The sequence below is a fragment of the Streptomyces sp. NPDC088745 genome, from assembly GCF_044751045.1.
Lineage (GTDB): Bacteria > Actinomycetota > Actinomycetes > Streptomycetales > Streptomycetaceae > Streptomyces > Streptomyces cremeus.
In genome coordinates, this window is the sequence record NZ_JBIVLB010000001.1 from 192003 (window position 1) to 306691 (window position 114689).

At 72.5% G+C, this 114689-nt stretch carries 95 protein-coding genes, 1 tRNA gene and 2 pseudogenes (1 of these 98 only partly in view); 42 read left to right on the forward strand and 56 right to left on the reverse strand.

The annotated features are described in order from the left end of the window. Window positions 1-76: 76 nt before the first annotated feature. From ACIP93_RS00815 to galU, 3 genes and pseudogenes are all read right to left on the reverse strand, one after another. Window positions 77-241, reverse strand: a pseudogene (locus ACIP93_RS00815) (cyclic pyranopterin monophosphate synthase MoaC); the annotation flags it as partial. 102 nt (window positions 242-343) lie between these two features. Then, entirely contained in the window at window positions 344-1696 is a 1353-nt protein-coding gene (gene glp / locus ACIP93_RS00820) for a gephyrin-like molybdotransferase Glp (RefSeq protein WP_401754203.1), read from the reverse strand. 3 nt (window positions 1697-1699) lie between these two features. Beyond that, window positions 1700-2602: a UTP--glucose-1-phosphate uridylyltransferase GalU gene (gene galU / locus ACIP93_RS00825; protein ID WP_345222031.1), complete on the reverse strand. Its 903-nt coding sequence runs from the start codon at window positions 2600-2602 to the stop codon at window positions 1700-1702. 103 nt (window positions 2603-2705) lie between these two features. On the opposite strand from galU, the gene ACIP93_RS00830 reads away from it, so the two are divergent. Beyond that, window positions 2706-3371, forward strand: coding sequence for a 5-formyltetrahydrofolate cyclo-ligase (locus ACIP93_RS00830; protein WP_401755601.1), 666 nt, complete (start codon window positions 2706-2708; stop codon window positions 3369-3371). Here ACIP93_RS00830 and ACIP93_RS00835 read toward each other — a convergent pair. After that, entirely contained in the window at window positions 3349-6147 is a 2799-nt protein-coding gene (locus tag ACIP93_RS00835) for a penicillin acylase family protein (RefSeq protein ID WP_401754207.1), read from the reverse strand. The genes ACIP93_RS00830 and ACIP93_RS00835 overlap by 23 nt on opposite strands. Window positions 6148-6409: 262 nt before the next feature. Between ACIP93_RS00835 and ACIP93_RS00840 the strand changes: the two genes are divergently transcribed. The 6 genes from ACIP93_RS00840 to mscL all read left to right on the forward strand — a co-directional run bounded on the left by ACIP93_RS00840 (window position 6410) and on the right by mscL (window position 12251). Further along, on the forward strand, window positions 6410-8005 hold the full coding sequence (locus tag ACIP93_RS00840; protein WP_401754210.1) for a potassium/proton antiporter: 1596 nt from the start codon (window positions 6410-6412) through the stop codon (window positions 8003-8005). A 206-nt stretch (window positions 8006-8211) separates the two neighbouring features. Then, window positions 8212-9498 carry an MFS transporter gene (locus ACIP93_RS00845; RefSeq protein ID WP_401754212.1) on the forward strand — a complete coding sequence of 429 codons (1287 nt, stop codon included), beginning with the start codon at window positions 8212-8214 and terminating at the stop codon, window positions 9496-9498. Window positions 9499-9564: 66 nt separating this feature from the next. Continuing rightward, a complete protein-coding gene (locus ACIP93_RS00850; RefSeq protein WP_345222025.1) occupies window positions 9565-9897 on the forward strand; it encodes an FmdB family zinc ribbon protein in 333 nt (110 codons plus the stop codon). 98 nt (window positions 9898-9995) lie between these two features. After that, the gene (locus ACIP93_RS00855; RefSeq protein ID WP_401754215.1) at window positions 9996-10838 is read left to right on the forward strand and encodes an S-methyl-5'-thioadenosine phosphorylase; all 843 of its coding nucleotides are present in this window, start codon (window positions 9996-9998) and stop codon (window positions 10836-10838) included. 258 nt (window positions 10839-11096) lie between these two features. Next, a complete protein-coding gene (locus tag ACIP93_RS00860; RefSeq protein WP_401754218.1) occupies window positions 11097-11597 on the forward strand; it encodes an RcpC/CpaB family pilus assembly protein in 501 nt (166 codons plus the stop codon). 186 nt (window positions 11598-11783) lie between these two features. Next, on the forward strand, window positions 11784-12251 hold the full coding sequence (gene mscL, locus ACIP93_RS00865) for a large conductance mechanosensitive channel protein MscL (RefSeq protein WP_345222019.1): 468 nt from the start codon (window positions 11784-11786) through the stop codon (window positions 12249-12251). Between the two features lie 22 nt (window positions 12252-12273). Here mscL and ACIP93_RS00870 read toward each other — a convergent pair whose 3' ends face one another. The 9 genes from ACIP93_RS00870 to pflB form a co-directional block, all read right to left on the reverse strand. Beyond that, the gene (locus ACIP93_RS00870) at window positions 12274-12477 is read right to left on the reverse strand and encodes a hypothetical protein (protein ID WP_401754221.1); all 204 of its coding nucleotides are present in this window, start codon (window positions 12475-12477) and stop codon (window positions 12274-12276) included. Window positions 12478-12517: 40 nt separating this feature from the next. Further along, on the reverse strand, window positions 12518-13945 hold the full coding sequence (locus ACIP93_RS00875) for an MFS transporter (protein ID WP_345222015.1): 1428 nt from the start codon (window positions 13943-13945) through the stop codon (window positions 12518-12520). A 5-nt stretch (window positions 13946-13950) separates the two neighbouring features. Further along, window positions 13951-14343 (reverse strand): hypothetical protein, encoded by a 393-nt coding sequence (locus ACIP93_RS00880; RefSeq protein WP_401754224.1) that lies wholly within the window; start codon window positions 14341-14343, stop codon window positions 13951-13953. After that, window positions 14340-15029 (reverse strand): Rieske (2Fe-2S) protein, encoded by a 690-nt coding sequence (locus tag ACIP93_RS00885; RefSeq protein WP_401754227.1) that lies wholly within the window; start codon window positions 15027-15029, stop codon window positions 14340-14342. Before ACIP93_RS00885 ends, ACIP93_RS00880 begins: the two co-directional genes overlap by 4 nt. After that, window positions 15026-15625, reverse strand: coding sequence for a 4Fe-4S dicluster domain-containing protein (locus tag ACIP93_RS00890; protein WP_345222009.1), 600 nt, complete (start codon window positions 15623-15625; stop codon window positions 15026-15028). The genes ACIP93_RS00885 and ACIP93_RS00890 overlap by 4 nt, the downstream gene beginning before the upstream one ends. 6 nt (window positions 15626-15631) lie before the next feature. Then, window positions 15632-17920, reverse strand: coding sequence for a molybdopterin oxidoreductase family protein (locus ACIP93_RS00895; protein WP_401755604.1), 2289 nt, complete (start codon window positions 17918-17920; stop codon window positions 15632-15634). 65 nt (window positions 17921-17985) lie between these two features. Next, window positions 17986-19071 carry an MFS transporter gene (locus ACIP93_RS00900; RefSeq protein ID WP_401754230.1) on the reverse strand — a complete coding sequence of 362 codons (1086 nt, stop codon included), beginning with the start codon at window positions 19069-19071 and terminating at the stop codon, window positions 17986-17988. A 189-nt stretch (window positions 19072-19260) separates the two neighbouring features. Next, on the reverse strand, window positions 19261-20088 hold the full coding sequence (gene pflA, locus ACIP93_RS00905; protein ID WP_401754233.1) for a pyruvate formate-lyase-activating protein: 828 nt from the start codon (window positions 20086-20088) through the stop codon (window positions 19261-19263). A gap of 149 nt (window positions 20089-20237) precedes the next feature. Beyond that, window positions 20238-22526 carry a formate C-acetyltransferase gene (pflB, locus tag ACIP93_RS00910; RefSeq protein ID WP_401754236.1) on the reverse strand — a complete coding sequence of 763 codons (2289 nt, stop codon included), beginning with the start codon at window positions 22524-22526 and terminating at the stop codon, window positions 20238-20240. A gap of 272 nt (window positions 22527-22798) precedes the next feature. On the opposite strand from pflB, the gene ACIP93_RS00915 reads away from it, so the two are divergent. The 3 genes from ACIP93_RS00915 (at window position 22799) to ACIP93_RS00925 (ending at window position 26109) form a co-directional block, all read left to right on the forward strand. Continuing rightward, on the forward strand, window positions 22799-23998 hold the full coding sequence (locus ACIP93_RS00915) for a low temperature requirement protein A (protein WP_401754239.1): 1200 nt from the start codon (window positions 22799-22801) through the stop codon (window positions 23996-23998). Window positions 23999-24010: 12 nt separating this feature from the next. After that, on the forward strand, window positions 24011-25114 hold the full coding sequence (locus tag ACIP93_RS00920) for a P1 family peptidase (RefSeq protein ID WP_401754242.1): 1104 nt from the start codon (window positions 24011-24013) through the stop codon (window positions 25112-25114). A 158-nt stretch (window positions 25115-25272) separates the two neighbouring features. Continuing rightward, a complete protein-coding gene (locus ACIP93_RS00925; protein ID WP_401754245.1) occupies window positions 25273-26109 on the forward strand; it encodes a DUF6227 family protein in 837 nt (278 codons plus the stop codon). A 53-nt stretch (window positions 26110-26162) separates the two neighbouring features. Here the strand turns inward: ACIP93_RS00925 and ACIP93_RS00930 are convergent, their stop codons facing one another. From ACIP93_RS00930 to ACIP93_RS00945, 4 genes are all read right to left on the reverse strand, one after another. After that, window positions 26163-28253, reverse strand: a complete 2091-nt coding sequence (locus tag ACIP93_RS00930) for a fructose-specific PTS transporter subunit EIIC (protein WP_401754248.1) — start codon at window positions 28251-28253, stop codon at window positions 26163-26165. 73 nt (window positions 28254-28326) lie between these two features. Next, window positions 28327-29274 carry a 1-phosphofructokinase gene (pfkB, locus tag ACIP93_RS00935; RefSeq protein WP_401754251.1) on the reverse strand — a complete coding sequence of 316 codons (948 nt, stop codon included), beginning with the start codon at window positions 29272-29274 and terminating at the stop codon, window positions 28327-28329. A 4-nt stretch (window positions 29275-29278) separates the two neighbouring features. Then, entirely contained in the window at window positions 29279-30040 is a 762-nt protein-coding gene (locus tag ACIP93_RS00940) for a DeoR/GlpR family DNA-binding transcription regulator (protein WP_401754254.1), read from the reverse strand. A gap of 289 nt (window positions 30041-30329) precedes the next feature. Further along, window positions 30330-31898, reverse strand: a complete 1569-nt coding sequence (locus ACIP93_RS00945) for an MFS transporter (protein ID WP_380836780.1) — start codon at window positions 31896-31898, stop codon at window positions 30330-30332. A gap of 63 nt (window positions 31899-31961) precedes the next feature. Between ACIP93_RS00945 and ACIP93_RS00950 the strand changes: the two genes are divergently transcribed. After that, window positions 31962-32945: a helix-turn-helix transcriptional regulator gene (locus ACIP93_RS00950; RefSeq protein WP_401754257.1), complete on the forward strand. Its 984-nt coding sequence runs from the start codon at window positions 31962-31964 to the stop codon at window positions 32943-32945. A gap of 253 nt (window positions 32946-33198) precedes the next feature. Here the strand turns inward: ACIP93_RS00950 and ACIP93_RS00955 are convergent, their stop codons facing one another. Further along, on the reverse strand, window positions 33199-34197 hold the full coding sequence (locus tag ACIP93_RS00955; protein ID WP_345221986.1) for a sigma-70 family RNA polymerase sigma factor: 999 nt from the start codon (window positions 34195-34197) through the stop codon (window positions 33199-33201). Between the two features lie 514 nt (window positions 34198-34711). Here ACIP93_RS00955 and ACIP93_RS00960 point away from each other — a divergent pair. Continuing rightward, window positions 34712-35728, forward strand: coding sequence for a questin oxidase family protein (locus ACIP93_RS00960; protein WP_401754260.1), 1017 nt, complete (start codon window positions 34712-34714; stop codon window positions 35726-35728). 93 nt (window positions 35729-35821) lie between these two features. Here the strand turns inward: ACIP93_RS00960 and ACIP93_RS00965 are convergent, their stop codons facing one another. Further along, complete coding sequence (locus ACIP93_RS00965) at window positions 35822-36604, reverse strand: dioxygenase (RefSeq protein ID WP_401754263.1); 783 nt, start codon at window positions 36602-36604, stop codon at window positions 35822-35824. A gap of 130 nt (window positions 36605-36734) precedes the next feature. Here ACIP93_RS00965 and ACIP93_RS00970 point away from each other — a divergent pair, with 130 nt between their 5' ends. Then, window positions 36735-37262 carry a MarR family transcriptional regulator gene (locus ACIP93_RS00970; RefSeq protein WP_345221978.1) on the forward strand — a complete coding sequence of 176 codons (528 nt, stop codon included), beginning with the start codon at window positions 36735-36737 and terminating at the stop codon, window positions 37260-37262. An 81-nt stretch (window positions 37263-37343) separates the two neighbouring features. Here the strand turns inward: ACIP93_RS00970 and ACIP93_RS00975 are convergent, their stop codons facing one another. Further along, window positions 37344-38879 (reverse strand): MFS transporter, encoded by a 1536-nt coding sequence (locus tag ACIP93_RS00975; protein WP_401754266.1) that lies wholly within the window; start codon window positions 38877-38879, stop codon window positions 37344-37346. Between the two features lie 97 nt (window positions 38880-38976). Continuing rightward, the gene (locus ACIP93_RS00980) at window positions 38977-39645 is read right to left on the reverse strand and encodes a TetR/AcrR family transcriptional regulator (protein ID WP_401754269.1); all 669 of its coding nucleotides are present in this window, start codon (window positions 39643-39645) and stop codon (window positions 38977-38979) included. A 244-nt stretch (window positions 39646-39889) separates the two neighbouring features. On the opposite strand from ACIP93_RS00980, the gene ACIP93_RS00985 reads away from it, so the two are divergent. Then, window positions 39890-41299 carry a M6 family metalloprotease domain-containing protein gene (locus ACIP93_RS00985; protein WP_380836777.1) on the forward strand — a complete coding sequence of 470 codons (1410 nt, stop codon included), beginning with the start codon at window positions 39890-39892 and terminating at the stop codon, window positions 41297-41299. Here ACIP93_RS00985 and ACIP93_RS00990 read toward each other — a convergent pair. Both ACIP93_RS00990 and ACIP93_RS00995 read right to left on the reverse strand, forming a co-directional pair. Then, window positions 41286-43382 carry a PIG-L family deacetylase gene (locus tag ACIP93_RS00990; RefSeq protein WP_401754273.1) on the reverse strand — a complete coding sequence of 699 codons (2097 nt, stop codon included), beginning with the start codon at window positions 43380-43382 and terminating at the stop codon, window positions 41286-41288. The genes ACIP93_RS00985 and ACIP93_RS00990 overlap by 14 nt on opposite strands. A gap of 112 nt (window positions 43383-43494) precedes the next feature. Beyond that, complete coding sequence (locus ACIP93_RS00995; RefSeq protein ID WP_345226387.1) at window positions 43495-45189, reverse strand: stealth family protein; 1695 nt, start codon at window positions 45187-45189, stop codon at window positions 43495-43497. Between the two features lie 591 nt (window positions 45190-45780). On the opposite strand from ACIP93_RS00995, the gene ACIP93_RS01000 reads away from it, so the two are divergent. From ACIP93_RS01000 to ACIP93_RS01010, 3 genes are all read left to right on the forward strand, one after another. Beyond that, window positions 45781-46893, forward strand: a complete 1113-nt coding sequence (locus ACIP93_RS01000; RefSeq protein WP_401754276.1) for a hypothetical protein — start codon at window positions 45781-45783, stop codon at window positions 46891-46893. Then, window positions 46890-49742, forward strand: coding sequence for a stealth conserved region 3 domain-containing protein (locus ACIP93_RS01005; RefSeq protein ID WP_345221967.1), 2853 nt, complete (start codon window positions 46890-46892; stop codon window positions 49740-49742). The genes ACIP93_RS01000 and ACIP93_RS01005 overlap by 4 nt, the downstream gene beginning before the upstream one ends. A gap of 31 nt (window positions 49743-49773) precedes the next feature. Then, a tRNA-Arg gene (locus ACIP93_RS01010) sits at window positions 49774-49846 on the forward strand. Window positions 49847-50104: 258 nt separating this feature from the next. Here the strand turns inward: ACIP93_RS01010 and ACIP93_RS01015 are convergent. The 5 genes from ACIP93_RS01015 to ACIP93_RS01035 form a co-directional block, all read right to left on the reverse strand. Beyond that, the gene (locus ACIP93_RS01015) at window positions 50105-50287 is read right to left on the reverse strand and encodes a hypothetical protein (RefSeq protein ID WP_401754279.1); all 183 of its coding nucleotides are present in this window, start codon (window positions 50285-50287) and stop codon (window positions 50105-50107) included. Window positions 50288-50736: 449 nt separating this feature from the next. Further along, window positions 50737-50901: a hypothetical protein gene (locus tag ACIP93_RS01020; protein WP_401754282.1), complete on the reverse strand. Its 165-nt coding sequence runs from the start codon at window positions 50899-50901 to the stop codon at window positions 50737-50739. After that, window positions 50898-51479 (reverse strand): hypothetical protein, encoded by a 582-nt coding sequence (locus ACIP93_RS01025; RefSeq protein ID WP_401754284.1) that lies wholly within the window; start codon window positions 51477-51479, stop codon window positions 50898-50900. Before ACIP93_RS01025 ends, ACIP93_RS01020 begins: the two co-directional genes overlap by 4 nt. After that, entirely contained in the window at window positions 51476-51655 is a 180-nt protein-coding gene (locus ACIP93_RS01030) for a hypothetical protein (protein WP_401754287.1), read from the reverse strand. Before ACIP93_RS01030 ends, ACIP93_RS01025 begins: the two co-directional genes overlap by 4 nt. Next, the gene (locus ACIP93_RS01035; protein WP_401754290.1) at window positions 51655-52152 is read right to left on the reverse strand and encodes a hypothetical protein; all 498 of its coding nucleotides are present in this window, start codon (window positions 52150-52152) and stop codon (window positions 51655-51657) included. The genes ACIP93_RS01030 and ACIP93_RS01035 overlap by 1 nt, the downstream gene beginning before the upstream one ends. Window positions 52153-52243: 91 nt before the next feature. Between ACIP93_RS01035 and ACIP93_RS01040 the strand changes: the two genes are divergently transcribed. After that, window positions 52244-53506 (forward strand): Twin-arginine translocation pathway signal, encoded by a 1263-nt coding sequence (locus tag ACIP93_RS01040; RefSeq protein ID WP_401754293.1) that lies wholly within the window; start codon window positions 52244-52246, stop codon window positions 53504-53506. A 1-nt stretch (window position 53507) separates the two neighbouring features. Beyond that, window positions 53508-53825, forward strand: coding sequence for a 4a-hydroxytetrahydrobiopterin dehydratase (locus ACIP93_RS01045; protein WP_345221921.1), 318 nt, complete (start codon window positions 53508-53510; stop codon window positions 53823-53825). Window positions 53826-53952: 127 nt separating this feature from the next. On the opposite strand, the gene ACIP93_RS01050 is transcribed toward ACIP93_RS01045, so the two are convergent. The 3 genes from ACIP93_RS01050 to ACIP93_RS01060 all read right to left on the reverse strand — a co-directional run bounded on the left by ACIP93_RS01050 (window position 53953) and on the right by ACIP93_RS01060 (window position 59267). Next, window positions 53953-55503 carry a DEAD/DEAH box helicase gene (locus ACIP93_RS01050; protein WP_401754296.1) on the reverse strand — a complete coding sequence of 517 codons (1551 nt, stop codon included), beginning with the start codon at window positions 55501-55503 and terminating at the stop codon, window positions 53953-53955. Between the two features lie 298 nt (window positions 55504-55801). After that, window positions 55802-56005 carry a cold-shock protein gene (locus tag ACIP93_RS01055; RefSeq protein ID WP_189825182.1) on the reverse strand — a complete coding sequence of 68 codons (204 nt, stop codon included), beginning with the start codon at window positions 56003-56005 and terminating at the stop codon, window positions 55802-55804. Window positions 56006-56717: 712 nt separating this feature from the next. Next, window positions 56718-59267, reverse strand: a complete 2550-nt coding sequence (locus ACIP93_RS01060) for a D-alanyl-D-alanine carboxypeptidase (protein ID WP_401754299.1) — start codon at window positions 59265-59267, stop codon at window positions 56718-56720. Window positions 59268-59471: 204 nt separating this feature from the next. Between ACIP93_RS01060 and ACIP93_RS01065 the strand changes: the two genes are divergently transcribed. The 3 genes from ACIP93_RS01065 to ACIP93_RS01075 all read left to right on the forward strand — a co-directional run bounded on the left by ACIP93_RS01065 (window position 59472) and on the right by ACIP93_RS01075 (window position 61923). Further along, window positions 59472-60233, forward strand: a complete 762-nt coding sequence (locus ACIP93_RS01065; protein WP_345221907.1) for a GPP34 family phosphoprotein — start codon at window positions 59472-59474, stop codon at window positions 60231-60233. Between the two features lie 302 nt (window positions 60234-60535). Then, on the forward strand, window positions 60536-61399 hold the full coding sequence (locus ACIP93_RS01070; RefSeq protein WP_345221904.1) for a helix-turn-helix transcriptional regulator: 864 nt from the start codon (window positions 60536-60538) through the stop codon (window positions 61397-61399). Between the two features lie 314 nt (window positions 61400-61713). Continuing rightward, a complete protein-coding gene (locus ACIP93_RS01075) occupies window positions 61714-61923 on the forward strand; it encodes a DUF397 domain-containing protein (RefSeq protein WP_401754303.1) in 210 nt (69 codons plus the stop codon). Between the two features lie 101 nt (window positions 61924-62024). On the opposite strand, the gene ACIP93_RS01080 is transcribed toward ACIP93_RS01075, so the two are convergent. Next, window positions 62025-62864 carry a hypothetical protein gene (locus ACIP93_RS01080; RefSeq protein ID WP_401754306.1) on the reverse strand — a complete coding sequence of 280 codons (840 nt, stop codon included), beginning with the start codon at window positions 62862-62864 and terminating at the stop codon, window positions 62025-62027. A gap of 80 nt (window positions 62865-62944) precedes the next feature. Between ACIP93_RS01080 and ACIP93_RS01085 the strand changes: the two genes are divergently transcribed. Beyond that, the gene (locus ACIP93_RS01085; RefSeq protein WP_401754308.1) at window positions 62945-63739 is read left to right on the forward strand and encodes an SDR family oxidoreductase; all 795 of its coding nucleotides are present in this window, start codon (window positions 62945-62947) and stop codon (window positions 63737-63739) included. Between the two features lie 72 nt (window positions 63740-63811). Here the strand turns inward: ACIP93_RS01085 and ACIP93_RS01090 are convergent, their stop codons facing one another. The 13 genes and pseudogenes from ACIP93_RS01090 to ACIP93_RS01150 form a co-directional block, all read right to left on the reverse strand. Then, window positions 63812-64939, reverse strand: a complete 1128-nt coding sequence (locus ACIP93_RS01090; RefSeq protein WP_401754311.1) for an ADP-ribosylglycohydrolase family protein — start codon at window positions 64937-64939, stop codon at window positions 63812-63814. Window positions 64940-65075: 136 nt separating this feature from the next. Then, on the reverse strand, window positions 65076-66515 hold the full coding sequence (locus ACIP93_RS01095; RefSeq protein ID WP_345221893.1) for an SPFH domain-containing protein: 1440 nt from the start codon (window positions 66513-66515) through the stop codon (window positions 65076-65078). 98 nt (window positions 66516-66613) lie between these two features. Beyond that, window positions 66614-67129: a hypothetical protein gene (locus ACIP93_RS01100; protein WP_345221890.1), complete on the reverse strand. Its 516-nt coding sequence runs from the start codon at window positions 67127-67129 to the stop codon at window positions 66614-66616. Window positions 67130-67342: 213 nt separating this feature from the next. Further along, window positions 67343-69958 (reverse strand): bifunctional FO biosynthesis protein CofGH, encoded by a 2616-nt coding sequence (locus ACIP93_RS01105; protein ID WP_401754315.1) that lies wholly within the window; start codon window positions 69956-69958, stop codon window positions 67343-67345. A gap of 494 nt (window positions 69959-70452) precedes the next feature. Beyond that, a complete protein-coding gene (locus tag ACIP93_RS01110; protein ID WP_401754318.1) occupies window positions 70453-71280 on the reverse strand; it encodes an LLM class F420-dependent oxidoreductase in 828 nt (275 codons plus the stop codon). Window positions 71281-71362: 82 nt separating this feature from the next. Continuing rightward, window positions 71363-72961, reverse strand: coding sequence for an APC family permease (locus ACIP93_RS01115; RefSeq protein ID WP_401754321.1), 1599 nt, complete (start codon window positions 72959-72961; stop codon window positions 71363-71365). 377 nt (window positions 72962-73338) lie between these two features. Continuing rightward, window positions 73339-74997, reverse strand: a pseudogene (locus tag ACIP93_RS01120) (hypothetical protein); the annotation flags it as partial. 207 nt (window positions 74998-75204) lie between these two features. After that, window positions 75205-76662 (reverse strand): aldehyde dehydrogenase family protein, encoded by a 1458-nt coding sequence (locus ACIP93_RS01125; protein WP_345221884.1) that lies wholly within the window; start codon window positions 76660-76662, stop codon window positions 75205-75207. Continuing rightward, window positions 76659-78401, reverse strand: coding sequence for an amidohydrolase family protein (locus tag ACIP93_RS01130; RefSeq protein WP_401754324.1), 1743 nt, complete (start codon window positions 78399-78401; stop codon window positions 76659-76661). The genes ACIP93_RS01125 and ACIP93_RS01130 overlap by 4 nt, the downstream gene beginning before the upstream one ends. 538 nt (window positions 78402-78939) lie before the next feature. Then, window positions 78940-80058, reverse strand: a complete 1119-nt coding sequence (locus ACIP93_RS01135) for an LLM class flavin-dependent oxidoreductase (protein ID WP_345221880.1) — start codon at window positions 80056-80058, stop codon at window positions 78940-78942. A 108-nt stretch (window positions 80059-80166) separates the two neighbouring features. Next, entirely contained in the window at window positions 80167-80952 is a 786-nt protein-coding gene (locus ACIP93_RS01140) for an SDR family NAD(P)-dependent oxidoreductase (protein WP_401754327.1), read from the reverse strand. A gap of 13 nt (window positions 80953-80965) precedes the next feature. Continuing rightward, window positions 80966-81913, reverse strand: a complete 948-nt coding sequence (locus tag ACIP93_RS01145; RefSeq protein ID WP_401754330.1) for a TIGR03619 family F420-dependent LLM class oxidoreductase — start codon at window positions 81911-81913, stop codon at window positions 80966-80968. A gap of 96 nt (window positions 81914-82009) precedes the next feature. Next, the gene (locus tag ACIP93_RS01150) at window positions 82010-82363 is read right to left on the reverse strand and encodes a YkvA family protein (RefSeq protein ID WP_401754333.1); all 354 of its coding nucleotides are present in this window, start codon (window positions 82361-82363) and stop codon (window positions 82010-82012) included. Window positions 82364-82566: 203 nt separating this feature from the next. Between ACIP93_RS01150 and ACIP93_RS01155 the strand changes: the two genes are divergently transcribed. Then, entirely contained in the window at window positions 82567-83493 is a 927-nt protein-coding gene (locus ACIP93_RS01155) for an NAD(P)-dependent oxidoreductase (protein ID WP_401754335.1), read from the forward strand. Window positions 83494-83568: 75 nt separating this feature from the next. Here ACIP93_RS01155 and ACIP93_RS01160 read toward each other — a convergent pair whose 3' ends face one another. Both ACIP93_RS01160 and ACIP93_RS01165 read right to left on the reverse strand, forming a co-directional pair. Next, window positions 83569-83907, reverse strand: a complete 339-nt coding sequence (locus ACIP93_RS01160) for a MerR family transcriptional regulator (protein ID WP_345221871.1) — start codon at window positions 83905-83907, stop codon at window positions 83569-83571. Between the two features lie 672 nt (window positions 83908-84579). Next, a complete protein-coding gene (locus tag ACIP93_RS01165) occupies window positions 84580-85917 on the reverse strand; it encodes an amidohydrolase family protein (RefSeq protein ID WP_401754338.1) in 1338 nt (445 codons plus the stop codon). On the opposite strand from ACIP93_RS01165, the gene ACIP93_RS01170 reads away from it, so the two are divergent. The 4 genes from ACIP93_RS01170 (at window position 85916) to ACIP93_RS01185 (ending at window position 90004) form a co-directional block, all read left to right on the forward strand. Then, window positions 85916-86050 (forward strand): hypothetical protein, encoded by a 135-nt coding sequence (locus tag ACIP93_RS01170; RefSeq protein WP_345221868.1) that lies wholly within the window; start codon window positions 85916-85918, stop codon window positions 86048-86050. The two genes, ACIP93_RS01165 and ACIP93_RS01170, sit on opposite strands and share 2 nt — an antisense overlap. A 100-nt stretch (window positions 86051-86150) precedes the next feature. Then, window positions 86151-89099: a BTAD domain-containing putative transcriptional regulator gene (locus tag ACIP93_RS01175; RefSeq protein ID WP_401754341.1), complete on the forward strand. Its 2949-nt coding sequence runs from the start codon at window positions 86151-86153 to the stop codon at window positions 89097-89099. Window positions 89100-89306: 207 nt separating this feature from the next. Next, entirely contained in the window at window positions 89307-89450 is a 144-nt protein-coding gene (locus ACIP93_RS01180) for a hypothetical protein (protein WP_345221864.1), read from the forward strand. 179 nt (window positions 89451-89629) lie between these two features. Then, window positions 89630-90004 (forward strand): DUF6247 family protein, encoded by a 375-nt coding sequence (locus tag ACIP93_RS01185; RefSeq protein WP_345221861.1) that lies wholly within the window; start codon window positions 89630-89632, stop codon window positions 90002-90004. Between the two features lie 21 nt (window positions 90005-90025). Here ACIP93_RS01185 and ACIP93_RS01190 read toward each other — a convergent pair whose 3' ends face one another. Then, the gene (locus ACIP93_RS01190) at window positions 90026-91651 is read right to left on the reverse strand and encodes a FadD3 family acyl-CoA ligase (protein WP_401754345.1); all 1626 of its coding nucleotides are present in this window, start codon (window positions 91649-91651) and stop codon (window positions 90026-90028) included. Between the two features lie 108 nt (window positions 91652-91759). Here ACIP93_RS01190 and ACIP93_RS01195 point away from each other — a divergent pair, with 108 nt between their 5' ends. Genes ACIP93_RS01195 through ACIP93_RS01205 form a run of 3 tightly spaced genes read left to right on the forward strand, consistent with a single transcriptional unit; the run spans window position 91760 to window position 94207 of the window. Beyond that, complete coding sequence (locus tag ACIP93_RS01195; RefSeq protein WP_345221856.1) at window positions 91760-92908, forward strand: lipid-transfer protein; 1149 nt, start codon at window positions 91760-91762, stop codon at window positions 92906-92908. A 10-nt stretch (window positions 92909-92918) separates the two neighbouring features. After that, a complete protein-coding gene (locus ACIP93_RS01200) occupies window positions 92919-93437 on the forward strand; it encodes an OB-fold domain-containing protein (protein WP_345221854.1) in 519 nt (172 codons plus the stop codon). Then, window positions 93434-94207, forward strand: coding sequence for an enoyl-CoA hydratase/isomerase family protein (locus tag ACIP93_RS01205; RefSeq protein WP_345221852.1), 774 nt, complete (start codon window positions 93434-93436; stop codon window positions 94205-94207). Before ACIP93_RS01200 ends, ACIP93_RS01205 begins: the two co-directional genes overlap by 4 nt. A gap of 93 nt (window positions 94208-94300) precedes the next feature. Here the strand turns inward: ACIP93_RS01205 and ACIP93_RS01210 are convergent, their stop codons facing one another. Beyond that, window positions 94301-94912, reverse strand: a complete 612-nt coding sequence (locus tag ACIP93_RS01210; RefSeq protein WP_345221850.1) for a hypothetical protein — start codon at window positions 94910-94912, stop codon at window positions 94301-94303. A gap of 231 nt (window positions 94913-95143) precedes the next feature. On the opposite strand from ACIP93_RS01210, the gene ACIP93_RS01215 reads away from it, so the two are divergent. Next, on the forward strand, window positions 95144-95710 hold the full coding sequence (locus ACIP93_RS01215) for a hypothetical protein (RefSeq protein WP_345221848.1): 567 nt from the start codon (window positions 95144-95146) through the stop codon (window positions 95708-95710). 154 nt (window positions 95711-95864) lie between these two features. On the opposite strand, the gene ACIP93_RS01220 is transcribed toward ACIP93_RS01215, so the two are convergent. Continuing rightward, window positions 95865-98234 carry a PQQ-binding-like beta-propeller repeat protein gene (locus tag ACIP93_RS01220; protein WP_401754351.1) on the reverse strand — a complete coding sequence of 790 codons (2370 nt, stop codon included), beginning with the start codon at window positions 98232-98234 and terminating at the stop codon, window positions 95865-95867. A gap of 165 nt (window positions 98235-98399) precedes the next feature. Further along, a complete protein-coding gene (locus ACIP93_RS01225; RefSeq protein ID WP_401754354.1) occupies window positions 98400-99215 on the reverse strand; it encodes a VOC family protein in 816 nt (271 codons plus the stop codon). A 248-nt stretch (window positions 99216-99463) separates the two neighbouring features. Between ACIP93_RS01225 and ACIP93_RS01230 the strand changes: the two genes are divergently transcribed. Further along, window positions 99464-100111: a TetR family transcriptional regulator gene (locus tag ACIP93_RS01230; RefSeq protein ID WP_345221842.1), complete on the forward strand. Its 648-nt coding sequence runs from the start codon at window positions 99464-99466 to the stop codon at window positions 100109-100111. 142 nt (window positions 100112-100253) lie between these two features. Here ACIP93_RS01230 and ACIP93_RS01235 read toward each other — a convergent pair whose 3' ends face one another. Next, entirely contained in the window at window positions 100254-100829 is a 576-nt protein-coding gene (locus ACIP93_RS01235) for a nitroreductase family deazaflavin-dependent oxidoreductase (RefSeq protein ID WP_401754357.1), read from the reverse strand. Next, the gene (locus ACIP93_RS01240; RefSeq protein WP_401754360.1) at window positions 100829-101938 is read right to left on the reverse strand and encodes an acyl-CoA dehydrogenase; all 1110 of its coding nucleotides are present in this window, start codon (window positions 101936-101938) and stop codon (window positions 100829-100831) included. The genes ACIP93_RS01235 and ACIP93_RS01240 overlap by 1 nt, the downstream gene beginning before the upstream one ends. A gap of 130 nt (window positions 101939-102068) precedes the next feature. Between ACIP93_RS01240 and ACIP93_RS01245 the strand changes: the two genes are divergently transcribed. After that, window positions 102069-103259, forward strand: a complete 1191-nt coding sequence (locus ACIP93_RS01245) for a thiolase C-terminal domain-containing protein (RefSeq protein ID WP_401754363.1) — start codon at window positions 102069-102071, stop codon at window positions 103257-103259. Between the two features lie 116 nt (window positions 103260-103375). Next, window positions 103376-104053 carry a pyridoxal 5'-phosphate synthase gene (locus tag ACIP93_RS01250; RefSeq protein ID WP_401754366.1) on the forward strand — a complete coding sequence of 226 codons (678 nt, stop codon included), beginning with the start codon at window positions 103376-103378 and terminating at the stop codon, window positions 104051-104053. A gap of 14 nt (window positions 104054-104067) precedes the next feature. Here the strand turns inward: ACIP93_RS01250 and ACIP93_RS01255 are convergent, their stop codons facing one another. Together ACIP93_RS01255 and ACIP93_RS01260 are read right to left on the reverse strand one after the other, a co-directional pair. Next, window positions 104068-104508, reverse strand: a complete 441-nt coding sequence (locus ACIP93_RS01255; RefSeq protein WP_401754369.1) for a Zn-ribbon domain-containing OB-fold protein — start codon at window positions 104506-104508, stop codon at window positions 104068-104070. Beyond that, complete coding sequence (locus tag ACIP93_RS01260) at window positions 104508-104957, reverse strand: DoxX family protein (protein ID WP_345221829.1); 450 nt, start codon at window positions 104955-104957, stop codon at window positions 104508-104510. The genes ACIP93_RS01255 and ACIP93_RS01260 overlap by 1 nt, the downstream gene beginning before the upstream one ends. 174 nt (window positions 104958-105131) lie before the next feature. Here ACIP93_RS01260 and ACIP93_RS01265 point away from each other — a divergent pair, with 174 nt between their 5' ends. From ACIP93_RS01265 to ACIP93_RS01295, 7 genes are all read left to right on the forward strand, one after another. Next, window positions 105132-105743 carry a dihydrofolate reductase family protein gene (locus ACIP93_RS01265; protein ID WP_401754372.1) on the forward strand — a complete coding sequence of 204 codons (612 nt, stop codon included), beginning with the start codon at window positions 105132-105134 and terminating at the stop codon, window positions 105741-105743. Between the two features lie 343 nt (window positions 105744-106086). After that, complete coding sequence (locus tag ACIP93_RS01270; protein ID WP_401754375.1) at window positions 106087-107280, forward strand: flavin-containing monooxygenase; 1194 nt, start codon at window positions 106087-106089, stop codon at window positions 107278-107280. Between the two features lie 148 nt (window positions 107281-107428). Then, the gene (locus ACIP93_RS01275; protein WP_401754378.1) at window positions 107429-108250 is read left to right on the forward strand and encodes an NAD(P)H-binding protein; all 822 of its coding nucleotides are present in this window, start codon (window positions 107429-107431) and stop codon (window positions 108248-108250) included. A 152-nt stretch (window positions 108251-108402) separates the two neighbouring features. Continuing rightward, a complete protein-coding gene (locus ACIP93_RS01280) occupies window positions 108403-109065 on the forward strand; it encodes a DinB family protein (protein ID WP_401754381.1) in 663 nt (220 codons plus the stop codon). 303 nt (window positions 109066-109368) lie between these two features. Next, window positions 109369-111672: an acetate--CoA ligase family protein gene (locus ACIP93_RS01285; protein WP_401754384.1), complete on the forward strand. Its 2304-nt coding sequence runs from the start codon at window positions 109369-109371 to the stop codon at window positions 111670-111672. A gap of 280 nt (window positions 111673-111952) precedes the next feature. Further along, a complete protein-coding gene (locus tag ACIP93_RS01290) occupies window positions 111953-112801 on the forward strand; it encodes an enoyl-CoA hydratase/isomerase family protein (protein WP_401754387.1) in 849 nt (282 codons plus the stop codon). A gap of 55 nt (window positions 112802-112856) precedes the next feature. Beyond that, window positions 112857-113477 carry a flavin reductase family protein gene (locus tag ACIP93_RS01295; protein WP_345221813.1) on the forward strand — a complete coding sequence of 207 codons (621 nt, stop codon included), beginning with the start codon at window positions 112857-112859 and terminating at the stop codon, window positions 113475-113477. Window positions 113478-113495: 18 nt separating this feature from the next. On the opposite strand, the gene ACIP93_RS01300 is transcribed toward ACIP93_RS01295, so the two are convergent. After that, window positions 113496-114689 carry the 3' portion of an MFS transporter gene (locus ACIP93_RS01300; RefSeq protein ID WP_401754390.1) on the reverse strand. Its footprint extends 207 nt past the window's final position, so only the last 1194 of its 1401 coding nucleotides appear in the window; its start codon lies beyond the right edge, outside the window — the gene reads right to left on this strand; it ends in the stop codon at window positions 113496-113498.

The following is a 114689-nucleotide window of genomic DNA, read 5'->3' on the forward strand; positions in this document are numbered from 1 at the left end:
GGGGCCGGGGGGGGTGCGGGGGGGGGGGGGGGGCGCCCCCCCCCCCCCGGGCGGGGGGGGGGGGGGGGGGGGGGGCGCCGGGGGGCCCCCCCCCCCCACGGAGGAGTTCGATCACGCGCGGGGCCACCCGCACCCGGCCACTGGCCCGGGCGGTGCGGTGAGTGACGTTCTTCTCGGAGACGTCCACCATCCGGGCCGCGCCGGCCTCGTCGATGTGCGTCAGGCTGCTGTGCGTACTCATGTATCCGCCTCGCGATCAGGCGCCGGTCCGTCGCGGCCCGGCAGTCGTTGCCTTCGGCCGTTGCCTCGGCGCAGCGGCAGACACCGTACCGCCACGGGCACGTCAGCGCGTGAGCAGGACCACGTCCACCTCGCTTCCGGGGGCCAGTGCCGTGGTGTCCTCGGGGACGACGAGCAGGCAGTCCGCGTGGGCGAGGGCGGCCACCAGGTGGGAGCCGGCGCCGCCCACAGGGGTGACCGTGCCCGTGTCGGCGTCGTGCGTACCGCGCAGGAACTGGCGCTTGCCGGACGGGGAGGTCAGCTCCTTGTCCGCCTTCAGCGTGGCGCGGACCACCGGCCGGTGGACGTCCGGGAGGGCCATCAGGGCGCGGATCGCCGGCCGTACGAACAGTTCGAAGGAGACGTACGACGAGACCGGATTGCCGGGGAGGGCCAGCAGCGGGGTGTGGTCGGGGCCGATGGAGCCGAAGCCCTGGGGCTTGCCCGGCTGCATGGCGAGCTTGCGGAAGTCGACGCCGCTGCCGGGCTCGTCCTCGTCGCCGGCGTGCGCGAGGGCTTCCTTGACGACGTCGTACGCGCCGACGCTGACGCCTCCGGTGGTGACCATCAGGTCGGCGCGGACCAGTTGGTCCTCGATGGTGTCGCGCAGGTGCTCGGCGTCGTCGGTGACGGCGCCGACCCGGTAGGCGATGGCTCCGGCATCGCGGGCGGCGGCGGCCAGGGCGAAGCTGTTGGAGTCGTGGATCTGGCCCGCGGACAGCTCCTCGCCGGGCTGGACCAGTTCGGAACCGGTGGACAGGACGACCACGCGCGGACGCGGGCGCACCAGCACGGTGGCCCGGCCGATCGCGGCGAGCAGCCCGATCTGGGGCGGGCCCAGCACCGTACCGGCTGCGAGGGCGGTATCTCCGGCCCTGACGTCGCTGCCGGCCGCGCGGACGTGCGCACGGGCCGTGGCGGGGCGGTGCACGCGCACCTCCCCGGCGGAGTCGCCGGGGTTGGCGCCGGCGGAGCGGAAGGCGGTGGCGGGGCCGCCGCCGCTGCCGCCGTCGGTCCACTCGACCGGGACGACGGCCTCGGCGCCCGGGGGCAGCGGGGCGCCGGTCATGATGCGGGCTGCCTCGCCGGGGCCGACGGTCGGCCCGGCACCACCGGAGCCCGCCGCCACGTCACCGATCACGGTGAGCACGGCGGGGAACTCCGTGCTCGCGTCCGCGATGTCGGCCACCCGGACCGCGTAACCGTCCATCGAGCTGTTGTCGAAGGGCGGCAGCGAGACGGGGACGGTGACGTCCTCGACGAGGACGCAGCCCTGGGCGTCGAGGAGTTGCAGCTCGATGGGCTCCAACGGGTGGATCGCGCCCAGGATGTCGTCGAGGTGCTCGTCCACCGACCAGACGCGGTCGGGGCCGCCCCCGTCGCCGACGGTGGCGGGCGGTGCTTCGGTGGTGCTCACGTGCTACATCTCCTCGGTGACGTAACTGCGCAGCCAGGTCTGGAAGTCCGGGCCCAGGTCCTCACGTTCGCACGCGAGTCTGACAATCGCCCGAAGATAGTCTCCGCGGTCCCCGGTGTCATAGCGCCGGCCCTTGAAGACCACACCGTGGACAGGCCCGCCGGCCTTCTCGTCGGCCGCCAGTTTCTGGAGGGCGTCGGTGAGCTGGATCTCGCCGCCGCGGCCGGGCTCGGTCTCGCGCAGTATCCCGAAGACCGCCGGGTCCAGGACGTACCGGCCGATGATCGCCAGGTTGCTGGGCGCGTCGGCGGGCTCCGGCTTCTCGACCAGGCCGGTCACCTTGACGACATCGCCGTCGGCGGTGGGCTCGGCGGCGGCGCAGCCGTAGAGGTGGATCTGCCCGGGGTCGACCTCCATCAGGGCGATGACGCTGCCGCCGTGCTGCTCCCGGATCTCCACCATGCGCGCGAGCAGGGGGTCGCGGGGGTCGATCAGGTCGTCGCCGAGGAGGACGGCGAAGGGCTCATCGCCGACGTGCGGGGCGGCGCACAGGACGGCGTGGCCGAGGCCCTTGGGGTCGCCCTGGCGGACGTAGTGCATGGTCGCGAGGTCGCTGGATTCCTGGACCCTGGCCAGGCGGCCCGCGTCGCCCTTCTTGGTGAGGGCGGACTCCAGTTCGTAGTTGCGGTCGAAGTGGTCCTCGAGCGGGCGCTTGTTGCGGCCGGTGACCATCAGGACGTCGGAGAGGCCGGCCGCCGCGGCCTCCTCCACGACGTACTGGATGGCGGGTTTGTCGACAACCGGGAGCATCTCCTTGGGCGTCGCCTTGGTGGCGGGCAGGAAGCGGGTGCCGAGTCCCGCTGCCGGGATGACAGCCTTACTGATCCTGGGATGAGCCTGAGTCATGCGCGGAACGATATCGGGTGACCCTTCACGGAAGGTCGGCTTCCGGCCTTTTATTACGGTACGAGCGAATTGCGAGGGTGAAGTGGCCGTGGGCGCTGAGGAGATGCCGGACCGGGCCGCACAGAAGCAGGCGCTGCGGCGTGAACTCCTGGAGCGCAGGAAGCTGTTGTCCCCGGAGGACGCGGCGGCGGCCGCCGCGGTTCTCGCCCGGCGGGCGCTGGAGCTGCCGGAGCTGGTGGGCGCGGGGACGGTCGCCGCGTACGTCTCGGTCGGCCGCGAGCCGGGCACCCGTGCGCTGCTGGACGCGCTGCACGCGCGCGGGGTGCGCGTACTGCTGCCGGTGCTGCTGCCAGACAATGACCTGGACTGGGGGGCGTACGAGGGCGCGCAGGGGCTCGTACGGGCCGGGCGCGGGCTCCTGGAGCCCGCAGGGCGCCGACTGGGCGTGGACGCCGTGCGGGAGGCGGACGCGGTGCTGCTGCCGGGGCTGGCGGTGGACGCGCGGGGGATGCGGATGGGGCGCGGCGGCGGGTCGTACGACAGGGTGCTGGCGCGGCTGGCGGGGAGCGCCGCGCACCGGGTGGTGCTGCTGTACGCGAACGAGGTGGTCGCGCGGGTTCCGGTGGAACCCCACGACCACCCCGTGCACGCGGTGGTGACGCCGGACGGCGTCCGGCGCTTCGGGCCGGGCGCGCGCGGTGGGCCTTGTGGGCCCGGTGCGCCTGGTGCCTCCGGTGGGAGGCCCGTCAGCCCGCCGGGCCCGGCTTGAGCACCAGGGTTTCGGCAGTCGACTTGTCGACGGCCGCCTTGCTGAAGGACCAGTCGAGCAGTTCGCCCTTGGCCCACTTCTCCGTCTGGTCGCTGTAATTACTGTGGTAGGCGTGCCCGGAGGCGCCGGTCAGGTTGATCCAGCGGGACTTGTCGAGGTCGCTGAGGTTGACGACCATGCGCATGGACGGCACCCAGACGACCTCGTAGCCGCCGGCCGCGTTCCAGCCGGTGGCGTTGACGGCCGCCTCGCCGCCGCCCAGGTTCCAGGGGCCGCGGTTGAGCAGGTGCTGGATGAAGCCGGGGCCCTCGGTGCCCAGCGTCTGGTTCTTCAGCGTGAGCTGGTGCAGACGGCCCCAGTTCCAGGTGTTGATGTTCTTGCCGAGCTTGGCGGTCAGCTCCCAGCGGGCGTCCTCCATGGCCCGCGCGAACAGTTCGTCGCGGGTCGTGGTGGCCTTGTCGGTCCGCGAGGCCGGCGAGGACCACCAGTCGCTCTTCTCGTCCTTCACCAGGTTGCGCACGACCTCGAACCAGCGGTCGCCGCCGTCGGGCTGCGCGGCGTCCGCGTCGCGCTCGCCGCACTCGCGGGTGGGCTTGGCCAGGTCGTCGACGGGGCCGTCGGCGGAGCGCACGTACAGGCACTGACCCTCGACGCGCAGTTCCTTGGGCATCTTGTTGCCGAAGGCCAGCTTGAGGATGTTGCGCCAGACGCCGTTGAAGTAGGCGGCGGCCGCCGAGTCGGACTCCTGGGTGTAGTCCCAGCCCTCCAGCAGCTTCTGTGCCTCACGGATCTGCGGGTCGTCGATGTCGATCTTCAGCAGGTAGGGCGTGAGCAGCTTGGCGATCTCACTGCTGTTGTCCATCTGCATGGTGCGCATGTCGTCCGTGCTGATCTTGCCGCCGTCCTTGGTCTTGGACTCGATCAGATCGTTGATGCGCTGCGAACGGGCGCCGTAGCCCCAGTCCTCGGTGAGCTTGAGGTCCGGGTACTTGCGGGAGTCGACGACGGCCTGGTTGGCGGTGACGATGTAGCCGCGCTTGGGGTTGTACTCGTACGGCATCCGGCTCTGGGGGATGAAGCCCTTCCAGTCGTTCCTGGAGTCCCAGCCGGCGACCGGCATGCGGCCGTCGTGGCCGTTCTGGCGGAGCGGGACGGTGCCCGGGGCCTGGTAGCCGATGTTGCCGGCGGTGTCGGCGTAGATGAGGTTCTGCGAGGGCACCTCGAAGTGCGCCGCCGCTCCGCGGAACTCCTTGAAGTTCTTGGCGCGGTTCATCTCGAAGACTGCGTCCATGGACCTGCCCGGCTGCAGGGCGGTCCACTTCAGGGCGACCGCGTACCCGTTGCCGCGGTCGGGGGCGGCGTTGGACACGGGGGCCTTCTGGCCGACCGACTCCATTTCGGCGTTGCGGTCGGAGACCAGCGGGCCGTTGTCGGTGGAGCGAACAGTGATCTTCTTGCTGCCGCCGCCCGCGACCTTGATGGTCTCGACGCGGGTCTTGAAGCTCTTTTCCTTGTTGTCGTAGAGGTACGTGTTGTTGGGGCCGACCTTCTCCAGGTAGAGGTCCGAGACGTCGGCGCCCAGGTTGGTCATGCCCCAGGCGATGTCCTGGTTGTGGCCGATGACCACGCCGGGCATGCCGGAGAAGGTGTAGCCGGCGGTGTCGTACTGGCACTGCGCGGAGATCTCGCGGCAGTGCAGGCCCATCTGGTACCAGAGGGACGGCATCTGGGGGGCCAGGTGCGGGTCGTTGGCCAGCAGCGGCTTGCCGGTGGTGGTCTTCGAGCCGGCGACCACCCAGGAGTTCGATCCGATGCCGTTGCCGTTGGGGCCGAGCAGCGCCGGGATCTTGTCGAGGTTGGCGGAGATGCGGGAGAGCTGGGCCTGGAGGCCCTGGGCGGAGCCGACGCCGTTGTTGCCGCCCGTACCGATGCCGGAGCCGGGGTTGCCGGTGTTACCGGGAGTGCCGGTGTTTCCGGGGGTGCCGGTGTTGCCGGGGATGCCGGTGTTGGAGGAGCCGCTCTTGGCGAGGTTCTCCTCGACGATCGGCTTGTGCCGGTCGAAGGGGTACTTCGGGTACAGCTCGTCGATCTGCTTCTTGTCCAGGCGGCTCGTCATCAGCGAACGGTCGATCTCGTCCTGCATGTTGCCGCGCAGGTCCCAGGCCATCGCCTTGAGCCAGGCCACCGAGTCGACCGGGGTCCACTCCTCGATGGTGTAGTCCGTGGTGAAGCCGAGGGCCGCGTACTCGACGGAGATGTCCTTGCTGGAACGTCCCCTCAGGTACTCGTTGACGCCCGCCGCGTACGCCTGGAGGTACTTCTTCGTCTCCGGCGACAGCTTCTTGTCGTACTCCTGCTGCGCGACCTGGCGCCAGCCGAGGGTGCGCAGGAAGGCGTCCGTCTCGACCTGCCCCGAGCCGAACATCTCCGAGAGGCGGCCCGACGTCATGTGCCGGCGGACGTCCATCTCCCAGAAGCGGTCCTGTGCCTGGACGTACCCCTGGGCGCGGAAGAGGTCGGCGTCCGTGGAGGCGTAGATCTGCGGAATGCCGTGGGCGTCGCGCTTGACGTCGACGGGCTTCGTCAGCCCGTCGAGCGTCAGCTCACCACTGGCCTGGGGGAAGGAGGCACGTACGGTGCTGACGCTCCAGTACGTGCCGTAGCCGACGCCCGCGACGATCGCCAGCACCAGCACGATGACGAGCAGGCGGGCGCGCCCCCTCTTCTTTTTCTTGCCTGCGGAAGCAGCGGAAGGGGCGGTGGGGGTGGCGGGCATCGCTGTCCTTAGAGGGGCAGGGTGGTCCTGGAGTGCTGGAGCAACCATAGGCGCAGCCCCGTGCCGCTCCCGACTCGGTCTCCGGAAGCCCTCTTTGCGGCAGTTGGGGAAACGCGTTAAGAGAGCGTCAAAGATTAGGTAAGGTAATGAAACTACCTCTCCCGTATGCCCTGCCGCTGGAGGAACGATCCGGCTGGCCCCAGGAAAGGACCGGCCCCTGACTGTCCACCAGCTCAATGAACTCCTGCTCATCTGCGCTGTCGTGCTGCTCGTCGCCGTCGCGGCGGTACGGCTGTCCTCGCGCAGTGGGCTTCCCAGCCTGCTGATCTACCTCGGGATCGGCATCGCGCTGGGCCAGGACGGCATCGGCAACGTCGCGTTCGACAACGCGGAGCTGACCCAGGTGATCGGCTACGCCGCCCTGGTCGTGATCCTGGCCGAGGGCGGCCTGGGCACGAAGTGGAAGGAGGTCAAACCCGCGCTGCCGTCGGCAGTCGTCATGTCGACACTCGGCGTTGCGGTGAGCGTGGGCATCACCGCTGCCGGTGCGCACTACCTGGTGGGCCTGGACTGGCGGCAGGCGCTGATCATCGGCGCGGTGGTGTCGTCGACGGACGCGGCCGCGGTCTTCTCGGTGCTGCGCAAGGTGCCGCTGCCCTCGCGGCTGACAGGCGCCCTGGAGGCCGAGTCCGGCTTCAACGACGCCCCGGTCGTCATCCTGGTCGTGGCCTTCTCGGCGGCCGGCCCGGTGGACCACTGGTACGTCCTGGTGGGCGAGATAGCACTGGAACTGGCGATCGGCGCGGCCATCGGCCTCGCAGTCGGCTGGCTCGGTTCACTGGGACTGCGCAGCGTGGCGCTGCCGGCCTCGGGCCTGTACCCCATCGCGGTGATGGCGATCGCGGTCACCGCGTACGCGGCGGGCGCCATGGCGCACGGCAGTGGGTTCCTGGCGGTCTACCTGGCCGCGATGATCATGGGGAACTCCAAGCTCCCGCACTGGCCGGCCACCCGTGGTTTCGCCGACGGGCTCGGCTGGATCGCGCAGATCGGCATGTTCGTCCTGTTGGGCCTGCTGGTCACCCCGCACGAGCTGCTGGACGACATCTGGCCGGCGATCGTCGTCGGCCTGGTCCTGACGATGGTGGCCCGCCCCGCGTCCGTATTCATCAGCCTGCTGCCCTTCGGCACCTCCATGCGTGAGCAGGCGCTGCTGTCCTGGGCGGGGCTGCGCGGGGCGGTGCCCATCGTGCTGGCCACCATTCCGATGGTGGGCGGCGTCGAGGGCAGCGACCAGATCTTCAACATCGTCTTCGTGCTGGTCGTCGTCTACACGCTGGTGCAGGGGCCGACGCTGCCCTGGGTGGCCCGGCGGCTGAAGCTGGGGGACGGAACGGAGGCCGCCGACCTGGGCATCGAGTCCGCGCCGCTGGAGCGGCTGCGCGGACACCTGCTGTCGGTGGCCATCCCGGAGAAGTCCCGGATGCACGGGGTGGAGGTCGCGGAACTGCGCCTGCCGCCGGGTGCCGCCGTCACCCTGGTGGTGCGGGACGGCACCAGCTTCGTACCGCTTCCGACGACGGTGCTGCGGCGCGGGGACGAGCTCCTGGTGGTGGCCACCGATCCGGTACGGGACGCCGCCGAGCGCCGGCTGCGGGCCGTCGGCCAGGGCGGCAAACTGGCGGACTGGCTGGGCACGGGCGGCGAGCCGGCACCGCGGCCGGCGACGGGCCGGGCGTCCAGGTCGATGTCGGCCAAGCCGTCGGGGCCCGCGGCAGTCGCGACGGGGCCGGTGTCAGCGAAGTCACGGCGACCGGCGGATGCGAAAGCAAGGACAACCAGGCGAAAGCCCCTGTAGCATGAAGGTGAATTGATCGACCAACTCTGCCTGACGCAGGGCTGGCGCGACCGCACGGCGGCCTGCCCCCACTACTAGGGGCGCCTGGTATCTACCGCCGGTCCTGCGCAAGAGGACAGCTCTCGGCGGCTTCCGCACGCACTGCGTGCCCGCGTACGACGTACGCGCAAAGGGATGCGCTACCAGGCGGCAGAAAGGCAAGGGCCGTGACGAACACGGTCACGACCGACGCCACGAAGACCGGCAAGCGCCCCGGGTACGGGCAGCTGCTGCGCACCCCCGGGGTCTGGTCCTACCTGATTCCCGGGTTCCTGGCCCGGCAGCCCTTCGCGATGCTGACCATCGGCATCGTGCTGCTGGTGCAGCACACCTCGGGGTCCTACGGCACGGCGGGCATCGTCGCCGCCGTCACCGGTGTCTCGATGGCGCTGTTCGCGCCGCAGAGCGGCAAGCTCGCGGACCGTTTCGGGCAGCGCGCGGTGCTCGTGCCCGGCGTACTAGTGCACGCGGCGGCCGTGAGCGCCCTCACCGCGCTGGCACTCGCCGGCGCACCCCTGTGGGCACTGTTCGCGGCGGCCGTCCCTGCGGGTGCTTCGGTGCCGCAGGTGGGGCCGATGGTGCGGGCGCGCTGGGCGGCGAAACTCGAGGGCTCTCCGCTGATGTCGACGGCCGCGGCCTTCGAGTCGGTGACGGACGAGTTCACCTTCGTGGTCGGCCCGGTACTGGCGACCGCGCTGTGCACCGGTGTGCACCCCGCCGCGGGTCTGATCGCCGAGGCGACGCTCACCCTGGCGGGCGGCCTGTTCTTCGCCGCGCAGCGGCGGACGCAGCCGGAGCCGAGCCGCCGCCACGGCGGTCCGAAGGTCAAGCACGTCTCCGCGCTCTCCGTGCCCGGCGTCCGGGTGCTCGCGGTGGCGTTCCTCGGCATCGGTTCCGTGTTCGGCGGCATGCAGGTGTCGCTGACCGCCTTCGCGCAGGAGGCGGGCAACCCGGGCATCAACGGACTGCTGTACGGCATCTTCGCGGGCGGCAACATGCTGGCGGGCATCGTCTGCGGCACCATCGCCTGGAAGATCGGGCCGCGGCGTCGCCTGATGGCCGGGTACGTCGGTCTCGCCCTCTTCGCGTCCGGACTGTGGGCGGTGCACTCCGTGCCGCTGCTGGCCGGCCTGGGGCTGCTGGTCGGCCTGTGCATCGCGCCGGCGCTGATCACCGGCTACACGATGGTCGAGACACTGGTGCCCGCCACGGCGCGTACCGAGGCCTTCACCTGGCTGACCGGCGCGGTCGCGTTCGGGCAGGCCATGGCCGTAACGGTGGCCGGCAGGCTGACGGACGCGCACGGTTCCAGCGCCGGATTCCTGGTGCCGCTGGGCGGTACGGCGCTCGCCCTGGTGGTGCTCGTGGTGCTGCGTTCGCGCCTGCTGCCGCCGTCGTCGGGGCGGGTGGCGGCACGTGGTGTGGGTCACCGCGTGCCGGTCACGGTGGACTGATCCAGCGGAATACGTCACTATGGACCGTCGTTAGCACTCATCGAGTGAGAGTGCCAGGAGGAGCAAGTGCCGACCTACCAGTACCAGTGCACCGCATGTGGCGAAGGCCTTGAGGCAGTGCAGAAGTTCACCGACGACGCACTGACCGAGTGCCCGGCCTGCAAGGGACGCCTGAAGAAGGTCTTCTCGGCGGTCGGCATCGTCTTCAAGGGGTCCGGTTTCTACCGGAACGACAGCCGCGGCTCCTCGTCGAGCAGCTCGCCGGCGTCGTCGTCGGCCGCGAAGACCGCGTCGCCGTCCTCGTCGGGCTCGTCCGGCTCCGACTCGAAGCCCGCGGCTTCGTCGTCGACATCGTCGTCCTCGTCGAGCTCCTCCACGGGGTCGTCCTCGGCCGCCTGAGGCATACGTTTTCCCGAAGTGGCTTTCCCGAAGTCCCCGCTGTCGTTCGCGACCGCGGGGACTTCGGCGTTCCCCGGCCGGGAACTAGGGTGACGGCCATGGTGAACGCAGCGCAGGCAGAGATCGGTGTCATCGGCGGCTCGGGCTTCTACTCCTTCCTGGAGGACGTGACCGAGATCCAGGTGGACACCCCGTACGGCAACCCCAGCGACTCCCTGTTCCTGGGGGAGATCGCGGGCCGCAAGGTGGCGTTCCTGCCCCGGCACGGGCGTGACCACCACCTTCCACCGCACCGCATCAACTACCGGGCCAACCTGTGGGCGCTGCGCTCGGTGGGTGCCCGGCAGGTGCTGGGGCCGTGCGCGGTGGGCGGACTGCGGGCCGAGTACGGACCGGGCACGCTGCTGGTGCCGGACCAGTTGGTGGACCGTACGAAGGCCAGGGCACAGACGTACTACGACGGCGTCACACCCGTGGACGGCACCCTGCCCGAGGTGGTGCACATGTCGTTCGCAGACCCGTACTGCCCGGTGGGGCGTGGCGTGGCGCTGAAGGCGGCGCGCGGGCGGGAGTGGGAGCCGGTGGACGGCGGGACGCTGGTAGTCGTCGAGGGGCCGCGCTTCTCGACCCGCGCCGAATCGGTGTGGCACGCGTCGATGGGCTGGTCGGTGGTCGGCATGACCGGGCACCCGGAGGCGGTCCTCGCGCGTGAGCTGGGACTCTGCTACACGTCGATGACTCTGGTCACGGACCTGGACGCGGGGGCGGAGACGGGCGAGGGCGTCAGCCACGAAGAGGTGCTGAAGGTGTTCGGGGCGAACGTGGACCGGCTGCGCGGAGTTCTGTTCGACGCGGTGGCGGGGCTGCCGACGAACGCCGAACGGAACTGCCTGTGCGCACACGCGCTCGACGGGATCGCGACGGGCATCGCACTGCCCTGACGAGGACGGGTCGCGTTGCCCCGAGGCGCCGGCGTTGTTGCCGTGTCAGCGGGCCCTTCCCTCGCAGGGGTGAGCGACTTTTCCACAGTGCGGGAGCTGTCCACAGGGTCCGGCGGGATCGGTGCCGAAGGTGGATCGTGAGGGAGTCCAGGTCGTACACCTCTCGTGATCCGGTGGTGATGTTCCGTGTCGTCCCTCGCTCCGCCTCCTCGGCCGGCTCTGCCCGCGCCCAGCAGTCCTCCCGCACCCCCTCTGTGCGTGGTACCCGAATTCGCTCCGCTGCGGGTGCGAAGGCGCGGCGGGTGGCACCGGTGGCGCAAAGCGGTACGGCGCAGGCGGCGGGTGCTGGCCGTCGGGCTGGCGGTGTCCGCCGCCGCGCTGGCCGCCGCGACGCCGGCGCCCACGGAGCGTGCCGGCTCACCCCCGCAGGCCGTCGACGACACGGGGCAACAGCAGCGGCGGGCGGCCGCGCGCCCCGAGGTGGTGTCCGCGCCGGTACGGATCGCGGACGCGGCGACCGTACGGCTGCTGCGGCCCGGCGACCGGGTCGACGTCATCGCTTCCGCGAACTCCCCGATCAGCGGTGGGGGTTCTGCGGCCCGAGTGGTGGCGGCCGGGGTCCGGGTGGCTGAGGTACCGGACCCGGGGCAGACTTCTGCGGACGGCGGGGCGCTGGTGGTGCTGTCCGTGCCTCGGTCGGCTGCCACGCAGCTGGCCGGCGCGGCCGGCACGTCCCGGCTGGTGGTGACACTGTGCTGATCCCTGTATTGATCCCCGTAGCGATGCCTGTGCTGACCACTGGGCTGGTGGATGAAGCGTCGATTCGCGCTGACGAACAGTGGGGTCACCGATACGAGTTGCCGGATTGGACAGCGGCGGCCGGTGCTGCCGAGAGTTGCGGAGAAATTTGCACTGCCCCCTGCACATGCGAAAAGAGGCTCATTCGTGAGCGAGGAGAAGACCAGCCTGCTGGAAGGCTTCAAGGCCTTCCTGATGCGCGGCAACGTGATCGATCTCGCGGTCGCCGTTGTCATCGGTGCCGCGTTCACCAACATCGTGAACTCGATCGTCAAGGGCGTGATCAATCCGCTTGTCGGCGCATTCGGCACGCAGGACCTGGAGAAGTACAGCTCCTGCCTGAAGGATCCGTGCAAGGTCGTCGACGGTCAGATGCGGGGCATCCCGATCATGTGGGGATCGGTCCTCAGCGCCGCGCTGAGCTTCCTGATCACCGCTGCGGTCGTCTACTTCCTGATGGTCCTGCCGATGGCGAAGTACCTCGCCCGGCGTGCGGCCAGGGCGAAGGCGAAGGACGCGACCGAGGAGGTCATGGAGGCCACCGAGGTCGAGCTCCTCAAGGAGATCCGGGACGCCCTCGTCGCGCAGCGCGGGACCGGGCACAACAACCCGTAGCACCGCGCTCGGCGCGGTCGGGTCAGACGTGGTGCGGCGGCTTCTCGTCCAGGAAACGGGCGAGGTCCGTCGTGCCGCCGCTCGTGGTGGGGCGGTCGCCCCAGGCCAGGTCCGTGTCGTCCGACGACTGCAGGTCGAGTGGGTCGTCGAAGGCCAGCCGGAGCTTGGGACGCGTCGCCGGTTCGGGGAGGCCCGGGCCGGGGGCGGCGTGGTCGGAGGTGTTCATTCCTCCAGAGTACGGCGAGGGTCCGGGGCCGGGCCTCCGGTCAGCTGGGGGCCTCGGCACCCTTGCGGGCGTAGAACCACCAGCAGACGGCCAGGCACGTCACGTAGAAGCCGACGAACACCCACAGGGAATTGACCACGGGGAAGTTCGCGAACATGGCCGGGATGAAGAAGAAGCCGTAGGCGGCGATGCCAGAGCTGAAGCCGGTGACCGCGCCTGCCTCCATCTCGGACTGCTTGAGTGCTGCTGCGTTCGCCTCCGGGCCCTTGCCCGCCGCCTCCTTGAGGTGCTGGTTGCGGAAGATCACCGGGATCTGCCGGAAGGTGGAGCCGTTGCCCAGGCCGCAGAAGAGGAACGCGACGAGGAAGCCGGCGTAGAAGACCCAGAAGTTGCCGTTGTCACCGCTGTGCGGGAGGGCGCCGATGACGACGACCAGGGCCACGCCCATGCCGACGAACGACAGCATGGTGACGCGGGCGCCGCCCATCTTGTCGGAGAGCCAGCCGCCGCCCCAGCGGGCGAGGGCGCCGATGAAGGGACCGATCCAGGCGTACGTCGTGGCCGAGTAGGCCGAGTTGATCGGGGTGAACGTGGTGTTGATCAGGTTGGGCAGGGCCGCGGCGAAGCCGATGAACGAGCCGAAGGTCCCGACGTACAGCCAGGTCATCAGCCAGTTGTGCTTCCGCTTGAAGATGATCTTCTGCTCGCTGAATGGGGCGGCGGCGACCTTGAGGTCGTTCATCAGGAACCAGGCCAGCAGGGTCATGATCACCAGCAGCGGTACCCAGAGGAACGCGCCGTTCTGGAGCCAGACGTCCTCGCCCGTCTTCTTGCTCTTCAGTGGGCCGCCGGCCGGGGCGAAGAGCACGGCGGCGGTGATCACCAGCGGGGCCACCAATTGGACGACGGAGACGCCCAGGTTGCCGAGTCCGCCGTTCATGCCGTTGGCGTTGCCCTTCTCCCGCTTGGGGAAGAAGAAGCCGATGTTGGCCATCGAGGACGCGAAATTGGCGCCGCCGAGACCGCAGACGGCAGCGATCAGGGCCATTTCCCAGTACGGGGTGGAAGTGTCCTGGAGGGCGAAGCCGAGCCAGAGCATCGGGGCGATCAGGATGATCGTGGAGAACGCGGTGAACTTCCGCTCGCCGAAGATCGGCCCGATGAAGGTATAGAGAATCCGGAAGGTGCCGCCGGTGATGCCGGGGATGGCGGTCAGCCAGAACAGCTGCGACTTAGAGTAGCCGAAGCCGACGTCGCCGAGCTTGACGACGGTCACCGACCAGACCTGCCAGACCACGAAGCCCAGCATCAGGGCGGGGACCGAGATCCACAGGTTGCGGTTGGCGACCTTGCGGCCGGTGGACTGCCAGAAGGACTCGTCCTCCGGACGCCAGTCCGTGATCGTCGTGCCCGGCTTGTACGTGTCGAGGCCCTGGGCCGGAGAGCCGGTGGGGGTTGCTGTTGCCACGGGAGTCACCGGTCCTTGGGGTCGATGAGCCAGAGGAGCAGGACAGCCACGAAGGACAGGCAGAGGAAGCCCGCCCCCCACCAGGCGGTGGTGGTGTCGCCCTTCATCCACTCGTTGACGGTGATGAACAAGGCCCAGAGCTGGCCGACGACGACCGTCATCGCCAGCGTGAGGCGGGCGTTGAACTTGGCGGCGCGTTCGGGTTCCTGCTCGGTGCCCGCGCCGGGGCCCGGCCCGGTGCGACGGATGCGGGGGTCGCCGTAGCCGCTGGTCGGGCGGATCTGGGGATAGCGATCGTGGACCGGGCGGTTCAGCCTGGGGTTGGCACTGCCGGGGTGGTAGACGGGGCGCGGCGGGGGGCCGGGCGGGGTGCGCGGGGGCTGGGTCGGCTCGGTCATGTCTGCCTCCTGTTCTGCTGGCCGGGCTCGGTCTGCGGGTCGCGGCGCAGGGCCGCTCCCGGGCAGCCGACGCGGGCCGCGAACTCGGGGCGTTCGTCGACGATCTGGCGGCACAGGCCGTCCTCGACGCTTTCGCCGGAGCGGGTGGTGCCGATCGCCCAGATGCTGCCGTCGGTTTCCTCTACGACCACCACCTTGGGCAGGCCGCGGGGCGGTGGGCCGGCGGTGACCTCTCCGGTGCGGGCGTCGAAGACGCCCTCGTGGCAGGGGCAGTACAGCTCGCCCCCGGAGCCGCGTTCCTTGCGCCACAGGACGGCGCAGGCCAGGTGCGTACAGACGGCGGAGTAGCCGACGAGGGCGCCGTCGTCGAGGCGGACGGCGACCGCGCGGTCCTCGTCACCGGGGTAGCGGAACGCGATCGACTCGCCGGCCGGGAGGGCGTCGGCGATCTTCTTCGCCTTGGGGAGGCCGTCGCCGTCGGGGTCGCCGTGCCGGTGCAGCACTCCCCCGGCGACCGCCAGGCCGCCGACGGCGAGGCCGCCGGAGACGGTGGCGACGATGCGCAGGTAGTCGCGGCGGGAGGTGAGGGAGTCGGCGCTGATCCGGTCGTGGAGGTCGGCCTGGTCGTCGTCGATGTCGACGTCGGAGCGGCCGGCGGTGTCCCCGGGGGGCTGGACTGTGCTCATCGGACGTCGACTCCGTTCACCTCGACGACCGGGAGCCCGCCGGGCACCGGCCACTGGACCTTGTCGGCGGGGACGACCATGGCGACGCCGGTGGAGACCATCACGTCGCCGAACGCGAAGGAGTCGGCGACCTGGACACCGGGGCGCTCGGCCTGGAGCTCTTCGAGAGTTCCGTAGAAGAGGGCGCCGGTGGGGCAGACCGTGGCGCACATCGGGGCCAGCCCGTAGGCGGTGCGGTCGTAGCAGAGGTTGCACTTCATCTGCAGCTTGGCTTCGAGGTCGATCTTGGGGACGCCGAAGGGGCAGGCGTTGACGCAGTTCGCGCAGCCGATGCAGCGGGTGGTGTCGGCCTGCTGCACCACACCGTCGGCGGTGACGAGGATCGCCTCGGCAGGACAGACCTCGGCGCAGGGGGCGACCGGGTCCTCGCAGTGCATGCAGACGGTGGGCAGGGAGGCGACGGACTGCCCGGGTTCGGTGTAATCGAGGTGGATCATCGACTTGCCGCGGTGCGAGTCGCATTCGCGGCAGGCGGAGACGCATGCCTGACAACCGATGCAGCGGCCCGGGTCAATGAAGATCGTTTTACCCATCATGGCTGGTCAGCGTCTCTCTTCTGCGGTCGCCCTGCCCTGCGGGGCGGTGGGCGGCAGGGCGTCGGTGCGGGAGACCTGGGTCTCGGGGTACGCCACGTGGCCGGGGGCTACGGGCGGGGCCGGCACCTCGTCGATGGAGTCGGCGCGTTCGATGCGGCAGGCGCAGACCTTGTACTCCGGGATCTTGGAGCGGGGGTCCAGGGCGTCGATGGTGAGGATGTTGGCGGCCGTCGGGGCGGGCCAGTGGTACGGCACGAAGAAGGTGTCGGGGCGGATCGCCTCGGTGACCAGCGCCGGGAAGACGGCGCTGCCGCGGCGGGTGACGACACGTACCGGATCGCCGTTCTGGAAGCCGTGGCAGGGGTGCACCTCCACCCACGGGCGCGGGGTCTGTTCGACGAGCGCGCCCAGACGCCGGGTCTGGTTGCCGGAGAGGAAGTGAGCGACGGTGCGGCCCGTGGTCAGCGACATGGGGAAGTCGTCGTCGTACGGGTCCATCGGCTGGTGCCATTCGACGACCTGGAGGTGGATCTTGCCGTCGGGGTGCCAGGTCTTCCCGTCCTCGAAGAGGCGAGGGGTGCCGGGGTGGCTGGTGTCCGGGCAGGGCCAGGCGATGCCGCCGGTCTCCTCCAGGCGCTCGTAGGTGATGCCGTAGTAGTCGTTGACGGTGCCCGAGGAGGCGGTGCGCAGTTCCTCGAAGACCTCGCGGGAGCCGGCGAAGGCGAATTTGTCGCCGACCCCGAGACGTTGTGCGAGCTGGCACATCACCCAGGTGTCGGTGCGGACGCCCGCGGGGGGCTCCTGCGCCTTGTTGTGCTTGACGACGCGGGCCTCGGCGTTGGCCATCACGCCCTCGTCCTCCGCCCAGGTGGTGACGGGGAAGACGACGTGCGCGTTGGCGGCCGTCTCGGAGAGGAAGAAGTCGAACTGGGCGTGGAACTCCGTGGCGTCGTAGCCCTCCTTCGTCACCCGGTAGTTGGGGAGGGACACGAAGGGGTTGTTGCAGACACCGATCAGACCGCGGATCTCGCCGCGCTGCATCTGCCAGACCATTTCCATCATGGAGGTTCCGGCGGGTGGGAGTTCGGACTCCTCGATGCCCCAGATCGCGCAGATCTGGCGGCGGTGTTCGTCGTTGAGGATGGAGCGGCCGCCGGGCAGCATGTCGGACTTCTGGCCATGTTCGCGGCCGCCCTGGCCGTTGCCCTGGCCGGTGATGGTGCCGTAGCCGGCGCCGGGCTTGCCGAGGTTGCCGGTGGCGACGCACAGGTTGATGACGGACAGGCAGTTCTCGACGCCCTGCGAGTGGTGCTCGATGCCGCGCGCGTGCCAGGCCATCGACTTGCCCGCGCCCGCGAAGACCCGGGCGACCTGTTCGATCTGGGCGGCCGGCACCCCGCAGATCTCCGCCGCGCGCTCCGGCGGGTACTCGGCGACCTTGGCCCTGACCTCGTCCCAGCCGGTGGTGTGCGCGGCGAGGTAGGCGGCGTCGACGAGGTTTTCGCGTACGACGACGTGGAGGACGGCGTTGAAGAACGCCGAGTCCGTGCCGGGCTTGAGGGCGACGTGGATGTCGGCGGTGCGGGCGACGGCCGTCTCCCGAGGGTCGACGACGATCAGCACCGCGCCCCGGTCGCGCGCGCCCCACAGGTACTGGGTCATCACCGGGAAGCACTCGCCGACGTTGGAGCCGGCGATCAGCAGGCAGTCGGTGAGGAGGATGTCGGAGAAGGGGTTGCCCGCGCGGTCGATGCCGAAGGCGAGTTTGTTGGCGCCGGCGGCGGAGACCATGCACAGGCGGCCGTTGTAGTCGACATGTCGAGTTTTGAGGGCCACCCGGGCGAACTTGCCTACCAAGTACGTCTTCTCGGAGAAGAGGCTCGCGCCGCCGAGCATTCCGAAGGCGTCGTTGCCGTACGTCTGCTGGATGCGGCGGATCTCGGCGGCGGTGTGGTCGAGGGCCTCCTCCCAGGAGACCTCCCGGAACTCCTCGTCGCGCGAGCGGCGCAGCAGCGGGGCGGTGAGCCGGTCGGGGTGGTTGACCTGCTGGTAGGCGTTGATGCCCTTGGGGCACAGGCGCATGCGGTTGATGTCGTGGTTGCGGGGTTCGACGCCGAAGACCTTGCCGCCTTTGTCGACACGCAGGTACATGCCGCACTGCACGCCGCAGAAGCAGCAGTGGGTGGGGACGAGGGTCTCGCCGTTCTGGTCGGCGTGCCACTGGTCGGCGGGGATGCCGCCGGCGTCGCGGAAGCCGCGGGTGCCGGGCGGGGCGATGGCGGGGTCGAGCGGGATGCGGCCGCCCGCCGGTGCGGGCCTGCCGGTCCGTACGGTCGGTCCCAGCGGGACGTCTTGCGCGGTCACTTGAAGCCCTTCTTGACGTGCGAGAGGTAGGCGTTGCCGCGCAGTTCGCGTTTGCAGCGCGGGCAGTACTCGGCCCATTCGGCGAAGTCGAGCTTCAGGTCGCGCATGGTCGCTTCGAGGTTCTCGACGTACGGCGCGGTGTCGATCGGCGTGTCGCAGCGGCGGCAGTGGAAGACCTCGTCCTTCTGCCGGGCGGTGTACTTGAAGAGCTGCATGCCGACGGCGGCGGGCCGCTGCACGATGTGGAAGAACTTCCCGAACGGGATGTAGATCAGGGTGAAGACGACCGAGACCATGTGCAGCAGCGCGAGGAATTCGTAGCCGCCGCCGTGCAGGAAGATCGAGGAGAAGGTCAGCAGCAGGCCGGTGACCGAGACGACGATGAGGGCGATGAGCGGGACCAGGTCGTAGGCGAAGCGCTGGCCGGTCATCGCGCCGCGGTCCTTCATGCGCCGGTACAGGAAGTACGAGGCGCCGGGGATGACCAGCACGGCGGCGATGTCCAGGCCGTGGAACAGCAGCCAGCCGACGAGGCTGGAGGAGTCGTAGCCGAGCACCTTGAAGCCCCAGATCCGCATCTCGTAGCCGGGGCCGGCACCGGTCGACGACGTGAAGGTGAACCAGCCCCAGGTGAGGGGGAAGGTGATCGCGGCGGCCAGGACGCAGCCCCAGAAGATGAGCTGGTGGGCGGCCCAGCGGGCGTGGCTGCGGGCGCCGAGGAACTTCTGGAGGCCGAGGTAGGTCGCGATCATCCTCGGCAGGGCGGTGGGGGCCTTGCGGAAGTTCTCGACGGAGAAGAGGCTGCCCCAGCCCTTGGTGAAGAGGCGGCGGGCGCCGGGTGCGGAGATCCACACGGTGTAGCGGTAGGCGACGCCGAACGCGAGGAAGACCGTCGCCACCGCGTACGGGAGCAGGGCGGAGTCGAAGTCGCGCAGCAGGCGGCTGCCGAAGTAGATCGCGAGGATCAGCAGCAGCGAGACCGCGGTGGCGACGAGGGTGGCGCGACGAGTCACCGAAGGCGTGGACCGCGGGGGACCGAGCCGCGGCGCGGCATCAGTGGCGCCCGCGCCGGCGGCGGGCACACCTCCCGCACGCCCGGCGGGCGCGCTCGTGGAGGATGCAGCGCCTGCACTCGTGGCGGGCACGGTTCCCGCGCCGGCAGGCGGTGCACCCCCCGGGCTCAGGGGCGGAGTGGGGTCCGGTGCGGAGGGTGAGGGCTCGGTCACCCCACCAAATTAGGACTAACGGTGCATTTGCACCCTCTGGTGCACTCAAACGGCGTACAGCCCGTGTCCCTGGAAGATCTCGCGGGCCGCCGTCACCTCGGCCGGCCCCGGCGACGGGGTGTCGTGCAGGGTGAAGTTCTTGCCCAGCGCCTGCCACTTGGCCTCGCCCAGCTTGTGGAAGGGCAGGACGTCGACGCGCGAGACGACCCCGAGCGAGGCGGCGAAGGCGGCGACGCCGTCGATGTTCGCGGGGTCGTCGGTCAGGCCCGGAACGAGCACGAACCGTACGTGCACCTGCTTGTCCAGGGCGGCCAGGCGGCGGGCGAAGTCGAGGGTGGGCCCCAGTTCGCGGCCGGTCACCTTCGTGTACGTCGCCGGGTCCCAGGACTTGATGTCCAGGAGGACGAGGTCCACGTCCCGCAGCAGGGCGTCGGTGGCGCGGGCGCCGAGGAAGCCCGAGGTGTCCAGCGCGGTGTGCAGGCCGAGTTCGTGCTTGAAGCGGTGGAGGAGTTCGCCCGCGAAGACCGGCTGGAGGAGGGGTTCGCCGCCGCTGATGGTGGCGCCGCCGCCGGAGGCCCGGATGAAGGTCGTGTACTTGGCGGCCTCGGCGACGATGTCGTCCGCCGCGTACCGCTTCCCGTTGCGCATCCTCATCGTGTCGGGGTTGTGGCAGTACAGGCAGCTCAGCGGGCATCCGGAGAGGAAGGTGACGAAGCGCGTGCCGGGGCCGTCGACGCCGGTGGACAGGTCCCAGGAGTGCACCGAGCCGGTGACGGGGCGGTGGGTCGCCGCGCCGGCCGGGGTGGCGCCCTCGGGGGCGGCCGGGGCGGCGGCCCGTACCGGAATGTCGCTTCCGAGCAGTACGGCGGTCATGGCAGGAGCCTCCTGGGAGGAGTGGCGAGAGGAGGTGCGGAGGAGAGGGGGAAGGAGAAACGTTTTCGTACGGGCCGGGACCGGGTGGGGGTCAGGGGGGATCGGCCCCGGCGCCGTACGGATCGCGGGCCCCGTGGGGGCGGGCGGCTCTAGAGGGAGCCGTGGAAGGTGCGGTTGATGACGTCGAGCTGCTGCTCGCGGGTCAGCCGCACGAAGTTGACCGCGTAACCGGAAACCCGGATGGTGAGCTGCGGGTAGTTCTCCGGGTGCTCCATGGCGTCTTCGAGCGTCTTCTTGTCGAGGACGTTGACGTTCATGTGGAAGCCATTGCTGGCCATGAAGCCGTCGAGGACGCCGGAGAGGTTCTGCACCCGCTCCTCGGGGGTGCGGCCCAGCGCGTCCGGGGTGATGGTGTTGGTCAGCGAGATGCCGTCCTCGGCGTCGTCGTAGGGCAGCTTGGCGACCGACAGGGCCGAGGCGATGTAACCGTGCTCGTCGCGGCCGTTCATCGGGTTGGCGCCCGGGGCGAACGGGGTGCCGGCGCGGCGGCCGTCGGGCGTGTTGCCGGTCTTCTTGCCGTAGACCACGTTCGAAGTGATCGTGAGCACGGACTGGGTGTGCACGGCGTCGCGGTACGTCGGGTGCTTGCGGATCTTCTGCATGAAGTCCTCGACGATGCGGCGGGCGATGGCGTCCGCGCGGTCGTCGTTGTTGCCGTACGCCGGGTAGTCGCCCTCGATCTCGTAGTCGACCGCGAGGCCCGTCTCGTCCCGGACGACCTTGACCTTGGCGTGCTTGATGGCCGAGAGGGAGTCGGCGGCGACGGAGAGGCCGGCGATGCCGCAGGCCATGGTGCGCAGGATCTCCTGGTCGTGCAGGGCCATCTCGATGCGCTCGTAGGCGTACTTGTCGTGCATGTAGTGGATGACGTTGAGCGCGTGCACGTACGTCTTCGCCAGCCAGTCCAGCATCGCGTCGTAGCGCGGGGCGACGTCGTCGTAGTCGAGGTAGTCGCCGGTGACCGGTTCGAAGCCCGCCACGACGGTCTTGCCGGTCTTCTCGTCACGGCCGCCGTTGATCGCGTACAAAAGCGCTTTGGCGACATTCACGCGTGCGCCGAAGAACTGCATCTGCTTGCCGACGGCCATCGCCGAGACGCAGCACGCGATGGCGGTGTCGTCGCCGTACTTCGGGCGCATCAGCTCGTCGGACTCGAACTGGATCGCCGAGGTGTCGATGGCGACCTTCGACGCGTACGCCTTGAAGCCCTGCGGCAGTCGCCGCGACCAGAAGACGGTGAGGTTCGGCTCCGGCGCGGGGCCGAGGTTGTAGAGCGTCTGCAGGGCGCGGAAGGTGGTGCGCGAGACCAGCGGCCGGCCGTCGTCGCCGATGCCGGCCATCGACCAGGTCACCCAGGTGGGGTCGCCGGAGTACAGCTCGTTGTACTCGGGGGTGCGCAGGAAGCGGACGATGCGCAGCTTGATGACGAAGTCGTCGATGAACTCCTGGGCCTGCTCCTCGGTGATGAGGCCCCTGTCGAGGTCGCGCTGGAGGTAGATGTCGAGGAAGTTGTCGATGCGGCCGATCGACATGGCCGCGCCGTTCTGCTCCTTCACGGCGGCCAGGTAGGCGAAGTACAGCCACTGGACGGCCTCGCGGCCGGTGCGGGCGGGGCCGGAGATGTCGTAGCCGTACGAGGCGGCCATCGCCTTGAGCTCGTTGAGCGCCTTGATCTGCTCGGAGATCTCCTCGCGGTCGCGGATGACGTGCTCGGTCGCCCACCGCTCACCGAGGCGCGCCTTGTCGGCCAGCTTCATGTCGACAAGTCGGTCTACGCCGTACAGGGCGACGCGGCGGTAGTCGCCGATGATGCGGCCGCGGCCGTAGGCGTCGGGCAGGCCGGTGATGATGCCGGAGGAGCGGCAGGCGCGGATCTCGGGGGTGTACGCGTCGAAGACGCCCTCGTTGTGGGTCTTGCGCAGGTGCGTGTAGACCTCGCGGACCTGGGGGTCGGCCTCGTAGCCGTAGGCGTTGAGGGCGTTCTCGACCATGCGCCAGCCGCCGTTGGGCATGATCGCCCGCTTGAGCGGCGCGTCGGTCTGCAGGCCGACGATGAGGTCCTTGTCGGGGTCGATGAAGCCGGGGGCGAAGGCGTCGATGCGCGAGGGGGTCCTCACGTCGACGTCGTGGACGCCCCTGCTGTTCTCCTCGGGGAACATGCGCAGGAGCTTCTGCCACACGGCGGTGGTGCGCTCGGTGGGCCCGGCGAGGAAGGAGGCGTCGCCCTCGTACGGGGTGTAGTTGCGCTGGACGAAGTCGCGGACGTCGACGGCGTCGCGCCACAGCCCGTCCTCGAAGCCGTCCCAGGCGTCCGCGGTCTCGGCGGCGGCATCGGCCTGCGTGTAATTCGCCGCGGTCTTCACGGGGGCTGTGGTCATCGTCCGCACCTTCCGTTCCTGCTTCGTCGCTGTGACTCCATTCGACTCCTCGCGGACGGTCCGCGGACCGCGCAATAGTCCCCAATCGAGGACCGAAGGACCCCACTTCTGCCCGCCCGACAACGGATTCGGCGCTCTGACCAGCAGTTCCGCCAGGGACCAATGTCATTGGTTCGCTTGTGAATGCATTCACAATGAATGTCCGGCCACTGCGGGAAAAGCCCCCGGCATCCCTCCGCGCGCTCCGCCGACTCCTCTGGTCTCATGTACCCATGAGTCATCCGACCGCCCCCACCGGCCTGCTGCGCCGCATGACGGCGCGCAGTCCTGTCGAGGGACACCGTGCGGCCACCGTGCTGGAACTGTTCTTCGACCTGTGTTTCGTCGTCGCCGTGGCCCAGGCCGGGGTGCGCCTGGTGCACGCCGTCGCGGAGGGCCACTTCGGCAGCGGCACCCTCGGCTACGCCCTGGTCTTCTTCGCCATCTGGTGGGCGTGGGTCAACTTCACCTGGTTCGCCTCCGCCTACGACAACGACGACGTGTTCTACCGCCTCGCCGTACTGGTGCAGATCGCGGGCGTCCTGGTGTTCGCGGCCGGCATTCCGCGCGCCTTCGACCACGGCAACTGGGCCGTCTGCATCGCCGGCTACGTCGTGATGCGCCTGGCCATGACCTGCCAGTGGCTGCGGGTCGCCCGGCACAACCCCGGCCCCGAACGGTCCACCGCGCTGAAGTACGCGACCGGCCTGGTGATCTGCCAGCTCGGCTGGCTGGCGATGCTCTTCGTGCCGGAGGGCACGCGCCTGTACTGCTTCGTGCTCCTGGCCCTGGCCGAGCTGAGCGTTCCGGTGATCGCAGAGAAGGACTTCAGCACCTCCTGGCACCCGCACCACATCGCCGAGCGGTACGGGCTGTTCACCATCATCGTGCTGGGCGAGTCCATCACCGCCGCCACCATCGCCGTGCAGAAGGCCCTGGACGAGCACGAGGAGCTGGGCGAGCTGCTGTCCATCGCGGGCGGCGGCCTGCTGATCGTCTTCTCCGCCTGGTGGATCTACTTCTCCTCCCCGGCGCAGAAACGTCTCACCTCCCTGCGGCGCGCCATCACCTGGGGCTACGGCCATCTGCTCATCCTGGGGTCGGCGGCGGCGATCGGCGCGGGCATCGAGGTCGCGGTCGAACGGGTCACCGGCCAGGCGCACATCTCCGCCGTGGCGGCGGCGGCCGCGGTGACCCTCCCGACGGCGCTGTTCCTGCTCACCGGCTGGTTCCTGCAGGCCCGGCACTTCAAGCGGAGCGTCGCGGAGAAGTCGCTGATGCCGGTGACGGTGGTCCTGGTGCTCGCGTGCACCTTCCTGGGCACCTGGGCGGTGCCGGCGGCGGGCCTCGTCATGGCGCTGGCCGTCGCGGTCGGCGTACTGCTGTCGGACCGGCCGGACAGCGCGGGCCTTCGCACGCCGCAGACGCCGTGATACGCAGGGCCCATGGACGCCCCCACCGGGAAGCCGGGACCGCATGACGCACTGACCGACGTGGCCGGCCTGCGGGTCGGCCACGCCCGCGTGGCGACAGCCCTCGCCCTGACCGGGAGCACCGTCGTGCTCGGCCCCGAGGGGGGCTTCACCGCGGCCGTGGACGTACGGGGCGGCGGGCCCGGCACCCGCGAGACGGACGCGCTGGACCCGCGCAACCTGGTGCAGCGCACGGACGCGATCGTCCTCACCGGCGGCAGCGCGTACGGGCTCGACGCGGCGTCCGGGGTGGTGGCCTGGCTGGAGGAACGGCACCGCGGCTACCGCGCAGGCCCGGACCCGGCACAGGTGGTACCCGTGGTGCCCGCCGCCTGCCTCTTCGACCTGGGACGCGGCGGCGACTGGCATGTCCGCCCCGAAGCGGCGACGGGACGGGCCGCCGTGGCGGAGGCGGCGCGCACCGGGCCCGGCTCACCGGTGGCACAGGGCGCGGTGGGCGCGGGCACCGGCGCGGTGGCGGGCGGCCTCAAGGGCGGTGTGGGCACGGCGAGCGTGCTGCTGGACTCGGGCGCGACGGTGGCGGCGCTGGTGGTGGTGAACGCCGCGGGCTCCCCCGTCGACCCGCTGACCGGCGTGCTGTACGGGGAGTACTTCCAGGGGCCGGTGACGTACCCGCGCGCGGAGGTGCACCGGGAGGCGCTGCGGCGTGCGCGGGAGGCGCGAGAGGAGTCCGCGCGACGGTACGCCGCCTCCGTGCGCCCTCCGCTGAACACCACGCTCGCGGTCGTCGCCACCGACGCCGGGCTCACCCGCGCGCAGGCGCACAAGCTGGCCGGCACCTCGCACGACGGTTTCGCCCGGGCGCTGCGTCCGGTGCACCAGCTGACCGACGGCGACACGGTCTTCGCCCTGTCCACCGGGGCGCGCCCGCTGGTCGCCGAGCAGCTCGCGCACGGCGGGGACCAGTTGACGGCCGCCGCCCTCAACGAGGTGCTCGCGGCGGGCGCGGACACGGTGACGCGGGCGATCGTGAAGGCCGTGCGGGCGGCCGAAGGCGTCGACGGACCTGGCGGGGTGTTCCCGGCATACCGGGAGCTCTACCCGCAGGCGGGGTGAATCGTAGAACTGCGGTATTTCGGGGGCGCCTTGCGGGAACCTCTCGTACATCCCCCTTCGTTCACCGGCAAATAAGTGCCATCCCCCGGCGCGATGTCAGACCCACCGGCTACGTTGTGTCCCCAGAGCGTTACCTGTGGCGACGGCCTGGAGAAGCCTTGAACGATCCGTACGAGTACGAGAGCGACGGCCTCGACGAGCACGACGTGCTCGAAACCACCGAGGAGCACCTCGGGCAGCTCCTGGGCCGTGCGCTGAACTCCTTCGACCTGCCCGACGAGACGGTCGACCGCCTGCAGTCGGCGTTCGCGCACAGCTCCTCGCTGCGCTCCTCCCACCACAGCGCCGGCCTGCGCCGCTCCCTGTACCGGCATGCGTTCCTGCTCGCCGACGGGTCCTCCCTCACCCTGTGGGAGCTGGTGCACAACGCGGGCCGCGACCGGCACGTCGAGCACGAGCTGTACACCGACGTCACCGAGGCCAGGCTCGCCGCGAACCGGCTGGCGCCCCGGAGCGGCGCGCACCCGGACGAGGTGCCGATGTTCCCGGAGTGCACGGACGGACCGGACTGCCCGGACGCCCTCGTCGTCCCCGACAGCCTCGCGGTAGGGGCGGGGGACGACCTGGACGCCCTCCTCGCCGGTTCCCGCCGGCCGGCCCGGCGCTCCTTCGTGCCGGACGACTCCGCCGACCACGCGCGCCGGGTACTGCGCCGCGCGGAGAACGCGGACCGGCCGGGCGAGGAGACGGCCCGGCTGCTCAGGGACGCGCTGGCGCACGAGATCACCCAGGTCTTCGGACGGCAGTGCCGCAGCAGGGGGCGGGACGTGGGCTTCACGCTGTACGAGCACGCGTTCCTGCTGATGGACGGCAGCGAGCTCAGCCTCTGGGAGGTCGAGCACACGGCGACGCCGGACGGGCGGCACATGTGCGAGGTGTACGCGGACAAGCACACCGCCCGCGAAGCGATGGGGCTTCGCGGGCGGGTCCGGTGACCGGCCGGGCCTAGCCCGCCCTCCGCGCGGAGCGGGGGCGCGGGCCGGCCAGGTCAGGCGGCGACGGTCACCTGCTGCTCCGCGTCGCCCGCCCGCGGGCCGGGGGCGGACGCGGGCTTCCGCCGGATCCCCTTGAGGAGGACGACGAGTCCGGCGGTCACCACCACACCGGCGGCGACGGCCACCAGGTACAGCAGCGGGTTGCCGACCAGCGGGGCCACGAACACGCCGCCGTGCGGGGCGCGCAGGGTGTTCGCGAAGGCCATCGACAGGGCACCGGTGACGGCGCCGCCCGCCATGGAGGCGGGGATGACGCGCAGCGGGTCGGCGGCGGCGAACGGGATCGCGCCCTCGGTGATGAAGGACGCGCCGAGCACCCAGGCCGCCTTGCCGTTCTCGCGCTCGGTCCTGGTGAAGAGCCCGCCGCGCACGGTGGTGGCGAGCGCCATCGCCAGCGGCGGCACCATGCCCGCGGCCATCACGGCGGCCATGACCTTGAGATTGCCGTCGTTGGGGTTGTCGGCGATGCCGCCGATGGCGAAGGCGTACGCGACCTTGTTGAGCGGGCCGCCGAGGTCGAAGCACATCATCAGGCCCAGGACGACGCCCAGTACGACCGCATTGGTACCGGACATGCTGCCCAGCCAGTCGGTCAGTGCCGACTGCAGCTCGGCGATGGGTTCGCCGATCACCAGGAACATCAGGAAGCCGACGACGATCGAGGAGATCAGCGGGATCACCACGACCGGCATGATGCCGCGCAGGGCGGCCGGGACGCGCACCCGCTGGATCGCCAGGACGACCGCGCCCGCGAGCAGGCCGGCGATCAGGCCGCCGAGGAAACCGGCCTTGATGGTGACCGCGATGGAGCCGCCGACGAAACCGGGCACCAGGCCGGGGCGGTCGGCCATCCCGTACGCGATGTAGCCGGCCAGCACCGGGATCAGGAACGCGAAGGCCAGGCCGCCGATCTGGAACAGCAGTGCCGCCCAACTGGTGTGGTCGCCCCACGCGAAGTGCTCCAGCACGGAAGGCGCTTTGTCGATTCCGTAACCGCCGATGGCGAAGCCGAGTGCTATCAGCAGGCCGCCCGCCGCGACGAACGGGACCATGTAGCTGACGCCGCTCATCAGCCAGGTGCGGAGCTTCGCACCGTAACTCTCGTCGGCCTCGCCGGACTCCTCGACCGGCGTCCCCTTGCCGGGGGCCGCGGAAACGTCTCCTCGGGCGGCCTTGTCCCTGGCCTCGGCGATGAGTTCCAGGGGCCGGCTGATGCCCGCCTTGACGCCGACGTCGACGGTCGGCTTCCCGGCGAAGCGTTCGCGGTCCCGTACGGGAACGTCGTGGGCGAAGATCACCGCGTCCGCGGCGGCGATGACCGCCGGGTCGAGCCGGGTGAAGCCGGAGGAGCCCTGCGGCTCGACGGTGAGCTGCACACCGGCGCCGTCGCCCGCCTGTTCGAGGGCTTCGGCGGCCATGTAGGTGTGCGCGATGCCGGTGGGGCAGGAGGTGACGGCGACGATACGGAAGGGACGTCCGGCGTCGGGGACGGCAGCCGGTGCCGGCGCGGCCTCCGGTGCGGGTACGCGCGCGGCCACCGCAGCCGGTGCGGCCTCCGGTGCCTGGGCGGCCTCCGGTGCTGATGCGCGCGCGGCCGCCTCCCCTCCCGGAGCAGATGCCGGTGCGGGTGCCGGTGCCGGTGCCTCGTCCCCCCGGATCAGGGCCGCCGCCGACTCCGGGTCCCCCACCGCCCGCAGCGCGTCCGTGAACGCGGTGTTCATCAACTGCCGGGCCAGACCGGAGAGGATCGTCAGGTGGGCGTCGTCCGCGCCCGCCGGAGCGGCGATCAGGAAGATCAGGTCCGCCGGGCCGTCCGTCGCACCGAAGTCGACACCGGAGGCGCTGCGCCCGAAGGCGAGCGTCGGCTCGGTGACGTGCGCGCTGCGGCAGTGCGGGATGCCGATGCCGCCCTCCAGGCCGGTCGGCATCTGCGCCTCGCGTGCCGCGACGTCGGCGAGGAAACCGTCGAGGTCGGTGACCCTGCCGAGCCCCGCCATCCGGGTCGCCAGCGAACGGGTCGCCTCTTGCTTGGTGGGGGCGGCCAGGTCGAGGTCGACCAGGTCCGCGGTGATCATCTGGCTCATCGCGGGCTCCTTTGCACGGATGTCTGCACGGGATGCGGGAAGGGGGCGGCAGGCCGCGGGACGTTCGGGATGGTCATGGCGTGGGCTCCGTCAGTACGCGGTCCAGCGGGACGTCCGCCGTCACCGTCACCGCCGCCGGGTCCAGGTCGGACGGCGTCGGCATCACGCTGCCCGGCAGCCGTACCGCCGCCGCACCGTGCGCGACCGCCGCCGCGAGGGCCTCGGGCCCTTCGCCCCCGGCCGCCAGGAAACCGGCCAGCGAGGCATCACCGGCGCCGACGTTGCTCCGTACGGCATCGGCCTCCGCCGAGCCGAACCACACTCCGGAACCGGTGACCAGGAGCTGCCCGTCGGCGCCCAGGCTGGCCAGTACCGTCCGGGCGCCCAGGGCGCGCAGGTCCCCGGCCGCGGCGACGGCGTCACCGATCGTCCTGAGCGGGCGCCCGACCGCCGCGGCCAGCTCCTCCGCGTTCGGCTTCACCACGTCGGGCCGCTCGCGCAGCGCGGCGAGCAGCGGGGGCCCCGAGGTGTCGAGCGCGATCCGCGCCCCCGCCTCGTGCGCGCGGGCCACCAGGGCGGCATACCACCGGGGAGCGAGACCGCGCGGGAGGCTGCCGCAGCAGGCGATCCAGTCGGCGTCGGCGGAGTGCGCGCGCACGGCGTCGAGCAGTGCCTCGGACTCGGCGGCGGTGAGCTCGGGCCCGGTCGCGTTGATCTTGGTGAGGGCGCCGTCGGGTTCGGCGACGGAGATGTTGGACCGGGTCTGCCCCGCCACCGGCACCGCGGCGACCGCGATGCCCTCGGCGCGCAGGAGTTCGGCGACGAGGGCGCCGGGGGCGCCGCCCAGGGGGAGGACGGCGAGGGTGTCGCGGCCGGCGGCGGCGACCGCGCGCGAGACGTTGACGCCCTTGCCGCCGGGGTCCATCCGGTCGGAGGTGGCCCGCAGCACTTCGCCCCGCATCAGGGTGGGGACCTCGTAGGTGCGGTCGAGGCTGGGGTTGGGGGTGACGGTCAGGATCATCGGGTCACACTCGCTGTACTTCGGTTCCGGCCGCCTCGATGGCGGCGGCGTCCTCGGGGCCGAGCCCGGAGTCGGTGATGAGCAGGTCCACGTCCGCGAGGCCGCCGAAGCGAGCGAAGTGCTCCTGCCCGTGCTTGGCGGAGTCGGCGAGCAGCACGACCCGGCGGGCCGAGGCGATCACCGCCCGTTTCACGGCCGCTTCGGCGAGGTCGGGGGTGGTCAGGCCGTGGCGTACGGAGAATCCGTTGGCGCCGAGGAGGACGACGTCGGCGCGGATCTCGCCGTACGCGCGCAGGGCCCAGGCGTCCACGGCGGCGCGGGTGCGGTGGCGCACCCGGCCGCCGACCAGGTGGAGGTCGATGCCCGGGTGGTCGGCGAGGCGGGCGGCGACCGGCAGGGAGTGCGTGACGACGGTCAGGCCGCACTCCAGCGGGAGGAGGGCCGCGAGGCGGGCCGTGGTCGTGCCGGCGTCGAGGACGACGCTGCCCTCGGTGGGCAGTTCGGCGGTGGCGGCCCGCGCGATGCGGTCCTTCTCGTCGGCCGCCGCGGCCTCGCGCTCGGCGAGGTCGGGTTCGAAGTCGAGCCGCCCGGCCGGGATGGCGCCGCCGTGCACCCGGCGCAGGAGGCCGGCCCGGTCGAGGGCCTTGAGGTCGCGGCGGACGGTTTCGGCGGTGACCTGGAAGGTGTGGGCGAGGGACAGCACGTCGACGCGTCCGTCCTCACGGGCGAGACGGAGGATTTCCTGCTGGCGCTCGGGTGCGTACATGAGGGGTTACGTCCGTTTCAATGCCCGAACCTGTGGTTTTACCGGCAGGGTACGCCCCTCCACCCGACTGAGTAAACACATACGGGCCACGATCGGGCACGAACGGGCTTCTGGTCTGGTCGGAAGTGAGTCATGCGGGCCTCGGGTCCGGGCCGGAGGGTCCCTGGCGGTGCCGCGCGGGTTCCCCGCGCCCGATCGGGACGCTTGCCCTGCGGAGCCGTACGACGGCCACAGGCCCGCGCGGTCCGGGGACCGGGCGGGCCTGTGGCCGCAAGAGCGCCGAGCGGTGTCAGACGGTCAGGGCGGGCTCCTTGCGGACCTCGTCCTCGAACGGGGCGGCGGCGTCCGGCGCCTGGTGGCCCGCCGTCTTCCTCGGCAGCGCGAACATCAGCAGGAAGATCACCAGCAGGACGCCGACGACCCAGCCCAGCGCGCTCTGGAACGCGTCCACGTACGCCGGCCCGATCGCGCTCCGCGCGCCCTTCGCCAGCTCCACCTTGTCGTCGATGACCCCGAAGAAGACCACCGACACCAGGCCGATGCCGAAGGCGTTGCCGGTCTGCCCGGTCGTGTTGATCAGCCCGGACGCCGAGCCCGAGTGCTCCTTGGGCACCTCGGAGAGCACCGCGTCGGTGAGCGGCGCGACGATCAGGCCCATGCCGAGACCCATCACGGTCAGCGGCAGCGCCATCTGCCAGGGGGAGATGGCCGCGCCGAAGTGGTGCGCCTCCCAGATGTAGAGCAGCAGCCCGGCGGCCATGGTGAGCGCGCCCGCCTGGAGCACCTTGCGCCCGAAGCGCGGCACCAGCTTCTGCACCGAGATGCCCGCCGCCACCGAGACCGCGACGGAGAAGGGGATGCCGGTGACGCCCGCGCGCAGCGCGCTCCAGCCGAGCCCGATCTGCATGTAGAGCGTCCACACCATGAAGAAGATGCCGCTGAAGACACCGAAGGTGAGCTGCACCGCGATGCCCGCCGCGAAGCTCTTGACCCGGAACAGCGACAGCTCCACCAGCGGCGATCCGTCGCGCCGCGTCTTCCACTTCTCGTACGCCACGAAGGCGGCCAGGATCAGCAGGCTGCCCGCCATCGACAGGTGGCCCCACAGCGGCCAGTCCAGCTCGCGGCCCCGGGTCAGCGGGTAGATCAGCGCCAGCAGGCCCAGCACCACCAGGGCGACGCCCGGCAGGTCCAGCTTCAGCGCGCGCGGCGCCTTGGACTCGGTGATGAACTTGGCGCCCAGGACCAGCCCGGCGATGCCGACGGGCAGGTTGATCAGGAAGATCGGGCGCCATTCCAGGCCGAAGAGGTTCCACTCGGTGAGCAGCGCGCCCAGCAGCGGCCCGGTGACCGCGCCGAGGCCGACGATCGCACCGAACAGGCCGAAGACCTTGCCGCGCTCGTGCGCCGGGAAGGTGGCGTGCACGATGGAGAGCACCTGCGGGACCATCAGCGCCGCCGTCGCGCCCTGCAGGACGCGGGAGGCGACCAGCACGTCCGGGTTGGCGGCGAAGCCGCAGAGCGCCGAGGCGGCGGTGAAGCCGCCGATGCCGATGAGGAACAGCCGCTTGCGGCCGTAGATGTCGCCGAGCCTGCCGCCCGTGATGAGCCCCGCGGCGAACGCCAGGGCGTAACCGGCGGTGATCCACTGGATGGCGCTGAAGCTCGCGCCCAGGCTGCCCTGGATGCTCGGGATGGCGATGTTGACGATCGTGACGTCGACCAGGTCCATGAAGGCGGCGGTCATCACGATGGCGAGCGCGAACCAGCGACGGCGGTCGCCCGGCTGCTCGGCCCGGGGTGCTGCGGCGGATATCGGAGACGCCTCGGAAGTCCCCGACGGGGGTGCTGAAGTCATGGTCGAGACGGTAGTCCCCATGTAGGACACACCGTGTCCCACATCCGGCGCATGCTTGGTGCCATGACGGACACACCGGCACGGCTGCTGCAACTGCTCTCGCTGCTCCAGACGCCCCGCGAATGGCCGGGCAGCGAGCTGGCGACCCGCCTCGACGTCTCGCGCCGGACGGTGCGCAGGGACATCGACCGGCTCCGCGACCTGGGTTATCCGGTGCAGGCGACGATGGGGGCGGAGGGCGGGTACCGCCTGGTCGCGGGCAAGGCGATGCCCCCGCTGGTGCTCGACGACGAGGAGGCGGTGGCGATCGCGGTGGGCCTGCGGGCCGGCGCCGGGCACGCCGTGGAGGGCATCGAGGAGGCGTCGGTGCGGGCGCTGGCCAAGCTGGAGCAGGTGCTGCCGTCGCGGCTGCGCCGCCAGGTCTCGGCGCTCCAGGCCGCGACGGTTCCGCTGACCAGCGGCGACGGGGCGAGCATCGATCCGCAGACGCTGACCGTGATGGCGGGCGCGGCGACCGGGCAGGAGCGGCTGCGGTTCGCCTACCGCTCCGGCGACGGCACGGCGACCAAGCGCCTGGTCGAACCGCACCGGCTGGTCAGCACGGGGCGTCGCTGGTACCTGGTGGCGTACGACATCGACCGCGAGGACTGGCGGACGTTCCGGGTGGACCGGGTGAGCGAGCCGTTCGCGACGGGGGCACGGTTCGTGCCGCGCGGGCTGCCGACGGGGAACGCGGCGGACTTCCTGCGCCAGTCCATGCAGGCCCTGGGCGGGATCGGACGGAACGAGCCGTTCCGGCTGGTGGCGACGTTCGAGGCGCCCGCCGCCTTCGTCGCGGCGCGGCTGCCGCGCTCACTGGGGACGCCGGTGGCCACGGGCGAGCACACCTGTCGGCTGGAGGCGGAGCTGGGCGACTCGCCGGAGTGGGTGGGGCTGCGGCTGGCGCTGGTGGACTGCGAGTTCACGGTGCGGGAGCCGCCGGTGCTGGTGGAGTACCTGGCCTCGCTCGGCGCGCGCATCGGGCGCGCGGTCGGCCCGGCGGCGTGACGCCGCCGGGTGGGGAGCCCCGGCGCTCGGGGGGACGCGCCGGGGCTTCGTCCCGGGAAGGACCCGGCGGCCCGGGGTGGGTGGTGGCCGCCGCGTCGTGGTCGGTGCCGTACGGCTTCGACGCCGTACGGGGGTTTCTGGGTCCTGCGCAACGGCGGAGCCGTGCCGGGGAGCGGGTACGGAGGGGACCCGGCCGTGCGAGGACGGCGCGGCCCGGCCGCGGCTGCCGCCGGCGCCGTACGCCGTACCCGCCTCACGCCGCCGCGTCGAAGCCCGTGTCGTGCGCCATCTTCTTCAGCTCCAGCAGCGCGTGCTTCTCGATCTGGCGGATGCGCTCACGGGTGAGGCCGTGCTCCTTGCCGACCTCGGTGAGCGTGCGCTCCCGGCCGTCCTCGATGCCGTACCGCATGCGGATGATCGAGGCCGTGCGCTGGTCGAGCTTGCCTATCAGGTCCTCCAGCTCCTCGCTGCGCAGCATGGAGAGCACCGACTGCTCGGGCGAGACCGCGGAGGTGTCCTCCAGGAGGTCGCCGAACTGGGTCTCGCCGCCGTCGTCGACCGGCATGTTCAGCGAGACCGGGTCACGGGCCCAGTCGAGCACGTCGCTGATGCGCTGCGGCTTGGCATCGAGCTCCTTGGCGATCTCCTCGTGCTCGGGATCGCGGCCGTTCTCGCGGTTGAACTCGCGCTGGACGCGGCGGATGCGGCCCAGCTCCTCCACCAGGTGGACGGGCAGGCGGATGGTGCGGGACTGGTCGGCGATGGAGCGGGTGATGGCCTGACGGATCCACCAGGTCGCGTACGTGGAGAACTTGAAGCCCTTGGCGTAGTCGAACTTCTCGACGGCGCGCACCAGGCCGGCGTTGCCCTCCTGGATCAGGTCGAGCAGGGGCAGGCCGCTGCGCGGGTAGCGGCGGGCGACGGCCACGACCAGACGCAGGTTGGACCGGATGAACAGGTCCTTGGCCCGCTCCCCCGCCTCGTAGAGCGCTTCCAGCTCCTCGCGGGAAGCGACACCCGCCTCCTTGGAGTCCGCCACCTCGCCGTCGAGTATCTGGCGTGCGTACACACCGGCTTCGATGGTCTGGGACAGCTCGACCTCCTTGGCGGCGTCGAGCAGGGGCGTCCGTGCTATCTCGTCGAGGTACATGCCGACCAGGTCGCGGTCGGCGATCTCCCCGCCTACGGCGCGAACGCTGCTGGCCCTGGTCGATCCGGTCGAGGACCGACGGGCGACGGCACGGGTTGCCATGCGGGTGCTCCCTTGCGTGTGTAGGTCGCTGGTGTGGCTGTGGCTGCCGGGACTCCTTTCGGGTTCCCAGCTTCCAAAAGAACCAACGGCCGGAATCCGGACAGAATTCCCCTCACCGGCACTCAATTTCGTGATCTTGCAGTACCCTGTCGCCCCGTTCGAGGGTGATGTCGGCCCAAATCACCACAGAGGTGCAGGTCAGAGCGGGTGCGGAGGCCGACCCGAGGAACCTCGCCGATCTTTACGGCCACTTCACCGGTGAGACGTCGATCACCCCGACGCGACTCCTTTTCCACCCGGGGAGCGCCGCCCGTGGCCGCCCTCCCGCCCTTGGAGACGGCCCCTGCCGCCGCATGGTTGCTCGCGATGTCCGAAGTGCCCGAATTCCGGGTCCGGCGGGCGCGGGCGCGCCGAACGCGCCGGCCGACCGGGCCCGGCGGCGGACGCGCTCGGTCCCGGGGCCTAGGTCCCGCGCCCGTTCCGTACGGCGGTACGGGCCCCTACTGTCCGGCCCATGGACACCACGGGGATCTACGACGAGGCCCTGCAGCGGCTGCACGGCTACGGGCCCGAGCGGCTGGGGCGGCTCACCAATCACGCGCCGATGGCCGTCGAGGCGCTGGCCGCCCGCGGACGCGCCGCGGCCGTGCACCGGTGGCTCGACGTCTACGCGGCCAAGCTGGAGGAGTTTCCCGGCGCGCACGCGCGGGTGACCGACGAGAACTGGGCCGGGGCCCTGGGCGATCCGCGCCGGGCCGCCGACTGGATCGCGTTCTTCGAGCGCCTGCTCGCCGAGCACCCGTGGCGCGACGTGCTCGCCCGGTGGTGGCCGCGGCTGCTGCCGGGGATGTACGGCGGCTCCACACATCCGGTGATCCGGGTCGGGCACGCGGTGCGCGGGCTGCTGTCGCAGGAGTCCGCGCCCCGGCTGGCGGAGCTGGCGCACGGGCTCGGCTACTGGGCCGCCCGGCACCACGCCGCCCCCGACGCGGCACCGGTGCCGGGTGCGGCGAGCGCCGCCGGGGCGCTGGACGCCGTACCGGCCGTCGCGGTACGGGAGGGGGGCTTCCCGCAGCGACTGGCGCGGGTGTCGCGGCTGCCGGTGTGGGCGCCCGCGCCGGCGACCCCGCAGGAGGCGCGCGCGAGACTTCAGGAGCTGGTGCGCGCGGCCGTGCACCGCTATGCCACGCACGGGCACGGCGAGGAGACCATGCTGGTGCACGCCTCGACCGCCCCGAACGCCGTGCTGCGGGTGCTGCCCGCGCTGCCGTCGGCGCTGTGGACGCCGAGCCTGCGCGCGGCCTGGACGGCGTCGGCGGCGGTGACGGCGATGTACGCGCCCGACGAGGCGGTCTCCTACCGGGACCGGGCGCGGGGGCTGGCACCGGAGGAGGTGTTCGAGCGGGCGGCCGCCCACGGCGACGAGCACGTGGTGAAGTTCGCCGACACCGCTCTGGACGTCGGCGACGGGCACGCCCTGTCGGCCACGCTGTACGCGGTGGAGATCAGCACGCCGCTCAGCCGGACCTGAGAAGCAGCGCCCGAACCCGGGCACGAGGGCGCCGCTCGCCCGAGCCCGGGAGAGACCGTGCCGCTCGTCCGCACCCGGGAGACGGCCCGCCCGTCAGCCGAACTGGAGCGAGCGCTTCGCCAGACCCATCCAGAAGCCGTCGATGACGCTGCGCCCGCCGCCCAGCTCCCCCTCGGCGGCGCCCAGCGTCACGAACAGGGGGGCGAAGTGCTCGGTGCGGGGATGCGCGAGGCGGCCGGCGGGGGCCTTGTGCTCGAAGTCCAGCAGGGCGTCCACGTCGCCGGCGGCCAGCGCCCGCTGCCCCCAGTCGTCGAACTCCGCCGACCATCCGGGCACACCGGGGCCGGTGTGCCGCAGGGCGGCCAGGTTGTGGGTGAAGAAGCCGCTGCCGACGATCAGGACGCCCTCGTCGCGCAGGGGCGCCAGCCTGCGGCCGAGGTCCATCAGCCGCTGCGGGTCCAGCGTCGGCATCGACACCTGGAGCACGGGGACGTCCGCGCCGGGAAACATCTCCACGAGGGGGACGTACGCACCGTGGTCCAGCCCCCGATCGGGTACGTCCTGCACCGGCGTCCCCGGGCCGCCCAGCAGCCCCCGCACGGCCCGCGCCAGCGCCGGTGCGCCCGGGGCCGGGTACCTGACCGCGTAATAGTGCTCGGGGAAGCCCCAGAAGTCGTACACGAGCGGCACGGTCCCGGTGGACCCCAGCGCCAGCGGCGCCTCCTCCCAGTGGGCGGAGACCACCAGAATGGCGGTGGGCCGGGGCAGGCCGGCGGACCAGGCGGCGAGCTCGCCCGGCCAGACCGGATCGTCCGCCAGCGGAGGTGCGCCATGGCTGAGGTAGAGGGCGGGCATGCGCCGCGCTGCGGTCACCATGGCGGTCTCCTGCTCTGTCGGACCCATCTCCGTCACTCCCCACTCCATCACGCTTGAACTTTCAAGCGTCACCGCAAGAGCCTAGCGCGAGCTAGTTTAAGTTTCAATGAGAGGCCGTACAGTGGAGCGCATGAGCACGAAGAAGAACGCGGCCCGCACCGAGGCGCCCTCCGCCGAGCCGCGCTGGCTCACCGACGAGGAGCAGCGCGTCTGGCGTGCGTACATCCACGCCACCACGCTCCTGGACGACACGCTCGACCGCCAGCTCCAGCGCGACGCGGGCATGCCGCACATGTACTACGGGCTGCTGGTGCAGCTCGCGCAGGCGCCCGGCCGCAAGCTGCGGATGACGGAGCTCGCGAGGAGCGCGAAGATCACCCGCTCCCGGCTCTCGCACGCGGTCGCCCGGCTGGAGAAGAACGGCTGGGTGCGCCGCCAGGACTGCCCCTCCGACAAGCGCGGCCAGAACGCCTTCCTCACGGACGAGGGATTCGCGGTCCTTCAGGAGGCGGCGCCGGGACACGTGTCACTCGTACGAAAAGCCATGTTCGACCGGCTCAGCGAGGAGCAGGTGCGCCGGCTGGGCGAGATCATGTGCGTCATCGCCGACGGGCTGGAGCCGACGGGCACGGGCGCGGACCTGCCCTGGCTCCGCTGACCGTCACGGCGGCGGAACCAGGGCGGGGCGCGCAGGGGCCGTCCCACGTCCCGAGGAACTCGGGGCGGGACGGCCCCCGGGTCAGTGCGCGACCACGGGAACGCGCACCTCGTCCGGTGCGTCCTGGCTGTCGCCGGAGGACGCTGTGGCGGTGCCCGGGCGGCCGGTGGTGATCAGGGCGAAGGCGATGCCGGCGGAGACGACAAGGATGCCGACCGCCCACCAGATGGCGTTGGCGTAGCCGTGCACCATGGCCTGGGCCTGGAGCAGCCGCTCGTCGGTGGCGCCGGCGGCGTGGGCCGCGACGTACGCCGTGGTGGCGCTCGCCGCGATGGTGTTCAGCAGCGCGGTGCCGATCGCGCCGCCGACCTGCTGCGAGGTGTTCACCATGGCGGAGGCGACCCCCGCGTCGCGGGCCTCGACGCCGTGCGTGGCGAGCGACATGGCCGGCATGAACGCCGTGCCCATGCCGAGGCCGAGCAGGAGCTGCGCGGGCAGGATCAGGCCGGCGTACGAGGAACCGATCTCCAACTGGGTGAGCAGCAGCATGCCGAGCGCGGCGAGCAGGAAGCCGGGGCCCATCAGCAGCCGCGGCGGCACCCGGGTCATCAGGCGGGCGCCGATCTGGGTGGAGCCGGTGATCATGCCCGCGATCATCGGCAGGAAGGCGAAGCCGGTCATGACCGGCGAGTAGCCCTTGACGATCTGCAGGTAGTACGTGAGGAAGAGGAACAGGCCGAACATCGAGATGACGGCGAGCCCCAGCGAGGCGTAGACGCCGCCGCGGTTGCGCTCCAGCAGGACGCGCAGCGGCAGCAGCGGGTGCTTCACCCGTGCCTCGACGGCCACGAAGGCGGCCAGCAGGACGATCGCGGCGGCGAACAGGCCCAGGGTGGAGCCGGCGAGCCAGCCGTCGCCCTCGGCGCGCGTGAAGGCGTACACGAGGGCCACCAGGCCGAGGGTGGAGAGCACCACGCCCGGGATGTCGAGCGGGGCGCGGTTGCGGCCGCCGGCGGGCTCCCGGATGAAGAAGTACGCGCCCAGGGCGGCGACCACCGCGAAGGGGATGTTGACGAAGAAGGTCCAGCGCCAGTTCAGGTACTCGGTGAGGAAGCCGCCCAGGATCAGGCCGACCGCACCGCCGCCGCCGGCGATGGCGCCGAAGATGCCGAACGCCTTGGCGCGCTCCTTCATGTCGGTGAACGTCACCGCCAGCAGGGAGAGCGCGGCGGGGGCCAGGAGGGCCCCGAAGACGCCCTGGAGGGCGCGCGAGCCGAGCATCATGGCCTCGCCGGTCGCCGCGCCGCCGAGGGCGGAGGCGGCCGCGAAGCCGATCAGGCCGACGAGGAAGGTGCGCTTGCGGCCCCACAGGTCGGCGAGGCGTCCGCCGAAGAGCAGCAGGCCGCCGAAGGCGAGCGCGTAGGCGGTGATGACCCACTGCCGGTTGGCGTCGGAGATGCCGAGGTCCTGCTGGGCGGACGGCAGCGCGATGTTCACGATCGTCGCGTCCAGGACCACCATCAGCTGGGCCAGGGCGATGAAGACGAGCGCCTTCCAGCGGTTGGGATCGGGTATGGAATCGGCCTTCGAAGGCGGATTGAGGTCTGTTCTGGGCATGGGAGGAGCCACCTAGGGTGCGAAAGGCCAAGGAAAAGCAGGAGAAGTCAGGGAAAGGAACGTGAGCCGGGCCGGCGGCTGAGCCGGCTGCCGGAAGTCATCGGGGACGGCGCAGGTCGTCCAGGGTCGCCGCGGCGCCGGGGAGTTCGGAGCGTGCGGGCGCTTCGAGCCCGTCGAGGAAGAGCTGCAGGTGGCGGTGGACGAACTGGTCGAAGTTCACGCAGCCGCCGCTGCCGGGCAGCGGGCGGGTGAGCTGGGACAGCGCCACCATGAGGTCGCCGACGGCGACGTCGGCGCGGAGCCGGCCGGCCTTCCTGGCCCGGCCCATCAGGTCCTCGACCGCCGCTTCGAGGCGCTCGCGTCCGGCGAGCAGGTCGGCGTGGTTCTGGTCGAAGCCCTCGGACAGCATGGGGCACAGCGCCCCGATCCGTTCGTCGGCGGCGTCGTGCACGAAGCGCCGCAGGGCCCCGAAGGGGTCGCCGCGCTCCTCGGCGATGTCGAGCACGGCCGCTTCGGCGCGCTCGGCCGTCCGGGAGAGCACCGACAGCACGACCTCGTGGATCAGGCCCGCCCGGTCGGGGAAGTGCCGGTAGAGCGTGGCGTTGCCGACCACGGCGCGGCGGGCGATCTCGTCGAGCGGGACCTCCGGCCCCTGCTCGACGAACATCTCGCGGGCCGCGGCGACGATCCGCTCCCGGTTGCGCAGGGCGTCCGCGCGCGGACGCGGGGCGCTGCGCGCGACGGGCGCTCGGGTTCCACTCGGCACTGCGGCTCTCCTCACTGCTTCCGAAACGGGGATCGGTTCCCCGCTTCCTGCGGACACAGTTCCAAACGGGGAATCACCCCCCGGTTATTTCCCCGTCGCCCTGTGACCTGAGTCACAAGCATCCCCACCTTCGGCTCACCCGACGAGCGCCTCCGCGACACCCGCCAGAGGGTGGGACAACAGGAGCAGTCAGGACTGTCCGGGACGGAACGGACAGGGCTGCATGGAGCGGAAGGCGATTCCCATGCAGCAGCCGCGCCCCCGCCCCGGCATATCCGGCGACCCCCGCCCCACCCGGGACGACCGCCCGCCGGGCCGCCGCAGACCCTCGCGCCGGGCGCTGACCCTCACCGCCGCCGCGGCCCTCGGCATCGCCGTCGTGACCTCGGCGGGCACCCCGCTCGGCGACTCCGGCCGGGCCTCGGCGGGACCGGCCGGAACGCACCGCGCGAGCGGGATGACGAACGTGCGCACGCATCCGCAGGCGCGGCCCGAGGGCCCGCCGGGCTCCCCCGAGGCCGCCGAGGCGGCCGCGCAGCCGTGCCGGATATCCGGCGCCCAGGGCGTGCAGATGTCCGAGGGCATCCCCACCCCGTCCGGGTACACGCGCTCCACCGGCGAGGTCCGCGCCCTCAACCTGATGATCGACTTCCCGGACGCGCCCGGCGAGGGCCGCGCCCTGGACCGCTTCCAGGAGTTCGCCCCGCAGACCGCCGCCTGGTTCGAGACCAGCAGCTACGGGCGGCTGCGGTACACCCCGGAGGCGCCCGTCGCCGACTGGCTGCGGATGCCGCTGCGGTTCGCCGAGTACGGGATAGAGCGCGGCGCCCCCTTCGAGCCCGGCTACCAGCAGCTCGTGCGGGACATCGTGGCCGTGGCGGACCCCCGGGTGGACTTCTCGGCCTACGACCTGGTGAACGTCCTGGTCACCCCGAACGCGGGCCCTTCGGCCCTGGAGACCGTCCTGTCGGTGACCTTCTCCGGCAACCACGAGGCGCCCGTCGCCGACGGCGTGCCGCTGGCCAACACCTCGTTCGTCTACAGCCGGCAGGACGACGGCTCCGGTTCGTACGCGGAGACCGGCTTCCGGGTGCTCCCGCACGAGAACGGCCACGTCTTCGGGCTGCCGGACCTCTACACCGCCGACGGCGGCGCGTCCGTGGGGCACTGGGACATCATGTCCGAGGACTGGGGGGCCAACAACGACTTCCTGGGCTGGCACAAGTGGAAGCTGGGCTGGCTGGACGCCGGGCAGATCGGCTGCGCCGCCCGCCCCGGCCGGACCGAGCTGACGCTGGCCCCGCTGGCCGCCCCCACGTCCGGCCGCAAGCTGGCGTTCGTCCCCCTCGACGGCTCGTCCGGGTACGCCGTCGAGGTGCGCACCCCGGCCGGGAACGACGAGGCGGTCTGCAAGCCCGGTGTGCTGATCTACCGGGTGGACGCCGACGTGGACACCGGCAACGGGCCCGTCTCGGTGGCCGACAGCGAGCGCGCCAGCGGCGGCTGCACCCGGCGTCCCAACGTCCACCTGGAACTGTCGGACGCGCCCTACGAGCCCGGCACGTCCTTCACCGACCCGGAACGCCGGGTACGCGTCGACGTCCTGGGCGCGGACGGGTCGGGCAACCACCGGGTGCGGATCACGCGGAAGTGACCCCCGGCACCGGCACCGTCTGCAAGGAGGCGTCCGGTGCCAGACGGGCGAGCAGCGTGCCGCCGGTGGGGCCCGTCCCCAGGGCGGCGGCCCCCACCACCGTGCCGGTGACCGTGGTCCACCGCGGGGCTTCGGCGGTGCCCAGGGTGGCCAGGCTGGTGCCGCCGTCGTTGTTGCGGGAGGCGAGCAGGACGCTGCCGTCCCGCTCGGCGTGCAGGGCGAGCACGCCGTAACCGCGGGCCACCAGTCCCGTGCGCAGCGGGCTCCACGTCCTGCCGTCGGCGGACAGCCGGTGCGCCAGCGGCTCGCCCGAGCCGCCCGCGCGGTACGCCAGCAGCAGTGTGCCGTCGCCCTGCGCCAGGACGGCGGGCGGGTCGGCGGGCGCCGGGAGCCCGGTCGCGGCGAAGGTGACGGGTCCCTCGGCGCGCTTCTGCCGCCAGTGGTGCACCGTGCCCCGCGCGCTGGCGAAGACGTGCACGCGTCCCGCCGTGTCGGTGACGGCGCACAGCCCCTCCTGCACCTCCGCGCCGCCCAGGTCCTGCCAGGGGCTCCAGCGGCCGTCGGCGCCCTGCCGTCGGCAGGAGACGCCCTTGGCCCAGTTCCGTACGAACAGCCAGACGGTGCCGTCGCCCGCGGTCGCCACCACCGGGGTGCCGACCCGGCGGCCGCGCGCGGGGTCGCTCTCGGGGTTGCCGAGCGACGACCAGGCGCCGAACGGGCCGCCCCTGCGCTGCTGCGCGGCGGTGACGACCTCCCGGCGGTTGTCCCTGGCCTTCGGCCCCAGCTCGGTGTTCCGCGTCGCGAACAGCCGCCGGCGGCCGTCCTTGTCCTGGGAGACCGTCAGCCCCGGCTGCAGTCCGTCGCCGCCGAGCAGGCGCGGCTTCGACCAGGTGCCGTCGGCGGGGTCCTCCTGCCGCCACATGGCCGCCTGCCCGGACAGCACCGCGAACGCGTACAGCGTGCCGTCGGCGTCCTGGAGCAGCCGGGGGGCGGCGGTGGGGTGCCGGTGGGAGGTGCGCTGCGCCCAGCCGGTTTTCCGGGAGCGGTTGCGGCCGACGTCGTAGTCGCCGCACCCGGCGACGAAGTCGCAGCCCTCGGGGGTGCCGCCGTAGGCGTTCAGGGCGCTCACCTTGGCGGCGAGCAGGTGCCGGGGCAGGTTGTCGGGCCAGCGCTCGTTGAAGTAGCCGCGGTAGGAGACGACCGCGCAGGCGTCCGTCCCGCGGCGCTTCTTGAGGTGCTGGGCCAGGGCGGCCTGGGTGAACAGGGCGGCGACGGTGTGGTCGGGGTGGTCGGAGTAGCCGGGCTGGTCGTGGTGGACGCGGTGCAGGGCGTCGTGGACCTGCCGGTCCGGGTCGGCGTCCAGCATCCGTACCAGCGTGGGCCGGTGGCGGTCCATCAGGTGGGCCAGCGCGTCGATCAGCGAGCGGCGGGTGACCGGGGACGGGTCGGTGACCGGGGAGCCGGTGCTCACCAGGGTGCTGGTGACCATGTCCGGGTCCAGCCACAGCTTCGGCAGGGTCTGGTTGCCGGCGCGCGGGCCGCCCGGGCCGTGCTGGCGCACGCCCAGGAAGACCAGTTGGACGCCCTCGTGGTCGTCGAGGGTGTTGGTCTCCACGCGCAGGCCGCCGGGCAGTTCCTCGGCCCGGGCGGTCCAGGGGGACTTCGGGTCGCCGGTCGCCATGAACGCGTACGCCTGACGCAGTCCCTGCCGGCGGGAGCCGGCGTAGCCGGGGACGTCGGACTTGGGCTTGGGGCCGCCGGGGACCTTGTTGCGGCCGTTGCTCTCGCCGCAGTTGACGTAGACGCTGACGACGGTGTCGTTGGCGTCCAGGGACTGCTGGGTCTCCGGGTTCATGAAGTACAGGTCGTCGTCCGGGTGGGCGAGCACCTGGAGCACCCGGGTGCCGCTCTGGCCGTCCTCGGCGGGCTGCACCGCCGCGCGCGGGGAGCCCTGCACGTCGGCGAGGCGGTTGCCGGGCACGGCGGCCGGCGGTCCCACGGACGTACGGGAGGTGCAGCCGACGGCGGCGGCCGCGACGGCGAGACCGGCCACGACGGCACGGCGGGAGGGCAGGGGGCGCACGGCGACTCTCTTGCGGACGGGCCGGTACGGACGGGCCGGTACGGCGGCGGGTGGCACGGGACGGGCGGACGGAGCCGGTCCCGAACGGGCCGGACACGGCGGGCGGAGCGGTTCAGTCCGACGGCAGCTCGTAGCGGCCGGGGACCGGGAAGTACGTCTCCAGGAAGGGGCGGAGCAACGCCGTGCTGCGGGCGATGTCCGCCTCCGTGGAGAGGGTGTCGTTGAGGCAGAACGCGGCCTTGTCGCGGTCGAGGAGCAGCCGGTCGAGACGGTTGGCCGCGTTCGGCTTGGAGACGTCGATGTAGGAGTACTCGATGTCGCTGGGCAGCGCCCGGCGGGTGTGGAAGGCGTAGTAGTGGTACAGCGACGACGGGATGGCGATGTCGCTGCTGCTGCGGAAGCGCTGGGCGGCGGTCTGCCGGTGCTGGGCGGCGAACTCCTCCTCGATCTCCGCGAGCACGGTGCGCGACAGCGCGTGCGGGACGTGCCGCATCTTGCCGACGGGGGTGGTGCCGAAGCGCTCCTCGATGAGGGCGCGGTTGTTCTTCCCGGCGATGGAGACGGGGACGTCGTCCGCGCTGGGCGGGCCGAGGGGCACCAGGGCCGGCGACGGGAAGAACTTGGTGAGCCCGTTGGAGAGGAAGAAGTCGGTGGGGGACGCCTCCGCGCCGAGGAAGACGTCGTCGTTGAAGTAGAGGAAGTGCTCCGCGAGGCCGTCGATGTGGTGCAACTGGCTCTCTATGGCGTGCGAGTTGAACGTCGGCAGCACGGAGGGGTCGCTGAAGATCTCCCGGTGGCTGATCACCTTGAGGCCCGGCTGCGAGGTGTCCAGCCAGGCCGGGACCTGGTCGTCGGTGACCAGGTGGATGGTGCGCACCCAGGGGGCGTACATCTCCAGGGAACGCAGGGAGTAGCGCAGTTCCTCGTGGTCGGCGTACCGGGCGGCGTTGGCGGCCTCCTCGTGGTACGAGCTGCCGGACACGGAGGCGCGGCGCTCCAGCCAGGCCGGGTCGGAGCCGTCCACCCAGGTGTAGACGACGTCGACCGGGAAGGGGATGTCGTCGGGCAGGACGGTGACGAACTCCTCGCGGGTGCGCACCGTCAGGGGCGAGACGTCGCGCGTGCCGTGCGGCGCGGTGAAGGTCGCGACGGGCACCTCGACCGGCTCGGCCACCACGGGCACCGACTCGGTGACGGCGTTGCGGCGCAGCGCGGGGGCGGTCAGCCGGTCGTCCGTCTCGCGCGTCCAGAACTCGACCTCGCAGCCGTTCTCCGGGCCCAGGACGAGGCGGCGGGTGGCGTCGGTGCGGTACCAGAAGAGATGCACCGACGACGCCTGCTCGTAGCGGCGCCAGCCGGCGCCCCGGTAGGCGGGGGCGACGCGCGGCTTGTCGTCGCCGTGGGCGCCGAAGTAGCCGGGGAAGGTGCGGCACAGCTCCTGGAGGGTCTCCAGGGTGCGGCCCCGGTCCACCGCGGAGACGGCGACGGTGGTGGTGCTGGTGCTGGTGCCCCGTACGCAGAAGTAGTCGATGCCGGCGGCCTCCAGGGCCGCCGTGACGGCCGTGAGGTTGGCCCTGCGGGCCGTCTGCGGGGAGAGCCGCTGCTCGGTGAAGGCGATGCGCGGGCGGCCCTCCACGGCGACGACGGAGCCGCCGGAGGACGCGATCAGCGGGCGGTGCTGGGCGCTGAGCCGGGCGTTGCGGGCCTGGCGGACGCCCTGCACGACGGTGGCCGCGCTGACGGCCTTCTTGATGCCGCGGCGCATCTCGGGCGAGTACCGTCCGGCTATCGCGCGCCGCAGCCGCATCGGGGCGACCTTGCGGTACGCCGTGACCAGCGGGGACGCCTCGGTGTTCACGGCGCCGGCGGAACGCACCACGCGGCTGTTGGCGGCGGGGGCGCCGGAAGCGCCGGCGGCAGCAGCACCGTCACCGGCCGCCGCGGGGGGGCCGGTGGATATCTCCGGGCCCGGTGCGGCCGAGGCTGCGTCGTCGGTCGCGGCCGTCGGCACGGCCCGGCCCGCGGCCTGCCGTACGGTCGCCTTCGCGTCCTCGATCTGCTTCATTACCCCTCGCCCGCCCTCGATGATCGGGACCGGTACCGGACCCCTTCACCTAAACTTTACAAACGGACCAGTCAAGCCGTGCCCGCCGCACTCCTCTCACCCTTGAGGACAGAGGGAATTTGGCGGGAGTTCGCTCCCCGGCCACGAGGTGACGTTGATCACACGCCCTGGTACGGGAGTTGAGCCGCTCCCGGGAATTTGCCGCAGCGCGCGCGGCCTTGGCAGGATGCCGGGACCCCGGGCCGCCCAGCGGCCGAACAGAGAGATGGACATCACCATGAGTGACGAATCCGTGAGCGCGGCACGTGCCCGTGCCGCCCGCCCGAGCGGCTCATGAACGACGCCCTGATCGCCCAGGCCGTCAAGGCGGTCCACCGCGCCCGGCGCACCGCGGGCCGGGTGCGCCGCCGGGTGGAGCGCATCAACACGGTTCCGGCGCTGGGCGCACGGGTCGGCCCGCGGCCGACGCTGCCGCCCGTGCACCTCTCCCTGATCTCCGGCCGCACCCTGAACCTGGCCGTCCGCTGCCCCTTCCCGGGCACCCCGCCGGAGCAGGCCCGGCTCGTCTTCGAGCACCGGGGACGGCGACAGAGCGTGACGCTCGCTCAGGAAACGCACCCCGAGGGGCTGCTCCTGACCACCACGGCGTCCCTGCGGCACGACGTGCACGACGCCCCGGACGCGCCCGGTCCGCGGCTGTCCGACGGTGTGTGGAGGCTCACGGTCGTCACCACCGACCGCGCGGGCAACGAGAGCCGCTTCGGGATATCCGACGTCACCGCCACGGCTCCCGAGGGACCCACCCTCCCGCACTCCCCCAGCAGCACGAGCGGGGCCGTGTTCCGCCCGGTGCGCTCGGTCGACGGACACACCATGATCAAGGTGTCCGGCCCCCGTGAGCAGGCCGAACTGCTCGGCTTCGACCTGTACTGGGACCGCGTCACGGTGCAGGGCCGGCTGCTGACCGCCGCCACCCCGTACGCCGCCTGGACCGTCGAGGCGGTGCGCCGCGGGAGCTCGTCGGCGACGGTGCGCGTGACGCCCGCCTGGGACGGCGACCGCTTCACCTTCGACGTGCCGCTGGACGCCATGGCCGGCGGCGCCAGGACGGCCCGGATGTGGGACTTCCAGCTCCACCGCGGCCGCAGCAAGGCCAGGATCGGCCGCAGGCTCACCGACGTGCGCCACCCCAAGAAGGTGCTCCGTACGCCCTTCAGGACCATCGCCACCCCGGCCGGCGCCCTGCTGCGCGTCCACGCGCACCTCTCCCCGGCGGGCACCTTCGCGGTGAACCTGGCCCCGCTGCCGAACCCGGCCGCCGCCCGCACCGCCGCGGCCCCGCCGCCGGACCCGGCCGCCCGGACCACCGCGGCCCCGCCGCCCGTCAGCCCCACCGCCCAGAGCGCCGCAGCTCCCGCCCCCACGCCCGAGGACTCCGCCCGATGAAGATCACGTTCCTGCTCACCTGGGGCGACGAGATGGGCGGCACCGAGCTGGCCGTCTACACCCAGGCCGCCCACCTCGCCCCGCACCACGAGGTCGAGGTGCTCAGCGTCGTGAAGACCCGGGAGGAGCCGTTCTTCCCGGCCGGGCGCGAGATACCGCGCCGTTACCTGGTCGACCGCACGGGCCCGTACGCACAGCCCGTGCGCGAGCACGGCCTGGACCCGAAGACCTGCCGCACCCTGGCCGCGCTGCCCAGCGAGATCATCAAGCCCGAGTGGGAGCCGACCTTCGACCGGCTCACCGACATCGAGATGACCCGGGCGCTCAGCTCGCTCGACAGCGACGTCGTGGTGAGCACCTCCCCCGCGCTGATGGCCGCCGTCGCCGACCTGGTGCCGTCCCGCGTGATCACCGTCAACCAGGAGCACCGCGCCTCCCAGCAGCGCGGCGCCGACGTCGAACCGCTGCTCGCGCAGGCCTGCCGGATCGACGCCCTGGTCGCGCTCACCGACCGCACCAAGGACTGGTTCGCCGACTCCCTCGGCCGCTCCGCCCCCGAACTGCACGCCATCCCCAACGCCGTCCCGGACGGCTTCCGCCCGCGCTCCGACCTCGGCAACAAGACCATCGTCATGGCGGCCCGCCTGATGGCCGGCAAGCAGGTCGACCACGCCATCGAGGCGTTCGCGCAGATCGCCGGCGAGCACCCCGAGTGGCGGCTGCGCATCCTGGGCGACGGCCCGCACGAGGTGCGGCTGCGCCGCCTGATCGAGGGCCTCGCCCTGCACGACCGGGTCGAGCTCCTGGGCCGCAGCGCCAACATGGAGCAGGAGTGGGCGGCGGCCGGGCTCTCCGTCCAGTCCTCCCGCAGCGAGGCGTTCCCGCTCGTCCTGCTGGAGACGTTCGCCGCGGGCGTGCCCGTCGTCTCGTACGACGTGGTGACCGGCCCCGCCGAGATCATCCGCCACGGCGTGGACGGCCTGCTCGTCCCGGCGGGCGACAAGGACGCCCTCGCCGTCGCGATGTCGAAGCTGATGGCGGACGACGAGATGCGCCGCGCGTACGGCCGGGCGGCCCGCGAGGGCGTCTACGAGCGCTTCGGTTCGCACCGGATCACCGCGCTCTGGGAGGACCTCTTCCAGCGCCTCGTGGCGCGCCGCGACGACCCCCGCCGCCTCGCCGAGCGGGCCGACCGCACCGCGCACCGCATCGCCGCCGGCGGCAGCCGCAGCTTCACGCCGGCCGCGCCGGTCTCGCTGCTCGCGGGCTCCTCCGACGAGCAGAAGGCCCGCGAGGTGCTGCTCCAGGCGCAGGACCGCACCGGCACGCTGGTCCGCTCGGCAGGCCGGCTCGCCGAGGTCCGCGACGACATCCTCGCCCAGCGCATGGCCGACTGGAACCTGGAGCTGGCCACCGACGCCCTCACCGCCCACGGCGTCCCGTACGTCGTGCTGCGCGACGACGCCTCCTCGCACCGCGTCGCCGTCGAGGCGGAGCGCCGCGAGGCGGCCCTGGCCGCGCTGGCCACCGCCCTGCACGGCAAGCCGGTGTACGCCGAGCTCGTCGGCCCCGACGGCCCGGCCCCCGGCGCCGTGCTCGCGGAGCGCCTGCGCGACGTGGGCGGGGTGGCGGGCGTCCGCGTGTTCAAGCCGGTCGCCACCGAGAGCCGTTCGCTGCGGTACGGTCCGGCCTTCGGCTGCACCGTGGAGTTCTGGACGCTGACCGACGAGGACGACGAACTGCCCGGCTGGCGCGCGGCCCCCCGGGGCACCACCCTGCTCGGTCCCCGCCTGCCGCACCTGGACGCCGACGCCACCCTGCGCGTGGGCGAGCGCGACCACCCCACCATCGCGGCCTTCACCGAGAAGCTGATGTGGGAGGTCGACTTCCCCATCGACGTGGTCTACACGTGGGTGGACGACTCCGACCCGAAGTGGCGCGAGCGCCGCGACACGGCCAAGCGCGCGGCGGGCCTGCTCCCGGCGGGCGTCGACGCCGACGCCGGTGACGTCCGCTTCCGCAACCGCGACGAACTGCGCTACTCCCTGCGCTCGCTCGCCATGTACGCCCCGTGGGTGCGCACGATCTACCTGGTCACCGACGACCAGACCCCCGAGTGGCTGAACACCGAGCACCCGGGCGTCAAGGTGGTCGGCCACCGGGAGATCTTCAGCGACCCCTCCGTGCTGCCGACGTTCAACTCGCACGCCATCGAGAGCCAGTTGCACCGCATCGAGGGCCTCTCGGAGCACTTCCTCTACTTCAACGACGACGTCTTCCTGGGCCGTCCGGTCAGCCCGCGCGACTTCTTCTCCAGCAACGGCCAGGCACTCTTCTTCCGCTCCCCCACGGCCATCCCGCCGACGCCCTTCGCCGCCACCGACGAGGGCTACTTCGGAGCGGCCAAGAACAACCGCGAGCTCCTCAAGGAAGCCTTCGGCCGCACCGCCACCCACGGCTTCCTGCACACCCCGCACCCGCTGCGCCGCAGCGTCCTGGCGGAACTCACCGAGCGCTTCCCCGCCGAGGTCACCGCCACCGCCCGGAGCCGTTTCCGCGCCCCCACGGACCTCTCGATGGCGGCCTCCCTGCACCACCACTACGGCTACCTCACCGGCACCTCGGCCCCCGCCGGCATCTCCTGCACCATCGTCAACGCGGGCTCCTACGCCCACCACACCCGTCTCAGCCGCCTGCTGTCCGCCCGCAGCCACACCATCTTCTGCATCGGCGAGTCCCCGTCGGCCGAGGTCCCGCCGGACGAACAGGACCGCGTGGTCCGCGCCTTCCTCGGCGCCTACTTCCCCGTCCCCTCCCCCTTCGAGCGCCCCGCCCCCTCCATCCGCTAACCTGTCCAGAGCCGCCCTCCGGGGCGGTGTCGCCTCCGTAGCTCAGGGGATAGAGCACAGCTCTCCTAAAGCTGGTGTCGCAGGTTCGAATCCTGCCGGGGGCACTGACCGGCTAGCTGGTCAGAGCCTTGAGAACCCTCCCGTTCGTTCGATCGAACGGGAGGGTTCTTCGGTGAACCGCCCCACGACGGTTCCGGCGCGGGGTTGGACGCTTTGACCGAGTCCTGGCGTCCGACGGCGCGAGCACCCGCCCCGGTTCCCTGCTTCTCAGCGCGGACGCGACCGGTGTCCCGCTCACCGACCTCGTCCGGTGGGCCGACGCCCCACCCCTCCTCGAATGGCAGGCCGCCGCCGCACCTCTTCTACTCGCTGCCGCCACCGCCGCAGCAGACACACGGCACTGTCACCGGCCCCGTCGCGGCCGCCATGACGACGAACCCGCGCCCGGGACATCCCGGCCTGTGCTTCGGCTTCGTCCGCCCGCTTGCGGCACGCTGCTTGATGGACTTGAACTGGGCGATCGCGGCCCGTTGTTGCTCGGTCATGCCAGCAGCGTAGGGGGCGGTTCGGTCAGTTCTGGGTGCTTTCGCACGAGACCTCCGAGCAGTTGCAGTCCGTGCAGTTGGTCTCGGAGTGCTGGCAATCGACGGCTACGGCGAAGGTGCGGTCCTCCACCGGCATCCAGAGGTCGAGGTCGACCGCGAACCCGGCGGCCTCGATTGCGGTGGCCGTCCAGCTCAGGGTGCCCGGGGTCCTGTTCGGGTCCGGGGGCTGGGGAACGTGGTGGACGAACCGGCCGCCGATGCGCTCGCAGAGCCGGGCGTACGTCTGGGTGTGGAGGATGAGCGCATGCCGTCCTTCGTCGACGACCCTGGACGGGGCCAGGCCGGGGCCGGTGAGATCGTCGGTCGCGGCCGTAGTGGGTGGTGCATGAGGCCCGCCCCGGCCGCCGTCCGTAGCAGGGCTCAGGCGGCGGGGGCGGGTGCATGAGGGGTTACTCCTCGGACTCGTCCGGGGGAGCCGCAGGGGTGAGGTCGTCGGCGGTGATCGGCTCGCCGTGCCACAGCAGCGTCATGCCGTGCTCCGGGCAGCGCGCCGTGGTCTCGTCCTCGTACGGGAAGGGGTGACCGTTTCCTTCCCGGCTCGGGCACCGCGTCATGACGGCGTCCCCTGGTTGCCCACCAGGATCCGGAGCGCGCCGAAGGGCGCGTATGTCGCCTCGCCGCGCGCGTCGCAGTACCGGGCCCGCCAGGAGAGGGCGTGATCGCCCATGTCGAGCAGCAGTGCCACGGAGAGCGCTTCGGAGACCTGGCCTGGCTGGACGGGCCGCGACCAGAACAGCGCGCTGCTGGGCGTAGTGCGACTGGGGTGCGGCAGGATCAGATGCTCGTCGGGTGGGACGAACGTGCCGAGCCCGTCAGGGTCGCAGCGCTTGTACCACTTCGGACCCGTCGGCCGGGTGAGGGCCAGGTACCAGCCGGCGGCCGGAGCGGCTGCCACCGGGCCCTCAAGGAAGCGGGTGAGTCTCTCGGCGACGGAGGGCGGATCAGTGCTGCGTACGGCCGCGTGCACCAGGGGGGCGGGCATCCGGACGGCCTCGTACTCGATGCCCATGCCGGGCCAGACGTGCCGGCCGGTCGGCCAGTTCCGGGTCTGCGCGCGGGCGGCGTCCCCGTGGCCCAGCAGCCAGGCGGCGGAGTCGGCAGCAGAGGCAGGCGTGCTGAGGAGGGTGGTCACGACGTCCTCACCTGCCAGGTCCGGCGAGCCTCCCACGCCGCCATCAGCCGCGTACCGACCGGGCACAGGGCCCCGGCCTGGCACTCGGGGCAGCAGGCCAGGCCGTGCTTCATGAGCGCGGTGAAAGCGAAGTAGCTGGGCGACTGCTCCAGTACGACCTCGGACAACCGGACCATCACCTGCCCTCCTTCCCGGAGAGGGCGGAGACGCCGGCCTCGATCATCGAGGCGACGGCCGCCGGCTCGCAGAGCCGGCCAGGGGCGGCCATCGCGACGGTCCAGTACATGCCGGGCGGGCCGAGCTGGTCAGTGTCAGGTACGGCCAGCCAGCCCCGGCCGCGGTAGTTCCCGGCACGGGCCGACCAGGCGGAAGCGCCGCCGGTGGGGACGAGCGGGTACGTCCACTTCTCACCGTCCTGGATCACCGGCCCGCCGAGCATCTGCGGCAAGGTCCGGCCGATCGCGTCCCGGTTGTCCGTGCCGAGGGCCGCGCGTACGACCGAGAACGGGATGCGGACCGCGTCGAAGCGGACGCCGAGCGGCAGCATCGCCACCCCGCGCTCCGCCCACTCCCGGTGTGCGGCGTCCGGATCGGCGTGCGCGCGGGCCAGCCAGTCGGCGACACGAACCGAGTGGGTACTTCTTTGCACGTCCTGCGTACGCCCTCTGGTCATGGGGTGATGATGGGCGCGCACGGTGACGGGTTAATAGGCCATCACGTGGCCACGCGCGGCCACATGGCGGCCACGGCCGGGAGCACCCCGAATGAAGCAGCAGACTGAACCCATGGGTCGCAACGACGCGTTGAGGGCTGCCCGGCTTAGGCGGGGCTGGCGCACCATCGAAAGTGCCGCTGCTGCGCTCCAAGCGCACGGACAACATCTGCTCGATGACCCGCACTTCACGGTGTCAGCCCGCACTTGGAGGCGCTGGGAAGGCGGTCGCCCGGGCTGGCCGGCGGAGGAAACCGCGTTCGTGATTCACGACGCGCTCGGCCGCTGGCCGGAGGATCTCGGATTCACCCCACCGCCGGGGTGGATCCGCCCTGAGCACCACGAAGAGGAACAGGTGGACCGTCGCGCGTTCGTCTCCGTCACAGCCGCAGCGCTCGTCGCGGGACCGACCGCATCACAACACGTGGATCCTGCTCTGATCGGCTACTTCCAGGAACAACTGGAGGGGCACTACCGCGCTGACATGTTCCTCGGCCCCCACGACCTGATCGGCACGGTGTCTGCGCAGTACCAGCTCATCGACAAGCTGATCCGTAGCGCCCGCGGGGAGACGCGGCACGGGCTTCTCCGAGTCGGTGCCGCGTACGCGGCGCTGGTCGGATGGCTCTATCAGGACGCCGGGGACATGGACGGAGCCGCGTTCTGGCGAGGTGTCACCCAGGAGATGGCGATGCGGTCCAGGGACCCGCACCTGATCGGGTACTTCCTGGTGAACCAGGCACAGGTCCGTACCGACTTGGGCGACGGTCACGCGGTGGTCGACCTCTGCGAAGCCGCACTGGATGGCGGTCTTCTGCTGCCGAAGGTACGGATCATGGCGATGCAGCAGCAAGCGCACGGGGCCAGCCTGACCGGTGACCGTACGGCTGTTGACCGGCTCATTGACCAGGCTGACAGCCTTCTCTCCCAGGTGGACGACGACCTCCCGTGGGGCAACGCGTGCCGCCGCACCCCCGGCTACCTCGAAGTGCAGCGAGCCACCTGCTACGGACGGCTCGGCCTCGGGCAGGAGGCCGGTGCGCTCTGGACGCAGGTGCTGGGCATCGTGCCGGAGACAGCGCGCCGTGATCGCGGGGTCTACATGGCGCGGCACGCCATCGCAGCCGCCCATGCGCGTGACCCCGACCAGGCAGTCGAGATCGCCCGCCACGTCGCCCGGGTCGCCGTAGAGACGCGATCTGCCAGGATGGCCCGCGAATTGAGAGGGCTGGAACGGGTAATGCGCCCATGGCAGGATGCCCCGATCGGCCAGGAACTCGGTGAAGTCCTGGCCCCCGTTGCCAGGAGAGGATGACGTGTCACAGGGATTGGTGCCGCTGACTGACCAGGAGATCGCGGAGCGCTTGGAGGCGCTGTCGGGGTGGGAGCAAATCGACCGGTACATCACTCGCCGGTACGAGATCCGCTATCACGCGGCCGTGGCCGCGATCGTCACGATCGCCGACCGGTCCCGGCGTGTCCAACACCATGCGGACCTTGATTTACGCATGGACAGCCTTACCGCCCGGATCACCACCCACGACGCCGGATTCGTCCTCACAGCGGCGGACTTCGACCTGGCGCACCGCATCGACGCCATCGTCGCAGCCCACCAGGCGCTCCCGCTGGACTGACCGCAGACACACGGAAGACCCCTCCCGCCTGGAGGACAGGAGGGGTGTTTCACGGGTTCCGTCGGTAGAAGAAGGGCACGATCCCCGAGTACCGGCCCTTCGGTGTGTGCGCGGTCGCGCCCCCGCGTTACGAGGACCTGCGCACCGCCGCCGCCTTGCGGGCCGCGGCCAGCTCCGCGCTTTCGCGGCGGCCCCGGGAGGGGGCCGGGGAGCGGCGGGCGCGGGGGGCGCGGGTGCGGGTGTCGGGGGCGGTGGGGGACTTCGGGGCGCGGACCGGGACGCCCGAGGGGGCCTGGGCGCCGGTGATGCGGGTCAGCTCGGCGTCGCCGGAGCGGACCTGCGCGGTCTCGGGGCGGATGCCCGCCTCGCGCATGAGGCGGGAGAAGTCGCGGCGCTGGTTCGGGGTGACCAGGGTGACCACCCGGCCGGACTCGCCCGCGCGGGCGGTGCGGCCGCCGCGGTGCAGGTAGTCCTTGGGGTCGGTCGGCGGGTCGACGTTGACGACGAGGTCGAGGTTGTCGACGTGGATGCCGCGGGCGGCGACGTTCGTGGCGACGAGGACGTTGATCCCGCCGTTCTTGAAGCGCTCCAGGGTGCGCGTGCGCAGCGGCTGCGACTTGCCGCCGTGCAGGGCGGCCGCGCGGACGCCGGCGGCCAGGAGGTCGGTGGTGAGGCGGTCGACCGCGTGCTTGGTGTCCAGGAACATCAGGACGCGTCCGTCGCGGGCCGCGATCTCGATGGTGGTGGCGTGCTTGTCCGCGCCGTGCACTTCGAGGACGTGGTGCTCCATGGTGGTGACCGCGCCCGCGGAGGGGTCCACGGAGTGGACGACCGGGTCGGTCAGGAAGGTGCGCACCAGTTTGTCGACATTGCGGTCGAGGGTGGCGGAGAAGAGCATCGTCTGCCCGTCCTCGCGCACCTGCTGGAGCAGTTCGGTGACGTCGGGCATGAAGCCCATGTCGCCCATCTGGTCGGCCTCGTCCAGGACCGTGATCCTGACCTGGTCGAGACGGCAGTCGCGGCGCTCGATGAGGTCCTTGAGGCGGCCCGGCGTGGCGACCACGACGTCCGCGCCCCGGCGCAGGGCGGAGGACTGGCGGCCGATGGACATGCCGCCGACAACGGTGGCGATGCTCAGCCGCAGCGCCTTCGCGTACGGGTCCAGGGCGTCCGTGACCTGCTGCGCGAGTTCACGCGTCGGTACGAGGACGAGCGCGAGGGGCAACTTGGGCTGGGCCCGGCGGCCGTACGCGGCCGTACGGGTGAGCAGCGCCAGGCCGAAGGCCAGCGTCTTGCCGGAACCGGTGCGACCGCGCCCGAGCACGTCGCGGCCCGCGAGGGAGTTGGGCAGGGTGGCGGCCTGGATGGGGAAGGGGGTGGTGACGTTCTCGGCGACCAGGGCGGCCTGGACGGGGGCCGGGAGGTCCAGTTCGGTGAAGGCGGTCACCGGGGGAAGGCCCGGGGTGACCGTCACCGGCAGGGCGAATTCGCCCTTCAGCGGGACCGGGCGGCGGGAGCGTCCGCCGTTGCCGCCCGCGCGGGAGGTGTTCGCACGGCCGGCGCCCGCACCCGTCCTCGGGCGGTCGGCGCCGCGGTTTCCGTTGCCGGAACCGCTGCCGGATTTCTTGCCGGCACTGGTGTCCCGGTTTCCGCCGAAGCGGGCGTAGTTCGTACTCACGAGGGAGTCCTCTCGATACCGGCACGTATCGAGGAAATCCCGGCGCACCGCGGGAAGCGGGCCGCATTTCAAGAACGAGCCGAATGTCAAATGTCAATGGAAAGCAAAAAGTCGGTCCGGAAGGTTTGAACAACGTCCGGGCCGGTTTTGTTCCCGGGTCCGCGCGGCAGTCGCCGCGGCCCGGCGCAAAAACGGGCTGGGACCCACACCCCAGGGTGCGAGTCCCAGCCGCGCTTGTCACCGCTGATCAGGCACGGAGCCGATGATCAGAGATCACTGATCGAAGATCGGTGATCAATTAGGCGGGGACGATGTTCTCCGCCTGCGGGCCCTTCTGGCCCTGCGTGACGTCGAAGTTCACCTTCTGGCCTTCCTGGAGCTCACGGAAGCCGGAGGTGGCGATGTTCGAGTAGTGGGCGAAGACGTCGGCGCCGCCGCCGTCCTGCTCAATGAAGCCGAAGCCCTTTTCCGAGTTGAACCACTTCACGGTGCCAGTAGCCATGTCATTCTCCTTCGGGGTGAAACCCGGGGAACACACACTGTGCATGTTCCACGTCGCGCGATGATGACCCCGTCCGGGAGAACTGCACCGGAAATACAAAAGAAAAGTGCGCCCAACGAAACCGAATGTGACGATTCCGAGGAGAGCACTTGTAAGTCTTTTCGGGAACCACAACTGCAACTGCTAATCACCGTAGCATGCCGCGAGCATTTCGGCACGGCGAGTATTCGTGTCGCTCGGCCGGGGCGGGGATGCCTCGGCGGGGCGGACGGATCGTGGTGCGGGTGGGAATGTACCCGGAGGGCGGCGGGGTAATCGTCGGCGGTGCGGTTCGCCGTCCCCTTGGGCGACGGGGCCCCCGGGGGCGGGCGGGCAAGGGGCAGCCCCTTCCGCTTCCGGACCCGCCCGGGTACCGCGCCCTGCGTGAGCGCCTGTGCCGGACGTGCGACTTCGCCGAGGCCGTGGGCTCAGCCCCGGCACCGGGCAGGCCGCCCCGCCCGGCTCGGGCAGGGCGGCCCCGGACCCTTCCCCAAGCTCTCCACTTCGTTCGAGCAGGGGAGACCCCATCCTTTCCCTGAAGCGCTCGCCGCGCGGCCAGGCGCACGGTTCCGTGCAGATCCGTCGTGGCTGGGCGCGCAGTTCCCCGCGCCCCCCCTCAGGGGCGCGTCGTGGTTGCTCGCGCAGTTCCCCGCGCCCCTGAGGGGGCGGGAGGTCAGCCCAGGCGTTTCAGTTTGGCGGTGAAGCCCGGTTCGGCCAGGGGGGACTGGAGGGCGACCGGGGCCGACTGCTTGCCCGGGCCCGTGCCGACCGTGATCTCGCCGACCACGTCCCCCTTCTTCCCCGCGTGCGGCACCGCCTTGCCCGCCTGCGCCCCCAGCGCCAGCTCCACCTTCAGGCCCGGCCAGCCGACCGCCTTCAGGTCCTTCGTCGCCACCACCGGCGTCTGTCCGCCGAGCCCGTCGTCCACGTACCCGACGACCGTGCCCTTCTTGACCACCTGCGCCGAGGTCGCCACCTGCTGCGCCTTCTGGATCAGCTTCAGGCTCTGGTCGATCGCCCGCTGGAGCTTCTTGCCGAGCTGGTCGCCGGTCTGCTGGTTCATCACCGCGCCGATGATGCGGTGCGTCTCGCCGTCGACGACCGTGTTCGCCGTGAACAGCAGGTTGCCGCCCGCCGGCGTCGTGGAACCCGTCTTGATGCCGTTGACGCCCGGCTGCAGCAGGATGTTGTTGTTGTTGTAGATCCGGCCGGGCAGGCCGGGGATGTCGACCTGCGGCATGTCCACGATCTCGCGGAACACGCCGTTCTTCATCAGGGCCCGGCCCAGCTTGATCTGGTCGAGCGGGGTGCTGACCGTGCCCTTGTCGAAGCCGCTGGAGTCGGTGTACTTGGAGTTGGTCATGCCGAGGTCCTTGGCCGCGGCGTTCATCTTCTCCAGGAACTTGTCCTCGGAGCCCGCGTCCCAGCGCCCCAGCAGCCGCGCCACGTTGTTGCCCGACGGGATCATCAGCATCATCAGCATCTGCCGCTGGGTGTACTGCTGGCCCTTCTTGATCTGTGCCGTCGACTCGTCGCCCTTGCCCGCGTCGTCCTCGCCCTGCTGGTCCACCTCGATCTTCGGGCCGTTCTCCTTGCCCTTGAGCGGGTGGTCCTTGAGGATCACGTACGCCGTCATGGCCTTCGCCATGCTCGCGATCGGCGCGGGCTTCTGCGGGCCCTCCGTGCCCATGCTGCCGACGCCCTCGATCTCGATCGCCGACTGGCCCTCGCCGGGCCACGGCATCTCCGTCGTACCTCCGCCGAACGTGTAAGTCGGCTTGGCGCTCAGCGTCAGCTTCGGGTCCGGCAGCGGTCGCACGAGCTGCACCAGCGCGAAGATCAGCAGCAGCAGGAGGATCAGCGGCGTCCAGATCTTGAAACGTCGCACGGTCGTGCGCACCGGGGTCTCCGGCGGCGCGGGCTTGTTCGTCAGCTCGGCCAGCAGGTCCAGCGGCGGCTTCGGCGGCAGCGGCTGCTGCCGGGTCCGCTCGGTCTCCGGCTGTCCGGGGCCGGCCTGCGGCGGCAGGGGCCGCGACGGCTCGGCGGCCGCGCCCGGCGTGCGCGGCGGCCGCGGGGTCCGCACGTCGTCGGGCTTCAGCGGTACGAACGTGCTGGTCTGCTCGGCGTCCGACTCGGGCTTGGGCAGCGGGGACGACTTGGCCGCCCCCGCCCCCCGGGGCTTGATCTGCTCGTCGGAGGGCAGCTTGAGCATGGCGGTGGGCTGATCGACCCGGGGCGCGTCCGGCCGCCTGGTCGTGAACACGGCCGTCGCCTGGTCGACGCCCTCGCCCTTGGTCCCGGCCTTGTCCTCGGACCCGGCCTTGCCCTTGCCTTCGTCCTTGCCCTTGGTCTTGCCTTCGTCCTTGGCCTTGTCCGCGCTGCCGTCCGTCGCGTCGCGGTCGTCGTCGCCGTCCTCGGCGGGGGCCGGGGACTTCTTCGCCGGTACGGCAGCGGGGGCGGCCTTGCCAACCGGCGCGGCCGGGGTCTTCTCGTGCTCGACCTCGGGCTCGGGCTCGACCTCGGGCTCGGCCTCGGCCTCCGTGTCCGCGTCCGTCGTCGCGGCCGGTACGGGCTTCTTCGCAGCCGGTACGGGAGCGGGGACAGCCTTCCCGTCCCCGGCCGACGGGGACCCGTCCTCGTCCTCCTCCGGTGCCCCGGAGGATTCCGGTTCCGGGGCGGTCTTCGTCTTCGGTACGTCCTTGCCGGTGGTCTCGGCCGCCGTGTCACCGGCCGGTGACACAGCTTCCGCCTCCGGGTCGTCGGCCGGGTCGTCCGAGGTCGCCACCCAGGCCGCCACGGCCTCACGCAGCCGGGAGTCGCCCGTCTCCGGGGCGTCCACGGGCTCGGGCTTCTTCGTCGCGGCGGGTGCGTCGTCGGCGTCGGCGGGCTCGTCCGCCGGGGACTCAGATCGGGATTCCGCTTCCGGCTCCGGCTCCGGCTCCGGCTCCGACCCAGATTCCGGTTCCGATTCCGGGTCCGGGTCTTCCGTCGGCTCGGGCTTCGGTGCTTCCGTGCCCCTCGGGCGGGTGCGGAACGTCGCCGTCGGCTGGTCCGCGCCCTCGTCCGTGTCCGGGCCCTGGTCCTTCGAGGAGGCGCCGGAAGCACCACGCGGTGCGGCCGGGTCCTCGCGGAAGACCGCGAGCCTCGGATCACGCTCATCGCTGCCAGCCGTCTCCCCCGACGACTTCCGCTGCTCCGACTTGCCGGGGGACTCGCCCGCCACCGATGCCTCCTCAACGCCAACAACAGTCGTGGCGGGATCTCCCCGCCCGTCCGATCCTGGGACCAGTGTCCCGCTACGGGACCCGCACCCACGTGCTAGACGAGAACGACATACCTACTGGTTCCCGTACGAAGCACCCAGGCACTCTCGACAGATGAATGTGAGAGGGGTCACCCTGTCATTCATCCACGCGGGGAGGCATGGATGGGCAGGAGCCGCAGAACAATTCCGGAGGAGCTTCTGCTGCTCGCTCTGGACCCGGCAACGGGTACCACAGCGCAGCCGCAGTCGCTCGACCTCGGCCTGGCCGGGGCACAGCTAGTGGAGCTGGCTCTGGCAGGACGGATAGCCCCTGACGGGGATCGTATCGCCGTGGTGATGCCACGGCCGACCGGAGATCCGACACTGGACTCCGCGCTGGAACTGCTGCGCCGACGCGGCAGCCCGGTTCGGGCAGTGAACTGGATCGGCGGGCCCCGGCTGGGGCTGCGCCAGATCTATCTCGCGCACCTGGAGCGGTGCGGCATGGTGCATGCCGTATCGGGTCAGATGTGCGGGGTCTTGCCGACGACTCGCTACCAGGCGACCGACACGGCAATCAGCCGGGACATCCGTGCCCGGCTGGACAGTGCGATCCGCACCGGCGTACCGCCGGACCCGCGGACCGCGGCGCTCGCCGCGCTGGCCCATGCGGTCGGACTCGGCAAGCACCTGTATCCCGGCAACGAGGGCCGGTCGTCGAGGTCCCGTCTGCGGGATCTCATTCGGCACGACCCCATGGGCGGACTCGTGGCGCACGCCGTGATGGACGTCCAGAACGGGGTGGCCGCCGCGCCACGCCGTGCAGCACCCGGCACGTCCTCCGGCCAGGGCTCCCCTGGCGGCGGCGGGGCCGGCGCACGTCCGTCGGCGGCCGTGTCCGCGCAGCCGCACCGCGGCAGCATGGCCAGGGCCGCAGCTCACTGACGTACGGCAGCTCGCTGGCGTACGACAGCACGACGTACGAACGCACCACCCGAACGACAGCGAGCCGCAGCGCACGCGCGGGGCAGTGGACCGGCCGCCCGGACGAGGACCGGGCCACTGCCCCGCGCGTGCGTTTCCCGCAGGCGCGTTCCCGGGAGAGCCGGGAAACACCGGGAACCGGTACGGATGTGTGCCCGGCGCACCACCCTGTGTCGCCGTTTCCCGGCGCGGGCAGCCGAGTTGGTGGCAGGCTGCAAGGACCGATCAGAGCATCCGCAGCACGCAGCCGGAGGTGCAGTCCCGTGGCGTCCCCCAACATCAACCCGACCGTCAGGCGACGTCGACTGGGCCAGGAGCTGCGCAGGCTCCGCGAGACGAAGGGCCTGACCGCGGAAGGCGTGGCCGAGCGGCTGCTGGTCTCCCAGTCGAAGATCAGCCGCCTGGAGAACGGCCGCCGCAGCATCAGCCCGCGCGACGTGAGGGACCTGTGCGGGGTGTACGAGGTGGAGGACCCCAGGGTCGTCGAGTCGCTGATGCAGATGGCCAAGGACTCGCGGCAGCAGGGCTGGTGGCACGCCTTCGGCGACATCCCGTACAGCGTCTACATCGGCCTGGAGACGGACGCCGAGAGCCTGCGCGTGTACGAGCCGCAGGTCGTCCCGGGCCTGCTCCAGACCACGGAGTACGCGGAGGCGGTGATCTCCGGCGCGCTGCCCGAGAGCACGCCGGAGGAGTGGAAGAAGCGGGTCGGCGTCCGGCTGCGCCGCAAGGAGCGCATCACGGCGGCGGCGGTGCCGCTGCGGCTGTGGGCGGTGATCGACGAGTCGGCGCTGTGCCGGGTGGTCGGCGACCGGCACCTGATGCTGGCGCAGTTGGAGCACCTCCAGGAGCTCTCCAAGCTGCCTCATGTGACCATCCAGGTCCTGCCGTTCTCGGCGGGCGCGCACACGGGGCTCAGCGGCCACTACGCGATCCTGGAGTTCCCGGAGACGACCGACTCCAGCGTGGTCTACATCGAGGGCGTCACCAGCGACCTGTACCTGGAGAAGACGGGTGACGTGCAGAAGTACACCGTGATGTACGAGCACCTGCGGGCGAAGGCGATGAGCGCGGAGGACTCGCTGGAGTACATCGACGACATCGCGAAGAGGCTCTACGCGGACTAGCGGAGGCGTCGCGCGGGCCGGCCCGGGGACCGGCGAGGACCGCCGCGCGGGCCGGCGGCGCCCTCGGAACCCCTGGTGGTTCCAGGAGCCCCAGCAGGCCCCCGGACCCCGGCAACCGCGCACCGTACACCTTCACCATGTTCGAGTGGAAGACCCGCCGGTATATGCCATCCGGTCGAGTGAACGGCCCCTGTGGGCACCGGAGTTCCGGCGTAGCGTCGATCACGTCAAGCGAAACCGCTGGCAGCCCACGGCGAACGCCTTCGGTGGACGCTCGCGGCGATCGACGAACGACTGGTGGAGGCTGAAGGAACATGGCGATTCTCAAGGGCGCTACGGCCGAGTGGACGAAGTCCTCGTACTCCGGTGGGAACGGCGCGTGCGTGGAGGTCAAGTCCCCCGCGGTGCAGGCGATCGACGTACGGGACTCGAAGGCGCCGGACGGTCCCTCGATCTCCTTCGCGCCGGGTACGTGGACGTCGTTCGTCACCGAGGTCGGCCAGGGAAGCCTCGGTAACCGCTGACACCGCTGCACGGCCTTCGCCGTACAGCGTCCGAGCCCTCTCGACCGGCCCGCCGTCCTGGCCGAGGGGGCTCTCCGGCTTTCCGGGGCCGGCCGGCCCCGCTATCTGAGCCGGTCGACGTAGCGGTCCGTCCCCACCACCGTCGGGATGAACGGCGCGACCAGCTCGACCCGCCCGAGCCCCGTCCCGGCGACCGCCTCCCCGAGTCCGCCGAAGCGCTCCTGCCACTGCTCGCGGGGGTCCTCCTCCAGGAACCAGAGCAGGGTCAGCCGGGTGTCGACGCCCTCCACCTGCTTGACGTACGTCATCCGGTCGCCCGGCAGCGGTGTCGGCCGGAAGACGGTGACCATGGCCGCCGGCGAACCGGCGAGCCGCTCGGGCAGGTGCGCGGTGCGCAGCCATTCGGCCAGCTCCGCGCGCTGCGACGGGCTCTGACTGTCCAGCACCTCCAGTACGAGCCCCTGGTAGGGGTGGTCCAGGGCGTGGAAGTCGCGCGGTCCGGCCGCCCCGTCCCGGTAGACGGTCGCCACGTGGTCCTGGAACGCCGTGAAGACGTGGGTGCGGGCCTGGTGGACGCGCCCGTCGCGGTTCAGGCGCTTGTTGATGGCGACGGTCCACTTCATGTGCTCGTCGTAACGGCCTTCGGTGATCCAGTAGGTGGACAGGTAGCACCCGGCGGTGACGGGGTCCGCGACCGCGGACTCGGCCGGGTGGCGCAGGAGTTGCAGGTCGCGGGTGGCGACCCAGCGGCGTCCCGCGTACATCCAGGGCATGGCCATGGCGCCGGCCATGTAGTGGTCGTCCTCGTACCAGCGGTTGTACGCGTACTCCTGCCCCGGGTGCGGTTCGACCAGGGTGATCAGGGCGTGCCCGGGGCGCACCCCGTACGGCCCGACGGCCGCCAGCTCCGCGTACGTCCCGCTGTGCGTCTCCTCGCTCATTCCCGCCCCTTCCAAGTGGCGTCCCGGCGACCTACCCTGACGGACCGTCAGGGAATTGGCCAGGGTCTGGGGGCAGTGACGTGCGCAGCGAGCTGTTGGCGGGGAAAACGGTCGTCGTGTCCGGCGTGGGCGCGGGCCTCGGCCACCGGGTGGCGGAGGCGGTGCTGCGCGACGGGGGCAACGCCGTCCTCGGCGCGCGTACGGAGTCCCGGCTCGCGGAGTGCGCCGCCGCGCTCGACCCGGACGGCGGGCGGACGGCCTGGCTGCCGACCGACATCACCTCCGAGGCGGCCTGCGGGCGGCTCGCCGCCCTCGCGGTGGAACGGTTCGGGGCGATCGACGCGGTGGTCCACGTCGCGGCGTACGACACCTGCTTCGGCGGTCTGGAGTCGGCCGACTTCGCCGTCTGGCAGCAGGTCCTGGACGTGAACCTGCTCGGCACGCTGCGGATGACGCGGGCCTGCCTGCCCGCGCTGAAGGCGGGGCCGGGCGGGTCGGTCGTCATCATCGGCACCCAGTCGGCGATCGCCGCGCCGACGGAGGTGGAGCAGGCCGCCTACGCGGCGTCCAAGGGGGCCCTGACCTCGGCGATGTACTCCCTGGCCCGGGAGCTGGGCCCGCACCGGGTCCGGGTGAACACGGTGCTGCCGGGGTGGATGTGGGGACCGCCGGTGGAGGGGTACGTGGCGTACGCGGCGGAGGCGGAGGGGGTGCCGGAGGCGGTGGTCAGGGACCGGCTGAACGCCCGGATGGCGCTGCCCGCGATGGCCACCGACGCGGAGGTGGCGGACGCGGTGGTCTTCTTCGCGTCGGAGCGGTCGCGGGCCGTCACGGGGCAGCAGTTGCTGGTGAACGCGGGGGAGGTGATGCGCTGAGGGGGCGGGTGTGCCGGGGTCGGACGCGTGGTTTCCCGTGCCCCTGAAGGGTCACCTCGCGCAGGGACGGGATCATCCGCGCGGATACCGGGCGAGCCAGCCCGGGGCGCCCGTGCCGGGGCCGTGCAGCGAGGGGCCCTGGGTCATCTCCATGGCGAAGTCGTCCGCCAGTTCCAGCACCGTGGCGCGGCCCTCCACCTCCACCACCCAGCCCGCCGGCAGCGCCGTCTCCCCGTGCATCGCCCCCAGCAGCGCCCCGCACAGCGCTCCCGTCGCCGCCGACGCCCCGCCGTGGTTCACCGCCAGCCGCAGCCCGTGCCCGACGTCCTGCCCGACGAGGGCGCAGTAAACGGCCACCGCCAGCACCCCTTCCGGGCTGCGCCCGTCCCCGAGCCCCGCCACCCGTTCCGGCGACGGCAGCCCCTGCCGCACCCCCTCCAGCGCGCCCCGCAGCGCGTCGCTGACCGGCTGGTGGCCCGGCCGGGCGGCGAGCTGCGCCAGTGCCCCCTGCACGGCCGCGTCCAGCCCCTCGCCCCGCGTCAGCCCGTGCACCACCACCGCCAGCGCGCCCGCGGCCAGGCAGGACGCCGGATGCCCGTGGGTCTGCGCCGCGCACTCGGCGGCGAGCTGGAGGACGAGCGGCGCCTCCCACCCCACCAGCAGCCCGAAGGGGGCCGCCCGCACGACGGCCGCCGGGTCGCGGGAGGCCGGGTTGTGCGGGGCCTCCAGCGTGCCCATGGCAGGCTCGCGCAGCGCCCCCAGGCACTCCCGGCCCGGGGAGCGGCGTACGTACAGCCACTCCTCGCGGGCCAGCCAGCCGTCCTCGGCGCGCCGCTCGTCGGGGCCCCAGTCGTGCTGGGTGGCGGCCCACCGCAGATAGGCGCGGTGCACGTCGGTCGGGGGGTGCCAGGCTCCGGTGTCGCGCCGCACCTGGGCGCGGATCAGCCCGTCCACGGTGAAGAGCGTCTGCTGGGTCCCGGCGGTGACCGCGCCCCGCCTTCCGTACGCGGGGACCAGGTCGACGACGCCCGCCTCGCCGTGCTGCTCCCGGATCGCGTCCAGGGAGAGCGGGTCCACGGCGGCTCCCAGGGCGTCCCCGATCGCGCCGCCGAGCAGCGCGCCGCGCACCCGGCTGCGGAAGTCCTGCTGCTCCCTACGGCCCCAGAGGCCGGACGCGGCGGCGGTGGCAGTGCTGCTCATGGCGCGCCACGATAGTTGATCGGCTTGCGTCGTTTCAGGTCCGGGAGGAACTCGGAAAGACGCAAGCCGATCGGAAGCGGGCGGATTCGGTCTCCGCGGGACTCGGTCGGGCTCGGCCGGGCCCAGTCGGCCGGGCTCAGTCGGTGATGGGGATCTGCCCGTTCGCGGTGGTGCCGGTGGAGGCGCCGGCTCCGGTGACCGACCCCGTCCCCTTCTGGGCGATCCCCTTCAGCAGCGCCGCCAGGTCGACCCCGGTCGTGGAGCTGAGCAGTTCCATCCCCTGTGCCACGTTGTCCGTGACCGTACGGGACAGTTGCGAGGCCCCGTCCGTGGAGATCACCGTCATCTTGTCGATGGCGCTGAGCGGCTCGGCCGCCTTCGCCACCACCTGCGGCAGTGCCTCCACCAGCATCTGGATGACGGCCGCGTCCCCGTACCGCTCGAACGCGTCGGCCTTCTTCTGCATGGCCTCCGCCTCCGCCGAACCCTTCGCGGCGATCGCGGCGGCCTCGGACTCGCCCTCGATGCGCACCGCCTCGGCCAGCGCGGCACGGCGCAGCTTCTCGCCCTCACCGGTGAGCCGGGAGCGCTCGGCGTCCGCCTCGGCCTCCTTGACCTGGCCGATCCGGCGCGCCTCGGCCTCCTGCTCGGCCTGGTAGCGGGCGGCGTCGGCGGGCTTGCGGACCTTGGTGTCGAGCTCGCGGTCGGTCAGCGCGGCCTGCCGCTGGGCGACCTTCTCCTGCTCGGAGAGGACCTCCTGCTGGCGTGCCGCCTCGGCGAGGGGTCCCGCGGCGTTCGCCTTCGCGGCCGCGGCCTCGGTCTCGACGCGGATCTCGGCCTGCTTGAGGTAGAAGGTCCGCTCCGCGATGGCGATCTCCTCGGCCGCCTTCAGCCGGGCCTGCTCGGAGGCCCGCTTGGCGATGGCCTCCGCGATGTCGGCCTCCTGGCGGGCGCGGGCGGCCTCGGGGCGGCCCAGGTCCTCCAGGTAGGAGCCCTCGGTGGTGATGTCGTGGATCTGGAAGGCGTCGAGCACCAGGCCCTGCCCGGAGAGGCTGGCCTCGGCCTCCTCGGCGACCTGCCCGGCGAACGCGGCCCGGTCCCGGATGATGTCCTCGACCGACATCCGCCCGACGATGGCGCGCAGCGCGCCCGAGAGCACTTCCTGGGTGAAGCTGACGATCGAGCCCTGCTGCTGGAGGAAGCGCTGGGCGGCGGCCCGGATCGCGTCCTCGTTGCCGCCGACCTTGACGATGGCGACGCCTTCGAGGTTGGCCTTGACGCCGCGCAGGGTGACCGCGCCGCGCACGGAGATCGGGATCTGCCGGCTGGACAGGTCGAGCGTGGACTTCTGCTGCACGAACGGCACGACGAAGACGCCGCCGCCGACCACGACCTTCTGGCCGCTGTTGTCGGTGCTGATCCGGCCGGTGACCGGATCGGTGGACTTCTTGCCGCGCCGGCCGGTGATGATGAAGGCCTCGCTGGGCCCGGCGACCTTGTAGCGCGAGATGACGACGAGGGCGATCAGGACGAGGAGTACGACGACTCCGACGACCGCGATGACGACTGGACTCATGAATCATTCCCCCGATGTGGGTAGTGCGGGTCGTGGCAGTGCAGGGGCGGCCGCGCGGACGGTCCGTGCGGACACGTCAGCGGTGCGCGCGGGGCGGTTCAGCGCTCGACGGGCCGGACCGACACGGAGGTCGAGGACAGGCTCGCCTCGACCCACACGTCGGCGCCCCGGGCCACCGGCAGCGCGCTCTTCGCCGCGTACTTCACCGGCTGCCCGCCGAGGCGCACGAGCACTTCTCCGTACCCCCCGGCCGGAATGGCGGTGACCACCCAACCGGTCGTCCCGATCAGGTCCTCGCCGCGCGGGGTCGCGTCCGTCTGGTCGCGCATGAGCACCCGGGTGAACTTCCAGGTGGCCCAGGCGGCGACGAGTCCGGCGACGATGCCCACCCCCGTGGCGGCACCGGCGCCCAGACCCGTTGTGCCGAGCGTGATCGCCCCGGCGAAGCCGAGCATCGCGGTGAAGCCCGCGATCACCGGCAGCGACAGCAGCCCGTCGAACAGGCCCTCCAGGGCGGAGAATCCGCCGAAGAGGCCCTCCAGTATTCCGTCGAAGACCAGCGCGAAGAGCAGCAGCACCACACCCGCGATGCCGAGACCGAGAAACAAGGTCATGCCTGCCCCTTCCCCGTGAGCGCCGGAGTTCCTGACTTCACTGAGCTGAGGGAACTCTCGCACATGGCACTGACATTCGACATTGCCCGATCCCGGCAGTCTTTACGCGTTCTTGATGCCGGGCGTGCCTGCCGGGCGGGCCCGGCGTCGCGAGGACGCCGAAGGGCGCCGCCGCACCAGCGACGACGCCCCTGCCCGGCGGGTGGTTCCGGGTCAGTCCCCCACGATCGGCAGCAGTTCCGGAAGGTGTCCGTCCGAGGCGTGCGCGGCGTCCACGCGCTCCTGCGGCACCTCGCCGTACAGCGTCGTGCGCGGCTTTGAGGGGCGGCCCGCCGCGTCCGCGATGGCCACGAGGTCCCGGATCGAGCGGTACGAGCCGTAACTCGACCCGGCCATCCGGGAGATGGTCTCCTCCATCAGCGTGCCGCCGAGGTCGTTCGCCCCGGAGCGGAGCATCTCGGCCGCGCCCTCCGCGCCCAGCTTCACCCAGCTCGTCTGGATGTTGGTGATGTGCGGGTGCAGGAGCAGACGGGCCATCGCGGTGACGGCCCGGTTGTCGCGGACGGTCGGTCCCGGGCGGGCGATCCCGGCGAGGTAGACGGGCGCGTTGGTGTGGATGAACGGCAGGGTCACGAACTCCGTGAAGCCGCCGGTCTCCTGCTGGAGGCGGGCCAGGGTGCGCAGGTGGCCGAGCCAGTGGCGGGGCTGGTCCACGTGTCCGTACATCATCGTGGAGGAGGAGCGCAGTCCGACCTCGTGGGCGGTCCTGATCACGTCGATCCACTCGGCGGTGGGCAGCTTGCCCTTGGTGAGGATCCAGCGGACCTCGTCGTCGAGGATCTCGGCGGCGGTGCCGGGAACGGACCCGAGCCCGGCCTCCTTGGCGGCGGTCAGCCACTCCCGGAACGAGAGCCCGGTGCGGGCGGCCCCGTTGACCACCTCCATCGGCGAGAAGGCGTGCACGTGCATGTCCGGCACCCGGTCCTTGACGGCCCTGGCGATGTCGAAGTACGCCGTGCCGGGCAGGTCGGGGTGGATGCCGCCCTGCATGCAGACCTCGACCGCGCCGACCTCCCAGGCCTGCGCGGCCCGGTCGGCGACCTGGTCCAGCGACAGCGTGTACGCGTCGGCGTCGGTGCGGCGCTGGGCGAAGGCGCAGAAACGGCAGCCGGTGTAGCAGACGTTGGTGAAGTTGATGTTGCGCGTGACGATGTATGTGACGTCGTCGCCGACCACGTCGCGGCGCAGGGTGTCGGCGATCCGGCACAGCTCGTCCAGGGCGGGGCCGTCGGCGTGCAGCAGCGTCAGCGCCTGGGCGTCCGTCAGCTTCGTCGGATCGGCGGCGGCTTGGGACAGCGCGGCCTTGACCTCGCCGTCGACGCGGCTGATGTCGCCGCTCATCTGCGAGGGCACCATGCCGGGGGCGGCGGCCTCGCGCAGTGCCTCCCAGTCGCCGTACACCGCGTCGAAGTCGTCGCGGCGGTCACCCGTGCGGCCGGTGGTGTCGATGGTGCGGTGCAGGTCGGTGCGGCCCGCGCCGGTGAAGGACTCGTCGGGCTCCTGCCAGGGGAGACCGGCCGGCGTCACGTCCGTACGGGCGAGGCCGGTGGCCGGGTCGGCGAGGGCGGTCACGTGCGGGACGATCCGCGGGTCCAGCCAAGGTTCGCCGCGCTGGATGAACTCCGGGTAGACGGTGAGGCGTTCGCGCAGTTCGAAACCCGCGTCGCGGGTCCGCGCGGCCAGTTCGTCGATGTGCGGCCAGGGGCGCTCGGGGTTGACGTGGTCGGGGGTCAGCGGGGACACCCCGCCCCAGTCGTCGATGCCCGCGCCGATGATCAGCGCGTACTCGTCGTCGACGAGGTTCGGCGGGGCCTGGATGCGGGCCGAGGGGCCGAGGATGTGGCGGGCGACGGCGATGGCGGCCGCGAGCTCCTCGAGCTCCGCGTCGGGCATCCTGCCCATCGCCGTGCCCGGCTTGGCGCGGAAGTTCTGGACGATGACTTCCTGGATGCCGTGGTAGGCGCGGGCCGTCCTGCGCAGCGCGAACAGGGAGTCGGCGCGCTCCGCGTAGTCCTCGCCGATGCCGATCAGGATGCCGGTGGTGAAGGGGACGTTGGAGCGGCCCGCGTCCTCCAGCGCGCGCAGGCGGACGGCGGGCTCCTTGTCGGGGGAGCCGTGGTGCGGGCCGCCGGGCTCGCTCCACAGCCGGGTCGCGGTGGTCTCCAGCATCATCCCCATGGAGGGCGCGACGGGCTTGAGCCGCTGGAGCTCGGTCCAGGTCATCACGCCGGGGTTGAGGTGCGGGAGGAGTCCGGTCTCCTCCAGGACCCGGACGGCCATCGCGCGCACGTACGCCAGGGTGTCGTCGTACCCCTCGGCCGCCAGCCACTCCCGGGCCTCGGGCCAGCGGTCCTCGGGGCGGTCGCCGAGCGTGAACAGGGCCTCCTTGCAGCCCATCCCGGCGCCCTTGCGGGCGATGTCCAGGACCTCGTCCGGCGACAGGAACATGCCGTGTCCCGCGCGGCGGAGCTTGCCGGGGACGGTGACGAAGGTGCAGTAGTGGCACTTGTCGCGGCAGAGGCGGGTGAGGGGGATGAAGACCTTCTTGGAGTACGTGATGACGCCGGGCCGGCCGACGGCCGCCAGCCCCGCGTCCCGCACGCGGGCCGCGGACGCGGAGAGGTCCGTGAGGTTCGCGCCGCGCGCCTGGAGGAGGACGGCGGCCTCCGTGGCGTCGAGGGCGACGCCGTCACGGGCGCGTTTGAGGGCGCGCCGCATCGCGTTGTCCGTGGGGCCTTGGCTGGGGGGGTGCGTTGCGGGGCTGGTCATGTCCCGAGGATACGTTCGACGCGGGGGCGGGGTGCGGGGCCGGAGGGCGCCCGGTGAGGCAGCCCGTCACCTCACCTCCCCGCCCTGTGGGCCACCGCGGCCGTCCTGCCGCCCCCGCCCCCTTGGGCGACGGGGCCGCCCCAAGGGGGCGAGGGGGGTACCCCCTGCTCGAGCGCAGCCGAGAGCTTGGGGGAGGGCGGGCAAGGGGGCGGCCCCTCCCGCTCCCGGCCCACCCGGGTGCCGCCCCTACCCGAGCGCCTGTACCGGGCAAGCTCCTCCGCCAGGGCCGTGAGCCCAGCACCCGTACCGGATGCGTCAGCCCCTGCCGCTCGGGCAGGGAGGCCCCGGACCCGCCCCTTTCCCTAAAGCGCTCGCCGCGCGGCCAAGGGGAACGGTTCCCGTGCGGGTGAGTGGGTGGCTGGGCGCGCAGTTCCCCGCGCCCCTGGACGGGGCGCCGCCCCGGTGGGGGAGGTGCGGGTGCGTCGTGGTGGGGGTTAGAGGTAAGTCGTGTACTCGTCGAGGAGGGGGAGGAGCTTCTCGGGGGTGGACGGGGGGAGTTGGAGGACCACCTCCGGCACGTCCAGGGACGCGTAGTGGGCCAGTTTGCCCGTGCTCGGCAGCACCGCGTACGGCACCACCTGGAGGTCCTCCGGGTCGCGTCCCGCCTCCTCCCACACGCCCCGCAGCACCGGGATCGACTCCGCCAGCCCCCGGCCCCCGATCGGCATCCACCCGTCCGCGTACGCCGCGATGTCCGCGAAGAGGCGCGGGCCCGCCGCCCCGCCCAGCAGGATGCGCGGTGCGCCGCCCGCCGGCTTCGGGTGGGCCTCGCTAGCCCGGACCGAGTTGAACCCGCCCTCGTGGGCGGTGGGCGCGGGCGCCCACAGGGCCCGCATCAGCGCGACCCGGTCGCGGGCCAGGTCCCGGCGCGTGGACCAGTCCACCCCGTGGTCCGCGGCTTCCTCCTTGTTCCAGCCGAAGCCGACCCCGAGGGTGAAGCGCCCGCCGGAGAGGTGGTCCAGGGTCGCCACCTGCTTGGCCAGGTCGATCGGGTCGTGCTGGGCGACGAGGGTGATGCCGGTTCCGAGGGCAAGGCGTTCCGTCACGGCCGCCGCCTGGGCCAGCGCGACGAAGGGGTCGAGCGTGCGGCCGTACTCGCGCGGCAGGTCGCCGCCGCCCGGGTACGGGCTCTCCCGGGACACCGGGATGTGCGTGTGCTCCGGCAGGTAGAGCCCGGCGAAGCCCCGCTCCTCCAGTTCCCGGGCCAGCCGTACCGGCGTGATCGTCTCGTCGGTCAGGAAGATCGTCGCAGAAATCCGCATGGAAGCCCCTCCGTCGGTCGCCTGTCGGCCGCCCCACGCTACGGCGTGCCGTGCCGAAAGCCGAGGGCCCGCGGGCCGGGGGTCAGTCCCGGACGGTCATCGGCGGGGTGTCCTTGGTCAGGACGGCGCCGCGGAAGAACGCCGGGCTGCGGCGCTGCATCACCAGCATGATGACCAGGCCGACCAGGAGCAGGCCCACACCGATCACGAAGACCGAGCCGACGCCGAAGACGGACGAGCCGCTGCCGTACGCCGGGTCCCACATGTCGTAGAGGGTCTTGAAGAAGACCGCCGTCAGGAGCGCCCCGCCGAGGACCGGGAAGACGCCCTTGAAGAGGGCGTCGCGCGCGGACGCGGTGAGGTCGCGGCGGAAGTACCAGGCGCAGGCGAACGACGTCAGCGCGTAGTAGAAGCAGATCATGAGGCCCAGCGCGTAGATCGTGTCGACGAGGACGTGCTCGCTGACCAGGGTCATGACCGTGTAGAAGATGCCGGTCGCCACGCCCGCGTGGACGGTGGCGCGGCCCGGGCTCTTGAAGCGGGGGTGCACGCGCGCGTAGGAGGCGGGCAGCGCCTCGTACGCCGACATGGCGAGGACCGTGCGGGCGACCGGGATGAAGGTCGTCTGGAGGCTCGCGGTGGCGGAGGCGAGGACCGCGACGAAGAGCGCGATGCCGAGGACGGGGCCCATGACCGGGCCCGCGAGGGCGGCGAAGACGTTGTCGGAGGTCTCCGGGTTGCCGAGACCCAGGCCCTGGTCGCCCGAGCCGACGGCCATCTGCGCGGCGACGGCGGTGGCGAGGTAGGAGCCGACCAGGACGACCATCGCGATGAGGGCCGCGCGGCCGGGGGTCTTCTCGCTGCCGGTGGTCTCCTCGTTGGCGGTGAGACAGGCGTCCCAGCCCCAGTACATGAAGATCGAGAGGGAGAGCCCGGCGGTGAAGGCGGCGAAGGAGCCGACCGAGAAGGGGTTGAACCAGGACCAGGAGAAGTCCACGCCGCCCGCGAACCCGGGCAGGCCGCTGCCCGCCTTGCTGAACGCCATCACGACGAAGACCGCCAGGACCGCGAGCTGGAGGCCGACCAGGGCGTACTGCACGCCCTTGGTGGCCGTCATGCCCCGGTAGCTGACCAGCGTCGCCAGGGCGATCAGGGCGAGGCAGGTGAGGATGTGGACGGGTTTGTTGCCCTCCAGGGCGGCGATCTTCTCGCTGCCGGTGAGCTCGCCCGCCAGGAGCCAGAAGTACGAGGTGGCGACGCCGGCGAGGTTGGAGAGCACGATGATCGTCGCGACGACCAGGCCCCACCCGCACATCCAGCCGACCCGGGGGCCGAATGCCTTCACCGTCCAGGTGAAGGAGGTGCCGCAGTCCGGCATGACCTTGTTCAGCTCGCGGTACGCGAAGGCGACCAGCAGCATCGGCAGGAAGCCGGCGAGGAAGATCGCGGGCATCTGGAGGCCGACCTCGCCCGCGGTGGAGCCGAGGGTGGAGGTCAGGCAGTAGACGGGGGCGACGGTGGAGATGCCGATGACCGCGCTGCCGAGGAGGCCGACGGAATTGCCGCCGAGGCCCTTGCTGCGTACGCCGTCGCCGGAGGTGTTCAGGGCTGCCCCCTCGGTCCCCTTGGCGACGCCCCTTACCGGGTCTCCGGTCTGCGGCCTTGATTCCACCTGAGTCATGAAAGGGACGTTAGGCCCTGCGGTTTCCACATCCGGAGGGTGAAGTTCCGTTTCAAGATCCTTGAGTTGAAAGGGTGGAGACCCGGTTTCATGCGAGGTTATCGCGGGTGTAATGCTCCGTACACCTTTGAAGCGGAGGCCGCGGAGGGCGTCCGCACATTGCGGAAACCGTAGGACCGTCCGGTATGCCCGTTTTCAAAATTTCCCGTCCTCCGTCGCGAGCACCACATGTGCGCCCGGCGCGGACTTCCGGGGCCCGTCCCTCGGAGCGCCTTTCCTGATCTTCGCGGCACGGGAGGCGGGCGGCGCGCGAAGGGCGCCGACCGCCTCCGTCACCGGGCAGCCGTGCCGGGTGGCACGGGCCGTGCCGTCCACGTCGCGGGGCCGGCCGGGGGCCGGTGCCTCTCGGTGGCGCCCCAGGTGGTGAGGTAGGACTCGGCACCCGTCATCAGGTCCTGGACGGTGTCCTGGCCGCCGCTGAGGCGGATCTGCTCGATCCAGTCGGGGACCGTGCCGACGTGGGCGGCGCCGTCGGTGTTGAGGTCCCAGACGCGTTCGCCGGTCCGCTGCCGGTCGACGAGGGAGCCGCCGTCGGCGGTGCGGAAGGGGTACTTCACCGCGTTGGGGGCGTCCGGGCCGCCGGGGGCGGGCCAGCCGCCGACGCCGTTCATGTCGGTGCCGTAGCCGAGGCCGACCCCGTACTTCTGGCGCAGCGGCCTGGTGCCGGCGGCCTCCTGGTGGAAGCCGGCGGCGGCGGTCATGTACCCGGCCTTGAAGCCGCCCAGCCGGTAGAGGCGCTCCAGCCAGCCGTCGTCCATCCAACTGTGGCTGGAGAGGACGCCGGGGTAGTCCGCCGACTCCAGGAGGTCGAGGGTGCGGGCGGCCGCCTTGACGCTCATGTGGTCGATTTCGAGCATCATGTTGCGCTTCATGAGGCCCTTGACGGCGTACTCGCCGAGGCCGGTGAGCCCCCGGACGTTGCACTTGCCGCCGTTGTCGGCGGGCACCCGGACGCCCGGGGGCAGCAGCCTGGTCACCTCCGCGGGAGCCTTCGCGTCACCGGCCGGGTTGTCCTGCCGCGGGCCCGCGCACTGCTCGGTGCGCCAGAAGGTGCCGGTGGAGAGGAACTGGCCGATGTTGACGGCGGTGCCGATGGCGCCGTTGTCCATCCGCACTCCGCACAGCGCGTTGTCGAACTTGTGGCACAGGAACATGCTGCGTACGCCCAGTCCGTACAGCTCGTCGAGACCCCTGTCGATGTCGCCCCTGCCGCACTGGGGGACGCCGAGGATCTGCTTGCAGCCGAAGGGCTCGGAGGTCTCCACGCCGAGGACGACGGCCAGCTTGCCCTGCTCGACGACCTTCCGGGCCTGGGCGGAGTCGGTGACGATGCGGAAGAAGCCCTTGCCGGGGCCGCCGTAGACCTTGTCGACGTAGGCCTGCATCTCGTACGTCTTGCGGGCCTGGAGGCGGATGGAGTCCATCTCGTCGCAGCCCCGGTCGCGGGCGTAGACCGAGCAGAGCAGGCCGTTGGAGACGAGGTCGTTGACCAGCACCCGCTGGCCGCCGCGCCAGGCGCGCTCCAGCCAGGCGTAGTAGTTCTGCTGGTGGCTCAGGGAGTCGTGGGCGGGCCAGTCCTTGAAGGTGGGCCAGCCGACCGGGTCGTGGTGGCCGTCGGCGCCGCCGGTGATGTTCTCGAAGAGGGCGAGGGCGCCGTCGGGGTAGTGCTCGGGGCAGTCCTTGAGGGCGGTGGCGACGCCGGCCTCGTCGAAGGGCTTGCCGCAGATGATGCGGCCGCCGAAGCCCTCGTTGGACATGAGGTGGTTGTGGGCGTCGACGAAGCCGCGCACCTCGCCTCGGCCGTCGGCGCCCCGGAAGGGTTCGCCGGTGACGTTGATCTGCGAGTCGGCGGCGGGCCGGGCGGCCGGCTCCCACCAGGGGGTGTCGGCGCCGGCGGACCGGGGGGCGGTCAGGCCGAGGGCCAGCAGGAGGGCGACGACGGCGGCGTGGAGGCCGTGTCTGCGATGAGGGGTCATCCGGGCTGCCTCCGGTCCGGGACGGCACGCGCCGACGGACGCCCCCGTGAGGTGTGACGGTCGTTACCCGCGCGTAGGTCCGTCGAGGATCGCCGTCACCTGACACACAGTCAAGAGACGGCGCACAACAGCTCGTTGACATCTCAAGAGCCGCACCGGACCGCCACAGCACCTCCACTCCGAGCGGCGGACGGACGGCAGGGGCGGTCAGCCCGGCCAGACCACCGCCTGCACTTCGCTGTAGGCGCGCAGGGCGTAGGAGCCCACGTCGCGGCCCACCCCGCTCTGCTTGAAGCCGCCGAAGGGGGCCTCCATGTTGCGGCCGACGGTGTTGACGCCGACGCCTCCGGCGCGCAGGCGGCGGGCGACCCGGAAGGCCCTCGCCACGTCCCCCGACCAGACGTAGTCGATCAGGCCGTAGTCGCTGTCGTTGGCGAGCGCGACGCCCTCCTCCTCGTCGTCGAAGGGGACGGCCACGACGACCGGCCCGAAGATCTCCTCGCGGACGATCCGCATGTCGTTGGTGCAGTCGGCGAAGAGGGTGGGGGCGACGTAGAAGCCCCGGTCGAAGGACGGCCGTTCACCGCCCGCGAGCAGACGTGCGCCTTCCTTCCTGCCGAGTTCGACGTACGACTCGACGCGGTCGCGGTGGGCGGCGGAGATGACCGGGCCGACGACGGTCCCGGGGTCCTTCGGATCGCCGATCCTCAGATGCGTGAGGTACGCCCGCAGCCTCTCCAACAAGGGTTCGTACACCGCACGTTGGGCCAGCACCCGGGTGGGGGCGGTGCAGATCTGGCCGCTGTAGAAGGAGAAGGTGGTGCCGATCCCCCGCACCGCCGCGTCGAGGTCCGCGTCCTCGAAGACGAGCGCGGCGCCCTTTCCGCCCAGCTCCATGAGCTGGCGCTTCATGCCGCGTCCGCAGACCTCCGCGATGCGCCGGCCCACCTCGGTGCTGCCGGTGAAGCTGACCATGTCGACGTCGGGGGCCGCCACGGCCGCCTCGCCGACGCCGACCGCCGCGCCGTTGACGACGTTGAGCACCCCGGGCGGCAGGCCCGCCTCGGTGAGGGCCTCCGCCATCGCGAAGACGCTCAGCGGGTCCTGCGGGGCGGGCTTCACCAGCACCGTGTTGCCCGTCGCGAGGGCGGGGGCGATCTTGCCGGCCGGGTTGGCCCAGGGATTGTTGTAGGAGGTGACGCAGGTGACGACGCCGACCGGGTGGCGGACTTCGACGGCTCCGAAGACGCCCGCCCGCCCCATCGGACCCGCCTCGTTGATCTGCGGCGGGAGCGGTGTCTCGGTCGGCTCCAGCGCGCCCTTCGCGTACCGCCGGAAGCGGGCCTCGCCCACCGCGACCTGCATGCCGCGCGCGGTGCCGGTGGTGGCGCCGGTCTCCGCCCGGGCGAGCCGGGTGTAGGCGTCCGCCTCGCGCCGGACGATGTCGGCGGCCCGGTCGAGAACGGCCGCGCGCTCCTCGGGGCGGGTCCTGGACCAGGAGGCGAAGGCCTCGCGGGCGGCGGCGGCCGCCTCGTGCACCTGCTGCTTGCTCGCCTCGGGGGCGAGGCCGACGACCTCCTCGGTGGCGGGGTCGATCACCTCGTAGTGCCCGGCGGCGGGCTCGACCCACTCGCCGCCGATCAACAGCTTCTGCCGGCGCGTCACCTGGTGCTCACCGTCCTCGTGTCACGGCCGGAGCGCAGGACCGTGCCCGGGACCGCGCCGGTCACCCGGTCGTCGCGGATGGTCTCGACGCCGTTGACGCGGACGCTCACGATGCCCAGCGCCTTGGAGTCCAGGCGGGGGCTGTCGCCCGGCAGGTCGTGTACGAGGGTGGCGGGGCCCGCGTCGACGCGCTCCGGGTCGAAGAGGACCAGGTCGGCGTGGAAGCCCTCCTCGATCCGGCCGCGGTCGCGCAGGCCGAGGAGCCGGGCGGGGTCGTCGGTGAGCATCTTCACGGCCGTTTCGAGGGGCAGGAGCCTGCGGCCGCGCAGGCAGTCGCCGAGGAAGCGGGTCGTGTACGGGGCACCGCACATCCGGTCCAGGTGGGCCCCGGCGTCGGAACCGCCGAGCAGCACGTCCTCGTGGGTCCAGGTCTCGCGGCGCAGGGCCCAGGAGGCGGGGTCGTTGTCGGGCGGCATGGGCCACAGGACGGTGCGCAGCTCGTCGTTGGCGCATATCTCGACCAGGCAGGTGAAGGGGTCCTGGCCGCGTTCGGCGGCGATGTCGCGCACGACGCGGCCGCTGACGCCCTCGTTCGCCTGGCTGTACGTGTCGCCGATGACGTACCTGCCGAAGTCGGCGAGGCGGCGGAAGACGCCGGCCTCCCTGGAGTCGGCGCGGCGGAGCATCTCCGTACGGACGACCGGGTCGCGGAGCCTGGCGATCCGCTCAGGGACGGGCAGGGCGAGGACGTCTCCCCAGCCGGGGATGAGGTTGAGGGCGCAGAAGGTGCCGAGCGACATGTTCATGGGCGTGAGGATCGGCATGGTGAGCGCGACGATCCGGCCGCCGGCCTTGCGGGCGCGTTCGCTGGGGACGAGCTGGCGGGGTACGCGTTCGGGGACGGCGGCGTCGACGGTGAGGACGTTCCAGTTCAGGGGGCGTCCGGCGGCGGCGCTCATCTCCACGAGGAGGTCGATCTCCGCGTCGTCGAACTGGTCGAGGCAGCCCGCGACGATGGCTTCGATCTGGGTGCCCTCGTGCTCGCCGACGGCCTTGCTGAGGGCGAGGAGTTCGGCGGGGCGGGCGTGCCGGGAGGCGACGGGCCTGCCGTCGCCGTCGGAGTGGGTGGAGGACTGGGTGGTGGAGAACCCCCAGGCGCCGGCGTCCATGGCGTCGTGGAGGAGACGGACGAGCTCGGTGAGTTCCTGCTGGGTGGGCTGCCGGCCGGTGACCGCGTCGGGGCCCATGACGTAGCGCCGGAGCGCGCAGTGCCCCACCATGAACCCCGCGTTGACGGCGATCCGCCCTTCGAGGGCGTCGAGGTACTCGCCGAAGGACGACCAGGACCAGTCGACGCCCTCTTCCAGCGCGGCCAGGGCCATCCCCTCGACCTTGGACATCATGCGGCGGGTGTAGTCGGCGTCCTCGGGACGGTCGGGGTGCAGGGGCGCGAGGGTGAAGCCGCAGTTGCCGCCGGCGACGGTGGTGACGCCGTGGTTGAGGGAGGGGGTGGCGTACGGGTCCCAGAAGAGCTGGGCGTCGTAGTGGGTGTGCGGGTCGACGAAGCCGGGGGCGAGGACGAGGCCGGTGGCGTCCTCCTCGGTGCGGGACGCTTCGGTGAGGGTGCCGGGGGGTGCGATCGCGGCGATGCGGCCGTCGCGGATGCCGAGGTCGGCGGGGCGGGAGGGGGTGCCGGTGCCGTCGACGAGGGTGGCGTTGCGGATGAGGTGCTCAAGCATGGGATCCTCTCGGTTTCATTCTCTTCCCGGCCGGCCGCGCGAGGCGCCCCTTCAGGGGCGCGGGGAACTGCGCGACCAGCCACGACGCCCCCGCAGTGAACCGGAGGCAGCCGCGCGGCGAGCGCTTTAGGGAAAGGGGCGGGTCCGGGGCCCCTTCTGCCCGAGCCGGGCGGGGCTGTGCGTCCGGTACGGGGCTGGGGTCTCGGCCTGGGCGAAGTCGCGTGCCCGGCGCAGGTGCTTGGGCAGGGGGCGGCACCCGGGTGGGCCGAGAGCGGGAGGGGCCGCCCCCTTGCCCGCCCGTCCCGCCCCCTTGGGGCGGCCCCGTCGCCCAAGGGGACGAGGGAAGCGGGAAGGGCGGCCCCGTCGCCCAAGGAGGCGGGGCGGCGGGGCAACTGCGACGCCCGAGGGGATGGGGGTGGCAGGGTGGCTGCGAAGTCCAAGGGGGTGGGGGAAAGGGCGGGCCCGTTGTTCATGGGGTGAGGGGGGGTGGCCGAGGGGGTGCCGGGGGCAGGGGGGATGGGCCGCCCCCCCCGGGGGGTCATCCCTGGCGCATCCGGGAGGTCCGGTGCACGGGATCCGTGTCGATCCCCGGAATCACATGCTCCCCGATCAGCCGGATCGTGTTCATCGTGTCCTCCCGCGACACCCCGATCGGCAGCCCGAACGACAGTTGGTCCGCCCCCGCCCGCTCCCACCGCCGGCACTGCTTCAGCACCTCGTCCGGGTCCCCGCAGATCATCAGCTCCTCGGCGATGAGCAGCTCGATGATCTCCTCGCTGTACTCCGGCAGCAGCTCCGGCCACTCCGGAATCCCCTCCGGCCGCGGAAACGTGTCGTGGTAGCGGAACAGCAGCGACTGCAGGTAGTTCAGCCCCCCGTTCACCGCCACCTGCACCGCCTTCTCGTGCGTCTCGGCGCAGATGGCGGTGGACGTGACCATCACGTTGTCGTTGACGAACGCCCCGACCGGCTCCGCGTCCTTGACCGCCGTCTTGTACGACTCGACGACCCACTCCATGTCCGCGACCTTCTGGACGCTGAAGCCGAGCACCCCCAGCCCCTTCTTCCCCGCCATCGCGTACGACGACGGGGACCCGGCCGCGTACCACATCGCCGGGTGCGCCTTCCCGTACGGCTTGGGGAGGATCTTCCGCGGCGGCAGCGACCAGTGCTTGCCCTGGAAGCCCTGGTACTCGTCCTGGAGCCACATCTTGGGGAACTCGGAGATCGTCTCCTCCCAGATCTCCTTGGTGTGGTTCATGTCGGTGATCCCCGGCATGAAGCCCAGGATCTCGTGCGACCCGGCCCCCCGCCCGCTCCCGAACTCGAACCGGCCCCCGCTCAGGTGGTCGAGCATGGCCACCTTCTCCGCGACCTTGACGGGGTGGTTCACCGGCGCGAGCGGGTTGAAGATGCCCGACCCCAGATGGATCCGCTCCGTGGCGTGCGCCAGGTACCCCAGGAACACGTCGTTCGCCGACAGGTGCGAGTACTCCTCCAGGAAGTGGTGCTCGCTCGCCCACGCGTACTTGAACCCCGACTTGTCCGCCTGGATGACGTACTCGGTCTCCTCGATCAGAGCCTTGTGCTCCGCCTCGGGGTCGACCTTGGCACGCGCGGCAGGCACGTAACCCTGCACGAAGAGACCGAACTCCACTGAAGTTCACCGTCCTTGAGGTTTTCTGACGCACCGTCAGTTCTCTGTGCGACCGACTGTTCCACCGCGCCACCGGACCGTCAATACTGACGGCCCATCAGATGGCGGTCAGGTCACGGAGACCCCCGCGAGCCATCCCCCGTCCACCACGAACGGCTGTCCGGTGATGTACGAGGAGTCCTCGGAGGTCAGGAACAGCGCCAGCGCCGCCACCTCCCGCGGGCGGCCGATCCGACCCAGCGGCACCAGCTTCCGGTAGAGCTCGGCCACCCCCGCCGCGGCCCGCACCGGGTCCGCGTCCGGGTCCAGCGACGCCGGGTCGGTCATCGCCGTGTCCACCGCCCCGGGGCACACGGCGTTCACCCGGATGCCCTTCGCCGCCAGCTCCAGCGCCGCCACCCGGGTCAGGCCGAGGATCGCGTGCTTCGTGGCGGCGTAGGCGCCGACGTACGCCATTCCCGTCAGCGCGGTGTACGAGGCGGTGTTGACGATGGTGCCGCCGCCCGCCGCCGCGATCTCGGGCGCGACGGTGCGTATGCCGAGGAAGGCGCCGACCTGGTTGACCTGGATGATCTGCTGGAACTCCGCCAGCGGGGTGTTCAGCAGCTCGTTGAAGCGCAGGATGCCGGCGTTGTTGACCAGCCCGTCGATCTTCCCGAAGGTCTCCTTGGCGGCGGCGACGGCCGCCGTCCAGTCCTCCTCGCGGCTCACGTCGAGGTGGACGTACAGCGCCGCCTTCTCCCCCAGCTCCGCCGCCAGCGCGGCCCCCTGCTCGTCCAGCACGTCCGCGAGCACGACCTTCGCGCCCTCCGCCGCGAAGAGCCGCGCCTCCTGCTCGCCCTGCCCGCGCGCCGCTCCCGTCACGACGACGACCCGGCCGTCCAGCTTGCCCATGCCCACCACACCCCTACTGGTTGAGGAGCGGTGCCACCTCGGCGGCGAACACCGCCATCTGCTCCGTGAGTTCGTCCACGCCCCGGCTGCGGAAGCGCACCTGGATCTGGTCCACGCCCATCGCCCGGTACGCCCGCAGCGACTCGGCGACGGCGTCCGGTGCGCCGGTCAGCGTCCGCCGCCCGACGTCCCATCCCGGCGCACCGACGTACAGCGGCTCGGCGATGGCCCCGATCTCGATCGGCTCCTCGATCCCCGCCTTGTCGCGCAGGCGCAGCAACTTCGCTATCTGCGAGGGGAGTTCGGCGCGCGGGTCGCCCTGCGGCAGCCAGCCGTCGCCCCGTACCGCGGCCCGGCGCACCGCTGCGGGCGACGACCCGCCCACCCACACCGGGACCCGCTCCCGCGCCGGACGCGGACGCTGCCCGAGGCCGCTGAACGCGTACCGCTCCCCCGCGAACTCCGGGAACTCCTCCGGCCCCAGCGCCGCCCGCAACGCGTCGATCGACTCGTCCAGCACCGCCCCGCGCCCGGCGAAGTCGGCGCCGAGCGCGGCGAACTCCTCCCGCACGTGCCCGGCCCCCACCCCGAGCACCAGCCGCCCCCCGCTGAGGTGGTCCAGGGTGGCGTACTGCTTGGCGGCCGCCAGCGGATGCCGCAGCCCCACCACCGCCACATGGCTCAGCAACTGCACACGCTCGGTGACGGCGGCCAGATAGGAGAGGGTGGCCACCGGGTCGTACCAGACCGTGCCCATCGCGTCGGCCAGCCGGCGCGGAACGGCGACGTGGTCGCAGACCGCGATGTACGCGAATCCGCTGCGGTCGGCGACACGTGCCACCTCGGCGAGCTCGGCCGGTCCGGCCGCCGCCTCCCACCCCTCCGCGTAGATGACGCTCTGCGACTGCACGGGAAGCTGCATCCCGTACGACAGCCGCCCTTCGGGCAGGACCCGGACCATGAGCTGACCCCCTGATCTGACGGGCCGTCAACGGCGTGACGACCGCCCCATCGTCATTGCTGACGGACCGTCAGGCAAGGGGTGGAACGCCGCCGGTTACCTGACCGGCCAGTCGGCCCGCTCGACCGCCGCCGGCTCCCGGCGCTCCCGCCGCTCACGTCCGCGCCCGCGTCCCACGCCCGCCTTCTCGGCGGCCGCGTACAGTGACCGCAGCGCGATCAGCATGACCCCGATGTCGTCGAGCAGCACGGGATCGGGCAGCAGATCCACGGGGCTGACGAGATACGCCACGGCCCCCCAGAACAGGACCTTGTTCTCGACCGGAATCCCCGCCTCCGTCAGGAGCTTCCGGGCCTTCACCATCTTGACCAGCAGGATCACGGCGAACACGACCATCGCCACGACCGCGAGCCCTGCCAGGACCAGCAGGACGACCGTCCCGTCACTCATATGCCCTCCTCGTCGCTCCGCCCGTCGGGCGTCCCCCTCCGTGTACCCGGACGAAGCCGTTCCGCCACGCACCGCTCCCGGGTTCCCCCGGGTGCACCGACCACCCACCTTTAAGTGCGTACTTGAGCGCGGCGGCACGGGCCCCGAAGCTGGACGCAGCCCACTCGGGCCCCACTCCACCCCCTCCGCAAGGGAGCTCCGCCATGCCCGCACCCGCCACCGAGACCCCCCTGTCCCCTCTGGCCCCCCTGGTCACGAAGCCCCCGGTGACCGTCCTGGGCCTCGGCCTGATGGGGTACGCCCTGGCCGACGCCCTGCTCACGGCGGGCCACAGGGTGACTGTCTGGAACCGCACCCCCGCCAAGGCGGCCCCGCTCGTCGCACGCGGCGCGCACCTGGCAGGATCCGTCCGCGAGGCCCTGGAGGCCGGCCCCCTCACGATCTCCTGCGTCCTGGACTACGCCGCCCAGCGCGCCCTGCTGGCCCCCGCCGCCGGGGCCCTCCACGGCCGCACCCTGGTCAGCCTCACCAATGGCACCCCGGCCCAGGCCCGCGAGACGGAGGCGTGGGCGCTGGCCCTGGGGGCGACGTACCTCGACGGCGGCATCATGGCCGTCCCCCACCAGATCGCGACACCGGAGGCCTTCCTCTTCTACAGCGGCGCGCAGGACCCCTTCGACCAGCACCGCGCCACCCTCGCGGTGCTGGGCACCCCGCACCACCTGGGCCCGGACGTGTCCCTGGCCTCCCTCTACGACCTGGCGCTGCTCAGCGCGATGGACATGATGTTCGCGGGCTTCCTCCACGCGACGGCGGTGGCCACCTCCCACCCGGGCACCACCGCGACGGACTTCGCCCCGCACGTGGTCGCCTGGCTGACGAGCATGCTCGGGATGGTCCCGGTGATGGCCGCCGACATCGACTCCCCGGCCCCGCCCGCCTACGCCCAGTCCATGGACCTGGTGGTGGCCGCCGCCCAGAACATGGCCGACGCGGCCCGCGAGGCGGGCGTCCGCCCGGACCACTTCGACCGCACGGTGACGGAGCTCAAGCACCGCATCGCCGTCGGCGAAACGGAGTACACCGCCGCCTCGGCCCTCACCCACCTGCGCCTCCCGGCCCGGGTCTGAGCCGGGCGCCGGACGTCGCAGACGGTGGGCGGTGCGGCGCGGGCGCCGGACCGCCCCGTTGCGCTGCGGGTCGGGTCAGGGGGACGGCGGGGAGGTCTGCGGTTCGGCGGCGCGGCGGTATTCGGCGTTGAGCCGCTGGGCCTCTTCGAGCTGGTCCTCAAGGATCACGATGCGGCAGGCGGCCTCGATGGGGGTGCCCTGGTCGACGAGTTCCCGGGCGCGGGCGGCGATGCGCAGTTGGTAGCGGGAGTAACGGCGGTGGCCGCCCTCGGAGCGGAGCGGGGTGATCAGCCGGGCTTCGCCGATGGCGCGCAGGAAGCCCTGCGTGGTGCCGAGGAGTGCGGCGGCCCGGCCCATGGTGTAGGCGGGGTAGTCATCGTCGTCGAGACGGCCGAGCGAATCATCCACTGTCATTGGCACCTCACTGTTGTCATGTGCACCTCTCCGATGGAACGCGTGGAGGGGCCCTGGTGCTCTTCGCACCAGGGCCCCGAAGGAACTGCTACACCATCTGTCGGCCTGAGTACTGCGCCGACCTTCTGTTTCCGCCTACCCGGTCGATACTGCGCCGGGGCTGCGGGGATCGCGGTTGCTTGACCGGAGACCACCTCACTATCGCGATGTCCTGCGGTACCCGGGCGCTCACTCTTCCACCCGGGCGATCCTGATGGCGTCTGGCTCCTCCGTTCTCCCTCTGGGAACAACTTGCCGTACTGCTACTTCGGTACTGCGGGGGTACTGCGGGGTACTTCTCACTGCGGGCACTGCTGGTACTGCGGGTACTGCGGGTGGCGGCCCCTGATCACTGCGGGCCACCCGGTCCGGTCGCCAGTCCCGTCGCCGTCCTGCACATTCCCTGGCTTCGACACTCCGCCACCGGGCCGTTCTGCGTACTGCGGTACTTCGGTACTGCTGCCCGCCAGTTCGTGTCTGGCGAGCCCTGCTCGATCTCTCGATCTCGGCTACAAGAAAAACCATAACCCTGTAGCCAACGAATGTCTACCTTCGCCAGGGCAGATTTTCGGTGGCGCCCGAAGGAGGCAGTCGGCGGTCACGGGTAAGGGCCCCGGCGGGCCGCGCCGCCCCTCACCTGCCCGGCCACAGGCCCTCCGGGGTCAGGCCGAGGAGGTCGATCGCGTTGCCGCGCACGATGCGGTCCACCACGTCCGGGGCCAGGTGGCCCATCTGGTCCTCGCCGACCTCGCGCGACCGCGGCCAGGTGGAGTCCGAGTGCGGGTAGTCCGTCTCGTACAGGACGTTGCCGACGCCGATCGCGTCCAGGTTCCTCAGGCCGAACGCGTCGTCGAAGAAGCAGCCGTAGACGTGTTCGGCGAAGAGCTCGGACGGCGGGCGGTGCACCTTGTCCGCGACTCCGCCCCAGCCCCGGTTCTCCTCCCAGACCACGTCCGCGCGCTCCAGGATGTACGGGATCCAGCCGATCTGGCCCTCCGCGTACATGATCCGCAGGTTCGGGAAGCGTTCGAACTTGCCGCTCATCAGCCAGTCCACCATCGAGAAGCAGCAGTTGGCGAAGGTGATGGTCGAGCCGACGGCGGGGGGCGCGTCCGCCGAGGTCGAGGGCATCCGCGAGGACGAGCCGATGTGCATCGCGACGACGGTGCCCGTCTCGTCGCAGGCCGCGAGGAAGGGGTCCCAGTCGTCCGTGTGGACGGACGGCAGGCCCAGGTGCGGCGGGATCTCCGAGAAGGCGACCGCGCGGACGCCCCGCGCGGCGTTGCGGCGGACCTCGGCGGCGGCGAGTTCCGCGTCCCAGAGCGGGACGAGGGTGAGCGGTATGAGCCGGCCCCGGGCCTCGGGGCCGCACCACTCCTCCACCATCCAGTCGTTGTACGCCCGCACGCCCAGCAGCCCCAGTTCGCGGTCGGACGCCTCGGTGAAGGTCTGGCCGCAGAAGCGGGGGAAGGTCGGGAAGCACAGGGCGGACTGCACGTGGTTGACGTCCATGTCGGCCAGCCGGTCGGGGACCGAGTAGGACCCCGGGCGCATCTGCTCGTAGGTGATGACTTCGAGCTTGATCTCGTCCCTGTCGTAGCCGACGGCGGTGTCCAGGCGGGTCAGGGGGCGGCGCAGGTCCTCGTACACCCACCAGTCGCCGATCGGGCCCGCGTCGCCCTTCTCGCCCATCACCGGTGCGAACTTCCCGCCCAGGAAGGTCATTTCCCGCAGGGGGGCGCGCACGATGCGCGGGCCGGTGTCCCGGTACCTGGCCGGGAGGCGGTCCTGCCAGACGCCGGGGGGCTCCACCGTGTGGTCGTCCACCGAGATGATCTTCGGGAAGCCGTCCGTCCCGGCTGTTCCGGCCGCCTCCGTCGTTCCGGCCGTTTCCGTCGTTCCGGCTGCTCCCGCCGTTCCTGTCGTTCCGGCCGTCCCCGTCGTTCGGGCCGTTCCGGTCGTCGCGTCCATGGCGCACGTCTCCCTGCTCGTCACCGCACCTGGCTCCAACGAGCGCCACGGTACCGCCGATCTGACGATCCGTCAGGTGCCCGTGCGCACCGGACGGCCGCGCCCCGCACCGGCATTCCTGAGGTTCCTCTGAGGTTCCCCTGCTGACGCCCTCGGCATGGACAGGGCAAACTGGCCCTGTCGACAAGAGCCGGGACAAGGGCGCCACGGGAAGCAACAGCAGAGGGAGTGCGATGGACGGCATACCGGGCGGCCGCGGCCTGCCGAACGACGACCGCCTCTCCCCCGCCGGCCTGCGCTTCAGCGTCCTGGGACCGGTCCGCGCCTGGCGTGGCGGCGAGCCCGTGCCCGCCGGGTCGCCCCAGCAGCGCGCCCTGCTCACCCTGCTGCTGCTGCGCGAGGGCCGCACCGCGACCGCCGCCGAGCTCATCGACGGCGTGTGGGGCGAGGAGCCGCCCTCCCAGGCGCTGGCCGCGATCCGGACGTACGCCTCCCGCCTGCGCAAGGCACTCGGCGCGGACGTGCTGGTCAGCGTGGCCGGCGGATACGCGATCCGGCCCGTGCCGGGCGCCCTGGACCTGGCGGTGGCGCAGGAGCTGGCCGCCGACGCCGACAAGGCCCGCTCGGCCGGGGACCGGTGCGCGGCGCGCACCCTGCTGGGCGAGGCACTCGGGCTCTGGGACGGGGAGGCGCTGGCGTCCGTGCCGGGGCCGTACGCGGAGTCGCAGCGGGCCCGGCTGGAGGAGTGGCGGCTCCAGCTCACCGAGACCCGGCTCGACCTGGACCTGGAGGTCGGCTGTCACGCGGAGGCGGTGTCGGAGCTGACCGCGCTGACCGCCGCCCATCCGCTGCGCGAGCGGCTGCGCGAGCTCTTGATGCTGGCGCTGTACCGGTGCGGGCGGCAGGCGGAGGCGCTCGCCGTGTACGCCGACACGCGCCGGCTGCTCGCCGATGAACTCGGGGTCGATCCACGCCCCGAGCTGGCCCGCCTCCAACAGCGCATCCTGGCCGCCGACGAGGAGCTGGCCCGCCCGGTCGAGGCCCCGGCCGCCGTCGCGCCCGCCCCGCTGCGTCCCGCCCAGCTCCCGGCCGCCGTCGCCGACTTCACCGGCCGGGCCTCCTTCGTACGCGAACTCGGCGAGCGGCTGGCGCAGGCCGAGACGAGCGTGATGGCGGTCTCGGCGATCGCCGGCATCGGCGGCGTCGGCAAGACCACCCTCGCCGTGCACGTCGCGCACGCGGCGCGGCCGCACTTCCCCGACGGGCAGTTGTACGTCGACCTCCAGGGGGCGGGGGCGCGGGCCGCCGAGCCGGAGACGGTCCTCGGCGCGTTCCTGCGCGCGCTCGGCACGGCGGAGACCGCGGTCCCTGACTCGCTGGACGAGCGAGCCGCCCTGTACCGCTCGACCCTGGACGGCCGCCGGGTCCTGGTCCTGCTGGACAACGCGCGCGACGCCTCGCAGGTCAGGCCACTGCTGCCGGGGACGCCGGGGTGCGCGGCACTGATCACCGGCCGCACCCGGATGGTCGACCTCGCGGGCGCGCACCTGGTGGACCTGGACGTCATGTCGCCCGACGAGGCGCTCCAGCTCTTCACCCGGATCGTGGGCGAGGAGCGGGTGACGGCCGAGCGCGAGGCGGCGCTCGACGTGGTCGGCGCGTGCGGGTTCCTGCCGCTCGCGATCCGGATCGCCGCCGCCCGGCTGGCCGCGCGCCGCACCTGGACGGTCTCGGTCCTCGCCGCGAAGCTGGCGGACGAGCGGCGCAGACTGGACGAGTTGCAGGCGGGCGACCTGGCGGTGAAGGCCACCTTCGAGCTGGGGTACGGCCAGTTGGAGCCCGCCCAGGCCCGCGCCTTCCGCCTGCTGGGCCTGGCCGACGGCCCCGACATCTCGCTGGCCGCGGCGGCGGCCGTGCTGGACCTGCCGCTGTACGACACCGAGGACCTGCTGGAGTCCCTGGTCGACACCTCGCTGCTGGAGTCGGCCTCGCCGGGCCGCTACCGCTTCCACGACCTCGTCCGGCTCTACGCGCGTGCGTGCGCGGAGCGGGACGAGCAGCCGCCCACGGAACGGGCGGCGGCGCTGTCGCGGCTGCTGGACTTCTACCTGGCGACGGCGGCGGGGGTGTACGCGATCGAGCGGCCGGGGGACCGGCTGGTCGAGCACCTGGAGCACACCCGGCACCCGGGCCTGGTCTTCGCCGACCGGACCGGCGCCCAGGACTGGCTGTACACCGAGGCGCCCTCGCTGCTGGCCTGCATCCGGCAGTCCGCCCGGGACACGACCCTGCGGCGGGCGATCGACCTGCTGTGGACCGCCGTGGACCTGGCGGAGTCGGGCACCAACTCCCGGGAGTACGAGGCCACGGCGGCGGACCTGCTGGCGGCCGCCGTACGGTGCGCGGACCGCAGGGCGGAGGCCCGGGCCCGGGTCGCGCTGAGCAACGCGCACCTGATCGCCGGACGGTTCGACCAGGCGGACCGCGAGGCGGCACAGGTCGTCGCGGCCCCCGCCGGACCGGCCCAGGACCTGCTGCCCGTGTGCTGGGCCGACAACATCCGGGGCGTCATCGCGCTCTACCAGAACCGGCACGCGGAGGGCCGGGAGCTCCTGACCCGGGCCATCGCCCACTTCCGCACCTGCCAGGACCTCCCCGGCGAGGCCAGTGCCCTGTGCAACCTCTCCCGCATCCACCTGGCGACCGGGGACACCGCGGAGGCCATCGCGCTCGCCCGGCGGGGCACCGAGATCTACGACGCCATGGGCAACTCGCTGCGCGGCGCCAACGGGCGGTACGCGCTGGGGCTCGCCCTGACCCGGAGCGGGCAGTTGTCCGCCGCCCGGGACCGCCTCTCGGAGGCCCTGGACACCTTCCGGCAGAACCGGCAGCGGATCTGGGAGGGGCTGACGCTGTGCCGCATCGCCGAGGCCGACCTCGCCGCGGGCCGGCCCACGGAGGCGGCCGCGGGCGCGGAGGCGGCGCTGTCCGTGCTGCACGACATCGGCGGGCGGTGGCGCCGGGCCATGGCGCTCACCGTGCTCGGGCAGGCCCTCATCGGCCTCGGCCAGCCCGGCCGGGCGCAGGCCTGCTGGCAGGAGGCGCTCGTCCACTACGAGGACCTGGGCTCGCCGGAGGCGTCCGACCTGCGCGTCCGGATGGCGTCGGTGGCGGCCGGATAGCCCTCGGCCCGGGCGTTCATCGTTCGTTTATCGCCGCCCGGCACTCTTCTGGTGTCGGAGCCGTCGCGTCGGGGGGCAGGCGGAACCGACATCGGCGGCCCCGTCCGGGGCGCGCCCGCCGAACGCCCGCCCGACTGTCGCACGGGGGAACAGTGGGGCGGGCTCCTCGGCCCCTGCCGCAGAACGAGACTTCAGGAGTTGATCAGTATGGGCGAGCAGAAGAAGACCGACCAGGACCTCCGGCCCACGGACGTGCACGCCAACGGCGAGCAGATCGCCCCCAAGGACGTGCACGCCAACGGCGGCGCCGGCACGGAGGACGTGCACGCCAACGGCGAGCCCGCGAAGTAGACCTTCCTGCACGGGGATCGGCCGCGGCGGCGCGGAGGGGGAGCCGCCGCGGCCGCACGCCGTTCGGGGCCGGTTGCCCCACGCGTCGTATCCGCAGGTCGAACGGGTATTCAGGCGGAGGCAACCCATACCCCCCATTTCGCCCTCCTCCCGTACGAGACCTCCTCGGAAGGACCGGAATGACCGCCCAGCGCAACCCCTCGTCCCACCCGGACCGCACGGAGGCCCTCCTCCCCCGCCCGGACCGCACCACGGCCTCGCTGCGCGCGGCGGTGGCCCGGCTGACCCCCGCGCAGCTCCCGGAGATGGAGCGGCAGATGGAGGAGGCCCTCTCGCTGGCCGCCCGCACGGGTTCGCTGGCTCCGCTCACGGCGTTCCTGGAGAGCTGGTCGGTGGCGACGGAGATCGCCCGCGTCCCGGCGACGGCCGAGCGCCTGCGCACGGCGGAGTACACCGCCCGGACGGCGGCCCCCGGCTCACCGCAGTGGCGTGCGGCGATGGAGGAGATCGGGGCGGTGCAGGGCGAGGCGCGCCGGGCGCTGGCACAGGACTGAGGGCGCGGCCCGGCCCGCGGGTCAGCGTCCCGCGCGTCCCCGCAGCTCCCCCTTCAGCACCTTCCCGCTCGCGTTCCTGGGCAGTTCCGGCACGAACTCGACCTCTCTGGGGACCTTGTAGTTGGCCATTTCGCGGCGGGCCCAGGCGATCACGTCGTCGCCCGTCAGGGAGGTGCGCGGGCGGCGGACCACGTACGCCCTGCCGACCTCGCCCAGCCGCGGGTCCGGGACGCCGACGACGGCGACGTCGGCGATCCCCGGATGCAGGCCGAGCACCCGTTCGATCTCGGCGGGGTAGGCGTTGAAGCCGCCGACGATGAACATGTCCTTGATCCGGTCGGTGATCCGGAGGTTGCCCGCCGCGTCCAGCACGCCCACGTCTCCGGTGCGCAGCCAGCCGTCCGGGGTGAGGGCGGCGGCCGTGGCGTCGGGGTCCTCGAAGTAGCCGCGCATCACGTGGAAGCCCCGGACCAGGACCTCCCCCGGGGCGCCGGGCGCCGCGTCCACCCGTACCTCCGTGCCCGGTATCGCCCGTCCCGAGGTGGCGGCGACGGTGTCCGGGGCGTCGTCCCGCCGGCACATCGAGACGATGCCGGACGCCTCCGAGAGGCCGTAGGCGGTGAGGACGGTCGCGATGTGCAGCTCGGAGCGGAGGCGTTCGACGAGCCGGAGGGGCACGACGGCTGCTCCCGTCACCACCAGCCGCAGGGCGGTGAGGTCGTGGGCGCCGCGGGCCGGGTGGTCCAGGAGGGACTGGTGGAGGGTCGGGGGGCCGGGCAGGACGGAGATGCGTTCGGCGGCGATGTTGGCGAGGACGGTGTCCACGTTGAAGACGGGCTGCGGGACCATCGTGGCGCCGCGGGTGAGGCAGGCGATGATGCCGGCCTTGTAGCCGAAGGTGTGGAAGAAGGGGTTGACGATCAGGTACCGGTCGCCTTCGCGCAGGCCCGCGAGGTCGGCCCAGATGTCGTAGGCGCGCAGGGTCTGGGCGTGGGTGATGACCGCGCCCTTGGGGCGGCCGGTGGTGCCGGAGGTGTAGACGATGTCGGAGGGGTCGCGGTCCTGGATCTCCGCCGCCCGCGCCCGTACCGTCTCCCCGCTCACCTCTTCCCCCGCCGCGAGGAAGTCCTTCCAGGTCAGGAAGGTGGCGGGGGCGGCGTCGTCGGACAGGACGACCACGTCGGCCAGGTGCGGGAGGCCGGGCAGGGGGCCGTCGCCGGGGCCCTCGGACGTCGCGCGCCGCAGGGAGGCGACGTAGGAGGTGCCGAGGAAGGTGCCCGTGACGAACAGCAGCCTGGCGCGGGACCGGGCGAGGACCTGGGCCGCCTCGGCGCCCTTGAACCGGGTGTTGAGGGGGACGAGGACCGCGCCCGCCGTGACCGCGCCGAGGGCGGAGACGATCCAGTCGAGGGTGTTCGGGGCCCAGACCGCCACCCGGTCGCCGCGCCGCACGCCCCGGGCGAGACAGGCGGCGGCGGCGCGCTCGACGCGCTCCCCCAGTCCGGCGTACGTGACGCGGGTGCGGCCCTCGACGACGGCCTCCCGCGCGCCGTACCGCTCGGCGGCGTGCCGGACGAGTTCGGGGACGGTGGCCCACCGGGCGCGTCCCGGGGCGCCGGTCACGTGGTCCTGTGCGTCGAACTGCATCGCGAGCCCTCCCACACCACTAGCTGACTAACCGTCAGATTAGCTGTAGCCTGACGCGCTGTCAGCAGTCGGTCGACGGCCGGGACGAGCGCGGAGAGGCTGTGGAGCATGCCGGGACTCAAGGACGCGACGGCGATAGTCGGCATCGGGCAGACCGAGTTCGCCAAACAACTCCCGCAGAGCGAGAAGGAGTTGGCCTGCCGCGCCATTCTCGCCGCGCTCCACGACGCGGGGATCGACCCCGCCGAGGTCGACGGGTTCGCCTCGTACACGATGGAGGAGACGGACGAGGTCGAGGTCGCGAAGGCCGTCGGGACCGGGGACCTGACCTTCTTCTCCAAGGTGGGCTTCGGCGGCGGCGGCTCCTGCGCGACCGTCGGGCACCTCGCGGCCGCGATCGCGACGGGGCAGGCGAGCGTGGGGGTGGCCTGGCGGTCCCGGAAGCGGGGCAGCGGGCCCCGCCCGTGGAAGAACACCACCGTCCAGCTCCCCACCCCCGCCCAGTGGACCCGCCCCTTCGGCCTGCTGCGGCCCGCCGACGAGATCGGCATGCTGGCCCGCCGCTACTGCCACGAGTACGGGGCCACCCGCGACCACTTCTTCAACGTCGCCCTCGCCTGCCGCAACCGGGCGAACCAGAACCCGGCGGCGATGATGTACGAACGCCCCCTCACCCGGGACATGTACATGAACGCCCGCTGGATCAGCGAGCCGCTGTGCCTCTTCGACAACTGCCTGGAGACGGACGGGGCGTTGGCGTGCGTGATCGTCGGCGCCGAACGGGCCCGCGACTGCCGCCGGAAGCCCGTGTACGTCCACTCCGCCGCCCAGGGGCTGCCCGCCCAGCACCACGGCATGGTCAACTACTGGAACGACGACCCGCTGACCGGGCCCGCCTGGACCGCCGCCCGGCACCTGTGGAAGCAGGCCGACTTCGGGCCGCAGGACGTGGACGTGGCGCAGATCTACGACGCGTTCACGCCGCTCATCCCGCTCTCGCTGGAGGGCTACGGCTTCTGCGGGCGCGGCGAGGGGGCCGCCTTCACCGAGGGCGGGGCGCTGGAGATCGGGGGTCGGCTGCCGGTCAACACCGGCGGCGGCGGGCTCTCCGAGGCCTACGTCCACGGCTTCAACCTCATCACCGAGGGCGTGAAGCAGCTCCGCGGCACCTCCACCGCCCAGGTCCCGAACGCCGCCACCTGCCTGGTCACGGCGGGCGAGGGCGTACCGACGTCCGCACTGCTGCTGAGGAGCTGAGCACACCACCATGAGCGACGACCCGCGCTCCCCCGCCGACCCCCGCCCCTCCACCGGCTCCCGCCCCCCTACCGGCTCCCGCTCCCCCGCCGCCGAGGGCCTCCTGTCGCCCGTCGCCGACGCCGACGGCGCGCCCTTCTGGGAGTACGCCGCCCGCGGCGAGCTCCGCGTCCAGGGCTGCTCCGACTGCGGCGAGCTCCGCTTTCCGCCCCGCCCGTGCTGCCCGCACTGCCACTCCTTCGCCTCCGCGTGGCGGCCGATGAGCGGCCGGGGCACGATCTGGTCGTACGTCGTCCCGCACCCGCCCCTGCTTCCCGCGTACGCGGCGCGGGCCCCGTACAACGCGGTGCTCGTGGAGCTGGCGGACGCCCCCCGCATCCGGCTCGTCGGCAATGTCGTCGCCTCCCCCGACGCGGCGCTCGACTCGGTCGATCCGGGGCGGCTGCGGATTGGGGCCCGGGTGCGGGTGGCCTTCGGGAGGCTGCCGGACGGCACGGCGGTCCCGCGCTGGCTGCTGGAGCGGCCGTGACGACGGTACGGGTGGCACGCGACAAGGACACCGGGGTCGCCGTCGTCACCCTGGACCGCGAGGCGAAGCTGAACGCCGTCGACCTGGCCACCGCCGCCGAACTCGCAGCCGTCTGGCGGGAGTTCCGTCACGACGACACCGTACGGGCGGCCGTCCTGACCGGGGCGGGCCCCAGGGCCTTCTGCACCGGCTTCGACCGCACGGCCGTCGTGCCGCAGCCCTCCTCCCCGTATTCGGTGGACGACCCCCTCCTCACCATCGGCCCCAAGGCCAACGACCTCTGGAAGCCGGTGGTCGCGGCGGTGCGCGGGATGGCCTGCGGCGGGGCGTTCTACCTGCTGGGCGAGTCGGAGTTCGTGGTGGCGGGCGAGGGCGCGACCTTCTTCGACCCGCACACGACGTACGGCATGGTCAGCGCGTACGAGACGGCGCTGCTCACCCAGCGGATGCCGTACGGCGAAGTGGCCCGGACGGCCCTGATGGGCACGGCGGAACGGATGTCGGCGCGGCGCGCGTACGAGGTGGGACTCGTCTCCGAACTGACGGCGGACGGCGAGGAGTTGACGGCGGCGCTGCGGTCGGCCGAGGTGATCGCGGGGCATCCGACGGAGGCCGTGCAGGGGACGGTCCGCGCGGTGTGGGCGGCCAAGGAGGCGGCGTTGGCGCCGGCGTACGCGCAGGCGCCGCACCTGATCGCCCTCGGCAGCCTGCCGCCGCGGCGGCAGGCGGAGCTGTTCGCGCGGCGGGGCACGGGGTTCCGGATCCGTTGAGGGGCCCGCCGGGGGCCCGGCCGTGCGGACGGCCGGGCCCCTCGGGACACGGGCGGGGCCCAGGAGCCGGCGGGGCCCAGGAGCAGGTGGGACTCAGGAGCTGGTGCGGGTGGCGTACTTGACCTCGCAGCGGCCCGAGAGCGTCTCGGTCGAGCGCTTCACGTACACCGTGGAGACGTCGACGGAGCGGGACTGGCCCGGGGCGACGGCGATGATGCTGGTGGAGCGGGAGCCGATGGTGGAGCCGTTGTTCGTGAAGCGCACCGTGAAGCTGTAGTTGTAGGTGCTCGACGAGCTGCTGTTCGTGGCGGTGATGGTGGCGAGCATGCCGCGCGACGGGTCGTACTTGCAGTCCGCGATGCGCAGGTCGCGGTTGGCCGCGTTGCCGCCGCCGCTCACACCGGGCACGGAGCCGCCCGAGCCGGAGGAGCTGGAGCTGTCCGAGCCGCCCGTGGTGGAGGAGCTGGAGCCGCCGCTGGAGGAGCTGGAGCTGCTGCCGTCGTAGCCGCCCGTGGAGGCCTGGTAGTCGCCGCTCGATGAGCTGGAGCTGCTGCTGGAGTCGCTGCCCCCGCTGCTGGAACTGCTGGAGCTGCTGGAACCGCTCGAACCGCCGCTGCAGCTCCCGCCGTGGGAGCCCCGGGCTCCGGTGAGTGCGACGACGGCGATGCCGAAAACGGCCACTGCGCGGACATGGCGGAGCTTCATGCTTCCAACCCCCGTTGATGTGAAGCGAGATGGGACGAAATGGGCGTTCACGCCCCGGGTGGCACTGGCAGGAGCCACCCCGATGTAAAGAAAACATAAGGGCGAGTGCATGACACCCTAACAGCGCTCGTCGCGTGGCGGGTGCCGGTCCTCGGGCGTAGCGTCAAAGCTCCGCGAACCCTCACAGAACCCCGACATCGCTCGACACCTCTCGACCCCGAGGAGCCCGAGATGGTCAGGAACGCCCTCGGCGCGGTACTCGCTGTCGCCGGTGCGACGGCCGCCGTGTGGAGCCCTTTCCGGGCCTGGAACGACGGTCGGCGCGGCCGTGACTACCGCGTCGAAGACCTCTTCAACGGGATCACAGACGTCTCGGCTGAGCCGATCGGTTCCCTGCTGCTGCCGTTCCTTTTCGCGGCGCTGCTCGTGCTGGTCGCGGTGTTCCTGTGGACGCGTCCGCTGCGGTCCCGCCCGCTGCTGGTGCTGGCGGGGCTGATCACGCTGGGCTGCACCGTGCTGTGGCTGGTGCGGCAGGGGCAGGCGGCGGGCGGCATCGCGGTGAACGCGGACGGGACGGGGCTGGGGATGGGAGTGGCGAGCGCGGTGGGGGGCGGGGTGCTGATGCTGCTGGCCGCCGCGGTGATGAACGGACGCCGGCGGGCACGTCCGCTCCTGCCCGGGCGCCCTCGGGCGCGCCGCGGGTGGCGGGGCGCGGACCCCGTGGACGCGCCGGACCAGGGGGCGACGTACACCCGGCCGGCGCCGACGGCGGACGAGCTCCGTCAGGGCCGGGGGTGACCGCACGGACGGCCGCGGCGCAGCCGCGCGGCGGGCGGCGCGGCGGGCGCTTCCCGCGCGGGCGCGGGGCCGGGGCAGTTCCGCGCGGGCGCGGGGCCGGGGCGGTTCCGCGCGGCGGAGCAGCGAGCAGCCGCCGGCCCGCCCCCGGAGTCCCTCAGCGGGCGCGGCCCGTCGCCGTGCCCTTGACCGCGTCCAGCGCGTACACGCAGCGGTCCTTGCTGCAGGCGTAGACGATTCCGGCCTCCGCCACCGGTGAGCCGGTGATCTCGCCGCCCGTCTTGAGCTTCCAACGGAGCTGGCCGCCGACCGCGTCCACCGTGTAGAGGCAGTGGTCCGCCGACCCGAAGTGGACCCGCCCGTCGGCCACCACCGGCGCCCCGACCAACTCGCCGCCGGCCGCGAAGCGCCACTTGGGCGTGCCGGTGACCGCGTCCAGCGTGTAGAGCGCGCTGCCGCTGCCCACGTGCACGTGGCCGGAGGCCACCAGCACCGGTTCCGTGGACTGGCGGGACTCGGTCGCGATCCGCCACCGGTCCTTGCCGGTCGACGCGTCCAGCGCGTACACCGTGCCGAGGTAGTCGGCGAGGTAGACGCCGCCGCCGGTGACCGCCGGGCCCGGCGCGAAGGCGGGCGGGGAGAGGAAGACCGCCGGCGCCTCGAAGTGCCAGCGGACGTGCCCGGAGTCCTGGGCGATGGCCAGCACCCGGGTCCCGGCGGAGACGTACACGTAACCGTCCTCCGCCGAGGTGACGCGCACCGGCACGTTCCCGCAGGAGGCCGCGTCGCCGACCGGGTACGTCCAACGCTCCACGCCGGAACGGGAGTCGAGGGCGCGCAGCCGGGCGTCCTGCCACACGAACACGGTGTCGCCGTGCACGTCGGGCCCCGCCTCCGGGGTCTCGAAGTCGGTCTGCGCCCCGGTGATCTCCCACAGCTTCTGCCCGTTGGAGGCCTCCCAGGCCTGCACGCCGCCGCCCCGCGTCCCGGTCACGACGGTGCCCCGCGCGGCCTTCAGCGAGTACACCCAGGCGTCGCTCTGGAGCCGCCAGCGCTCCGCCCCGTCCGCCGCGTCCAGCGCGTACAGCGTCGGCCCGTCGGAGGCGTGGATGCGGCCGCCGGAGACGGCCATCGCCCAGGCGACGTCCCGCGTCTTGAACTGGCGGCGGCCGGACGCGACGTCCAGCGCGTGCACCTCGAAGGACGTGACGTACACCAGGTCGCCCGCGACCGCCGGGGTCCCCCATACGTCGTTCGACATGCGGAAGCGCCACGGCCGCCACCCGCTGGGCGACGGCCCCTCGGGCGGCTGCGGGGGCACGGCGGCGGGCGCGGGCGGCGCCCCGTTCACGGCGGCCCCGCCGGGCGCACGCACCCAGCCGGTGGCGGACTCGGCCACGGCGGCGGTGGCCGCCCCGCGCCCGTCGGCCACCCGGGGCCCCGGCCCGATCGGCACCTTCGCCCCGGCGAGCCGGACCGGCCCGTCGACGCGGGAGGGCGGCGGGGCCTGCCCGGTGCGCGGGTCGGGGTACGGGTCGCGCGGGTGCGGCGTGTACGGGGGCGGGCCCGGCGGGAGCGGCGGCGGCGCGGGCCGCTGCGGCGCCGGCACGACGGGGGCGGCCGGGGTGACGCGGCCGCCGCCGCGGCGCTGCTCGATCATCGCGGTGGCCCGCTGGGGCAGCCACGCCGACGCGGTGCCGGAGTCGTCGCCGCCGGAGGAGAAGAGGTGCGGGGCGAGCTGGGCCTGGAGGTCGGCGGGGCTGGGCCGCAGGGCGGCCTCCATGCCCATGCAGGACTCGATCAGCGGACGCAGTTCGTCCGGGAGCCCTTCCAGGTCGGGGCCCTCGCGCAGCAGCATGAACACGGTCTCGACGGGGTTCGCCCCGTGGAAGGGGGCGTGCCCGGTCGCCGCGAAGACCAGGGTCGAGCCGAGCGAGAAGATGTCGCTGGCCCCGGTGACGCCGCGGGAGTCGCGGGCCTGTTCGGGCGACATGTACGCGGGGGTGCCGACGGCGACGTTGGTCATGGTCAGCCGGGTGTTGGAGACACCGGACGCGATGCCGAAGTCGATGACCCGCGGCCCGTCCTCGACGACCAGGACGTTGGACGGCTTCAGGTCGCGGTGGACCAGGCCCGCGCCGTGGATGGACTGGAGGGCCTCGGCGATGCCGGCGGCCAGCCAGCGCACCGCGTTCGCGGGCATGGGCCCGCACTCGTTCACTATTTCCTCGAGCGAGGGCGCGGGGACGTACGCCGTCGCCAGCCACGGGACGGCCGCCCGGGGGTCGGCGTCGACCACGGCCGCCGTGTAGAAGCCGGACACGGCGCGCGCCGCCTCGACCTCACGCGTGAAGCGGACCCGGAACAACTGGTCCTCGGCGAGTTCCGTCCGCACGGTCTTGATCGCCACCCGGCGACCCGACGCGGAACGCGCCAGATAGACGAGCCCCATCCCGCCGGCCCCGAGCCGTCCGAGGACCTCGAACGGGCCGATCCGCCGCGGGTCGTGCTGCGTCAGCTGCTCCACTTGCCTGCCACCTCCCCGTACCAGGCCGCGAAACACAGCCCCGGGGGCATTCTTCCTGCCGGAGGCGGCCGTGGCTAACCCGGGGCCGGAATGGAATGTTTCCCCCCATTTCGTACACATCTGGTGGGGATTCCGGTCGCAAGCGGAGGCGGAACGACCGCCCCGTCACTCCTCGGGTTCGGCCAGCACCGCGAAGACCGCTCCCTGATTGTCGGCCAGGACCGCCATCCGTCCGTACGGAACGTCGCTGGGGGGCTGGGTGACCCGGCCGCCGAGCCGGGTGGCCGCCGCCGCGGTCTCGTCGCAGTCCTCAACCATGAAGTACGAGAGGAAGTGGGCCGGCAGCTCCGCGGGCAGCGCGTCCGTGATGACGGCCCGTCCGCCGACGGCGGTGTCGTCGCCCGGCTCGGTCCCGGCGGGCGACCAGGTGCGGAAGGGCACACCGGCCGCTTCGTCCGTCAGCTCGGGCAGGTCCCGTGCGCCGAAGCCGAAGACCTCCTCGTAGAAGGCGTCGACGCGCTCCACGTCGGCCTCGCGGACATAGGCCTCGGTCCAGCAGAAGGCGCCGGGCGCCGCCGCCCGCTCGAAACCGGGGTGGCTGCCGCCCTGCCAGACGCCGAAGACCGCGCCGCCGGGGTCGGCGATCTGCGCCATCGTGCCGTACGGGCCGACGGGCATCGCGTCCATGACGATCTGGCCGCCCGCCGCGCGGGCCCGGGCCACCAGGGCGGCGGCGTCCGGGGTGGCGAAGTAGACGCCCCAGGCGGTGGGCATGCGGCCGTCGGTCTTGGCGGCGAGCGCGGCCACGTTCGCGCGGCCCTCGCCCTCGCCGACGTACGCCTGTGTGTAGGAGCCGTACGCCCTGTCCGCGGGCTCGTCGAAGGTCCAGCCGAACAAACCGCCGTAGAAGCGCCGGCCCGCCTCGACGTCGGGCAGCGCCACATCGATCCAGCAGGGCACACCTTCAGCGAATGCGGTCATGGACCGATCCTTCCCGCTTGGGGAGATCCCCGCTCGGAGATATCCACCGACGTTGTCCACAGGCTGTTGATAACACTATTGGAGGACACCTGTGGACGCCCTGCCAGGTACCGCCATTCGAAGTCCCCGGCCCCTCGTGCCCCCCCGGCGGCCGCCCCTACCGCCCCGTCAACTCCGGCCAAGTCTGGCCGGAAACCCATTTGCACTCGCCGAATCGCGCTCCGATCACCCCTCGGTAAGCTGACGGCATGACAGGACAAGTACGCACCGTCGACGGCCGCGTGGCCGGTCGACGCGGTCAGGCGACGCGGCAGAAGCTGCTCGACTGCCTCAGTGAAATGCTCAGCTCGTCCCCCTACCGGGACGTCAAAGTCATCGACGTGGCCCGCAAGGCCGGAACCTCGCCCGCCACCTTCTACCAGTACTTCCCCGACGTCGAGGGCGCCGTCCTCGAGATCGCGGAGGAGATGGCGAAGGAGGGTGCGGGACTGACCGACCTCGTCGCCGGGCGCTCGTGGGTCGGCAGGGCCGGGGCGCAGACCGCCGAGCAACTCGTGGACGGGTTCCTCGACTTCTGGCGGAAGAACGACGCGATCCTGCGGGTCGTCGACCTCGGTGCGGCGGAGGGCGACAAGCGGTTCTACAAGATCCGCATGAAGATCCTGAACTCCGTCACCAACTCCCTGACGGAGACGGTGAAGGACCTCCAGGCGAAGGGCAAGGTCGACAAGGACGTGTCGCCCGCGGCGATGGCCGGCTCGCTCGTCGCGATGCTCGCGGCCGTGGCCTCGCACCAGAAGGGCTTCACGACCTGGGGTGTCAAGCAGACGGAACTCCGCCCGAACCTCGCGCAGTTGGTCCACCTGGGCATCACAGGGAAAAAGCCCGCAAAGTAGCCCCATCCGCACCGGACGAACCCCCACCAAGTCCTGTCACCCGATGGCGGACCACGCATGTGGTCCGCCATCGGCGTATCCGCGGACGGGTCGGCGTGTGCGCGCGCCGGCCGGCGTGTCCGCGCGCCGGTCCGGGCGGGGTTCAGCGCCGCTCGATCCGGAACAGCCGGATCTCCCGCTCGATCCGCTGCTGGTACGCCGCGTACGGCGGCCAGAACCGCAGCACCGCCTGCCACGCGGCCGCCCGCTCCTCCCCTGCGAGCAGCCGGGCCCGCACCGGCACCTCCTGCCCCTGCCAGTGCACGGACACCTCCGGATGGGCCAGCAGGTTGCCGGTCCAGGCGGGGTGCCCCGGACGGCCGAAGTTGGACCCGACGAGGATCCAGGTCCCCCGGTCCGGCTCCGGCATGCAGGCCAGCGGGGTGTGCCGCGGCTGCCCGGTCCTGGCACCGCGGGCGTGCAGGACCACCCCCGGGAGCAGCCGGGTGCTCAGCATCGTCCGGCCCCCGCTGAGCCGGTGGACGGCGCGGTCCACGGCGGGGATGAGGAGGGGGGCGACGCGGGCGAAGGCACGGGTGGCGGAGACTCTCTGGACCAGCTTCGTGCCGAAGGCCCCGCGCGCCGCCGGGCCGGTCCGCTTGCCCGACCGCTCGCCCAGTCGCTTGCCCGACCGCTTGCCGGGCCCCGCGCCGGACGCCCCTTCGTCGGTCGCGGCCATCACACGGCCTCCTTCGCCCCGGCCGTTCCGGCAGCCCCGGTCGTTCCGGCAGCCCCGGCCGTCCCGCCTGCCTCCGTCGCCCGGCCGTCGCCGGTACGGCCGAACAGCCCAGCCGTCTCCACCGCCCACGCCCGCAGCCGCTCGACCGGCCCGAACAGCAGCTCGTCGCCCGCCGCCCTCGCGAAGCACGCCCGTGCCTCGCCGGACCCGCCGTCGCCGCCCCGCATGGCCTCCGTCGCGGCGGCGCGGAGCGCCTCCAGCCCCTGCGCGAGGGCGAGCGGGGCGTCGCCCGCGTCAGCCGGCTGCCAGACGGTGCGGTACGCGGCCGAGCGCGCCGCCTGCACCGCCGCGTACGCCTCGGCGAACCGGGCCCGCCCGCCGTCCCCGGCGGCGGTCCGCCCCAGGAGCCGTTCGGCGGCCCCGGCCGCCTCCACCGCGAGAACGGCGGCGGCGCTGCGCCCGACCGCGCCGAGCGCCTGCGCGACCCCCGCCCCGCTGCCCAACAACTCCGCCTCCGCGTCGCGCAGTTGCAGCGTGCCCTGCGGGCGCGCCCCCTCCGCCGCCGTCCGCCGTACGCGCGTCGGCCCGACCGCGTCCTTCGCCCGTACGAGAAAGAGCAGTGCCCGCCCCCGGGCGAAGCCCCCGGTGTGCGCGGCCACCAGGAGCAGGTCGGCACTGCGCCCGTCGAGCACCTGTTCGGCCTGCCCGTACAGCACCCACCCCCGCTCGCCCCGCCGCGCCTGCACGCCACCGGAACGGCCGCCTCCGGCCCAGCCGCCCCCCGCGTTGTCCCCCGTCAGCCCGAGTGCGACGGAGAGCGCGCCGGCCGGGACGGCGAGCGCGGCACCGCTGCGACCGGCCGCGAGGTCCGGCAGGAGGGCGGCGCGCTGCTCCTCGGAGCCGAGGGCGGCGACGAGCGGCGCGGCCAGCACGGCGGTCGCGAGCAGCGGCGGGGCGAGCGGCACCCGCTCCAGCCCCGCGGCGAGCTGCCGCCAGAGTTCCCGGAGGCGCTCCCCACCGACCCCCTCGCCGCTCGGGCCCCCCGTGACGAGCAGTTCGGTCAGCGTACGGCGGATCGCGTCCTGCTCCGCGGTGAAGGCGGCATCCATCCGGTGTGCTCCTCCCCTGAATCTGACGGGGCGTCATGCTAGAGCGCGGTCGCGCGGATGCCCATAGCCGAAGCCGCCCCAATCGGAGTGCTCCGATGCGGACTTGCTGATCTGATGTACCGTCAGTTCCATGTCACCCACGCCTCGAAGGACCCCCCGGGCCGGGACCCGCAAGGTCGCTGTCGCCGGTGTCGCGCTCGCCGACTGCGGCCGGGTGGACGACGCCACCCCCTACGCGCTGCACGCCCAGGCGGCCCGCCGGGCGCTCGCGGACGCGGGCCTGGACCGCACGGTGATCGACGGGTTCGCCTCGGCCGGACTCGGCACGCTCGCGCCGGTCGAGGTCGCCGAGTACCTGGGCCTGCGCCCGCGCTGGGTGGACTCGACGTCGGTGGGCGGCGCGACGTGGGAAGTCATGGCCGCACACGCCGTCGACGCCATTTCCGCGGGTCACGCCGGTGCCGTACTCCTCGTCTACGGTTCGACGGCGCGCGCCGACATCAAGGCGGGCCGGCGCACCTCGAACCTCTCGTTCGGCGCCCGGGGTCCGTTGCAGTTCGAGGCGCCGTACGGGCACACGCTGGTCGCGAAGTACGCGATGGCCGCCCGTCGCCACATGCACGAGTACGGGACGACCCTGGAGCAGCTCGCCGAGGTGGCGGTGCAGGCGCGGGCGAACGCGGCGACGAACCCGGACGCGATGTTCCGCGACCCGCTGACGGTGGACGAGGTGCTGTCGGGCCCGATGATCGCCGACCCCTTCACCAAGCTGCACTGCTGTCTGCGCAGCGACGGGGGCTGCGCGGTGCTGCTGGTGGCGGAGGACCACGTACCGGACATGGCGAAGGAGCCGGTGTGGGTGCTGGGCACGGGCACCTCGGTCTCGCACACGACGATGTCGGAGTGGGACGACTTCACGGTGTCCCCGGCGGCGCTGAGCGGCCGGCGGGCGTACGCGGACGCCGGGCTGTCCCCGGCCGACGTGGACCTGGCGGAGATCTACGACGCCTTCACCTACATGACCCTGGTGACGCTGGAGGACCTGGGCTTCTGCGCGAAGGGGGAGGGCGGGCCGTTCGTGGAGAAGGGCCGCCTGCTGCGGGACGGCGCGCTGCCGGTCAACACGGACGGCGGCGGGCTCTCGGCCTGCCACCCGGGGATGCGGGGTCTGTTCCTGCTGGTGGAGGCGGTACGCCAGTTGCGGGGCGAGGCGGGGGACGGCCAGGTCCGCAAGGCGGGCGGCCGCCTGCCGGAGGTGGCGCTGGCCTCGGGAACGGGCGGCTGGTTCTGCTCTTCGGGCACGGTGCTCCTGGGACGGTGACCGCCCCGGCACCGCGCCCGCCCGCACCCCGCAGCCCCGTACCCCCGCGCCCGGCACCCCCGACACCACCGAGCCGCGCCCGCCGCCCGCCGCCCCGCACCCGGCACAATCGCCCCATGACCACCGACGACCCCGCCTCCCGTGACTTCCGCGACCTCCTGCACTCCCTCCGGGTGTGGGACGGCGTCGACCTCCCCGCCCTCGACCCGGCGGCCGCCCCCGCCGCTCCCCTCCCCCTCTTCCGCGCCTGGCTGCGCGAGGCCGCCGCGGCAGGTCAGGCCGAGCCGCACGTCATGACCCTGGCCACGGCGGACGCGGACGGCCGCCCCTCCGCCCGGGTCCTGACCCTGCACGACGCGGACGAGGACGGCTGGCACTTCGGCACCCACAGCACGAGCCGCAAGGGCCGTGAGCTGGCCGCCCGCCCGGACGCCGCCCTCACCTTCTACTGGCCGGTCCAGGCCCGCCAGGTCCGCGTCGAGGGGACGGTCCTCTCGGGCACCCCGGAGGCCGCGACGGCCGACCTGCACGCCCGCTCCACCGGGGCGCTCGCCGCGGCCCTCACCGGCCGGATGAGCGAAGTCCTCGCCTCCCGCGCGGAGTTGACCGAGGCGTCGGAGTCGGCCTGGGCGCGCGCCGAGGCGGACCCCACCCTGTCCGCGCCGACCTGGACGCTGTACGCGCTCGTCCCCAGGGAGGTCGAGTTCTTCCAGGGCGACGCCCGGCGCCAGCACGTACGGCTGCGGTACCGCAGGTCGGACGACGGCTGGGTGCGCGACCTGCTGTGGCCCTGAGCGACGCGCCCGCCCTACCCGCCGCCGCCCTCCCCGGCCATCCGGAACACGGGCACCGCGTACTCCCCCCGCACCCGGAAGGCGACCTCCAGGCCGGCCCCGATCCGCAGGGCGGACTCCGCGCAGTCCACGACCTCGGTCATCATCCGGGGCCCCTCCGCGAGGTCGACGACGGCGGCGACGTACGGAACGCGCTCGCCGAAGGGCGGGAGGTCGTTGCGGTGCACGACGGACCAGGTGTAGAGGGTGGCGCGGCCACTGGCCCGCTCCCACTGGACGTCCTCGCTCCAGCAGTACGGGCAGAACTCGCGCGGGTAGTGGTGCGGGCGGGTGCACGCGGCGCAGCGGCGGACGAGCAGCCGGCCCTCGGCGGCGGCCTGCCAGTAGGGGCGGGTGAAGGCGTCGACGCCGGGATCGGCGGGGGACGGCACGGGTGTGCTCGCGCGGGTGGTCATCAGAGGAGTCCGATCGCGTGGTCGAGGGACCAGGTCTGCCAGGAGACGGCGAGGAGGGCGACGAGGGAGATGAGCGCCATCATGGCGTTCTGCCCCTGTTCGGCCCAGTCGTGGATCATCAGGACGAGGTAGAGGAGGTTGAGCAGGAGCCCGCAGACGAGCGCGACCGGAGTGAGGAAACCGGCCACCAGCCCCAGACCCAGGGCGAGTTCGGCGTATACGACGACGTACGCCATCACCTTGGGGCGAGGGGCGACGACCCGCTCGAACCCCCGCTTCACGACGGGCCACCTGTGCTTGCCCGCGACGTCGGCGGCCCAGGCGATGCCGGTGCCGCGCTCGAACCAGCCCTTCTTGTCCTTGTGCCGCCAGCTCTCCAGCCACCAGAGGCCGAGACCGATGCGGAGAACGGCGAGCCATTCGGCGCCGGTGAGCCAGATGGACTCCACGTGAACCCCTTCCCCGGGACCATTCCTGACGGTCCGTCAGTTCACCGGACGGACGCCCGCTCCGCAAGAGCCGGTACCGTCTTCCCTCGCTCCACCCCGTACCGGCGATGAGTTCCGGAGGCGGCAGGAGTCCTGTTCGACGAAGGCCGACCGTCAGAACGGAAAGGACCCCCCATGCCCGCGCACACCGGACCGCACCGCAAGGTCGTCGCCGACGCCGTCGTCTCGATGGACGGATACACCGGCACCGGCCCCGACGACGACATGAGCTGGGCCATGGAGCACATCACCAGCGAGCAGAGCGAGATCATGTACGAGGGGATCTGGCGCGGCGTGAGCACGGCGGTCGTCGGCCGCGTCAACTGGGAGGGCTTCACCTCCGTATGGCCCGGCCTGGTCAGCGATCCGGCCAGTTCGGCCAGGACCCGTGATCTCGGCAGCTGGCTCGCCGTCGTCGACAAGGTGGTCGTCTCCACGACCCTGCGGCAGTCCGATCTCGACGAGTCGCCGTGGACCAACGCCCGGGTCTGCCGCGACCTCGAAGCCGAGGTGCGCTCCCTCAAGGCCGGGCCGGGCCGCGACATCCTCGTCCTGAACAGCGCGAGCGTCATCAAGGCGCTCCTCAGGGCCGACCTGGTCGACGAACTCTGCATGACCGTGCTCCCGAGGACCCTCGGTCACGGAGTCCGCCTGCTGCCCGACGGCCTCTCCTCGGCCTGGCGGCTCTCCCACGCCACCACCGTCCCCGCCACCGGCGCCGTCGCCCTGCGCTACCACCGTCCCTGAGGCTGTCGCGACCGCTTCCGGAAGCGGCCCCGTGCCGGATCGGGAGGCGGGCCCGCGCCGGGTGCGGAAGCGGCCCCGCGCCGGATCGGGAAGCAGCCCCGTGCCGGGTGCGGAAGCGGCCCCGTGCCGGATCGGGAAACAGCCCCGCGCCGGGTGCGGAAGCGGCCCCGCGCCGGATCGGGAAACAGCCCCGTGCGGGGTGCGGAAGCGACCCCGTGCCGGGTGCGGCGGCCCAAGTCGCCCCCGTTTTCCCGACGAAGCGCCCCGCGTGATCAATTCGCAACCCGATCCCCCACGTGACCGAGACCCGGCGACCCCGCCCCCGCCACTACGCTCACGCCCCATGCCCCCCACCGACCCCACTCGCGGCATCGCCACGACCAACGACCGCCCGGTCTACGTCATCGGCGGCGGCCCCGGCGGACTCGCCGCCGCGGCGGCCCTGCGCACCCGCGGCGTACGGGCCGTCGTCCTGGAGAGGTCCGACCGGGTCGGGGCCTCCTGGCGGGCCCACTACGACCGCCTCCACCTGCACACCACCCGCGCCCTCTCAAGCCTCCCGGGCCTGCGGATGCCGCGCTCCTTCGGCCGCTGGGTGTCGCGGGACGACGTCGTCCGGTACCTGGAGAAGTACGTCGAGCACCACGAGCTGGAGATCGTCACCGGCGTCGAGGTCCACCGGATCGAGCGCGCCGAGCGCACCCCCGGCGAGACCGCCTGGCTGCTGCACGCCAGCGGCGGCCGCGAGCTGACCGGCTCGGCGGTGGTGGTCGCCACCGGCCACAACCACACCCCGGACCTCCCCGACTGGCCGCACTCGTCCGCGTACCGGGGCGAACTCCTGCACGCCTCCGCCTACCGCAACCCGGCCCCCTACCGGGACCGGGACGTGCTGGTCGTCGGCGTCGGCAACACCGGTGCCGAGATCGCCGCCGACCTCGCCGACGGCGGCGCCTCGCGGGTACGCCTCGCGGTGCGCACGCCGCCGTACATCGTGCGCCGCTCCACCGCGGGCTGGCCCGCCCAGCGCACGGGCATCCTGGTGCGCAGGCTCCCCGTGCCGCTGGTCGACAGGGCGGGCGACCTGGTCTGCCGCGTCTCCGTCCCGGACCTCTCCGCGCAGGGCCTGCCGCGCCCGTCCCACGGCCTGTACTCCCGTGTGAAACAGGGCGCGATACCCGTCCAGGACGTCGGCCTGGTCGCCGCGGTCCGCGCCGGACAGGTCGAACCGGTCGCCGCGCTCGACTCCTTCGACGAGGACTCGGGGGACGCGGTGCTCGCCGACGGCACGCGTCTGGCGCCGGACGCGATCATCGCCGCGACCGGCTACCGCCGCGCCCTGGAGCCCCTGGTCGGCCACCTCGGCGTACTGGACGCCGACGGCCGCCCCACCGTCCACGGCGCGCGTACGTCCCCCGAGGCGCCGGCCCTGCACTTCACGGGCTTCACGAACCCCATCTCGGGCATGTTCCGCGAAATGGCCCTCGACGCGGAACGCATCGCCCGCGCCCTCGCCCGCCCGGCGAAGCGCCGTTGAAGCGCGGCCCCCGGCTCCGGCGCGGGACGGACGCCTGTTGGTCCTGTTCCCCAACCGGGCTGCCCGGCGGCCCACTTGACACCTACCCTCGGTCGTACGGCGGACCGCGTGCCCGCCGTACGGCGGCCGGTGCGAGACGAGGAGCGGCATGACGATTCTGGTGACGGGTGCGACGGGGAACCTCGGGCGGCTCGTGGTCGGGCGGCTGCACGAGGACGGTCGTACGGTACGGGCCCTGACGCGCGATCCGGCCGGGGCGACCGGCCTCCCCGACGGCGTCGAGGTGGCGGAGGGCGACCTCACCCGGCCGGACACCCTGGCCGCCGCCCTCGACGGGGTCACCGCCCTGCACCTCCTCGGGGCCACCGGGCACGACCACACGCCCCTCACCACCGGGGTGGAGATCCTGGACCTCGCCGCCGGGGCGGGTGTGCGGCGGCTGACGGTCCTGGCGGCCGGTGACGGCGCCTGGGGCAAGGCGGTGCGGGCGAGCCCCCTGGAGTGGACCTTCGTCTGGCCGATCGACTTCATGTCCAACACCCTGGGCTGGGCGGACGTGATCCGCGCGGAGGGCGAGGTCCGCGAGCCGTACGCCGCGCGCCGCACCGCGTCCGTCGACGAACGCGATGTCGCCGAGGTCGCCGCGGCGATCCTGACCGGCGGCGGTCACGCCGGTCAGCGGCTGGTCGTGACGGGTCCGGAAGCCCTCACCCCCGCCGACAAGGTGGCGGCCATCGCCGCCGCCACCGGCCAGGACCTGCGCTTCACGGAGCTGACCGACGACGAGGCGCGGGCGCAGTGGCGCGCGGAGGGCTGGCCGGAGGAGGGCATCGAGTTCATGCTCCGCATGTGGGCCACCGTGCCGGAATCCGTGGCCCGCACGACCACCGCCGTCCAGGACGTGCTGGGCCGGCCGCCCCGCTCCTTCGCGGACTGGGCCGCGGAGCACGCGGCGGACTTCCGCCCCTGAGGGGTCCCGCCTCCGCCGCAACACGTCTGCTCGCCGGTCGGGTTGCCGGTCCGGCGGCGGGAAAAACAGGCCGGTCCCAACCGGTGCGCCCGCCCGGACCGTGGGGCATGATCTCCGCACGGTGTTGTCCGGCAACGCGAGAGGGGCCGCAAGTGACCGCTGAAACTGGGTGGCAGGACTTGTCCCTGGGGCTCTTCCGACGCCTCCGGGCCGAGCTGGTCCGGTCCGTCGACGGCCTCGACGACGCGGCCCTCCTGTGGGCCCCCTCCCCCGGCGCCAACCCCATCGGCTGGCTGGTCTGGCACGTGGCCCGTGCACAGGACCGGGACCTGTCCGAGGTCATGGCGGCCGAGCAGCTCTGGCTGACCGACGGCTGGGCGGACCACTTCCACCTCCCCGCCGACGCCCGCGACACCGGCCACGGGCACTCGCCCGCGCAGGCGGCCGCCTTCCGCGCCCCCGGGGCCGCGGACCTCCTCGCCTACCAGGCCGCCGTGCACGACCGCGCCGAGCGCTACCTCGCGGACGCCCCCGCCGGTGATCCGGCCCGCGTCGTGACCAGCCCCACCCTGCGCGACGACCACACCGTGCAGAAACGCCTCCAGGGGCTCCTCACCGACTCCCTCGCCCACGTCGGCCAGATCGCGCTGCTGCGCGGCCTCCTGCCCGGCCGGCTTCCCGCCCGGAGCGGAAACCGGCCGAGCGACATCCCGCACCCGTCGGGGCCCGCCGCCCCGAACGGCCTCGCCCGGCCCTCGTCGTCCCGCACCTCCTCCCGCACCGTCTCCCGCACCTCCTCCCGCCAGCGCGCCTAGGCCGGCCCCGGCTCCCGGCCGGCGCCGCGGACGTGCAGCCGAGAGCTGCCGACCGGCGCCGGCCCCGCACTGCCAGGCACCGGCCCGCGCATCCGTCCGTGCACCGTCCCGCACCCCCGTCCACGCATCCGTCCGCGCCCCCGCCCGCACATCGGTCCGCACGCCCCCCCTCCTCGTTCCGCGCCACCAAGGGAACCGACCTCTCCCGCCCTGTTCCTGACGGACCGTCAATTCAGTAATCTGACACAGCGTCAGTGAACTGCCATTCCGGTCTCCGAACAACGAGCAGGAGCGGGCTCAGCGATGCTTGGATCAACACACGGCACCCTCACCTCCGGCCTCCGCGCCCGCGTCGTCGCCTGCGGGGACGACGCCCGGTCCGCCTCCGTCCACGGCACGACCGCCGCCGCGACCAGGGCCCCGGGCGCGTCCGCCCCGGTCGACGCCGCCGTCGCCGCCTGCGGAGCCGCTGCCGCCACCGCCGCCGACCTGGACGTCAGCGGGCGCCCGCTGTACGCCCCGGTCCCGGACCTGGACCGGTTCTTCCGCCCCGAGTCCGTCGCCGTCGTCGGCGCCTCCGACACCGAGGGCCGGCCCCACACCGGCATCACCCGTCAGCTCCTGGCCTGGGCCGGGCGCGTGGGGGCCCGCCTGCACCCCGTGCACCCGAGCCGGGAGTCGGTGTTCGGGCTGCCCTGTGTGCCCTCCGTCGCCGAACTGCCCGAGCAGGTCGATCTCGCTGTGCTCCTTGTACGGGACCCCCTTCCGCTCATTGATCAACTGGCCGACGCCAAGGTCAGGTTCGCCGTCGCCTTCGCCTCCGGTTTCGCCGAGACCGGTGCGGACGGGGCCGCCGCCCAGGCCCGCCTGGCCGCCGCCGTCGCCGCCACCGAGTCGGGGCTGCGCCTGCTCGGTCCCAACACCAACCTCAACGCCTTCGAGGAGTTCCGGGACGACCTGGAAGGCCCCGCCATCGCCCTCATCACCCAGTCCGGCCACCAGGGCCGCCCTGTCTTCTCCCTCCAGCAGATCGGGGTACGGCTCTCCCACTGGGCCCCCACCGGCAACGAGGCCGACCTGGAGACCGCCGACTTCATCTCCTACTTCTCCACGCGACCCGAGGTCGGCGCGATCGCCGCCTACATCGAGGGGCTGAAGGACGGCCGCTCCTTCCTCCTCGCCGCCGACCGCGCCGCCCGCGCCGGCGTGCCCGTGGTCGCCGTCAAGGTCGGCCGCACCGAGACCGGGGCGCGTACCGCCGCCTCCCACACCGGGAAGCTGACCGGCGCCGACGACGTGGTGGACGCGGCGATGCGGCAGTTCGGCGTGATCCGGGTGGACGGGCTCGACGAGCTCCAGGACACCGCCGCCCTGCTGGCGCGCGCCCGCAGGCCCCGGGCCGACGGCGTCGTCGTGTATTCGATCTCGGGCGGAACGGGCGCGCACTTCGCGGACCTGGCGACGGCGGCGGGGCTCGGCCTGCCGACGCTGAGCGACGCCAAGCAGGCGGAGCTGCACACCTGGATACCCGAATACCTGAACGTCGCCAACCCCGTCGACAACGGAGGCCATCCGGTCGGCGACGAGCGCGGCCGGAAGATCATCGACGCGATTCTCGCCGACCCCTCGGTCGGCGTGCTCATCTGCCCGATCACCGGGCCCTTCCCGCCCATGAGCGACAGGCTCGCCCAGGACCTGGTGGACGCCGCCGAGGCGACGGACAAGCTGGTGTGCGTGGTGTGGGGGTCGCCGGTGGGCACCGAGGCCGCCTACCGCGAGACCCTGCTCGGGTCCTCCCGGCTGGCCACCTTCCGCACCTTCGGCAACTGCATCACCGCCGTCCGCGCCTACCTCGGCCACCACCGCTTCACGGCCTCCTACCGCTCCCCCTTCGACGAGGCGCCGCGCACCCCGTCGCCCTCGTTCCGCAAGGCGCAGGCACTGATGCGCCCGGGCCAGCAGCTCAGCGAGCACGCGGCGAAGCAGTTGCTGCGGGCGTACGGCATCCGCGTACCGCGCGAGCAGCTCGTGACCAGCGCGGCGGCGGCGGTGCGCTCGGCCGCGCAGGTCGGCTACCCCGTCGTGATGAAGGCCTCCGGACCGCAGCTCGCCCACAAGACCGAACTCGGCCTGGTGAAGGTCGGGCTGACCTCGGCCAGCCAGGTCCGGGACGCCTACCGGGAGCTGACCGACATCGCCGCGTACGAGAACGTCCCGCTGGACGGCATCCTGGTCTGCCAGATGGTCGCGCGGGGCGTGGAGATGGTCGTCGGCGCGGGCCGCGACGCGCTCTTCGGCCCCACGGTCACGGTCGGCCTCGGCGGCGTGCTCGTGGAGGTCCTCGGGGACGCCGCCGTGCGCGTGCCGCCCTTCGGGGAGCCGGACGCGCGCGCGATGCTCGGCGAACTGCGGGGGCACGCCCTGCTGGCCGGGGTCCGGGGGGCGCCCCCGGCGGACGTGGACGCGCTCGTCGAGGTGATCCTCCGCGTCCAGCGGATGGCCCTGGAACTCGGCGACGAGCTCAGCGAGCTGGACATCAACCCGCTGATGGTCCTCCCCCGGGGACAGGGCGCCGTGGCTCTCGACGCACTGGCCGTCTGCCGCTGACGGACGACGTGCCGGCGACGGGTCACCCGCAGCCGACGGGCCGCGCGCCGGCGACCGGCAGCCCGCCACCGACGAGCCCGCTGCCGTCGACGGGCTTACCACCGGCGGCGGGCCCCCCGTCGGCGGAGGGAACCCCACCACCGAGCCGCCCACCGCCGACGGACCGCGAGCCGCCGACGGGCAACCCGCCGCCGGCCAGCCCCGCGCCGCCGACGCCTCGGAAACCACGTCCCGCACCCACCCGGCCATGCCCCGCCCCCCGAACTGGAGCCCTGCACCCATGACGCCCCCCTCCTCGTCCTCGGACCCGTCGGACAGTTCGTCACTGTCCGTAGACCAATTGGTACTCCACGCCACTGACAACGCGGTCTCCTGGATCACCCTCAACCGCCCCGCCGCCCTGAACGCCCTCACCCGGGACCAGCGGGAACGCGTCATCGCCCTGCTCGGCGAGGCATCCGCCGACCCCGGCGTCCGGGCGGTCGTCGTCACCGCCACCGGCAAGGGCTTCTGCGCGGGTGCGGACCTGCGGGGCAACGGCCCGGCCGCCCCCGCGCACGGCCGTGTCCCCGGCGACGTCGCCCGGACGATCCGGCTCGGCGCGCAGCGCCTGATCACGGCCGTGCTCGACTGCGAGAAACCGGTGATCGCCGCCGTGAACGGCACCGCGGCGGGCATCGGGGCCCACCTCGCGCTCGCCTGCGACCTGGTCGTGGCGGCCGAAGAGGCAAAATTCATCGAGGTGTTCGTCCGGCGCGGCCTCGTCCCGGACGGCGGCGGCGCCTATCTCCTGCCCCGGCTGATCGGCCCCCAGCGGGCCAAGGAGCTCATGTTCTTCGGCGACGCGCTGCCCGCCGCCGACGCCGAGCGCCTGGGCCTGGTCAACCGGGTCGTGCCGGCGGGCGAGCTGGAGAAGACCGCCCGCGCCTGGGCCGAGCGGCTCGCCGCCGGGCCCACCCGGGCCATCGCCCTGACCAAGCAGCTCGTGAACGCGTCCCTCGACTCCGACCGCACCGCCGCCCTGGCCGCCGAGGCCGCCGCCCAGGAGATCAACATGACCACCGCCGACGCCAACGAGGGCGTCGCCAGCTTCGTCGAACGCCGCACCCCGCGCTACCGGGGCCTGTGACCGCAGGCCCGTACACCTTCCCATCTGACGACCCGTCAGCTTCAATGGAAGGGTGATGGGACACGCAGGGATGGCGGCCACCGCCGTCCGATACCTCAGGTCCGTCGGCGCCGCCACGGCCGCCGAGCCGCAGGCAGTCCACGCGCTGCCCCGCCCCGGTCTGCGCGCCGTCGGACCGGACGAACGGCTTCCGCTGGACCCGGCCGAATTCCGTCGCGTGCTGGGGAACTTCGCGAGCGGCGTCACCGTTGTCACGTCACCGGGCAGTCCTCCCGCCGGATTCGCCTGCCAGTCCTTCGCGTCGCTGTCGCTGGACCCGCCGCTGGTCGTCTTCATGGTGGCCCGTACGTCGACGACCTGGCCCCGCATCGCCCGCGCCGGGGTCTTCTGCGTCAACGTCCTGGGCGCGCACCAGGGCGAGCTGTGCCGTGCCTTCGCCCGCAGCGGCACGGACAAGTTCGCGGGCGTGGCGTACGACGCCGCGCCCGTGACCGGCTCGCCCCGGCTGGCCGGGGCGCCGGCCTGGATCGACTGCGCGATCCAGACCGTGCACACGGGCGGCGACCACCTGGTCGTCGTCGGCCGCGTCGAAGCGCTGGACGCGAGCGCCCCGGACGCCCCGGGGAGCGCCCCGCTGCTCTACCACCGGGGCGCGTTCGGCACCTTCAGCGGATAGCGGCCGGGCGCGGCCCCGTCACGCCGTCCCCGCCGCCGCGGGCGTGCCGCCCGGACCCGCCGCCGGCCGCTTGCGGATGACGAGCGCCATCAGCGCGGCCATCGCGCAGAGCGCCCCCGACGCGTACCAGACCACGTCGTACGACCCGAAGACGTCGCGCGCGACCCCGCCGAGGAACGCCACCAGCGCCGCTCCCACCTGGTGGGATGCCAGCACCCAGCCGAAGACGATCGCGCTGTCCTCGCCGAAGTACTCGCGGCACAGCGCGATCGTCGGCGGCACGGTCGCCACCCAGTCCAGGCCGTAGAAGACGATGAACAGCACCATCGGCGGGTGGACGGACGGGGCGAGCAGGAGGGGCAGGAAGAGCAGCGAGACACCGCGCAGCGTGTAGTAGACCGCGAGCAGGCGGCGGGCCTCGAAGCGGTCGGTGAACCAGCCGGAGGCGATCGTTCCGATCACGTCGAAGACACCGATCACCGCGAGCAGTCCGGCAGCCATCGGGATCGGCATGTGGTGGTCGTGCGCCGCCGGTACGAAGTGGGTCTTGACCAGGCCGTTCGTGGACGCCCCGCAGATCGCGAAGGTGCCGGCGAGCAGCCAGAAGGGGCCGGTGCGGGCCGCCGAGAACAGGACGGTCACCGCGCGCCGGGCGGCCCCGCGCTGCGGCACCGGCTTCGGGACGACCTCCGTCGCACCGTACGGCGCGAGCCCCACGTCCGCCGGGTGGTCGCGCAGCAGCAGCCAGACGAACGGCACCACGGCCAGCGCCGCGAGCGCCACGGTGATCGAAGCGGGCTGCCAGCGGTAGGTGTCCACCATCCACGCCAGCAGCGGCAGGAAGACGAGCTGGCCGGAGGCCCCGGCGGCCGTCAGGATGCCGGTGACCAGCCCGCGCCTGGCCACGAACCACCGGTTGGTGACGGTCGCCGCGAAGGCCAGCGCCATCGAACCGCTGCCCAGGCCGACCAGCACGCCCCAGTACAGGACGAGTTGCCAGGCCGCCGTCATCGTGACGGTGAGCGCCGCGCCGACGGCGATGACGGTGAGGGCGCAGGCCACCACCCGCCGGATGCCGAACCGGTCCATCAGCGCCGCGGCGAAGGGCGCGGTGAGCCCGTACAGCGCGAGATTGACCGAGACCGCGAAGCCGATCGTGCCGCGGGACCAGCCGAAGTCGCGGTGCAGCGGTTCGATCAGCAGACCCGGCAG

Bases quoted from the DNA above. Each gene is read 5' to 3' on its own strand.
- ACIP93_RS00985 (WP_380836777.1), top strand. From the start codon at position 39,890: ATGCAGCAGCCGCGCCCCCGCCCCGGCATATCCGGCGACCCCCGCCCC.
- ACIP93_RS01240 (WP_401754360.1), bottom strand. From the start codon at position 101,938: ATGGATGCCGCCTTCACCGCGGAGCAGGACGCGATCCGCCGTACGCTG.
- ACIP93_RS01200 (WP_345221854.1), top strand. From the start codon at position 92,919: ATGAGCGACGACCCGCGCTCCCCCGCCGACCCCCGCCCCTCCACCGGC.
- ACIP93_RS01255 (WP_401754369.1), bottom strand. From the start codon at position 104,508: ATGACCACCCGCGCGAGCACACCCGTGCCGTCCCCCGCCGATCCCGGC.
- ACIP93_RS01095 (WP_345221893.1), bottom strand. From the start codon at position 66,515: ATGAGTCCAGTCGTCATCGCGGTCGTCGGAGTCGTCGTACTCCTCGTC.
- ACIP93_RS01105 (WP_401754315.1), bottom strand. From the start codon at position 69,958: ATGACCAGCCCCGCAACGCACCCCCCCAGCCAAGGCCCCACGGACAAC.
- ACIP93_RS00945 (WP_380836780.1), bottom strand. From the start codon at position 31,898: ATGACTTCAGCACCCCCGTCGGGGACTTCCGAGGCGTCTCCGATATCC.
- ACIP93_RS01210 (WP_345221850.1), bottom strand. From the start codon at position 94,912: ATGAAGCTCCGCCATGTCCGCGCAGTGGCCGTTTTCGGCATCGCCGTC.
- ACIP93_RS01130 (WP_401754324.1), bottom strand. From the start codon at position 78,401: ATGCTTGAGCACCTCATCCGCAACGCCACCCTCGTCGACGGCACCGGC.
- ACIP93_RS00830 (WP_401755601.1), top strand. From the start codon at position 2,706: ATGCCGGACCGGGCCGCACAGAAGCAGGCGCTGCGGCGTGAACTCCTG.
- ACIP93_RS01100 (WP_345221890.1), bottom strand. From the start codon at position 67,129: ATGACCTTGTTTCTCGGTCTCGGCATCGCGGGTGTGGTGCTGCTGCTC.
- ACIP93_RS01055 (WP_189825182.1), bottom strand. From the start codon at position 56,005: ATGGCTACTGGCACCGTGAAGTGGTTCAACTCGGAAAAGGGCTTCGGC.
- ACIP93_RS01265 (WP_401754372.1), top strand. From the start codon at position 105,132: ATGCCCGCGCACACCGGACCGCACCGCAAGGTCGTCGCCGACGCCGTC.
- ACIP93_RS00940 (WP_401754254.1), bottom strand. From the start codon at position 30,040: ATGTACGCACCCGAGCGCCAGCAGGAAATCCTCCGTCTCGCCCGTGAG.
- ACIP93_RS01290 (WP_401754387.1), top strand. From the start codon at position 111,953: ATGACGCCCCCCTCCTCGTCCTCGGACCCGTCGGACAGTTCGTCACTG.
- pflA (WP_401754233.1), bottom strand. From the start codon at position 20,088: ATGACCGCCGTACTGCTCGGAAGCGACATTCCGGTACGGGCCGCCGCC.
- ACIP93_RS00970 (WP_345221978.1), top strand. From the start codon at position 36,735: ATGAGCACGAAGAAGAACGCGGCCCGCACCGAGGCGCCCTCCGCCGAG.
- ACIP93_RS01040 (WP_401754293.1), top strand. From the start codon at position 52,244: ATGAAGCAGCAGACTGAACCCATGGGTCGCAACGACGCGTTGAGGGCT.
- ACIP93_RS01065 (WP_345221907.1), top strand. From the start codon at position 59,472: ATGGGCAGGAGCCGCAGAACAATTCCGGAGGAGCTTCTGCTGCTCGCT.
- ACIP93_RS01145 (WP_401754330.1), bottom strand. From the start codon at position 81,913: ATGGTCCGGGTCCTGCCCGAAGGGCGGCTGTCGTACGGGATGCAGCTT.
- ACIP93_RS01035 (WP_401754290.1), bottom strand. From the start codon at position 52,152: ATGACCAGAGGGCGTACGCAGGACGTGCAAAGAAGTACCCACTCGGTT.
- ACIP93_RS01000 (WP_401754276.1), top strand. From the start codon at position 45,781: ATGAACGACGCCCTGATCGCCCAGGCCGTCAAGGCGGTCCACCGCGCC.
- ACIP93_RS01015 (WP_401754279.1), bottom strand. From the start codon at position 50,287: ATGACCGAGCAACAACGGGCCGCGATCGCCCAGTTCAAGTCCATCAAG.
- ACIP93_RS01285 (WP_401754384.1), top strand. From the start codon at position 109,369: ATGCTTGGATCAACACACGGCACCCTCACCTCCGGCCTCCGCGCCCGC.
- ACIP93_RS00965 (WP_401754263.1), bottom strand. From the start codon at position 36,604: ATGGTGACCGCAGCGCGGCGCATGCCCGCCCTCTACCTCAGCCATGGC.
- ACIP93_RS00930 (WP_401754248.1), bottom strand. From the start codon at position 28,253: ATGAGCCAGATGATCACCGCGGACCTGGTCGACCTCGACCTGGCCGCC.
- pfkB (WP_401754251.1), bottom strand. From the start codon at position 29,274: ATGATCCTGACCGTCACCCCCAACCCCAGCCTCGACCGCACCTACGAG.
- ACIP93_RS01270 (WP_401754375.1), top strand. From the start codon at position 106,087: ATGCCCCCCACCGACCCCACTCGCGGCATCGCCACGACCAACGACCGC.
- ACIP93_RS00835 (WP_401754207.1), bottom strand. From the start codon at position 6,147: ATGCCCGCCACCCCCACCGCCCCTTCCGCTGCTTCCGCAGGCAAGAAA.
- pflB (WP_401754236.1), bottom strand. From the start codon at position 22,526: ATGACCACAGCCCCCGTGAAGACCGCGGCGAATTACACGCAGGCCGAT.
- ACIP93_RS00950 (WP_401754257.1), top strand. From the start codon at position 31,962: ATGACGGACACACCGGCACGGCTGCTGCAACTGCTCTCGCTGCTCCAG.
- ACIP93_RS01295 (WP_345221813.1), top strand. From the start codon at position 112,857: ATGGGACACGCAGGGATGGCGGCCACCGCCGTCCGATACCTCAGGTCC.
- ACIP93_RS00995 (WP_345226387.1), bottom strand. From the start codon at position 45,189: ATGCGGCTGCGGCGCGCGATAGCCGGACGGTACTCGCCCGAGATGCGC.
- ACIP93_RS01170 (WP_345221868.1), top strand. From the start codon at position 85,916: ATGGCGCACGTCTCCCTGCTCGTCACCGCACCTGGCTCCAACGAGCGC.
- ACIP93_RS01175 (WP_401754341.1), top strand. From the start codon at position 86,151: ATGGACGGCATACCGGGCGGCCGCGGCCTGCCGAACGACGACCGCCTC.
- ACIP93_RS00975 (WP_401754266.1), bottom strand. From the start codon at position 38,879: ATGCCCAGAACAGACCTCAATCCGCCTTCGAAGGCCGATTCCATACCC.
- ACIP93_RS01005 (WP_345221967.1), top strand. From the start codon at position 46,890: ATGAAGATCACGTTCCTGCTCACCTGGGGCGACGAGATGGGCGGCACC.
- ACIP93_RS01110 (WP_401754318.1), bottom strand. From the start codon at position 71,280: ATGCGGATTTCTGCGACGATCTTCCTGACCGACGAGACGATCACGCCG.
- ACIP93_RS01160 (WP_345221871.1), bottom strand. From the start codon at position 83,907: ATGACAGTGGATGATTCGCTCGGCCGTCTCGACGACGATGACTACCCC.
- ACIP93_RS01185 (WP_345221861.1), top strand. From the start codon at position 89,630: ATGACCGCCCAGCGCAACCCCTCGTCCCACCCGGACCGCACGGAGGCC.
- ACIP93_RS01080 (WP_401754306.1), bottom strand. From the start codon at position 62,864: ATGAGCGAGGAGACGCACAGCGGGACGTACGCGGAGCTGGCGGCCGTC.
- ACIP93_RS00920 (WP_401754242.1), top strand. From the start codon at position 24,011: ATGGACGCCCCCACCGGGAAGCCGGGACCGCATGACGCACTGACCGAC.
- galU (WP_345222031.1), bottom strand. From the start codon at position 2,602: ATGACTCAGGCTCATCCCAGGATCAGTAAGGCTGTCATCCCGGCAGCG.
- ACIP93_RS00855 (WP_401754215.1), top strand. From the start codon at position 9,996: ATGGTGAACGCAGCGCAGGCAGAGATCGGTGTCATCGGCGGCTCGGGC.
- ACIP93_RS00880 (WP_401754224.1), bottom strand. From the start codon at position 14,343: ATGACCGAGCCGACCCAGCCCCCGCGCACCCCGCCCGGCCCCCCGCCG.
- ACIP93_RS01225 (WP_401754354.1), bottom strand. From the start codon at position 99,215: ATGACCGCATTCGCTGAAGGTGTGCCCTGCTGGATCGATGTGGCGCTG.
- ACIP93_RS01275 (WP_401754378.1), top strand. From the start codon at position 107,429: ATGACGATTCTGGTGACGGGTGCGACGGGGAACCTCGGGCGGCTCGTG.
- ACIP93_RS01155 (WP_401754335.1), top strand. From the start codon at position 82,567: ATGCCCGCACCCGCCACCGAGACCCCCCTGTCCCCTCTGGCCCCCCTG.
- ACIP93_RS00955 (WP_345221986.1), bottom strand. From the start codon at position 34,197: ATGGCAACCCGTGCCGTCGCCCGTCGGTCCTCGACCGGATCGACCAGG.
- ACIP93_RS01150 (WP_401754333.1), bottom strand. From the start codon at position 82,363: ATGAGTGACGGGACGGTCGTCCTGCTGGTCCTGGCAGGGCTCGCGGTC.
- ACIP93_RS01245 (WP_401754363.1), top strand. From the start codon at position 102,069: ATGTCACCCACGCCTCGAAGGACCCCCCGGGCCGGGACCCGCAAGGTC.
- ACIP93_RS00960 (WP_401754260.1), top strand. From the start codon at position 34,712: ATGGACACCACGGGGATCTACGACGAGGCCCTGCAGCGGCTGCACGGC.
- ACIP93_RS00870 (WP_401754221.1), bottom strand. From the start codon at position 12,477: ATGAACACCTCCGACCACGCCGCCCCCGGCCCGGGCCTCCCCGAACCG.
- ACIP93_RS01180 (WP_345221864.1), top strand. From the start codon at position 89,307: ATGGGCGAGCAGAAGAAGACCGACCAGGACCTCCGGCCCACGGACGTG.
- ACIP93_RS01190 (WP_401754345.1), bottom strand. From the start codon at position 91,651: ATGCAGTTCGACGCACAGGACCACGTGACCGGCGCCCCGGGACGCGCC.
- ACIP93_RS01250 (WP_401754366.1), top strand. From the start codon at position 103,376: ATGACCACCGACGACCCCGCCTCCCGTGACTTCCGCGACCTCCTGCAC.
- ACIP93_RS01140 (WP_401754327.1), bottom strand. From the start codon at position 80,952: ATGGGCAAGCTGGACGGCCGGGTCGTCGTCGTGACGGGAGCGGCGCGC.
- ACIP93_RS01020 (WP_401754282.1), bottom strand. From the start codon at position 50,901: ATGACGCGGTGCCCGAGCCGGGAAGGAAACGGTCACCCCTTCCCGTAC.
- ACIP93_RS01215 (WP_345221848.1), top strand. From the start codon at position 95,144: ATGGTCAGGAACGCCCTCGGCGCGGTACTCGCTGTCGCCGGTGCGACG.
- ACIP93_RS01030 (WP_401754287.1), bottom strand. From the start codon at position 51,655: ATGGTCCGGTTGTCCGAGGTCGTACTGGAGCAGTCGCCCAGCTACTTC.
- ACIP93_RS01230 (WP_345221842.1), top strand. From the start codon at position 99,464: ATGACAGGACAAGTACGCACCGTCGACGGCCGCGTGGCCGGTCGACGC.
- ACIP93_RS00890 (WP_345222009.1), bottom strand. From the start codon at position 15,625: ATGATGGGTAAAACGATCTTCATTGACCCGGGCCGCTGCATCGGTTGT.
- ACIP93_RS01195 (WP_345221856.1), top strand. From the start codon at position 91,760: ATGCCGGGACTCAAGGACGCGACGGCGATAGTCGGCATCGGGCAGACC.
- ACIP93_RS01090 (WP_401754311.1), bottom strand. From the start codon at position 64,939: ATGAGCAGCACTGCCACCGCCGCCGCGTCCGGCCTCTGGGGCCGTAGG.
- ACIP93_RS01075 (WP_401754303.1), top strand. From the start codon at position 61,714: ATGGCGATTCTCAAGGGCGCTACGGCCGAGTGGACGAAGTCCTCGTAC.
- ACIP93_RS01115 (WP_401754321.1), bottom strand. From the start codon at position 72,961: ATGACTCAGGTGGAATCAAGGCCGCAGACCGGAGACCCGGTAAGGGGC.
- ACIP93_RS01165 (WP_401754338.1), bottom strand. From the start codon at position 85,917: ATGGACGCGACGACCGGAACGGCCCGAACGACGGGGACGGCCGGAACG.
- ACIP93_RS00915 (WP_401754239.1), top strand. From the start codon at position 22,799: ATGAGTCATCCGACCGCCCCCACCGGCCTGCTGCGCCGCATGACGGCG.
- ACIP93_RS01235 (WP_401754357.1), bottom strand. From the start codon at position 100,829: ATGGCCGCGACCGACGAAGGGGCGTCCGGCGCGGGGCCCGGCAAGCGG.
- ACIP93_RS00885 (WP_401754227.1), bottom strand. From the start codon at position 15,029: ATGAGCACAGTCCAGCCCCCCGGGGACACCGCCGGCCGCTCCGACGTC.